Here is a 115343-nt window from a genome sequence, read left to right as displayed (position 1 = left end):
CGATAGAGTCGGTCGTCAGTTCGATCCGGCCATTGTCGGTCTTGGCATCGATGTCGCCCTCCACATCCGAGAAAATGATCCGGCCATTATCGGTCTCGGCGGACACACGGTCCGAACGGATGGCCCTCAGTTCGATCCGGCCATTGTCCGTAAAGGCGGACAATGTCCCGGCTTCAACTTTCTGCATTTCAACCCGGCCGTTGTCCGTTCGGGCGGACAGTGTGCCAAAGGCGCATTCGCGCACCAGGATCCGGCCGTTTGCACTTTCGGCGGTGAACGATCTGGCAAGGATTTTCTCTGCCGACAGGGAGCCGTTAGACGTTTCTGCCCGTACTAAACTGTACAATCGCTTAGGCAAATGGACGACGAGCCGGAATGGCCGGGATACGGCCCGCCGGAACCAGCTCGTGATCGTTTTTTCCCCTTTCAGGGAAATGACGAGCATGTCTTGCCGGATATCTGCATTGAACTTGACCTCGGATTTGTCGCCGATCAGTTCAAAACGGGTGGTTTCGTCCTCCGAGGGGGTGAGCTTGAGTTCCCCGACGGCAATATCCGCCATGACATTGCTGTAAGTCCCTTGCGGTATCTGTACCAGTTCATAACGGGCATCCTGCGGCAATGCCCGGGAATCTTGAGCCCGGGTATATTCCGGATAGGCGGACAAAATGTCTGCCGCAATCTCCGAAGGCGTACCGAGCGAGGAGGAAATGTCGGATTCACTTTTTCCCTCGCGTTTTCCCTCATCGAAATACTCGTTCAAATCCTGCAGGATGTCGTTCCGCTCTTCTTCCGGCAATACAGTGAGGTGTTGCCGGAGCTCATTCAGAAATTCGTTTTTCCCCATCAGTCCATCCCCCCGATTAATTCGTTGATCTTTTGATTGAACTCCCGCCAATCCGTGAGCAGTTCCGTGAGGTATTTCTTTCCTGCATCCGTCATCCGGTAATACTTTCTCGGCGGGCCTTCCGTTGATTCTTGCTGGTACGTGTCAAAATATCCTTCCTTTGTCAGCCTCCTCAGCACCGTATAGACCGACCCCTCCGAAACTGAAATCATCCCGGAAATCACCTGGACGAGTTCATAGCCATAGCGGTCATGCCCGTCCAGGAGGGAGAGCACACAAAGATCGAGGACGCCTTTCTTGAACTGCACATTCATCTGCAGAGCCCTCTCTTTCAGTACTGATCATTGAGCAGTACATTTCATTCTACTATACCCCCACTACTGCTCATTGGCAAGTACTAAAAAGACGGCTGAAACCGATCAGCCGCCGAGTTTGAAAGTTTCGACCGTTTCGTACTTGGGATTTCGGGAAGGATGAATAGTGAACAACTCAAAAGAACTGACCGCAATGTCAGACGGATCAAGCTGTTCAGGGTGGAAGCCCGGGTGCTCATCCGTTTTTCTCTTTTTGGCGATCGTCACGTGCGGAGTGAACCGGTTGTCTTTGCGGGGAGCGCCGATGGATCGGGCGACCGCATCCGTTACATCTTTCTGGAGATCCGCAAGAGGTTTGCTGGGGGAGAACCCCAGATAAACAACCCTCGGACCGGCCGCGGATCCGAAAAAGTCAAAGCGGTCGAGCCGGGCGACAAACGGAGCGTGCCGCTGCGCGGCAGAATGAAGCGAGTCCGATAAAGCCGCCACTTTCTCCCCGTCCAGGGCGCCGATGAAAAATAGCGTCACATGCAGATCTTCGGGATGAGGGATGGACTTATAGTGTTTTCGTAGGTCCTTCGATTCCTGGAAATCTTCCGCGATGGGCCGGACCTGTTCCGGCATCCGGATGCCGATGAAGTAATGGGCTTGCACGGCTGGCACGTCCTTTCGAATTTGTCCTGATTGCCTTATTCTAGCCCGTCCGGTGAAGAAAAACCAAATCTCCCCCAAATTCTGCGGCTTCACTTTTAGGTAAAGCTGAATTATATTCATAAATAAATGATGGAGGATCATGGGCGTGATATGATGGGCATGATTAGAGGAATGCGATGCGCCATCTTCAGGAGGAGAAAGGGGAGGGCACGGATGGAATGGGATCAGGAGGCGTTCGGTTTCCGGCTGCGATCGCTCCGGGAGCAGCTCGGTCTGTCCATGCTGGCGTTCGGCAGGGAAATCGGGACATCCGCCAGCAGGATCAAGCACTGGGAAGAGGGAAAGAGTGCGCCGACGGCCGGCTGGATTGTGAAGATCAGTGACCGGTTCGGTGTGTCCGCAAACCGGCTGCTCATGGGAGAGGAAGATGGGATGGATGCCGGGGAACCGGATCTTCCCACTGCTGATGAGGAGGGAGAGGATGCTCTCGCCGTGCTCATGAAGATGATGGAGTCTCTCCCTGACAGGGAGTATGCAGGGGGCCATGGAGAAGAGCGGTTGATTTTGGAGATCCAATCCCGGCTGCCGGCTCTTTCGATGCGGGACTTGAATGAGATTCTCGTCCTGACGACACTGAAATCCCGATTAGAATAGTGGAAATCCGCCGGTCGGTTGGACAGTCGGCATTTCATCCCTTAAGATGAAACGAGACCGACTGGGGAGAGGAGGAAACAGGATGAAGTTATACCAAGTGAGAAAAGGACAGTTCGTCTTTTACCAAAACGAACTGTACAAAGTGTATTCCATCAATCCGCTGGCCAGGAAATCGGTCCATATGTACCGCGTGAAAGATATGGAACAGGCCATTAGCAAAGCGGAAGAGATCACCTACCATAAGCCGCAGCATATGGACTCGTTCATGTTCTACGGCAAGCGTTATACGCTTCGGGAGGACTTGGAACCGGAAGAGGGAGGATTTGTCCTCGTGACCAAACCGGATCCCGAGCCGATGAGCCACTACGGACTGAACGAATTTGAAAAAGTGGAGCAGCTGGAAGGCAAGACGGTGATGACGTCCCGCCAGAACATCATCAAGCGGAAAGAATTCATGGTCATGTCCGAAGGGATGGACGGAGGGGCACGGGATATTTCCTACCAGGACCCGTCCGCTGTCACCGAAGATCAACTGGAAGCGGACAAGCGGCTTGAACGCAAACTTTCCCGTGAACAGGAGATCCAGCCCAACATCGGAGACATTTATCTCAACCTCCATGACGGCAGCCGATCGATGGTTGTGGCGGTCGTGGAAGACGACGTCTACCTTGGACACGGGCAGAAGTTCCCGATCAAGGAACTGCTCAATTCCGACCACTGGACGCTCGTTTACGTAAATACCGATTTTGTGCTGTAAGCAAACACCCCCCTGCCGGATTACGGCGGGGGGCTTTCGGGTTATACAGGGGAACCGGGTCAACGGGACGACAGGATGCTACGCTTTAGTGTCATCCAGCTGCGGGCGGTAGGGGCTCGGGGTCACAAGTCAGTCCGCTCCGCGGATCAGGATCCGCTCTGCATCCCGCCTTGTGCCTGTCGCCCCTGAGCCACCGCCCTCCGCTTTAGAATCATCCAGCTGCACGGGCCTGACCCTCGGGGTCATAAGCCGTGCTGCTCTGCGAAGCAGGCTTCGCGGCGCATCCCGTCTTATGCCTGTTGGGTCAGAACGGCCCGCTCCGCTTTAGTATCATCCAGCTGCGGGCGGTAGGGGCTCGGGGTCACAAGTCAGTCCGCGCCACGGATCAGGATCCGCTCTGCGTCCCGCCTTGTGCCTGTCGCCCCAGAGCCACCGCCCTCCGCTTTAGTATCATCCAGCTGCGCGGGCCTGACCCTCGGGGTCATAAGCCGTGCTGCTCTGCGAAGCAGGCTTCGCGGCGCATCCCGGCTTATGCCTGTCGGAGGCCCGCACCAAGCGGGTCAGTCAGCTGGTGCCGCAAGGCGTTCTCAGCTGACTTCCATCATTTCGGCCCGCTCCGCTTTTGTTATTCCCATTTTTCGGCTTGGATGTCTTCTGCGGTGAGTTGGAGGTCGAAGGCATTGAGGATGAGGAGTTCATAGTCGCCGGCCTCTGCGCGTTGTTCGGCAAGGCGCTTCATCCATTTTGGTGATCCTTCGTTTTCTTCGTCGTATACGAGAAGGATGCCGTCCGAGTTGCGGAGGAGGAATTTGTCGCGCTCGGCAAACTGCCACGGAGCCTCATATGGCCGGCGGGTGAGGACGGTCGAAAAGTCCGCCCGGGCCATGACCGATTCGAAGGCGCTTTTTTTGCTGTCGTTCCACTTTTCCTCCTGGCCGAGGAACGGCAGGATGACGGCGACCTGCAGCTCCGGATAGTCCTCACGGAGTTCGAAGGCGGTTTCGGCTGCCCACGTTTCCACGCCCGGCTGCCCGCTGACGATCACCCATTCAAGCCCCTCGTCCTCCAGAAGGCCGCGCATCCGGTCTTTGAGGGCCCGCCTGATGACGGCGACACCGGGATGTTTGTCATTGAAGATTCCGAGCTCATGCGGCTTATAGCCGGTCACAACGAGACGCTTCAGCATGTCCATTCATCCTTCCCGCATATGTATCGAACAAATAAAAACAGCCAGCCCGTCGGAACGGTCTGGCTGTTTGCAGTCATCATGATAGCCGCATTGCCGTAGGAGAATTAAAAAGTTTAAAACCGTCACTCCACTAAGTGGGTGTCGCGGGGATGTTCCTGCACGTCTCCGGATAAATCCGGAGCCTATCATTCCGATCCCGTCTTAAACTCCCTATTTCAGATCAAAGGTTAAACTTTATAATCAATACGTGCAACGCAGCCTGTATGAAGAGTATAGGACATCGCGACTGCAGATGCAATGGTAATGCCTGGTTTATTTTTTCGCGGTTTCCGTGCCGGTTCGGCAAAGACAGACATGGTATAATGGAAGCATCAAGAAAGTCGAGGTGGACGGTTTGTTCAAGTCGGTAATGTTTTACACAGACCGGTTGGCTGCAATGCGGCGATTTTACGGCAACATCCTGGAACTTGAAATCACGGAGAGGCTGGAAGACCGGTTCACGGTCCGGATCGGCGAGACAGAAGTCACGTTCGTCGCGACAGACCGTCCGGCATTTTATCATTTTGCGATCAATATCCCGGGGAACCAGTTTACGATGCTCAAGTACTGGGTGAAAGACCGGGTGCCGCTCAACTGGGACGGCGGCGTGGATGAAGTGTATTTCCGCAATTTTGATGCGGATTCGATGTATTTTGAGGATCCGGCCGGCAACATCGTCGAGTTGATCGGCAGGAGGAAGAAGGATCTGTTCGGTGATGTGTCGCAGGCTTCGTTCCTCAATGTCAGCGAGGTGGGCATTGTTCCCCGTGACGTCGCCAAGGCCGGGGGAGATCTGATGAAAGCGGGTATCCCGCTCCGCGGCGGCACAGAGGTCGATCCGCACAATTTGAACTTCCTCGGCCGTGGGGAGACGTTCTTCGTGGTCGTCCCGGAAGGCCGGCGGTGGTATTTCTCGAAAAAAGATGCGGAATCCCATCCTCTGAAAGCGGCATTGGATGACGGCCTGGCCGTCCAGCTGGATGATGACGGCACGTTGACGGTCAGCGAACAGGAAGATTGAAGACGGGTTGGTTGAAAGGTTGAGTGATTGTGGCAAAACTGTTTGGGTTGTTCAAGAAGAAATGCAGCATCTGTCACCGGAAGACCGGTATGCTGCGGCCTTACCGGAATGTTGGAGGCAAGTCCGTACTCGTCTGTCCGGCCTGTTCGGAATATGCGGAGCGGCGGGCATACAAGCGGGCCTGAAGGTGTTTGGGAGGGGTTCGAGACGGAACAGAATCGCCATGCTGAAACGGGACTGACCGGGCTGTTGAAGGCGAGCAGCGGCCGCCGGCACATCGGAAAGGGAGAATACCTTTTCCGGGAAGGTGAACCGGCGGAACAGCTGTATTATGTCGCCGACGGGAAAATCAGGGTCGGCAAAGTGACGCCGGACGGCCGGGAGCTGACATTCCGGCTGTGCGGACCGGGAGACTTCATCGGAGAAGTCATGCCGTACTGCTCACCGTGCCTATACACAGTGGAGGCGAAGGCGACCGAAGATACAAAAGTCGCCGTGATCGCGAAAGAGGCGCTCGAGGAAGCGCTGTATCTGAATTCGGATCTGGCCGTCGCCTACATGCGCTGGATGGGCGTACTGCATCAGCGGACCCAGTCCAAATTCCGGGACCTGATCCTGCACGGCAAAAAGGGCGCACTTTATTCCACGCTGATCAGAATGTCGAACAGCTACGGCATCCGGCGTGAGGACGGGAGCGTCCTGCTCGATATTGAGCTGACGAACCAGGAACTCGCCAATTACTGCGGCATGGCACGGGAAGTCGCCAACCGCATGCTGGCCGCTCTGAAAAAAGAAAAAAAGATCGGAATGGAAAATGGGAAAATCGTCCTGCTCGACATGCCTTATCTGCGCAATGAGATCCACTGCGAAAACTGTCCGGCAGACATATGCAATATCGAGTGAACCGGACCGCCAACAGGCGGTCTGTTTTTTTGTCCATTTTTCAACAGATCCTGAGAAATTCTTGTATATGGTGTGACAAAAGTCACATTCCCGGGGACCGGGTGAAATTAAGATAAAGGCATAGAAAAGAGGACGGAGGGTTGGCGATGAAAAAAAGCAATAACCCGCATGATGCCGATCTGAGGGGAACATTGATCAGCGTGTTTATCGTCGGGGTCGTCATCATCGCAATGTGGGCACTGATCTACGGCATGTACGTCGTGCTCTAAGAAAGGAGAGGAAGACCATGCATCTGCATAAGTTCGAAAAAATCTGGCTGGCATTCGGAATTCTTACACTTACCGTCTTTCTCGGCATTGTCGGATTCACCGCATTTGCACAGGGACAGACACCGGCCGGCGGCCAGGACACGATCGATCCGGAGAAAGTCGACGTCACTGCGCCGTTCGACGATCCGGGGGTCCATCAGATCGATGACAACACATACGAAGTCGTCATCAAGGCGATGACCTACGGTTATGAGCCGTCCGAGATCAAAGTGCCGGCAGGAAAAGAAATCATCTTCACCGTGACAAGCAAGGATGTGGTCCACAGCTTCACCATTCCGAACACCAAAGTGAACATGATGGTCGTGCCTGGGCGGATCAGCCATAAAAGCTACACGTTCGACAAGCCCGGGACGTACCTGACCCTCTGCAATGAATACTGCGGAACCGGCCACCATTTCATGTACACGGAAATCGAGGTGTTTGAGGAATGATCGGAAACTCTGAACGAAAACTGGCTTTATCCAATATTGCGGTGGCCTATGTCGCCTTCCTGATCGGGACATTCTGCGGGCTCATCCAGGTGTTCATGCGCAACGACCGGCTTGAACTGCCGGCGTGGCTTGACTACTACCAGGTCCTGACCGCCCACGGCGTGCTCCTTGCACTCATTTATACGACGTTCTTCATCTATGGTTTTTTGATCACGGGCATGAGCAAGTCTCTCGGCAGTTTCGGGCCGAAAGTCCGTCTCTGGTCCTGGGTCGGATTTTTCATCACATTGATCGGAACCACATGGGCCACAGTTGAAATCATCTCCGGCCGCGCAAGCGTGCTGTATACATTCTACGCGCCGCTGAAGGCGAGCGGCTGGTTCTATGTGGCCCTTGCCCTTCTTATCGTCGGCACTTGGGTCATGAGCTTTGCGCTCATCGGCCACTACGTGCAGTGGCGCCGCAAAAACAAAGGCGTCCTGAGCCCGCTGTTCGCCTACATGACCATGGCGACATTTGCGCTCTGGATCATCAGCTGCCTCGGCGTCGTAGGCGCCGTCCTGTTCCAGTATATCCCGTGGGCGTTCGGGTTCGTGGACACGATCAACGTCGAACTGAGCCGCTCCCTGTTCTGGTACTTCGGCCACCCGCTCGTTTATTTCTGGCTGCTGCCGGCGTATATGGCCTGGTACCTCGTAATCCCGAAACTCGTCGGGACGAAAGTCTTCAGCGATTCCCTCGCGCGGCTGTCGTTCCTGCTGTTCATCCTGTTTTCGATCCCGGTCGGGTTCCACCACCAGCTCGGCGAACCGGGCGTGACCGACTTCTGGAAGTTCCTTCAGGTCACACTCACGTTCATGGTGGTCATCCCGACGCTCATGACGGCGTTTTCGCTGTTCGCCGTGTTTGAAACATCCGGCCGGCAGAAAGGCGCGAAAGGGCTGTTCGGATGGGTGGGCAAGCTCCCGTGGAAAGACATCCGGTTCACTTCGCTGTTCATCGCGATGCTGTTCTTCATCCCAGGCGGAGCCGGCGGGATCATCAATGCCAGCTTCCAGCTGAACGAATTCATCCACAACACGCTCTGGGTGGTCGGGCACTTCCACATCACGGTCGGAGCACCGGTCGCCATGACCTTCATGGGCATCACCTTCTGGCTCATCCCGTACCTGACCGGCCGGACGCTTACGGGGACCACAAAGAAGCTGGCATTCGTCCAGATCGCTTCCTGGTCAATCGGCATGCTGCTCATGTCCACTGCCCAGCACGTCCTCGGCCTGCTCGGAGCCCCGCGGCGGACCCAGTATTCGCACTACAACGACAACCCGACCGTTCTCGGCTGGTTTGACGGATTCTTCTCCAACACGGCGACGATCGCAATCGGCGGCACCATCCTGTTCTTCTCGGCCATGTTGTTGATCGTCATTGTTTTGAGACTCTGGTTCCTGGAACCGCGTTCGGCGGGCCAGGACATGTACGCAGAATTCCCGCTCGCCGAAAGCGACACATCGGCCACGCCGAAATGGCTGGAAAACTGGTGGATCTGGATCGGCATCGCCATTGCGCTGATCATCATCGCCTATGCGATCCCGATCACCCATCTCATTCAAGATGCCCCTCCCGGATCCAAAGGGTTTATCAACTGGTAAGGAGTTGAACGGAATGTTCCTGATGATCTTGGCGTTCATGATCGTGATGATCGTCGTCATGGTGATTGCGATGGAAGTGGGATCGGAAAAGCCGTAAACCGCTCTATCTTCCCAGATCAAGAAGCAAGGCAGCCGGGAGAGCCCGGTGCCTTGCTTTTTTTCATTGGTGCGGAGAATGGAGTAAGGGGCACTGTTGTGAATTATAGAGGGCCGTTCAGAATTAAGGATCGGCGTTGTGAATTATGGAGGGCCGTTATGAATTAAGGAACGGTGTTGTGAATTATGAAGGGGCTTTATGAATTAAGGATCGCCGTTGTGAATTATAGAGGGCTGTTCTGAATTAAGGAACGGTGTTGTGAATTATGGAGGGCCGTTATGAATTAAGGAACGGTGTCGTGAATTATGGAGGGCCGTTATGAATTAAGGATCGCCGTTGTGAATTATAGAGGGCCGTTGTGAATTAAGGATCGCTGTTATGAATTATGAAAGGGCTTTATGAATTAAGGATGGCCGTTGTGAATTATGGAGGGCCATTGTGTATTAAGGACCGTTGTGAATTATAGAGGGCTGTTCTGAATTAAGGAACGGTGTTGTGAATTAAGGCGAGCTGTTATGGATTTAGGACTGGCGTTGTAAATTATGGAGGGCCGCTATGAATTACGGACAGGCGGTTGATTGGCCGGCCCGGATTTGAAATAATCAAAGACAGAAGATTGCATCCAAACAGCTGAGGGGGAATGGAAGCAGCCATGAGATTCGAAATTACGGAAAAAGAGCGGGAAACCACGGTCCGTAACCTGTTCAAGTCGGGACCGGATGGGCCGCTGGATGTGTTTCCTGCAAAAGAGAAGAAAAAGTGGATCGTCGCGTGTCACTTGGCGGCCCGTTTTGAAACAGGACGCGAGTATACGGAGAGCGAAGTGAATGAGACGATCAAGGAGGCCTATCCGGATTTCGCCACAATCCGGCGGTTTATGATCGATTATCGGCTGATGGAAAGAGACGGAAACGGACACCGATACAGACGGGTTGAGTAAGCAGGCGGATCCCCATCCGGAGGGTCCGCCTGCTCCTCCGTTTTCCAGTTTGAATGAGGCGGCATGGAGTGGTAAAATGCTTATCTGCTTAACTGGACAACAGGCAGGGGAGAGGGGGAATTGGCGTGTCAGCGAAGGATCATCCGGATTACGGGGTGGAATCGGAGCGACTGGCCTACACGAAGGAATACATGGAGAAGCTTCTCGGTGAAACAGAGCGGGAAGCCGAAATTTCCAGGGAGAACATCCGCCAGTCAATCGGGGATGTGGAACATCTGGATTCGAGTCAAAGCTACATCAACATCCTGACGAATGCGCGGTTCTTTGAGATGGCGTCGACCCAGAGGGAAGGACTGGAAGCGATCCGGCAAAGCCCGTATTTTGCCCGCATCCATTTCAAAAAAGACGGGGAACCGGCGGAACTGCTCTATATCGGAAAGACCTCGCTGTTCCACAGGGAAACGCAGGAGCCGATCATCGTCGACTGGCGTTCTCCGGTCGCCAACGTCTATTACGACGGCCGCCTCGGAGAGGTCACCTACGATGTGAACGGTGAGGAGAATGCCGGCCATCTATACGCCAAGCGGCAGTACAAGATCGAACAGGGGGAACTCGAGGATATCCGGGATGTCGATCTGACGACGACCGACGAGCTGTTGCAGGAAGCGCTTGCCGGGAAGGCGGATGTCCGTCTGACGGAGATTGTCTCGACGATCCAAAGCGAACAGAATGAGATCATCCGGGCCAACTTAAAGCGGCCGATCGTCGTCCAGGGGGCCGCGGGGAGCGGAAAGACGACGATTGCGCTTCACCGGATCTCGTACTTCCTCTATACGCTCGGGGCTGATTTCCCGGCGGACAAGCTTATGATCCTGGCTCCGAGCCGCCTGTTCATCGGATACATCGCCGACGTTCTCCCCGAACTCGGCGTCGGCCGGATCAAGCAGACGACCTTTGCAGATTATGTTCTCAGTGCGACCGGCCTGAAGCTCAAGCTGGCGGATCCTGATGAGAAGCTGGCGATGCTTGCGGAAAACCGGGAAGGGAGCGACACAGCGATCGGGATTGCCCGTATGAAAGGTTCGCTCGAGTACCGGGACTTGATGGACCGCTATGTGAAGATGATGGAACGGGAGACAGCCGAACTCTTTGAAGATGTATATATCGAGAAGTTCCGGATCATCCGGAAGGAACGTCTGCAGCGGCTGTTCATGAAGGACTTTTCCTATTTGCCCCTGCAGAAACGGCTGGACCGCATCCGGGGGATCCTGAAGACCGAAGTGGACCGGAAGCTGAAGGAGATCCTGAGCACGCTCACCAAGCGCTATGAGCAGGCACTCGACAAAGCACTGTTCGGGATCCGAGATGACGACCGGCGCCGGAAAAAGACGACCAAGCTCATCGACGAACGGGATGCCCGGATTCCGGCAATCCGGGCGGAAGGCAAAAAGACGGTCGCCGCATACATGCGCCGCTTCAAGAAATTCAGCGTGAAAACCCGTTACCGGACATGGCTGACCGATCCGGAACTCATGGAGCAGGTGGCCCGCGACTGGGATGGACAGGAGCGCGGGCGCTTCCTGGCAGCACATGAAAAGGAACGGTGGGAAGTCGAAGACCTGGCCGCCCTCTATTACCTGCATTCAAGACTGAACGGGGTGGAGGAGCAGTGGAAGATGCGGGCGGTGTTCATCGACGAGGCGCAGGATTACAGTGCGTTCCAGTTCGCCGCACTCAAGGAAGGGAACGGCACGGACATGTTCACGATCGTCGGGGACCTCGCGCAGGGCATCCATTCCTACCGCTCCGTTACCGGATGGGAGCCGGTGCTTGAACTGTTCCCGCGAGCGGCTTTCCGCACACTGCAGAAAAGCTACCGCACCACAGTGGAGATCATGGAAACGGCGAATCTGGTGCTTCAGGAAATGGACCCGGACCTGCCGCTTGTCGAGCCGGTCGTACGCCACGGACCGAAGCCTTCCTTTTATGAAGCTGCATCGTTCAACCCCGGACAGATCCTCGACATTGCGGACGGCATACGGAAAAGGGGGCTCCGTTCCGTCGCCCTCATTACAAAGACGGCAAAAGAAGCGAAGGCGATGCACCGGGCACTGCTGCGCGAACAGCCTGACGTCCGGCTTCTTGATGAACAGTCGGAGCCGGAGCAGGACTGCCTGCTTGTCGTGCCCGGACATCTGGCAAAGGGACTGGAATTCGATGCGGTCATCGTCGCGGCATTTGAGTTTCCGTTCAGCGACCGGGAGATCGACCGCAAACTGTTGTATGTTGCCATGACCCGCCCGATGCATGAGCTGCACCTGGTCGGAATTTCACCACATTTTTTGGGACAATGAATCACATCATCGATATCCACGCAGCATGTAATAGGAAGACGGATGTGTAGGAAATCACCGCGACAAGAAGCGAGACACGGAAGATCAAGGAACCATTGAGCCTGGGAACGAGGACGATCAGCAATAAGGGCAATGCCAGCTTGACGAGAAAGAAAGCTGTTGCGGAGAAGCCCAGCAGATGATCCATCAGCGGATTTGCCTCCTCGATCAAACCGTCTTTCACACCAATCCACGTGAAAAATGCATCCGCAAACGACAGCAGCAACAGGAAAACGGCTTGCGGCAAAAGATCGGATTTCATTTCATTTCTCCTTTTCTTTTTGGGATGGGCACAGTATTCACCACATAAGAGAGCGGTATTCGGTTCAGAATAATGAGGAAGGTTGACGAAATGGTGAAAGCAGACTCGTCATCTTTACAATCATTAACGGCAGGTTTAAACTCTCTAAATGTTATATGGCTATAGTCAGGGTGAGATTAAAAATGTGCACCACCCCAAAAGGAGAGAATGAGATGAATGGCGACCCAGCAGGGAATCCGATCCGGCAACACTACAGGGAAGACAGAAACAGACCAGACACTGTACGGGTGATGTCGTTTAACATGGCCCACGGCATGGGCATGGACGGGCATGTGGATCTGACAAGGACGGCCGAAGTGATCCGTGCTTCTGGTGCCGACATCATCGGCCTGCAGGAAGTGGACAGCCACTTTTCCGAACGGAGCGGATTTGAAGACCAGGCGGCACGCCTTGCGGACATGCTCGGCATGCACTTCGGATTCGGAGCGAATCTGGTTGAAGCCCCCGCATATCCGGGAATGCCGCATGGTAAATATGGGAATGCGGTCCTGAGCCGCTACCCGATCAAATACGCAGTGAACCATCCGCTTTCCGATGCGGGCCTGCAGGTTGAAGACCCGGAGCCGAGAGGGATACTGGAAGCATTCATCGATTTAGGCAATACCTACCTGAATTTCTTCACCACCCATATGAGTCTCAGTGACAGCGCACTCCGCGCGGGGATCGGCCGGCTCATGAAACTCACGGACCGGTCTCTGTTCCCGACGGTCGTCACAGGGGATTTCAATGCGGATCCGGATCACTCGGGCATTGTGGCAATGGGTGAGCGGTTCAATGAAGTGTTCCGCAAAGCCGGGGCGGGCTGTCCGCCTACATTTCCTTCCCGTTCCTATGAAGAGAAAAGCGGAATCCGGACCGGGCCTTATTCAAAAATCGATTACATATTCACGGACCTGGCTCAGACGGTCACCGGTGCGGATGTAATCGATACATCCGTATCCGACCATCTGCCGATCGTGGCCGATCTGCTGATGCTTCCGGTGTTCGGGAGCAGCCGATCGGAAAAACCGAATGAATTCAATGAGGCATGAGGAGGCGCCGTCCGGCGGCCTCCTTTTTTGTCGGCGCGGAACAGGGAGGAAAATCCCCGGTCCGTCGAGAAGTATGAAAAGATGAAGAAACAGATTGGCTGGAGGGACAACATGAAAACGATCGGGTTTGTCAGACACGGGATCACCGAATGGAACAAAGAACGTAGATGGCAGGGGGCGACCGACATCCCGCTTGCCGAGGAAGGGGTCAGGGAAGCGCATCTCGCAGCATCCAGACTTGCGGAGGAAGACTGGGAAATCATCTACGCCAGCCCGCTGAAACGCGCGCGGGAAACAGCGGAGATCATCCGTGAGGCCATTCCGGGCATCGACCTCCGCTTTGACGAACGCCTGAAAGAGGTATATGGCGGAAATCTCGAAGGGACGACCGAGGAGGAACGGGTGAAGAAGTGGGGGACCGACTGGCGGATCCGTGCGGAAGAGTACGGCATGGAATCCGACTCGGACATGACGGCACGCGGAATGGCGTTCTTGGAGGAAGTCCGCAAACTTCCGGAGGAACGGATCCTTATCGTCTCACACGGTGGATTCATCTCCCGGATGCTCAAGGCGATGACACCGGAACGGGAATACACGGAGCGGCTGCTCAATACGTCCTTGACCGTCGTCGAGCTGCGGGACGACCGTAACCTGTGCACACTCTATAACTGCACGAAGCATTTGAATGCATGAAAAAACCGACCGGAAAGCATCGCTTCCCGGCCGGTTTTTCACTGTCCGTCATATTTTACTGTCATAAAAAACATGCCGGGGTTCCGGGGTCCCCGCGCCGGTTTCCAGAATTCCGAATGAAAAGCGTGGCTGCCTGCGTTTGTCCGTCGGAGAACCTGGATTGAACAAGATGGTTCCATCATGGTTCTCGTTCATCGGGATGTGGGAATGTCCGAACAGGATCAGGTCCGGCGGGTCTTCCATGAACGCATCCAGCGCCCGCCGGGGCGTCGTCTTGCCCTTGCCGTCCCCGTGCACGATGCCGATCCGCACGCCGCCGAGCGTGATCGTCTTCTTCTGCCCGAACCGTTCCCGCAACTCGGGCGGGTCCGCGTTTCCAGATACTCCGTCGACCGGCGCGAAGCGGGCCAGTTCATCGTATACCTCCGGCGTCTGCCAGTCGCCGGTATGGATGATATGGTCGGCCGTCTCCAGCTCCTCCAGAAGCGGCGGCGGGAGCTTTTTGGCCATCCGGGGCATATGCGTGTCCCCGGTGATGATGATTTTCATGCGACCTTCTCCTCCCGGGGGGACTATTCAACGAGTCCGAGTGCTTGTTCCGCCTCATCAAGACCGAGGACGGGTGCCTGGCACACATTGTGTTCGCAAATGAATACCGACAGCGGGACGCTCTTGTCGTTTTTCCCGTCCAGCAGTCCGGCGAGCGGTCCGTCCCCGTCCGTTTCCGATGATCCGGACCACACGTCAAACGGCAGGAAAGCGGACCGGATCTCCTCAAGCAGTTCCCGCTGCTCGCTTTCATCGCTGCCCGACAGGACGATTTCACGGCCCCCGGCTTCAAACGCCATCCGGGCCATCAGCAGAGTGAGGGTGCCATTCGGATACTGGGCGGCTTCACCGGCAAACTCCCGGATGACCGCTTCGGACCGGGCTGTCCAGCGATCGTCCGCCGTCAGCTTTCCGAGCCGCCACAGCTGCATAGCCGCCACGCCGTTGCCGGACGGAAGGGCACCGTCCATGACATCCTTTTCCCGTACGAGAAGGGCTTCCCCTTCCTTGTCGCTGAAATAGAAACCGCCCGTCTTGTCGGCAAAGCGCTCCTCAAGCAATTCCGCCAGGCGGACCGCACGCCCGATGAAGGACTCCTCGCCGGTGGCCTGATGGAGTTCGATAAGTCCCCAGATCAGATAGGCATAGTCGTCCAGGTAAGCATGGTACTTTGGCTCGCCGTCACGCCAGCGCGCGAACAGCAGATGGCCGTTCCATAGATGCTCTTCCAGGAACGCTTCGGCCCGTCTTGCCGAGTCGATCATTTCTACATCGCCGAATGCCGCGCCGGCCTTTGCAAGCGCCGCGATCATGAGCCCGTTCCAGGAAGTGAGGATTTTATCGTCGAGATGCGGGTACACCCGGGATTCCCGGAATTCCCTCAGCTTGGGGATGGAATCGGACAGGATCGTTTCCAGCTCGTCTTCGGTGATGCCGAATTCCTCCGTGACGTCATCGACATCAAGCCCGACCATGTTCGGGATGCTCTTCCCCTCGAAATTCCCGCCGGGCGTAATGTCATAGACCGCGCAGACCACTTCGGCCTCACGCTCGTCCAATACCCCGTACACCTCTTCCTCCGTCCACAGATAATACGTTCCTTCGGCTCCTTCGCTGTCTGCGTCTATCGCAGAATAAAACCCGCCTTCCGGATGGGTCATTTCCCGCTTGATGAAATCGGCCAAGTCCGCGACAATCCCGGCATAGCGGGGGTCACCCGACATCTGCCACGCTTCGGTGTAGGCCATTATGAGCATCGCCTGATCGTAGAGCATTTTCTCGAAGTGGGGGACGAGCCAATACTCATCGACGGAATAACGGGCGAATCCCGAACCGAATTGATCATAGATCCCGCCGCTCGCCATCGCATCGAGCGTCCGGTCGGCCATGTCGAACGCAAGCGGCTCCCCGTGCCAATCACCGTAGCGCATCAGGAACAGCAGCTGATGCGGGGACGGGAACTTCGGCGCGCCCCCGAACCCGCCGTGCACGCCGTCAAACTGCCGGGCAAGCTGGCCGAAGCCCTGATGCAGAGACGTTGCGGACAGTTCTTCACTGGAAGGCTCGGGCCGCACCTCAAGTGCCTCCTTCATCCGGTCACCGATCTCTTTGACGCGGTCCGGCTCATCCCGGTAGATGTCCCGGACCTGCGGGAGCACGTCCATCATGCCCGGACGGCCGTACTTGCTCTCTTTCGGAAAATAGGTCCCGACGTAAAACGGCTTCTGATCGGGGGTGAGAAAGGCGTTCAGCGGCCATCCGCCCTGGCCGGTCAGCTTCATGCAGGCATCCATGTAAATCGCATCGATGTCCGGCCGCTCCTCCCGGTCCACCTTCACGGGGATGAACCATTCGTTCAGCAGGGCCGCAACCTCGGCGTCCTCAAAAGACTCCTTCTCCATCACGTGGCACCAATGGCAGGTGCTGTACCCGATTGAGACGAAGACCGGCTTGTTCTCGGCCCTTGCCCGGTCGAACGCCTCGGGCGACCACTCCAGCCAGTTGACCGGATTCCGGGCATGCTGGAGGAGGTAGGGGGATTTTGATTTGATGAGCCAGTTAAATTCGTCCGAACACCGTTCTTGCATGACGAACACTTCCTTTCGCTTCTCTTTGTTCAGTTTACCCGAAGAAGCCGGCAGAAACCGGATTGGGGGAGGGAAGAACGAAAATATAAAAAAGACGCCTTTAACGGCGTCTGCTTCACGCATTTGATTGGAACTGGTTGAGATAACAAGGTGGGGAAGACTTGATTCCTAGCTGCTTAGCTTAAGCACCACAGAAGAATATGCGGGTGCACGGTCAGCTTTTGAGAGCAGGAAGAAGGATTTGCGGCGCCAACGACAAATATAGGTAAGACAGATTGGATCGTGTAAAAGAGTGCGGGCGAGGGATGGGAAGAAAAGCGGGAGGATGTGTGGCAGTTGAGAACGAGGAGCAGACGATGGCTGATCGTGATCCCGATTGTGTTGTTTGCCATCCTGGCCGGCGGATATGTCTATATGATCTCATCAGGCTCGGTGAACGTTCAGGAAGCGTCCACCTTGCCGGTGCCGGAGGGCGACGGGGAACCGCCTCTGTATGAGCGTCCGCCTTCCGAGGAGCGGCTCATGCAGGATATCCATCAGATGGCGCATCAGAAAATCCTGGCCAAGCAGAAGTGGGGGGCCCTGCAGATCACGCAGAACCGGATCGATGAAATGCATGCTCAGGCCGTGGCGGGTGATTACGAGCACAAAGATACGTACCTCGGGATTTTGGAAAAGTGGAAGGCCGGCGACTTTTCGGAATCGGTGAAAGCCCACAATGCCGTCTGGAAGCTTCAGGGAGGAACGATCGGGAAGGCGAAGCGGCTCCTGACCACAGAGGAGGAACTGAAATATATCCGGGCCGAATTTGGGAACAAATTTGCGGATGTCTATGAATCGGTCGATAAAAATCCGGGCGGATGAGGCGTCCGGATTTTTTTGTTTTTCCTGTTGACCCTGACGTTGCGTCAGGCTCTATACTGAATTCATCAGGGATTGGAGGTGCATCGTGCACAGAAAAGTAAAGGAAGTGGCAGACCTTGCGGGGATCAGTGTCCGGACGCTCCATCATTATGACCGGATCGGACTTCTGACGCCCCGTACCGTTTCAGATGCAGGATACAGGCTTTATGACGAAGAGGACCTGGACCGGCTGCAGCAGATCCTGTTTTTCCGGGAACTCGGCTTCCCGCTGCGCAAGATCGGGGAGATCCTCGACAGTCCGTCGTATGACCGGCGGGAGGCACTCGGCCTGCAGGAAAAGGCCTTGATCGAAAAGAGAAGCAGGCTGGACCGGATGATTGTCACGATCGGCAAGACCATCAAAAACATGGAAGGAGAATCAGAGATGAGTCAGCAAGAGAAATTTGAAGGTTTTGATTTCAGTAAAAACCCGTATGAGGAAGAAGCCCGGCAAAAATGGGGAGATGAACCCGTCGACCGCGCCAATGAAAAAATGGCGGCGATCGGTCCCGATGGCAGGGAGGATCTCGGCCGGCAAATGGATGGCCTGTTCAAGAAACTTGCTTCCCTCAGAGATCGGAAACCGGATTCCGAGGAGGTGCAACAGGCAATCGGCGAATGGCATGAATTCCTGAACGGGATGGGGCACACGTATTCACCGGAAGCCTTCCGCGGCCTGGGGCAGTTGTATGTACAGGATGACCGGTTCACAAAAAACATGGACCGGTACGGGGAAGGCTTTGCACAGTTCATGGCGGATGCGATGTCCGTCAGGGCGGATCGCCTCTAACCCTATAATGGAAGGCCTGCCAGTGAAGAACTGAAAGGCCCGTTCAAAAAATGCAAGGACACCGGAGACTCCTGCGGGAGAGCGGCCGGCGTCCTTGCTTTTGTTCCTGACAGGGTAATGGACGAACCCTCTTGGTTTCTTTTTTTTCTCCACAGGGAAAGAAGAGAGTCAACAAGGGAGTGAGCAACTATGAGAGAAACCAAGACTACGACAGACAAAGGCACGAAACCCCGAAGGCGGAAGCTGGAGAAATCATTAAAGCCTTCCTGGGTATTCGCCATCGCTCTCGGTTCTTCGGTCGGCTGGGGCGCTTTCATCCTTCCGGGTGACTGGATCCGCGATGCCGGTCCGGCAGGTGCCATGCTCGGACTGTTCTTCGGGGCACTCATCATGATGGTCATCGCCTCCAGCTATGGAGTCATGATCAAAGAACACCCGGTATCAGGCGGGGGATTCACTTATGCGTATCTTGCAGCCGGAAAAACATGGGCGTTCCTGTGCGGCTGGTTCCTGTCACTCGGCTACATTTCAATCGTGGCGCTGAATGCGTCGGCATTCACGCTGCTGCTGAAATACCTGATGCCGGGCTTCATGAAGCAAGGCTATCTGTATTCTGTTGCCGGATGGGACATTTACATGCCGGAAGTCGTCATCGCTTCCGTCCTTCTTATTGCGTTTGCCTTTTTGAATTCCACCGGGACCAGTGTTTCGGGCAGACTCCAGTTCTGGTTCAGCATCCTTCTCGTGACCGGCGTCTTTATCCTCGGGGCTGTGACATTCGGCATCGCGGATGAGCCGATCGCCAATATGGGTCCGATGTTCAGCGGGAAGGCATCGCCGATCATGTCGGTCCTTCTCATCCTCGCCATCGCACCATGGGCGTATGTCGGCTTTGACAATGTTCCGCAGGCTGCGGAAGAGTTCAGCTTTTCCCCGCGGAAGGCGACATTCCTGATCGTGGCTTCCCTGTTCACATCATTCATGATTTATGCCGTCATGATCGGCCTGACCGCCTGGACATTCCCGGGCAATGCAGGCACCGGCGGAGAGCTTTGGGCAACAGGGGCCATCGTGTCTTCGGCACTCGGGAAAACCGGTCTCTTCATTATGGCAGTAGCCATCGTCATGGGGATCTTCACCGGACTGAACGGATTTTATATGTCATCGAGCCGCCTGCTGTTTTCGATGGCACGGGCGCGGGCCCTTCCTGCAATATTCCGGAAAACGGCGAAGGGAAGCGGTGTGCCGGTCTGGGGAATCTGGTTTGTCACGCTCATCACGCTCCCGGCCATGTGGCTCGGCCGCCCGGCTCTTTCGTGGATCGTGGACATGAGTTCCACGGGTGTATCGATCGGCTATTTCTTCGCCTGCTTTGCAGCGTATAAAATCCTTGCCCGGAAAAAGCGGGAAGGCCAGGAGAGTTCAACGCTCAAGCGGGTGCTGGCGGGGATCGGCATGATCTCGAGTGCCGGGTTCCTCGTGCTGCTGCTCGTCCCGGCCTCTCCCGCATCACTCACCCTGCCGTCTTATCTTCTGCTCGGCGCATGGGCGCTGGCGGGAATCGTGTTCTATGCATTCATGAAAAAGTCCTATTTGTCCCTCAGCAAAGAGGAGACCGACTATTATATGCTCGGCAAGGAACCGGAGGTTGAAAAGCCGGTACGCAAGCAGAAGCCCGCTGCGGGCATTCCGGCATTGAAGAAAGAGCCGGTTGAAAAAACGATCTGATCATAAAAAAACGGCACCTCCGGAAAAACCGGAGGCGCCGTTTTATATGTTTGAATCAGGCTATTCCCACGACAAAATTCAAAAGGAACAGAAAGGCGATGACATAAAGCGGCTTGGCCACTTCTTTCGCTTTCCCGTCCGCCAGTTTCAGCAGCGGATAGAGGATGAACCCGACGGCGATTCCGTCCGCAATGCTCTGCGTGAACGGAATCATCGCGATGAGGAAAATCGCGGGAAACGCTTCTGTCAGGTCGCCAAGGTCGATGTTCCGGATGTTCTGCACCATGAGCCCTCCAATGATGAGGAGGATGGGCGCAATGGCATTGTCCGGAATCAGATGGATGAACGGAAGGAACAGCAGCGATGCAAGGAACAGAACGCCCGTGACGATCGCCGTCAGCCCGGTCCGCCCGCCTGCGGCAATCGCCGCGCCGGTTTCGGCAGTGGAAACGGTCGGGCTTGAACCGAACAGCCCGGACAGCATCGCGGAGACGGCATTTGCCTGGAACGCCTTCCGGAACTTTTCCGGGCGGCCCGCCGTATCCAGATGGGCCTGGACAAGACCGATGTTCTCAAAGACGATCACCATCGTCAGAGAGAAAGTGCCGATCAGGAAAGCGGCGGAGCCTAGACCGTCAAACGAGAATGCGCTGAACACATCCCCGTATGAAGAAATCGACGGTGCCGCTTCTGTCTTTCCCGGAAGGATGCCGAGAAGTGCGGCCAGCCCGGTTCCGGCAAGGATGCTCCACAGGAAGTGGCCGCTGACATTGCGAAGGAACAGGATGACCGCCACGAGGAACGTCAGCACGGTGGCGATGACTGTCGGGTCGGCCAGATTGCCGAGCTCGATGATCGAATTGGATCCTCGCTTGATCAGGCCGCCTTTCTCAAGCCCGATGAAGATCAGGAAGAGACCGAGTCCCACGGTGATCGCTTCCTTCAGTGACTGGGGAATCGCCCGTGACAGGACGCCTGCAAGTCTGGTGAAGGCGACGACTACGAACAGCAGCCCGGCTACGAAGACGAGCCCGAGTGCTTCCTGCCAGCTCAGACCCATCGAGCCGACGAGCGTGTACGTGAACATCGCGTTGATCCCCATGCCGGGGACGAGCAGGATCGGCGCATTCGCCCATAGCCCCATGAGGAGGCACCCTGCGAATGACGTGACGACCGTCGCCACGACAGCTCCGTCAAGCGGCATGCCCGACTCCGACAGGATGAAGGAATTGACCGCGATGATGTACAGGATCGTGAAGAACCCGATGAGTCCCGCCATCACTTCCCGGCGCACTGTCGTGCCGTGTCCCTTCAGATCAAAAAAGTGTTTGTTGAACATGATACAGACCTACTATTTAATTATCCCTCTCCCAGCCCGCTTCGCCCCAAATAATGAGGCAAGCCACAAACAGTTATTATACCTTATATCGGCCTGCTAATCAAAAACAGAGCAGCCGGGTCTTTCCATGAGCGCAGAAAAAAGCAAGGACTGCGCTGTTTCCCGAAGGGGCAGCAACCCTTGCTTTTCTATGACGTCCGGCGGGTTTTATCCGTACCGGACATCTTTCAACTTATTTGACTTCAGCCGATTCGATTTCTTCGGTCAGTTTTTCGAGTTCGTCGATCAGGCCGCCGATGTAGGAAATCGTGTCTTTGAGCGGCTGGTCGGTCGTAATGTCGACGCCTGCCATTTTTGCGAGCTCGACTGGTGTTTTCGTGCCGCCCGCACGGAGTACTTTGAGCCAGTCCTGGACAGCCGGTTCTCCTTCTTCGAGGATGCGCTTCGACACCTGCGTGGAGATGGTGAGTCCCGCGCTGTACGTGTACGGATAAAGGCCCATGTAATAGTGCGGCTGGCGCATCCATGTCAGTTCGGCGCCTTCCTCGATCGTCACGCCCTCGCCCCAGAATTCTTCGAGGACGCCGCGCTTCAGGCTGTTGAGGACGCCCGCATTGACACTTTCGCCGGCATCGATGCGCTCGTACACTTTCCGCTGGTAGGCGGCTTCGAGCAGGTGAGTGACAAAGTTGTGGTAGTACGTACGGGCCACGATGGACGCGATCACCCAGCGCTTGAAGCGAGGATCGTCCGTGCTCTGAAGAAGATGGTTCGCCATGAGCATTTCATTCATCGTCGACGGGGCTTCGATGAAGTAGAGCGAAGGGCGCGCATTGAAGATCCCCTGATAGTTATGGGCGTTGTAGAAATGCCCGGCATGGCCGAGTTCATGCGCAAGGACGAATACGTCTTCCATGCTGCCGGTCCACGAGATGAGGATGTACGGGTGGACGCCGTACGGGCTGGAGCAGAATGCACCGGTCGATTTGCCCTTGTTCTGGGCGAAGTCGGTCCAGCGCTCATCGTATGAACGCTTCAGCATCTCCGAGTAATCGTCGCCCATGACGGACAGTGCATCGAAGATGTATTTTTTCGATTCCTCGATCGTGATTTTCGGCTCATAGGACGGGTCGAGCGGGACTTTCAGGTCCGCGAACGTCATCCGGTCCATGCCGTGCACTTTCTGGAGAAGCTTCGCGTATTTGCGCATATGCGGGGCAAGCTCCGACATGATCAAGTCAATCTGCCGGTCATACAGTTCGCGGTCCACTTCCTGGTTGAACAGCAGGGATTCGAACACATCCTTGAATCCGCGCAGATCGGCGTCCGTCTTTTCGATCTGAAGATGCATGTCATATGTCTTGGCCGTTGTGTGCTGATAGTCGGCCAGTTTTTCATAGAACGACTTGAATGCGGCACGCCGTTTTTCCGTGTCCGGATCCGTCTCCCATTCGCCTTCGAACAGGTTATAGCTGTTCGGGAAGGACTCGCCGTCCGCTTTGAAGTCGGGGAATTGGATATCGACAAGCTTCGTGACGTTGTACAGATCATATGGCGCATCAAGCGTCGACTGGTAGGCAGCCAGCGTCTTTTCCACTTCCGGATGGAGCTTGTGCGGCTTGAACCGGAGCACATCCTTCAGGTAAATGCGGAACTCATCGGATTGATCCATCGCGGATTTTAGTTCCTCTTCGGGGAGCTGGGAAAGTTCGCTCTCAAAGAAGCTGAGTTTCGCGCCCGTTTTTGCCATCACGGAACCGAATTTCGCCGCGCGCATCTGCGAATCGCTGTTCGTCTGGTCTTCGCTCTGCATGAGGCTGACCCATGTGCCGGCAGGAATGATTTTCTCATACAGTTTTTCATAGTCTTTCAGCGCTTCAAGGGCAGCGGCTGCATCCGTCACCTTGCCCTCAAACTTTTCGGCGAACGCCGAGGCATCACTCTCAATCTCCTTGATGCGGGCATCGTAATCGGCTTCGGTTTTGAACAGGTCTTCGAGGTTCCATGTTTCTTCCAGTTTTACTTCTGAACGTGGAATTGCGGACATATGATTTCCCCCTTAATGTTACGAATATCGAACTAATTGTATTATAATTTGCAGCTTATTGAAAGCCAATAGACAACTTTCTGAAAGAAGAAGTTTTCAATATGTTAACCCGGGCTCAAACAGGGAATAAGGGAAGGAGAAAATAAGTGAAGGATGAGATGCAATCATGACAAAGGAAATGCCAAAGGAACGGGGAATTGACCATACGTTCAATCTGTTGACCGAAGGATACAATTACATCGGGAAGCGGATGAGCGAAAAAGACACGGACGTGTTCGAAACCCGGCTGCTCGGCAAGAAAATGATCGTCATGACGGGCAGGGATGCGGCCGAACTGTTTTATGATGAAACGAAATTCAAAAGATCAGGCGCACTGCCGATCCGCATCCAGAAGACGTTGTTCGGCGTCGGCGGGGTGCAGACGAAGGACGGCGAGAAGCACAGGATCCGCAAAGCGATGTTCATGTCGCTCATGACGGAAGAGCGGCTCGGGCTGTTCCGGACGATCATGGAGGAAGAGTGGAAGCGCAAAGGCCGTGAGATGGAACGGAAAGGAAAAGCCGTCCTGTACGATGAATCCGAAGAACTCATCTTGCGCGGGATCTGCCGGTGGACGGGCGTGCCGCTCACGGATGTGGAATCATGGGGCCGTGCGTATGATATCGGCGCGATGATCGATGCGGCAGGCGGTGTCGGAAAACGCTACAGAGTCGGGGAAGACGCAAGGGTACGGACGGAAGAATGGGTGGAGGACGTCATACTCGCCATCCGTGAAGGCCGCCTTCAGACGGAAGAAGGCTCGGCCGCCCATGTGATGGCGTTCCATGAAGAGTCCGGCGAACGGCTGGATCTCCACATGGCGGCAATCGAACTGCTCAATGTGATCCGGCCGGCAGTGGCGGTCGCCCGGTTCGTCGCTTTTGCTGCGCTGGCACTGCATGATTTCCCTGAATGGAAAGACAAATTGAACACCCAGAAGGAACTGAATAACTTCGCCAATGAAGTGAGACGATTTTATCCGTTCACTCCGTTCCTCGGCGCCATTGTGAAGAAGGACTTTGAATGGAATGGCTATGCATTCAATGAAGGGGACGCGGTGCTCATGGACTTCCACGGCGTGAACCGCGACCCGCGGCTGTGGGACAAACCCGAAGAGTTCAACCCCGACCGGTTCAACGGATTTGTCGACGACCGGTTCAACTTCATCCCGCAGGGCGGGGGCGACCCGAACCACGGCCACCGGTGCCCGGGAGAGCCGGTCACCGTCACCATCATCGAAGAGAGCGTCCGTTATCTGGCCAACTCGCTTCAGTATGAAGTGCCCGAACAGGACCTGACGATCAACATGGTCCGGATGCCGACCCTTCCGACAAGCCGCTTTGTCATGGACCGCATCCGGGTCGTGGGGAGCGAACAGTGAAATGCGTAAAGATGGAGCCCGTATCTTGGATATGGGCTCCGTTTTGTTGTCGACATCATCAATTGTAGTCGCGATATCGTAAATTGGGGGTCCGTATTGCCAATATGTATTCCATATTGTAAATGGGAACTCCATATTTCAAATCGGGGCTCCATATCGTATATTGGGCGTCCATATCTCAAATTGGGGTTCCATATTGTAAATTGAGCGTCCATATCTCAAATTTGAGTTCCATACTGTAAATCGGGGGTCCATATCTCAAATTGGGGCTCCATATTGTAAATTGGGCGTCCTTATTTCAAATATGAGTTCCATACTGTAAATCAGGCGTCCATAGTTCAAATTGGGACTCCATACTGTTAATTAAGCGTCCATATTTCAAATAAGAGTTCCATACTGTAAATCGGGAGTCCATATCTCAATATCGGGTTCCATATCGAAAATCGGACGTCCATATCTCAAATTCTGACCACATAACTTAATATCCTAAACGAAGGTGAGATTGCGGCCCGGTCATCGGGTCGCATTCTCGTTTTTTGGTATTAGTAACGAGGCCCCGTCTTCTGGCTATGTTTTCATCTGCCGCATGATCATTGGGTGCCTCTCTTAACTTAGAACGCGTCTTTCTTAACATAGAGACTGTCTTTCTTAACTTAGGAGCCGTCATTCTTAACATACAGCCCTTCTTTCTTAACCTGCAGAGAAAACAGTCGTTCAAGGACCCCGGCAGCGGAAATCGACCAATTGGGCAATGAAGGGTTGTCCTTGGATTCCACTATGGACCGGCCAGACTTTATTCCGTGAATGAAAAGAATAAAAAGGAAATACAGCGAAGATGTCGAATGGGAACGATATACGGAAATTGAACAGGAGGGGGAACTATGCAAGTGGAAGTGGGACGTGCCATCCAAGATGAGTATCCGGACGATTTCGCCTGGTGCTACGGCTGCGGACGTCAGAACGCAAAGGGTCATCATTTTCGCACCGGATGGGAAGGGGATCAGACGGTTACCTATTATGATCCGGCTGCGGATGAGCTCGCGCTGCCCGGATTTGTATACGGCGGTGTCATTGCGTCGCTCATCGACTGCACGGGCACAGGGTCTGCAGCGTTGGCCCTTCACAGGAAAAATGGACATGAACCGGGAGACGGCGAGGATCCGCCAAGATTTGTGACGGCTTCGCTGCATGTCGATTTTTTGAAGCCGACGCCGCATGGCAAGCAATTGAAGGCGGTCGGCACCGTGGAGGAAATCCATCCGAAGAAGTTCAAAGTCCTGATTGACGTGGAGGCCGGCGGGGAAGTGTGCGCCAAAGGGGAAGTGGTCGCCGTCGTCATGCCGTCGACATTCCTGGGACAACGCTGAATCACGAAAAATAGAAGCCGCCCGATCAGTTGATCGGGCGGCTTCATGCACACGGAAAATTCGCTTTGATTCACTGCATCTGACGATCCTGCTTCCGCAATCTCATCTTCAGCTGCACGGCCTAAACTGCCGTTTTGCCTTTCCGGCTGAGGTGTCATCGCAATGACCACCGCTCTGCAGTCAGGCGTTCAAGTGCACTTCTACAAAAAACTTACTGCCGACAATGACCTTGATCGGCCGTCCTCCTGGTTTCCATTGGCACCATCTCCTGAGTCCTTGCATCGACTTTCCGGATCACTCCGGTCGTTCATTGCGAGAAAACGACTATCCCAATTCGTTTTCTTGTGTCCTCCTGGTGTCCATCTTCTACCATCCCCTGAGTCCATTGCTTCGTTTGTCCGGAATTTCTCCGGTCATCCTCTGCTCGACGGATCCACTATACCGATCCGTCTTCTTTTGTCCTCCTGGTGTCCATAAACGCATCATCCTTTGATGAATTGGCTCTAGTCGGTTCCTGACGGTCCGATTTGAGCGGACATTGTCCTGACGATCATGCGGGTTGTCAGTGAAGCAAATTTTCCGCCAAGGCTGTGCATATCCCCGCAATCCGCATCCGGCTAAAACAAGCTTCCGGATCGTCCCGCGGTGTTCCGCCTTGTACAGATAGAATACCCGGGGTTTTTTATGGTAAACATTTAAAAACAACTTTTTTGAAATTATTTAAGTGAAGACTGCCGGAAACTCCGAGGAACGATTTGCGTGTATAAAGTTCGGATCTGTGCAATAATAGTCTTGAATTCAAGATTATAATGGGAGGTCTTATCGATGAAGCATATTTTCAAACCGGCAAAAGCGGAAGGCAAACCGGTGCTCCTGCTCCTTCACGGAACGGGCGGGACCGAGCAGGATCTGCTGCCGATCGCTGATTTCATTGACCCGGAAGCGGCCGTGCTGAGCGTAAGGGGAGAAGTGCTGGAAAACGGAATGCCCCGATTTTTCCGGAGGCTGGCTGAAGGGGTTTTCGATGAAGAGGATCTCCTGAAACGGACGGAAGACCTGAACAGGTTTATCGGCGAAGCCGCAGAAAATTACGGATTTGACCGAAACGAGGTCATCGCGGTCGGTTATTCAAACGGTGCCAACATCGCCGCAAACCTGTTGTTCCAATATGAGCAATCATTGAAAGGGGCAATCCTTCATCATCCGATGGTCCCGCTCCGCGGTGTGGAGCTGCCCGGCCAGAACGGGGTGCCTGTATTCATCGGAGCGGGGACGAACGATCCGATCTGCCCGAGAAGCGAGGCGGAGGAATTGACCGCTCTGCTGGAAGGCGCAGGCGCGGACGTCCATCTGCACTGGGAAAATCACGGTCATTCACTGACCCATACAGAAATCCGGGCTGCCGCTGAGTGGTACAGGAAAGCCTTTTGACCGAAGGCTAAAATGCAATCAGTTTTTCGACCGGACTGTCATCGCCGATTATGGATTCCAGTGACCTGAGCGGAATCGGGAAGTAAGGGAAGCCGTATACATAGGCGGTGATTTCATACAGCTGGAAGAAGAGCGTCAGAGAATGGTCGGCGATGTAGAAATCCTGCTCCGGAGAAATTCCTTTGAACGGTTCCAGAAGGTCAAGATTCCACTCCTTGATCAATTCTTCCACCTTGGCTGACAGCAATGCCGTGTAGTCGGTGCCCGGCGCAAATAGATCCTTCAGACGGAACATCCGACCGGTATGGACGTCGAATGTCAGCCCCTTGGCCAGTGTCAATCCGTGTGCGCCGCCGGTGAAGGAATAAACGACGAGCAGCAGGCTGAGGATGCCGCGCTCGTTCGTCTTCATCTCATAATAGCCGCTCATTTCCACCAGGTTATCATTCCCGTATCCCAGTTCCTTCATGAGTTCCGTGAGTGTCGTGATGATCGTCCGGTTGATCCGCGTCTGTGCGGACGGATTGGCCAGACCGGTGACCTGGGGGTAGACGACATCGACTTTCGGCCGGGAAAGCCGGATCGGATGGCTGACGATCGTTACGGGCATTTCGATGGCACTCATCCTTTCAAAATAGTACTGATCGGTCTATTGGATGCCACGTCCCGAACACATGCCACCGAATTGTCAGACCGGCCGGAAGGATGAATCGGGCAAAACCGTTATACTAAAGAGGATGAAAGGAAGACATCCGAGGGGGAATGGGCAATGAAGACGACCGAGACACCGTTGACTGACCTGGAAATTGCACGCAACGCAGCAATGAAACCGATCGGCGAGATCGCCGAAAAAGCAGGAATTCCGGAAGACGCACTCGAACCGTACGGACGGTACAAAGGGAAAATTGACATCAGCCGGCTTCCGCAGAAGGAAGAAGACGGGAAAGTCGTTCTCGTCACGGCGATCAGCCCGACACCGGCCGGTGAAGGGAAATCGACGGTAACCGTCGGCCTCGCCGATGCTTTCTCCCGGCTGGGTGAAAAGACGATGGTGGCACTCCGCGAACCGTCCCTCGGCCCGGTCATGGGCTTGAAGGGCGGAGCAGCCGGCGGCGGTTATTCGCAGGTCCTGCCGATGGAGGAGATCAATCTCCATTTCACCGGGGATCTTCATGCAATCACGACAGCGAACAATGCGCTGTCTGCGCTGATTGACAACCATCTGCACCAGGGCAACCTGCTCGGAATCGACCAGAGGAGGATCACATGGAAGCGCGTGCTGGACATGAACGACCGGGCGCTCCGGCGGGTGACGGTCGGCCTCGGCGGTCCGTCCGGCGGCATTCCGAGGGAAGACGGTTTTGACATCACCGTCGCTTCGGAAATCATGGCGATCTTCTGTTTGGCAAAGTCGCTGGATGACCTGAAGGAGCGGCTGTCGCGGATCGTGATCGGCTACACATTCACCCGGGAGCCGGTCACCGTCAGGGATCTCGGCGCGGAAGGGGCGCTCACGCTGCTGCTCCGCGACGCGTTCAAGCCGAACCTCGTCCAGACAATCGGCGGGACACCCGCCCTGATCCATGGCGGGCCGTTCGCCAACATCGCGCACGGCTGCAACTCGCTGATCGCCACGAAGACTGCAAAGAAGCTCGCGGATATCGTCGTGACCGAAGCGGGCTTCGGCGCCGACCTCGGTGCGGAAAAGTTCATGAACATCAAAGCGCGCCAGGGGGATTTCAGGCCGGATGCGGCCGTCATCGTCGCCACCGTCAGAGCGCTCAAGATGCACGGCGGGGCGGCGAAAGCCGATCTCTCCACCCCCGACAAAGAAGCGGTGGAGCGGGGCCTGCCGAACCTCTCGCGCCACATTGACACGATCCGGGCATTCGGGATCGAGCCGGTCATCGCACTGAACCGGTTCACGGCCGACACACAGGAAGAACTTTCGGTTGTTCTTGACTGGTGCCGCGAAAACGAAGTATCCGCCGCCGTTGCCGATGTATGGGCAGAAGGCGGAAAAGGCGGAGAGGACGTGGCGCGTCTCGTTCTCGGGAAGATCCGGGAAGGCAATGCATTCCATCAGCTGTACGACGAATTTGATACATTCGAGCAGAAAGTCAACTCGATTGTCCGGAAAGTGTACGGAGGCGACGGCGTTCTGTTCACGGACAAGGCCCTCAAGCAGCTGCAGGACATCGAAAAACGCGGCTGGGACATCCTGCCGGTCTGCATGGCCAAGACACAATATTCGCTGACGGACGACCCGGGGATCCTGGGCCGTCCGGAAGGATTCAAGATCACGGTCCGGGAGCTGATTCCGAAGCTCGGTGCCGGTTTCATCGTCTGCCTGACGGGCGACATCATGACGATGCCGGGCCTGCCGAAAAAACCGGCTGCGATGAATATGGACATCGATCGCGACGGACATGCGGTCGGACTGATGTAAATAGATGAAAAACTCCCGGGCCAGGTCATGGCCGGGAGTTTTTTCGGTCTTCGATGAACTGATGGATTGCCGTGGCAGCTTCACATGCGCTGATCCCCGAATTGTCCAGTCTGAGGTATCCTGCAGCCGGCACCGTCCGTTCCACCTCTCCGGGAAGGGATTGCAGACGGTGTTTGTCCAGGCTCCTCAGCAGCTCGTTCCGTGAGAATTCCAGATCACGTTTGGACGGCTTTGCCGCAAGGCGGTCTTCCATCACGTTCCGCTCCAGCCGGGTGCTAAGGTCGGCCTCCAGTTCAATGATGAAGACGTCGCCGCCCGCTGAAGTGAAAATATCGCTCACTTCCTGCAGAAACCGGTGGTCGCCTTCCTGGTTGTATGCCACGACGACGGTGAGGATGATGCCGCTCGTCACATTGACGCCGGGATTTTGGACGAAGGCCCGGAACAGGTTTTTCCTTGTCTCATCGGACAGCCGGAATGCCTCTTTCGAATAGCCGAGGAAGTTGGCGAACAGGTCGAGTGTCGCGTGATTGAAGAGCAGTCTGGCATCCCTCAGCTTTTCCAGTTCCCGTCCGACCGTCATTTTCCCTACGGCCTGCGGGCCGGTGATCAGGATCAGCTCCATAAAGATCCCCCTTATTGTTTGTCTTGATTCATATCCGGACCGGCTATGATCGCCGGGGAGCCATCCGGGAGTCGGTCGAACCGGTTTCCAGGCCTCGTGCCGACCGACTTCCCCAGGACCTCCACGGCCGCTGGTCAATGAGGCCCGTGCAGGCTTTGCTCAACGTAAGGCCGTGTGATCGACTCGTCGCTCGTCTGCATTTCCCCGGGGGTGCCTTCGAACAGGATGCGGCCCCCGGCCGTGCCGCCGCCGGGTCCGAGCTCAATGATCCAGTCGGCCTGTTTGATGACGTCGAGCCGGTGCTCAATGAGAAACAGGCTGTTCCCTTCGTCGACAAGATGGTTGAACAGGTCCATCAGTTTCCGGATGTCGTCCGGATGCAGGCCTTCCGTCGGCTCGTCCATGATGAAGAGGGTGCCTTTCTCGTTCAGGTGGCTGGCGAGCTTCACGCGCTGCAGTTCGCCGCCGGACAGGGTGGTCATCGACTGGTTCAGTTTGAGGTAACCGAGCCCGACCCGCTGCATCGCGGACAGCCGTCCGATGAACGGCTGATCTGAGAAAAACACGGCGGCCTCATCGACCGACATGCCCATCACTTCGGCAATCGTCTTGCCCCCCAGCCGGTACCGCAGGACGTCCGGTGCGTAGCGGCTGCCATCGCACACTTCGCAGACGGTCTCAATCGGGTCCATGAAGTGCATGCCGGTGACGATGACGCCCTTCCCGTTGCATGCCGGGCAGGCGCCTTTGGAATTGAAGCTGAACAGTGCGGCGCTCACACCGTTTTCCCTGGCGAACAGTGAACGGATGTCATCGGACAGATCGAGATAGGTGGCCGGCGTGGAACGGGAAGTCGTGCCGATCGATTTCTGGCCGATCGAGACGACCGGTCCGTTCCATTCGAGCCGGAACTGCTCCATCAGTGAGCTTTTTCCGGAGCCTGCCGCGCCGGCAATGACTGCGAGCACGCCGAGCGGGAGATCGACCGTCACGTCTTGCAGATTATGGCGTGTTGCGTGGGCGAGCCGGAACCAATCGGCGGGCTTTCTCGGCTCCGATTTGACCGGGATGATCCGGCTCAGTGATTTTCCGGTGAGCGTGCCCGAATCAATCAGACCTTCGTAGCTTCCGGTGTACATCACTTCGCCGCCGTCCGTTCCCGCATGCGGGCCCATGTCGATGACATGATCGGCAAGCCGGATCACTTCCGGATGGTGTTCGACGATGAGGATCGTATTGCCGTGATCCCGCAATTTCAGGAGGGACCGTTTCAGGCGCTCGATGTCCGCGTAATGGAGTCCCGCGCTCGGCTCGTCAAACACATACACGATGTCGGCAAGTGCCGAGTTGATGTACTTGGCGATTTTCGTGCGTTGCGCTTCACCGCCCGACAGCGTGTTGATGCCGCGGGCGAGCGTCAAATACCCGAGCCCGATTTCATCAAGCGCCGAAAGACGGAGCGTCAGTTCATTTTTCAGATCCCGTGCGACGGGATCGTCGATTCCCCTGATGAATGCCGTGGCTTCCGCGACCGGCATTTCTGCCAGATCCGCGATGCTTTGCCCGTTGATCTTGCAGCTCCGGACTTTCTCGTTCACCCGGGTGCCATGGCATTCCGGACATGGGTATGTCGAGACCATCTCGTCGAGCAGCTTCTGGTGCCGCTTGCCTTCCTTCTGGGTGATGACGCTCCGGTACATCCTCGGGACGATCCCTTCGAACTTCGCGGATTTCGGCCAGTTTTCAGGCGGATTCTCCAGCTTGATCTGCGGCGAGTACAGGAAGAGATCCAGTTCTTCGGGGGAGTAGTCGCGGATCTTCTTGTCGAGATCGAACAGACCGCTGTATGCATACCGCTTCCAGCGCCAGGCGCCCGTCTTGAAGGCCGGGAAGTTGATGACGCCCTCATCGTTGAGAGATTTATCGAAGTCGACGAGCTTATGGACATCGAGGTCGGTCACTTCGCCGATCCCTTCGCACCGCGGGCACATGCCGGACGGATGATTGAAGGAGAACGCGTCGGAGTAGCCGATGAAAGGCCGGCCCACACGGGAATAAAGAAGCCGGAGAAGGGCATAGATGTCGGTATACGTTCCGACCGTCGACCTGGAATTGGACGCGGGCTTCTTTTGGTCAAGGACGATCGTGACCGGTAGGTTCTCGATCCTGCTTACATGGGGGCGTCCGTATTTCGGCAAGTACTGCTGGACAAAGCTCGGAAACGTCTCGTTCAGCTCGCGTCTTGACTCGGCCGCAATCGTATCGTGGCAGAGCGAAGATTTTCCGGATCCAGACACTCCGGTGAACACGGTGATTTTCTTTTTGGGGAGATCGACCGATACATGTTTCAAGTTGTTTTCAGTCGCGTTGATGATGCGGATGATTCCCTGGTTGTCCGATGGCATGGGACACGCTCCTTCAAACGAAGATTTCTGCCTCTTCATCATAACAATAAAACGCGGTCTCCCGTAACGACCGTGTCCGGCTGGCTTGATCCGGCCGGAAGCGGGTAATGTTCAGTCAGGAAGGTGATGGAAAATGGAATCATTCTGCCCGGAAATCTGGCTTGAGGACCCGGTACCGCCAAGCGAGCGGAATTGTGAGCATTGCGGACTTTATAAACAGGGGACCCGGATGGTGTGGGGAGAGGGGAATCCCGATGCACCGGTCATGATCATCCTGGACAACCCGGGCGCCCGTGAAGACAGGGAAGGAAACCCGATGGTGTGCGGAACCCGGCAGACCCTGCAGCGGGCCATCCATGAAGCGGGCCTCGGCAAAGCGGCATTCTATGTGACCTACATCCTCAAACGACGGCCGATCCGGAAATATGACAAGGAAAAGGCAAGGGACATCTGCATGCACAGACACCTGGAAGGACAGCTGGAGACGATGGAGCCGAAGCTCATCCTGTGCATGGGGAACGTCGCCGTCCAGTCGTTTTACCGGGATCCCGATGTGGATGTGAAGGGATTGCGCGGCAGCTGGCATGAGATCCGGGGCTTCCAGACCGCGGCCGCCTACCATCCTCTGGCCGTCAGGCGCCGGCCGAATCTGTACCGGCTTCTGTTGGAGGACATGCTGATGGTAAAGAACAGGCTGGAAACCCTTTGAGGAAAGGCTGCCGGAAGGAACCCTCCAAGATGAACAAACAGCAAGGACCATGGTCCTTGCTGTTTGCTTTTTATGAATGACACGGCGTATCAGATCAGCAAACCGAACAGCGTGCTGTCTTTGTTCACTTCCTTGAAGGGGAATCCGAGTGCGTGCATCCGCCGGATCAGACCGTCATAGTCTTCTTTATGCTTCACTTCGATGCCGACGAGCCCCGGGCCGTTTTCCTTGTTGTTTTTCTTCGTGTATTCGAATGTCGTGATGTCATCTTCCGGTCCGAGCACATGATCGAGAAACTGCCGGAGTGCACCGGCGCGCTGGGGGAATTCGACGATGAAATAGTAGAGCAGCCCTTCGTGGATGAGGGACTTTTCCTTGATCTCCTGCATCCGGCCGATGTCGTTGTTGCCGCCGCTGATCACGCAGACGACCGTCTTGCCCTTGATTTCCTCCCGGTGGGCATCCAATGCGGCAATCGGCAGGGCGCCCGCGGGTTCAGCGATGATGGCATGCTCGTTGTACAGATCGAGGATGGCGGTGCACACTTTCCCTTCAGGCACCGGCGTGATGCCGTCGACGTATCTTCTGCACAGTTCGTAGGTGAGCCGGCCGGGAGTTTGCACGGCCGCACCGTCGACAAACTTGTCGATCTCCGCCAGCCGGGTGACTTCGCCGTTTTCTAGCGAAGCTTTCATGCTCGCCGCCCCGGCCGGCTCCACGCCGATCATCCGGGTCCCGGGGGAGACATGTTTCATGTAGGTGGCCAGGCCGGCCATGAGACCGCCGCCGCCGATGGAGGCAAATACATAGTCCGCAGGCGTTCCGATGTCATTCAGGATTTCCACCGCAACGGTCCCCTGGCCGGCGATGAGCACGGGATCGTCGAACGGGTGAATGAACAGCCGGCCGCTTTCTTCCGTGAATGCGAGTGCGCTGGCCGAAGACTCGTCAAACGTGTCACCCGTAAGAATGATTTCCACCTGATCCCGGCCGAACATCTTCACCTGGTTGATCTTTTGCTTCGGAGTCGTCTGGGGCATGAAAATCTTCCCGTCAATGCCGAGTTCCGCACATGCGTAGGCGACACCCTGCGCATGATTGCCGGCGCTTGCACAGACGATCCCTCTTTCCCGGGCTTCTGCTTCGACGGATTTGATCTTATAAAATGCTCCGCGCAGCTTGAATGAACGGACATGCTGAAGATCTTCGCGCTTGATATAAAGGTTGCAATCGTATTTCTCGGACAGCCGCTTGTTTAATTGGAGCGGTGTGTGGACGACCACTTCCTTCAGCATCTGATGGGCGATGAGGACGTCCTCCACCAGGACCGGGCGGGTCTCTTCGTTCACGGTTGTCATATGAATCACGACCTTTGTCTGAAAATTTAATGGACTCATTCTAACATGAAAACCACCGGAATACACCGTAATCTTCAAAACATTCTCGACTATTTTATTCGGTCCAAACACTGCACTCAAAAAGAAAGCGCTTGCATGGTTGCGGGCATTCCCGTAGAGTCGAAGTGAGATAGAAATCAGATGGGAGGCAGGAAAATGAAGCTGAGTTCGAAGGACTATGCAGCCGCACAGGATGTTGCCGATGAGTTGGCGGGGTTCCGGGACGAATTTTATATTCAGCCTGAGTCGATCTACCTGGACGGAAATTCACTCGGCCTGCTGTCGAAGCGTGCGGAAGCTTCACTTCTGGACCTGCTCGGTTCCTGGAAGCAGCTCGGGATCGACGGGTGGACGGAAGGGAAAAACCCGTGGTACTACATGGCCGGACGGCTCGGAGAGAAGATGGCGCCGCTTGTGGGGGCAGAACCGGAAGAAGTGATGGTGACCGGATCGACGACCGCAAATCTTCACCAGATGCTGGCCACCTTCTACAGGCCGGAAGGGAGCCGGACGAAGATCCTGGCCGACGAACTGAACTTTCCGAGTGACCTGTATGCGATCAAGAGCCAGATCAAGCTGCGCGGGCTCGATCCGCAGGAACATCTCGTCAGCGTGAAAAGCCGGGACGGGCATACCCTTTCGGAAGATGACATCATCACAGCGATGACCGGGGAAGTGGCGGTTGCCGTCCTGCCGGGCGTGCTGTACCGGAGCGGGCAGATACTGGACATGGAGAGGCTCACGGCGGCCGCGCACGAGCGGGGCATCCTGATCGGCTTTGACCTTTGCCATTCGATCGGTTCCGTTCCGCATGCACTTCATGACTGGAACACCGACTTCGCTTTTTGGTGCACCTATAAACACCTGAACGGAGGGCCCGGTTCAAGCGGCGGCCTGTTCGTCAACCGCCGGCTGTTCGGGACAGAGCCCGGCCTGGCCGGGTGGTTCGGATCCGACAAGGAGAAACAGTTCGACATGGACCATGTGATGACACCGGCGGGAGATGCAGCCGCCTATCAGGTCGGCACGCCGAACATTCTCAGTGCGGCACCGGTCATCGGCTCGCTTGAACTGTTCGAAGAAGCCGGAATCGGCCGGATCCGCGAGAAGTCGCTCCGGCTGACCGATTATCTGATCGGACTTGTCGGGGAACTCCTGACGGGATACGGATTTTCAATCGCCAGTCCGGCCGGCCATGCGCAGCGGGGCGGCCATGTGTACCTTGAGCATGATGAAGCCGCAAGGATCTGCCGGGCGCTGAAGGAAGAAGGGGTCATCCCGGATTTCCGGGCACCGAAAGGGATCCGCCTCGCGCCGGTTGCGCTTTATAATTCCTTTGAAGAGGTCCGCCGGGCGATGCTGATCTTGAGGGACATCATGAAAGAAGAGCGGTATACGAAATTCGAGAACAGGCGGGGGATCATCGCCTGAAGGAGGGAGCTGCAGAATGCCGAAGAAAATATCGGAACTGAAGGAATCGCTCCGCAGCGAACAATCGATCCATACGGATTTCCGGGAAACGATGACGTACGGGGAATATTTGTCGCTCGACCGGATCCTTTCTTCGCAGAACCGGCTGTCGGGGCATCACGACGAGATGCTCTTCATCGTCATCCACCAGGTGAGCGAGCTGTGGATGAAGCTGCTGCTGCATGAACTGACTGCGGCGATTGACGAGATCAATGCCGGCGAGCTTCAGTCGGCGTTCAAGAAGCTCGCCCGCGTGTCGAAAATCCAATCACAGATCATCGGGGCATGGGATGTGCTGGCGACGATGACGCCGGCCGAATATCTGGAGTTCCGGGGTTCGCTCGGGCGGGCTTCGGGCTTCCAGTCCCATCAGTACCGGCTCATCGAGTTCGCCCTCGGCTATAAATCGGACTATATCCTGAAAATCTATGAGAAGGATCCCGACATCCATCGTGAACTCGAGCAGGCGTACAAGGCACCCGGCATTTATGACGCGGCGATCGGCGCCCTTTCCCGCGGCGGTTTTGCGATCAATCCGGATCTGCTCGACCGTGATTTCACGATCATCTATGACGGAGATCCGACCGTTGCGGCGGCCTGGGAAGAAGTGTACCGGGATACCGAACGGCATTGGGAGCTGTACCAGCTTGCAGAAAAGCTTGTCGATGTAGAGGACTGGCTCCAGCAATGGCGGTTCCGGCATATGAAAACGGTCGAGCGGATCATCGGATTCCGGCAGGGCACCGGCGGATCGTCCGGAGTCGCCTATTTGCGCAACGTCCTCGATCACCGGTTCTTCCCGGAGCTCTGGAATCTCCGGACCACGCTTTGAGGAGGGAATGGAATGAAAGAAGGAAACTGGACAGACATCACACAGCCGCTCAAAAACGGGATGGCGAACTGGCCGGGGGACACCCCGTTCCGTTTTGAACTGTCTTCGGCGAAAGCAGAAAACGGCGCCGCGAACATCGGGCAGATGACGACGAGCCTCCATATGGGGACCCATGCAGACGCCCCGTACCACTTTGACGACGACGGAAAACGGCTTGAGCAATTGTCGCCGGACCTGTATATCGGCAATGCCCGGGTGGTCGATGTGACCCGGGTTTCCGAGGTCGGCCGCAAAGAGCTGGAGTCATTCGACCTGGACGGTGTGCGGCGGCTTCTCCTGAAGACATCGGCAACGAATGATCCGATGACGTTCCCGGAGAATTACACGGAACTCCTGCCCGACATCGGCCCGCTGCTGAAGGAAAAAGGCATTTTCCTGCTCGGAATCGACATCCCGTCCGTGGACCGGGTCGACAGCAAGGAATTGGCGACCCATCATTCGCTCGATGAGTCGGGCGTCCACATCATCGAAAACCTCATGCTGGAAAACGTGGAGCCGGGCGACTACGAGTTCATCGCCCTCCCGCTCGCCCTCCACGGAGCGGACGGCAGCCCGGTACGCGCGGTGATCCGGCCGCTTGGGTAAAAAGAGATTATGAGAAGGCGGGATGTCCGCCTTCTTTTATTTTGGGGTGAAGGGGAGTATTGGAGGGGTTAGGGGCGAGTGGCCGAAGTTTGGGCTTGAGTGGTCCCAGTTTGGCCCCGAGTGGACGAAGTTTGGGTTCGAGTGGCCGAAGTTTACCATGAGTGGCCCCAGTTTGGCCCGAAGTGGCCGACGTTCCTCATGATCGGTGGAAACCGGGCTGTGCCCCGGACATCGGGGACAGACGCCTACATTGATCAGAAAAATACGCGAAGAAGCCAGATTTTCAGTTTTGATTGACAAAAAAGGACAGTTTGTAATAAAGTACAAAAGCGACATGGCGAAGGAGGGGCGGAGTTGCGCCAAAATCGGAAAACAATCAAAAGCGCCTGAGCTGGGAAAATCTTAATCCCAGCAGACGAGGTGGAGGTTCATCGACAATTCGGCGGATGCCTCCCGACCGCAATGCCCGGTTGTCACGCTTTCCAGCAAAACACTTGAGTGATCAGGTGAAACAGAGGGGAAAGCCGGCATATTCATCCGCATACAGAAGCGTACAGAACGCTTAAGCGGACCCAATCAAACTGAATCGGCAGTGCAGCGCCCCCGGCCGAAAAAATCCGGCATCGGGACGCTTCTTTCGCATTGCCCTAAAATGGAGGAATTGAATATGTGCGGGATTGTAGGATATATCGGTGAACTGGATGCGAAGGAAATCTTGCTGAAAGGCCTGGAAAAGCTGGAGTACCGCGGCTATGACTCTGCGGGGATCGCCCTTGCCAACGAAAGCGGCGTGACGGTTTTCAAGGAAAAAGGACGGATTGCCGATCTGCGCGCCGTCATTGACCCGTCGGCCGAAGCGAACACCGGCATCGGACACACCCGCTGGGCGACCCACGGCGTGCCGGATGTCCGGAATGCTCATCCGCACCAGGATGCAAGCGGCCGATTCACGCTCGTCCACAACGGCGTGATCGAGAACTACGGGCAGCTGCGCTCGGAGTATCTGGCCGGCATCGAACTGAAGTCGGAAACGGACACGGAGATCATCGTCCAGCTCATCTCCTTGTTCGCTACAGAAGGACTGACGACGGAAGAAGCATTTGCAAAGACGCTCGGTCTTCTTCACGGTTCGTATGCGATCTCCATGCTCGACGGGCAGGCACCAGAAATGATCTTCGTGGCAAAAAACAAGTCTCCGCTTCTCGTCGGTCTCGGAGAAGGATTCAACGTCGTGTCGTCGGATGCGATGGCGATGCTTCAGGTGACGGATCAATTTGTCGAGCTTCATGACGGTGAAATCGTCCTTCTGACGAAAGACGGGATCCGGATCCGGACAATCGGCGGCGAGCCGGTCAGCCGGGCACCGTTCACGGCGGAGCTCGATGCCTCGGATATTGAGAAGGGGACGTATCCGCACTACATGCTCAAGGAAATTGACGAGCAGCCGGCGGTTCTGCGTAAAATCATCCAGGCCTATCAGGGGCCGGACGGAAACCTGCAGCTGGAAGATGAAACAATCGGTGCGCTTACCCGTGCGGACCGGATCTACATCATCGCCGCGGGCACGAGCAGCCATGCCGGTCTCGTCGGCAAGGAATACTTTGAAAAACTTGCCGGGATTCCGACCGAAGTCCACATTTCAAGTGAGTTCGGCTACAATATGCCGCTTCTCTCCGAGCGGCCGCTGTTCATCTTCATCTCGCAATCCGGAGAAACGGCGGACAGCCGGCAAGTGCTCGTGAAGGTCAAGGAAATGGGCCATCCGTCGCTCACTGTCACAAATGTGGCCGGCTCCACGCTTTCCCGGGAGTCGGATTATACCGTGCTGCTGCATGCCGGCCCGGAAATCGCCGTGGCCTCGACGAAAGCCTATACGGCACAGATCGCCGTTCTGGCCATCCTCGCCTCATGCGCGGCAGAGGTGAAAGGGCATCCGGCACAATTTGATCTGGTGCATGAACTTGGCATCGCGGCAACTGCCGTCGAAACGATGATCGACCGGAAAGAGGAGATGGAGACCATCTCGTTCGATTTCCTCGAGATGACCCGGAATGCGTTCTTCATCGGACGCGGAATGGATTATCACGTCAGCCTGGAAGGCGCACTGAAGCTGAAGGAGATTTCCTATATCCAGGCAGAAGGCTTCGCCGGCGGTGAACTCAAACACGGCACGATCGCCCTGATCGAAGAAGGAACACCGGTGTTTGCGCTCGCCACCCAGGCCGCCGTCTCGGCGAACATCCGGGGCAATGTGAAAGAAGTGACCGCCCGGGGGGCAAAGGCATGCATCCTGTCCATGGAAGGAACCGAGGAAGCAGGCGACCGGATCGTCATCCCGGCCGTCCACCCGATGCTCACCCCGCTCGTCTCGGTCATCCCGCTCCAGCTCATCAGCTACTACGCCTCCCTCCACCGCGGCTGTGACGTCGACCAGCCGAGAAACCTGGCGAAATCGGTGACGGTGGAATAAGAAGTAGAATAACAGCGTTATCCAGTATTCAACCGGGGCGGGTCCTGCAGGACTTCGCCCCTTTTCTTTTTGTTCAATATCCGCTAATCCCTTGTCCAATAAGGATAGAAGTGGAAAAGGAGTAACAAATATAGAGCAAAGGTTCATGATATTCTCAGTGTAACACCAAAAGGATTTCTTGACGGTTCTATCAGTATTCAAAACTATTCATTATTCCTCTATAATATATAATATGAAACGATTACAGGAGAGTTCTAAAATGAAAAAGAAAATGAGCTATTTAGTTTTACTTTTAATCATCATCTTTATGGCTGGTTGCACCAATGCAGAAGATGCAACCGTTACAGATGCAGAAAGCGATTCACAAGAAGTCTCTAAAGTTGAAAGAAACAAAAATGGGGAAGAAGAAACGAACACTACGGTTGCTGAAAAACCTGCAGTAGAGGAAACAACACCCCAACCAAATAATGAACTGTTCGCAGAATCCGAACTTATTGAAGTTGACGGTGGTGATTTATCTGGTTATCGCCAAGCCAACGTCGTCGTTGACATTGGGTATGGGGACCGTGAATATTGGGCATTTACGAATGAGTTTGGGCAACTGGTCTGTGTGATTGCTGACGAAATCATTCTACAAGATGACAAAAACGAACCTGTAACATCGTCTGGCCGATACTATTCTGATGAAGCAAAAGTTCCCGGTGTAGAGAGAGCAGATTTAGATGAAGGACATATCATTGCGGATTCTCTTGGAGGAGTATCCAATGCTTACAATATTACTCCACAAGAAAGCACGCTAAACCGACATGGTGATCAAGCATACATGGAAGATGCCATTCGTAAAGCTGGCGGGGCCACTAATTTCGAAGCAATTATTACATATCCAAACACGGAAACGCAGATTCCTTCCAGCTACAAGTACTCCTATACTTTAAAAGGGAATAAGATTGTTGATGAGTTTGACAACACCAACCCTGACAAAGTGAACGAATCACTTGGTTTAACAGGAAGTAAATCTTCCGGATCAAACGGTTCAAACTCAAACATAGATTCAGGCAAAAGCGGTGATCTTTCTGGCATTGATACAAATGGCAATGGGCAGGTCACGATTAAAGAAGCAAAAGATGCGGGTTACAAAATGCCAATTACTCGGGATCATTGGTTGTACCAGTACATGGATGACCGTGATGGTGACGGTATGGTAGGTGAGTAAACCCCTAATCCGTCCAATGGATTGAACATTGAAAGATAATTGTGCAACCGTCTATTTTTATTATTGAACTTGGAATTCAGGATGGATAAGATGAAGGGAGTCTAAATGACAGAAAAGGACATGAGGAATGGGAATTTTGACAGGATTTATTGATCAATGGGTGTCATTGTTAAACTTTGATTCAAACCCAATACATAACACCGCTCTGGCTTTACTGTACATCCGATTGCTGTATTTGCCGGTCCGGGCGATTTATTTGATCGGGAAAAGGCAGGACGATGAAAGGTTTCCCGGTGTAAGCCGGATTTTAAAAAGACTCATGGTGGTGCTGATCTTCAACTTTTTGGTCGGTTCCGCCATGCTCGAGTTTCTCCAGCCGGATTCACTGGCGTATTGGCTGCCGACAGGCTGGCGGTTTGATTATATTCTGCTGGCTGTGGTCGGCAGCCTGGTGTGCATTTCCCTGTTCATTTATATTCCCCGGCAAATTCGTCAGATCCGGCTCGAAAAACAGTCTGCGGAAACGATGTTTTTGAAGTTGGGCAGGCTCTTGCTGATGGAGTTTTTCCTGTTTTCCTCCCTGATCTGGGGACTGAATCACCTGATAGTACCGAACCGGATTGAACTGGATTCACCGGTTGTTCTTTTTGATCTTGATGAGAAGCCGGTCTCCGTCATGAAAATCAGAAAGACCACACCGAACGGAGTCGAACATGGGATTTCCACGAACATTTCCAGCTTCTTGATCAGCGCCAATGACCTTCATTCCGGCGAAAGGCTTTGGAGCCGGATTTCGACATGGCAAGAATATCTGATCGGTGGGACGACGGAAGGGCTTTTGCTGTTGAATAATAAAAAGAAAACCCTTTATTTCATCAATCCGGAAACCGGCAAAAAGGAAATGAATGAAAAAGAGTTTCTGGAAAAGTTCCCTGTTTTAGCAGATAACTTAAGCTATCTGTATACGGATTATGCCGTAGCGAATCCGGATGAACTCTATCTCTATGGTCTTGACGGGCGGTATTACAGGATTAACTTCACCACAAAAGAGATCACAGAGGATCCGGCGTATGCGGATCAGATCCGGCCTTTTTCCGAAGTCTGGGATGACGAGGCAGCCAACAAACAAGCCGAAGTCGGGAAGATTGAAGAACTGTATCCCGAGCTGATGGATGTGGGGCTGATCGAAACTGGGCAGGCAGACCAACAGCTCGTGGTCTATCAGAAAAAGCGCAATGATCGTCGGCAGACCTTGGCTCTGCTCGATCTGACAAAACGGCACGTGATCTGGGAGCAGCTGCTGGATGCCCCTCCGGAAAACGCGGACACCTCTTTGGTCATCGATCAAGATGAGCAGTTTGCCTATGCCTGGACCGGGCGATATCAATACAAAATCAATAAGCAAACGGGGGAAGTCGTTTACCAGTACGACCATAAGCGCGGTAGACTGGCGGCCGGCCAGACTTCCCGCCGCTCCATTTAAAGCGTTTGTTCCTGACGTGAAAAGACGGTGCCATTTGCACCGTCTTTTTATATTACTGAACGCCCTTCAACCGAAGCGCCCCAGCATTATTTGAGTGCAGCCAGACCCATGGCCTCTGCAAGCAGAGCCGTGCCTGTCAACCGGTTGCCGGCGCCGTACACATTCGGGATGACCGTGACTTCGTCAGCCTGATACTGTCCGGCGAGTCGCCTGATCTCGTCGGCGACATGGAGGGGAGTCCCGATAATCATCCGTTTGCGGTTCTGTGCGACTTTCTCCTTTTCGATTGTGCTGAATCCGCGTTTTTTCGCAGTTTCGACCGACGGGTAATAGGGGGGCGGGTTGGAGGATTCCACCATCAGCAGCCACAGGTCGAATGCGGTGGCCAGCTCTTCCGCCTCCTCAGCCGTTTCGGCGACGACCGCAAACACGGCGACCGTGACCTTCGGACGCTGAAGGAACGGGGAAGGGCGGAATTGTTCACGGTAAAGACGGACCGCTTCCAGACCTTCACCTGACGGCTTGCCGAAATGGGCGAACGCGAAGGCCGTTCCGTATTCGGCGGCAATTGCGGCACTCCCCATTCCGGTGCCGAGGAGCCAAAGCTCAGGGGCTGTATCAATGACCGGTGTTGCCGTCAGGCCGCTGAACCGGTGGTCAGGAGAAGGGGATTCGGACAGATAATGCTGCAGGTCTCCGATCTGCTGTTCATAGGGCAGCCGTTTCCCCTTTGTTTCGTTCAGTGCCCGGTTGACCTGATGAAAGCTCGGGGACCGGCCGATTCCGAGGTCGATCCGGTTCGGATGGATCGCTTCGAGCAATCGGAAGTTTTCCGCAACCTTGTATGGGCTATAGTGCGGCAGCATGACACCGCCGGATCCGATCCGGATCCTTTCGGTGGATGAGGCCAGATGCATCATGAGCATTTCCGGACTGCTGCCCGCGACGGACATGACCTGATGGTGCTCCGAAACCCAAAAACGGCGGTAGCCGAGCTGTTCCGCCTGTTTGGCCAGTTGTACCGTCTGGAGCAGCGCGTCGCGGGCGGTGGCCCCTTCATCAATCGGTGAGTAATCAAGCAGATTCAAAGTGACCAGCGGACTCGCTCCTTTCCCAATGGTCTGTTTACTTTATCATAGCGGATTCTTACACGCCCGGTCTGGTTCTCCCTTTCAACCGTAAAAACAGTCGTATCAAATACGCTTCTTAGAAAGTTTCCCTGCCATTCCTGATGGCCGGTCTTTTACAACCCTGCCCGGCGTCTGGCAGTCGTTTGATTTGGTAGAATCTATGGATGAATCCCCCGGGAAAAAGGGTAGATTGGAACTAGTGTGGGGAAGGGAGAATGACATGATTCGTTTCGAACAAATTACAAAACAGTATCCGGACGGCACGGTCGCCGTGGACCATCTCGATCTGGAAGTCCAAAAAGGGGAGTTTCTCGTTCTGGCCGGTCCGAGCGGCTGCGGAAAGACGACTACGCTAAAGATGATCAACCGTCTCATTCCTACTTCTTCCGGCAGCCTGTACATCGACGGGAAACCGGCAGTTGATTACCCGCTTGATCAGCTGAGGTGGAATATCGGTTATGTGCTTCAGCAGATCGCCCTGTTTCCACATATGACCATCGAGGAGAACATCACTGTCGTGCCGGAGATGAAGGGGTGGCCGAAGGAGAAACTGAAGGCGCGTGCAGCGGAACTGCTCCGCATGGTCGGCCTCGACCCGGACATCTATGCTGCGAGGAAACCGTCCGAGTTGTCCGGCGGGCAGCAGCAGCGGGTCGGAGTGGTCCGGGCGCTTGCCGCCGATCCGGATATCCTGCTCATGGATGAGCCGTTCAGCGCGCTGGACCCCGTCAGCCGGGAGAAACTGCAGGATGACCTGCTCCGCCTGAAGGAAGAACTGGGAAAGACAACGGTCTTCGTCACGCATGACATGGATGAGGCACTGAAGCTGGCTGACCGTATCTGTCTGATGAGGGAAGGGAAAGTCGTGCAGCTCAGCACGCCCGAGGACCTTCTTTTAAATCCGGCGGATGATTTCGTGCGGTCGTTCATCGGAAAAAGAAAAGAGGAGCCGGCGGTTGATCTGCGGGCGGCAATGGAGAAACCGGACGCAGAAAACGAACCGGCGGTGGTCCTGCCGGCGTTCGTGGAAGTGAGGATCTTGCTGAATGCACTTGCCGAGCACGACTCGGTCGGCGTTGAATCTGCGGGCAAAATCGTCGGGCGGGTGAGCAGGGGAGCCGCCTTCCGCCTCCTTGCCCGGATGGCAGGAAAGGGGGGGACGGATGATGGCGGGACTCATGGATGAATTCAGCCGGCGGCAAGGTGAATTATGGACTGCTGTTCTTCAGCACATGGAAATCTCATTTGTCTCCCTGATCATTGCCGTGCTGATCGCGGTGCCGCTCGGTATCTGGCTGACGCGGCATGTGCGGGCGGCGGACAGTGTCATCGGCGTGACGTCCGTCATCCAGACGATCCCGTCACTGGCACTCCTCGGATTGCTTATCCCGATTGTCGGCATCGGGCGGGTGCCCGCCATCATTGCCCTGACGGCCTATGCGCTGCTGCCGATCCTGCGCAATACATACACAGGGATCCGGGAAGTGGACCCAGCCCTGGTGGAAGCGGCAAACGCGATGGGGATGAACGGAAGGAGGCGGCTGCGAAAGGTGGAATTGCCGCTTGCGATGCCGGTCATCATGGCCGGCATCCGGACGGCGACGGTGCTCATCATCGGGACCGCAACGCTGGCCGCCCTGATCGGCGCCGGCGGCCTAGGTGACCTGATCCTCCTCGGCATCGACCGCAATAACGCGAACCTGATCGTCCTCGGGGCCATCCCCGCTGCCATCCTGGCGCTCATTTTTGATTTCCTGCTGAAGAAGCTGGAAAGGATGCCGTTCAGGAAGAGTCTGATTGCCGCCGGAACGCTTGCCTTGGCCGCGGCCGTCATCTTCATCGTGCCGCTCATCGGAAAAGGGGACGACAAGCTTGTTCTTGCAGGAAAGCTCGGAACAGAACCTGAAATCCTGATCAATATGTACAAGCTGCTGATCGAGGAAGAGACGGACCTGTCCGTGGAGCTGAAGCCGGGCTTCGGAAAAACGTCGTTCGTATTCAATGCCCTTCGATCCGGTGACATCGACATATATCCGGAATTCACCGGAACCGTGATTTCGGAGTTCCTGAAGGAAACGGCCGGAAGCACCGACAGCCGGGAAGTGTACGAACAGGCGCGCGACGGGCTAGCCGGGCAGTTCGGCATGGCCCTGCTTGACCCGATGCAATACAACAACACGTACACCCTGGCAGTCCCGGACAATTTTGCACAGGAACATGGATTGGAGACGATTTCTGACCTCAAAACGGTCGAGAGCCGGGTGAAGGCCGGATTCACACTGGAATTCTCGGACCGCAAGGACGGCTATCCGGGCATCCGGTCAACTTACGGCATCACCTTCCCGGATGTGGTCACGATGGAACCAAAACTCCGCTACGGGGCAGTCCAGAACGGTGAGATCAACGTGGTCGATGCCTACTCGACCGACAGTGAAATCGAGCGATATCAGTTGCGGGTTCTTGAAGACGACCGACAATTGTTCCCGCCTTATCAGGGAGCGCCGCTCATGACAGAAAAGACGGCCCGGAAGTTTCCGGAAGTCGTGGAAGCACTGAACCGACTGGCCGGCAAGATTACGGACGATGAAATGAGGAAGATGAACTACGATGTGGCCGTCGGCGGGCAGACGCCGGCAGAAGTGGCGGAACAGTACCTGAAATCCCAGGGGCTTCTCGGAAAATGACAGATCTGCAGCCCTTCTTGTATGGCACAGTGTACGGCAGGGGGATACTGAGCCTGCATAGCCTGCACCCCCTGGAGGGATTGGATGGTCATCAACGATGAAGGCCGTGAAATGCCTACTCCTGCTCAGCCGCTTTGGCGATACTTGGACTTCACCAAATTCGTCGATCTGCTGATCAGCGGATCACTGTTTTTCAGCCGGATCGATAAATTCGAGGATCCGTTTGAAGGGACGCCCGTATCCGGATTCCTTGAAACGGCAGAACTCATCGGTGACATCGAATTGGCCGATCATTACCGGGAGCAGCGGGACGTCCTTCGCGGCCTCCGGCAATACAGCTTTGTGAACAGCTGGCATATGAATGATTACGAATCCGCTGCCATGTGGAAACTTTATTTGCAGAGCAATGAAGGACTGGCCATCCGGACCACATTCCGCCGTCTCCATGATTCGTTCCTCGACGACCGGCCCGTGACCTCGGGAATCGTCAAATATGTGGATTTTGAAGACTGCAGGAACCGTCCGTCCACGCTGATCGATTATCTGTTTCTGAAAAGGAAGTCATTCGAATTTGAGAATGAGCTGCGCCTGTTTTTGCTTTATGATCAATTGCCCGGTCCGGAAGAGCTGAAGACGGTCGTTCGGGGGCCGCTGGAATACGGGACGGCCGTGCGGGTCGACTTGTCGGTGCTGATCCAGTCGATCTACATCTCGCCGGCAGCGCCGGAATGGTTTGAACAGCTTGTAAAGGGGCTCGTTGCCAAGATCACCGACCTTGAATTCCCGATTGAAAAATCCAGTCTGGGCAAGCTTCCGAAATAGGCAGCCATGATCACCGATCGAATTAAATAAAAAAATTATCATAATGAAAAGACCTCCAGGATCCGTTTCAGCGGGCAGGAGGTCTTTGTTGAATGCATATTCAGATGGTCCGTCGATCCCGGTCGGTGCCGAGAAGTCCGTAAAATTTCAGGCAGTAAAGTGCGGATAGGCCGACCAGCACGTAAACAATTCTGGACAGAATTGCATCTTGCCCGCCGAACAATGTCGCGACCAGATCGAAATCCAACAGCCCGACCAACAGCCAGTTCAGTCCGCCGACAATCAGAAGGGTAAGTGCAATGGCGTCGAGTGCTCTCATAGCGGCTCCTCCTTTCCGCGTTAATAGTCCTACTTTCCCCGATAAGCTGGAAATTAAACCTGTTTAAAGGGAAAATGAAGAGAGTGGGTCGTACAGGGACGTAAGCCGGACCATAATCTTTAAAAAATGACCGGTCATCCGGTAAAAGTGGCCTGTTTCCCGGGAACATGAGCGGGATCGGTTCATAAAAGATATGCTGGAATCAAAGGGGGTGCGGCGGTGAAAGTCAAAATAAAGCTGGATCCGGACCTGGACCGGGAGCAGGCCGAGATCAGCATCCGGGAAATGACACCGGCCATCAGACGGGCAATCCAAATTCTTCAGGACGGAGAGAAAGCGGATAAGCTTCAGGTGATGCAGGGAGAGCGTGCATTCCTGCTCGGTCTTGATGAGATTGTGTATGTCCTTGCAGGAGGGGACCGGTGCAAAGTGTTTACAGAAGAAGACGAATACGATTATAAAGACACGCTCAAATCATTTGAGTACCTTTCGGATGACAGGACGTTCATCAGAATTTCCAAATCATGCGTCTTGAATCTGGATTGGATCCATTATTACGAAGCGTCATTCAGCGGAAGCCTGACCGTGGTGTTCAAAAATGGCCATAAAGAGTATGTTTCAAGGAAGTATACACGCGCTCTGAAGGACAGGGTGCTGAATCGAAAATGAAAGGGGGGAATCACGTTGAGGGTTTTCTGGTATGCGTGCAGCGGAGCCGGGATCAGCTCTGCATCGCTCCTGATCTACCTGGCCGCACTGGCGGCAAAAGGCACTGACACGGTCATTCTGTCCGAATTGAACACCCAGATGCTCGGTTATCTGCTATTGGGCGGGTTTATGGGCGGGGCATCCATTGTTTATGACGGGGATCGGCTTTCACTGATGGCCCAGACGGCACTGCATGTTTCGGTGACGGCGGCCGCATTTTGCGTCACCGGCCTGTTGCTTGGCTGGTTTGGACCGGGGAAGCTGTTCGGACCGATCGCCGTTTTTCTGCTGATTTATGGTGCAATCTGGACAAGTATTTATTTGAGGAACAGGATGCTCGCCCGGCAATTGAACAGGTACGGGAAATAAAAAAGCCGCAGCAGCGGCTTTTTTTAATGGATGAACTCATAGTTCCCAAACATGTCGGCCACTTTCTCTTCGCCGCGTTCTTCCCATTGGGACTTTTTCTGGATGTTGGCGTCTTTTTCGAGCGGTGCCTGGAACTGGTCAAAACCGGTCGTGGTCAAAAGCGCGTTCTGGTCATGGTCGAGCCCGACGTTGACGACGTGCTTGATAAGGAACGGCTGGCCGAACGCGAGCATCGTATTCGGATGGTCCAGGCTTCCAGACAGTACGTCAAACGGCAGCCGGAGATAGATGGTTTCACCGCTCATGCGATTCAGGATGCCGTCGAACATGCCCTCGTTGTACTCCCAGTTTCCGCAGAGCGAAAACCCGTGCGATCGGAGCAGCGGCTCGATCTCTCCATAAAGAGCCCGCTTGCCTTGCAAATCTGTTTCCAGCTTCAACATGATGTCGTCCTCCCAGGTAGGTCAATTTTTTCGCTTAACCTTTTCATTCCCAAAAACGGACCGGACTATCCCGAATCTAGAAATATTTTGATCTATGAAAAACGGGGCAGCGTCTGCTGCACCCGATTTTCAGCATTCAATCTGATTTTCAATCTGGCCTTCCTTGTCATGGACGATGACTATTGCTCCGTGTTCACCGGCACGCTTCTTTCCTTCTTCGACGAGCTGATCACGGTCGCCGCCCGTTTCGACCGGCTCTTCCTCGCCCTCGAGCTTCAGTGCCCAGTCTCCGTCATGGGGTACGATGTGATAGTTCGCTTTTTCGGTTCCTTCCCTGTCTCCAAAATACTTTTCAGGACCATTATCATTTCTTCCAGGCATGAGTCATCCCTCCAGAACGATTGATAGTGTTCCAGTTCCCCTTATCGGAACGGATGAAACCGCTGTCGAATCGGCAGAGAATCCCGGGAGCCTTGACTTTCTTTCTGCCAAAGAAGGAGAAGCGGATCCAAACGTAGAAATGCCACGTCAGCATCAATGACGCACCGGTATATGTGAAGTAAACAGAGGGAAGGGAGAATGGATTCGTTGGCAAAGGCGACGTATTTCTTTACGGGGTTTCCCGGATTCCTGGCAACCCGCATCATCGACAAGCTGATTGAAAATGGATCCGATTCCGATTTTGAATTGCTCGTCCATCCGTCGGCAATGGAGCAGGCGAAAATCCGGACGAAGCGACTCGCCGGCAACGGGCGCAAGATTGGACGGATACGCATACACGAAGGGGATATTACGAAGGCGGATCTGGGGCTCGCTTCGGCCGTTTCCGGCGAGCTGAATGAAACCGTGACCCATGTGTTCCATCTGGCTGCCGTCTATGACCTGGCCGTCCCGGAAGCACTGGCCCAGGCCGTCAACGTGACCGGCACCCGGAACGTCAACGCCTGGGTCCTGCACTGCAGGAAGATCGAACGCTATGTCTATTTCAGCACGGCATACGTTTCCGGGACCCGGAAAGGGACGATCCTGGAGACCGAGCTTGCATGCGGGCAAGGATTCAAGAACCATTATGAACGGACCAAATATGATGCGGAAGTGCTCGTCCATTATGTCCGTGACCGGGTGCCGACGACCATCATCCGGCCCGGCATCGTCCTCGGGGATTCCAGGACGGGAGAGACCGAGAAGTTTGACGGCCCTTATTTCATCATGCGTTTTCTGGACAAGTTTTCGGGAATGCCGATCCCTTATATCGGCAAAAGCCGGGCCGCGATCAACCTGGTGCCGGTCGATTACATCATCGACGCCACCCATCATCTGTCCCGCAGTTCTGCGGGCATCGATAAAGTCTACCATCTGACGGACCCGTCGCCGTACATGGCGAGGGACGCATTCCGGCTGATCGCGGAGGAATTGGCAGGAAAAAAACCGGTTTTCACGGTTCCGAGATCTTCCGTTTATATGATGCTGAGCATGCCGTCATTCAGACGATGGGTCCAGGTCGAGCGGGAAACGCTGGACTATTTCCATCTGGAGGCGGAGTTCGACTGCAGCGGGGCGGCCGCGGATCTCTCCCAGGCCGGAATCCGCTGCCCGGATTTCGCCGACTATATCCCCAAGGCAGTGGAGTTCTATAAGGAGAACCGGCATGATCCAAGAAAACTGATCGAAGTAAAGTAACGTTGTTTCTGCATTTGATTCGCCCCCCTACCAATCCGGACCGGAATCGTCTATCATTTGAGTATTGCGAATTCATATACCGGACTGCCCCGGATTACCGGCGGCTTGCGCGTACAGTCCGAAAAGGGGGACGCTTCCAAATGCCGATCAACATACCGACACATCTGCCCGCGGCAGAAAAGCTGCGGGAAGAAAAGATATTTGTGATGGATACCGACAGGGCCGACACCCAGGATATCCGTCCGCTCAACATCCTGATCCTCAATCTCATGCCGGAAAAGGAGCGGACCGAACTGCAGCTGCTCAGACTTCTCGGCAATACACCGCTTCAGGTGGATGTCACGTTCATGACGATGGCGACGCATGAATCCAAAAATACGAGCAAGTCCCATCTGGACGAGTTCTATGTGACGTTCGAGGAGATCCGCGGCCGCCGGTTCGACGGAATGATCATCACCGGCGCTCCGATTGAGCACCTGCCATTCGAAGAAGTGAACTACTGGGAGGAACTCACCCGGATCATGGACTGGTCCGATCGCAATGTCACCTCTACGATGACCATCTGCTGGGGGGCGCAGGCCGCACTTTACCATTTCTATGGCATCGGGAAGCAGCCTCTACACGAGAAATGCTTCGGTGTTTTCCGCCATACGGTCTCCGACCCGACGGTCAAGCTTGCAAGGGGCTTCAGCGACCTGTTCGTCGCCCCCCATTCAAGGTATACGGAAGTGAGCGCCGACGAGATCCGGAACCATCCGGATCTGGACCTGCTGTCTGAATCAGAAGAAGCGGGGGCCTTTATCGTCCTGTCAAAGGACGAGAAGCGGATCATGATCACCGGCCATCTGGAATATGACGCGGGGACGCTGGCAGAGGAGTATAGGCGGGACCGGGCTAAAGGGCTTGATACCGCCATTCCAAAGCATTATTTCCCACAGGATGATCCGGAGAACGATCCGCTCAACACATGGCGGTCCCATACATTCCTGCTCTTTTCCAACTGGCTGAACTATTATGTGTACCAGGAAACGCCGTACGTATGGGCTTGACGCTTGATCCAACGACCGCCCATCCGGCGGTTTTTTCTTTTCTATCCTTTCTGAAACCCGGTGCTCCCTTTATCCGTAAGAAAGATCGAGGAGTGTTTACAATGAAAACGTATGACCGTCCAAAAATCGAGGTTCCGAAAACAACCATTGAGCGTTTGCTCAATTGGATTGGAGGGCTGACTTTCGCTGCAGGGCTTCTGTATCTCATGGTGTCGTGGGGCAGTCTGCCCGACCAGGTGCCCGGCCATTACGACGGGGCCGGGGAGGTGGACAGATGGGGCTCGAAGTGGGAACTTCTGGTCCTGCCTTCCATTACGGCGGTACTCACGGTTTTCCTGTCGTTCATTGAGAAGCATCCGGAGTGGCATAATTATATGGTCAGCCTCAATGAACGGAATATCGAGTTCCAATACCGGAATTCCAGGCAGCTGCTGAACACCATCAAAAACCTGCTGCTCATCACATTCACTTTTCTGAACTGGAAAACGATCCAGGTGGCGCTTGGTGAAGCCGACTCTCTCGGCATGCTGTTCCTTCCGGCCTTCATGGCCGTCACATTCATCCCGATCATCGTCTTCGCCATCCGATCATTCAGACATCAGTGAGGAAAAGGAGGGCACCGGAAAGCTCACGGACAAGGAAGAGCCGGTTTGGCAGGAGGGCAAAGGAAAGAGGAGGTCTGCCGGATATGGCAGGGCCTCCTCTTTCCTTTTTCTGATGTCTGTCTTCACTTTCCGGCCGTATGAAGGGAAGGGAAACGGCTGCTCCTTGCCCGGTCTGTTTCATATCCGGTCAGGATTTCTTCAATGTATTGGATCACGTCGCCTTCGGTTTTCATATCGAGGCTGTTTCTGAAGCCATCGACGGCCCGGTTCCACCTGTGCATGCGGAGAGGGTGGGAGAGGACATCCAAGATCTGTTCTTCCAGCGTGCTGCCCGCTTCCAGTCCGAATGCCAGCCCCTTGCGCGTCAAATAGTCCAGATTGTGCCGCTCCTGGCCGGGCAGTGATGAATGGATGAACATGGGGAGTTTTTTCCGGAGTCCTTCGCTGAGTGTCACGCCGCCGGGTTTTGTGATCAGCACATCGGCTTGGTCATAGAGCGCATTCATTTCATCGCGGGACGAAATGAACCCGACCGGCTCGACATTCGGAAGGCCGCAGGATTTGAGCGTCCGGTAAAGCTTGCGGTTTTTCCCGCAGAGGACTGTATAGCGTATATGTTCGGCCCTCGAGAACTTTTCCAGAAACCCGCCGGTGCAGCCGAGCCCCGTGTTGCCGCCGGCGACCAGTGCATGGATCTGTGTTCTGCCCGTGATGGCCGGACGGTTCCGGACTTCCCGGAATGCACGGTGGACCGGAATGCCGGAGACCTTCAGGCGCTCCGGATCCAGTCCGTCGAGGGACAGTTTACGCTTCGCCTCCGCTGTCGGAAGGAAATGTGCATCAATCCCCGTTCTCCCCCAGACACAGTTGACAAACAGATCGGTATAGACGTTGATGACCGGGATACTACAAAGGCCATTGATCTTCATCTTGCTCAGGATGAGGGAGGGGAGGGAATGGGTGCAGAAGATGAGGTCCGGTTTTTCGCGCTCCAGGATGTCCTTCATTTTGTTGATGAGAAACGGCTGATACCATTTGAATGCGGTCTCATCCGAGTCAGGCCCGTGGCAGAACCATCTTTCATAGACCCGGTCATACACATCCGGTAATGAACGGATCCAATTCATGTACCCGAACGAGATCAGCCGCTCGACCAGCGGGCTCGTTTCGGTCAGAAGGTCCAGCTTTTTTGTGATTACATTCCCCATCCTCCGTTGTACCAGGTCCATCAACGCCTCTGCTGCCTGATGATGGCCGGATTGGGTCCGGAGATGAGAGAAGAAAATGACTTTTCTCATTGGGCCAACTCCTCTTTTGGCAAGCATCTTAATAACCTATACCCAAATAATTCCGGTACACACTTTATCAAAAAAACAATTCACAGGAAGGCCGCGGGGTCAACCGCGATTCTTCCGCTTGGTTCTCGCCGCCAGCAAATAGACGAGATACACCGCCAGGAATAGGATTCCTGCATACGACGCATAAGCCGGATCGATGTCGAACAGTTTGCCGAGCACGTATCCGGCCACCAGGAACGGCCCCGTCCAAAGAACGGTACCCATCAATGAAAGGCCTGCAAAAAGCGGCAGCGGAACTTTCGTCATACCGGCAAAGTACGGGCTCAGCTGCCGGAAACCGGGCAGGTAAAAACCGAACAGGATGACCGGTCCGCGGCGTTCCGAGAATCTGGATTCAAGTTTTTCCAGCCGGCTTTTCGTCAGTCCGACCCACCCGCCGACTTTGCGGAGGAGCGGGGTGCCGATCCACCTGCCTCCGAAATAAGCGACCAGCATCCCGGCAAACACGCCTGAAATCGTACAGGCAACCGAACCGGCGGCACCCAGCTGGTTTTCGGCGATGAGCATCCCGGTGAGGAACACCATCGATTCCTCGGGGGCGGGGATCCCGACAATGCCGAACAGGGCAAGGAGGAAGATGATCAAATAGCCGTACTGCTGAACGTAGCCGATTGCCTGGTCAATGCCCATCCGGATCACGTCCGCTCACCGTGACAAACGGGGTTCCTTTTCGCAGGGCGCTGTCCAGGTACTTTTCCAATTCCCCGATCATGAACGCCGGAGCCGCCTCGTCCGCTCCCGGATTGCTGCCGTCGTCATGGAGCACGACGATCGATCCGTCGGCAGGTATGGCCTCGAGCCGCTTGGACAGGTCAAAGCAGTTTTGGATCTTCCAGTCGCCGAGAATATGTGACCAGATGACCGTTTCGTAGTCTTTGGCGACTGCCAGGGTGAACGGGCTCAGCCTTCCCCATGGGGGACGGTACAGCAAAGGCTTGACGCCCGCCGACATCCGGATCACCCGGTCTGTCGCTTCAAGCTCCTCACGCAGGCGATGAGGGGTCAGCCGCCAAGTGGATACGTGTTTGTAGTGGTGGATTCCGACTTCATGTCCGTCCTCGTGCATCCGCCTGACGAGCCATGGATAGGCTTCCGCTTTTTCGCCGACGACAAAGAACGTCGCCCGGACACCGGACTCTTCCAGCAGGTCGAGCAGCCTGGCTGTATAGAGCGGATGGGGCCCGTCATCAAACGTCAGGGCAATTCCCCGGCGGCCGAGTTTTTTTGTAATGCCGGCCCCGGTCATGCGGATGCCCGCGGTGGCCAGCAGATTCCCTGCCGCGGCAGCCGACGCGGCGGCCGCAAGCCCGGCTGCGATATGCTTTGCGTTCATGGGCAATCACTCTTTTCGTAGGTTCGTATTTTTGATATACCCGAATAGAACGGGAAGATGCGGGCGGTTGCCCGCATGGAGTGGCCGCATTTAAGCAGGTGATCGATCAAGATCTGGAATTGATTCAGATTTTCGAACTTTTATTTATACGAGAATAGTATTTCCAAATAACAACAACTTGTGCTATGATACATCCTGTTTTAAATTCACCCATAAAGAAGGAATGTATAAATGGCAGCGAAGGCAGCCGCCGGAACCGGGAACAGGCTGAATCTCTTCCAGCTCACCTGGCCGATATTTTTAGAGTTGTTTTTGTTTACGTTGATGGGCCTGGTCGATACATTCATGCTGAGCTCACTGTCGGATGAAGCAGTGTCGGGGGTCGGGGCTGCGAACCAGTACATTCAGATCGCCATCCTGGTCCTGGAAGTCGTCGGCAACGGGGCGGCCATCGTCGTCTCCCAATACCTCGGCTCCAGACGATATGTGGAAGTTTCCCGGATTTCCGCCATCGCCGTCTCCCTGAATCTCCTGGTCGGACTTGTGCTCAGCGGCGTGTTCATCGCATTCACGGGCCGGATCATGTCGGCGATGAACCTGAGCGGGGAAGTGCTTGCTCATGCAGAGGCCTATCTGGTGATCGTCGGCGGAGCGATCTTCCTCCAGGCGGTCATCAATTCGCTTTCCGCAATCATCCGGGTGCACGGATTCACAAAGCAGACGATGTTCGTCTCCCTCGGGATGAACATCCTGCACATCGCCGGAAACTATGCGCTGATCTTCGGGAAGTTCGGGCTGCCCGAACTCGGCGTGAAAGGCGCCGCGATCTCTTCCGCCGCCAGCCGGCTTGTCGCACTGTTCGTGTTCCTCTGGGTGCTTTACAGAGTGCTCGATTACCGGATTGAATTCCGGTATTACTTTGACTGGACAAAGGAATACGTCGGGAAAATCCTGCACATCGGACTGCCGTCGGCGTTTGAGCAGATCTTGTATCAGGGATGTCAGCTCGTATTCCTTTACTATGTGACATACCTCGGCACCGAGGCGCTGGCCGCCCGCCAGTATGCGGTCAATATTTCGATGTTCAGTTATCTGTTTGCGCTGGCGATCGGTCTCGGGACGTCGATTATTACGGGCAGGCTCGTCGGCAGCGGGGAAAAGGACATCGCCTACCATTCCTTGTGGAAGAGCCTGAAATGGGCGTTCGCCTTCACGCTTGTGATGGTCGCCGCAGTCACCTTATGCCGATATCAGCTGCTTGGGCTGTTCACCGACAATGAGGAAGTAATCCGGCTGGGGGCGTCCGTGCTGCTTCTGTCGGTGCTGCTTGAAACCGGGCGGACATTCAATATTGTCATCATCAATTCGCTGCGCGCGTCGGGGGATGCCAAATTCCCGGTGCTCATGGCGTCCATCTCGATGGTGCTCATGAGTGTGCCGCTCGGCTACTATCTCGTGTTTGTCCTGGATCTCGGCATCGTGGGGGTCTGGCTGGCGATTGCAGCCGACGAGTGGACGAGGGGCATTGCGATGGCACTCCGTTGGAAAAGCCGTGCATGGGAAAAGCATGCACTCGTCCAGCCGCAGGAAGAGCCTCAGGAGAGCGCGCCGACTGTCCCCGATACGATTTAAAGGAAACCAAAAGCGGACAGCATCCCAGATGGGAGCTGCCCGCTATTTTGTCGGGTTTCAGGAAAACAACCGGTCGATTTCGTTGATTTCTTCCTCGGTCAGCCGGACGTCCAGCGTTTTGAGGTTGTCTGCGACCTGCGACGGTTTTTTGGCGCCCGGGATGATGGCGTCGATCGCATTGCGTGTGAGATACCAGGCCAGAACGACATGCGCAACCTCAGCACCTTTCGCTTCGGCGATCGGCCGGAGCCGCTCCACTTTTTTCAGGTTTTCCCGGAATGCCGCACCCTGGAAGTCCGGCTTGTCTTTTCGGAGGTCGTCGAACGTCGTGTCCGGTGTGTATTTGCCTGCCAGCAATCCCGCCGCAAGCGGGAAATACGGGACAAACGAGATGCCGTGCTCGGTCGCATACAGGAAAAAGTCCTGCTCTGCGGACCGGTTCAGCAGATTGTACTCTCCCTGGAACACGTCGACATAGCCGTCCTTGTTCGCTTCCTTCAGCTGGTCCGGCGAGAAGTTGGAGACGCCGATCGCCCGGATCTTCCCTTCATCCTTCAATTCCTTCAGCGCGCCGACCGCTTCATCCTTCGGCGTGTGTTCGTCCGGATAATGAATGTAATACAGGTCGATGTAATCGGTCTGGAGGCGTTTCAGGCTCGCTTCCACCTGGCTCCGGAGGAAGGAGGGGGAGTTGTCGTAGGCGCGCCTTCCGACTTCCGGCTTGTGCGCCCCCTTTGTGGCGATGACGACCTCCTGTCTCCTGCCGGACGCTTTCACGACCTCGCCGACCAGCTCCTCAGACCGTTCCGGTCCATAGATGAATGCCGTGTCCAGGAAATTCATCCCCTGGTCGATCGCCGTCAGGACGAGATCCTTCCCGGTTTGTTCGTCCAGATTCGGATAGAGATTGTGTCCTCCGACCGCGTTCGTCCCGAGGCCGACCGGATTCACGAACAGCCCTGAATTTCCGAGCTCCACTTGCTTGGACATCGTTCCACCATCCCCTTTCAGAATAGTTGACCTACAGTCCGATTGTAGGGAATAAAGCACGGAGGTACAAAGTTTCTGATTCGGACGCCTTTGACCGGAAGGGGAGAACGGTGTATAATGACTGATAGTCAGTCAGGAGGGGGAGCTATGGATAAGCGGGAACGGATCATCCGCGCAGCGATCGAGGTGTTCCGTGAAAAAGGGATCGAGCGCTCAAAAGTGTCGGATATCGTCTCGAAAGCGGAAATTGCACAGGGGACGTTTTATCTGTATTTCCCGTCCAAGCTTTCCGTCATGCCGGCAATCGCAGCCAAGATGGTCGGCCAGCTTGAAGAGAAAGTCCTTCAGGCGGTGATCCCGGACGACAGCTGGGACGAGCAGCTCCGGCAGTTCACGGCGGCGGTGTTTGAAGTGACCGGCGAATACAGGGATGTGTCCGCGCTCGTGTATGCCGGCCTGTCCTCGACGGAGCATGTGAAAGAATGGGAACAGATTTATACACCGCTGTATGGAACAGTCTCCGAAATGATCGGCCGCTGGCAGGCCGGGGGGCATGTGAGACAGGCTGATTCGCTCAGGCTGGCCCGGCTGGTTGTCGGGTTGACGGAGTCCGCCGCGGAGCAGGTTTACCTGTATGATTCATATGACTCCGGCCAGGAGAAAGCACAAAAAGAAGAACTGGTGGAATTTCTCAAACACGCCCTGCAGATGTAGGGCTGAATTTTTGAATGTGAATGACTGATAGTCATTCACCATCATCAAAGGAGTTTTACGGATGAACAAGTCATGGATTTATGTAGCGCTGACATGCGCATTTGAACTATTCTGGGTGTATGGATTCAGCACGGCGACCCATTGGTGGCAATGGGCCGTCATTATCGCCGTCATCCTCGTTGATTTTCATTTTCTTGCCAAAGCCTGCGAGAACCTGCCGACCGGAACGGTGTATGCGGTATTCGCGGCTGTCGGGTCGGTGGGCACCGTGACCATGGACGTCTTTCTGTTCGGAGGCACGATGAACATGGCGAAGCTGTTCTTCATCGTCTTGCTCATCGCCGGCGTGATCGGCCTGAAGCTCGCTGACGGCAACGAAGAGAAGGGGGCGGAATCATAATGGGCTGGATCTTTGTCATGGCTGCATCCGTGTTCGAAGTGACCGGCGCGGTCGGCCTGCATCTGTACAGCCAGCAAAAGAACGTCGTGAACACGCTTCTTTATCTCGGCGGATTCGGTTTGTCGTTCCTGCTGTTGTACCAGGCATTTGATTATCTGCAGCTGAGCATTGCCTACGCCGTCTGGGTCGGTCTCGGGACGGCAGGAGCGGTCATCCTGAACATGATCTTGTTTGGAGAATCGCACAACCGGCAGAGGGTGCTCAGTCTGCTTGTCATCCTCATCGGCGTCATCGGGCTCAAGCTCGTTTCATGAATGCTGATCAAAATGTAGAAGCCTGCCCTTTCAGGAAGGGGCAGGCTTCTTTTCGATAAACCGCTTTGTGCGTGTTCCGGTCTGTTTGTACCAGCTCCTGAACAAGAGAATGATGAGAACCAGGTCGATCAGGTCGCCGCCGTAATACATGAGCATCGCCCCCTGCCTTGCCTGATCAGCCGGGACTCCGACCGGCGGGTACGCATAGATGTATTTGCTCAAAATGCCGTGGGCAGCCAGCGCAGGGATGAATACGGCCGTTCTGAAGAGGGGGCTGTGGCGCACTGGGGCCGGATCGATGTAGATCATGGACACTGTAAACAAGTAACCCGCCAAAAATACATGGGCATGAACGATCAGATAGACGATCGGATGGCTGTGCATGGCATGGAACAGCGGAGTGGCGTACAAAACCCACAGTCCGCCGATGTTCAGGACGGATGCGGTGACGGGATGTCGGTAAAAAGAGAAGATTGGTTTCTTCAGCCAGCCGGCTGCTTTTCTTGCTCGGGAAGTATCCAATGTACGGAGCAGCAAGGTGACTGGAGCGCCGAGGGCCAGGAGGAGCGGGGCGGCCATCCCCAGCAGCAGATGGCCGGCCATATGGAGACGGAAGTCGTGGTGGGCCGCTTCCATGAAGGGAACCGACAGTGTCAGTACGGCCAAGAACGTCCCGGCACACCAGCTGAACGCCCGCCAGGTCGGCCAGTGCCGGAGCCGCACTTTCCGGCGCGACCGAAATACGCCGGTAAAGTAAAGAATAATCGACAGGACTCCCAACAGGAGGCTCCCGCATCCGATTGTCAGATTCAGGATGCCGGAAAAACCGTCATGCATGGACCGGTGCCTCCTTTCGGAAACCGTCTCTCCTCGCCGAACGGATCAACACAAGTCCGATGACGATCATGATTACGGCGAGACCGTTCCAGACGAGATCATAGGGGATGATGTCCACTTCGTACCGGATCTGATGAATCCGCATCAGCTTGTGCTGGATCGTTCCGTCGTAGAGCTGGAACGCGCCTCCTCCAAGAAGTTTGCCTCCCCAGAACATCTTGTGCCGGAACGCCTGCCGCCTCCTCAAATCGGCAACCAGGTACAGGCCGCCTACGGTCGCAAACCAGCTGAATGCATGGAACAGGCCATCTGAAACGAGACCGGCGGCGGTGGAAGACCGGTCATAGAATTTGTGCCAATGGAGGATCTGGTGGAAAACGGCCTCATCGACAAAAGCGACAAACCCGAGGCCGAACAGGATTCCGGCCCACATATTCCGTGAAAGGCGGTGGTGTCTCGGATCTTCCGACGGTTGAATGGATTCGGTTGTCATGGCGCCTCCTTTCCGTGCTTGCGGCACGGCTTGTTTTCCGGTTCATTATTCCCCCGGTGCAACCCGTGCTAAACCGGACGGTGCAAGCGAAAAGAAGGCTGCCGTCCGCGGCAGCCTTCACGTTTCTTACATATGGATGGCACTGATGGTCACTTGCATTGGCCGCTGCCCCGGATGACCGTCTTCACCGAGGTGAGTGCGGGAAGGCCCATCGGCCCGCGGGCGTGCAGTTTCTGGGTGCTGATGCCGAGTTCTGCGCCGAACCCGAACTCAAAGCCGTCGGTGAACCGGGTGGATGCGTTGTGATAGACCGCCGCTGCATCCACGCCGGCCAGGAACTTTTCGGCTTCGGCAGGCGAACCTGTCACAATGGATTCGGAATGCCGGGTGCCGTACCGGTTGATATGCCCGATCGCTTCCTCGGTGGACGAAACAGTCTTGACCGCCGCTTCCAGGCCGAGGAACTCGGACGACCAGTCATCGCCGGATGCAGGGATGATTTCTCCGGACAGTAAACAGACCTGCTCATCTCCGCGGATGACCACTTCCTTGTCCAGCAGAGTCCGGACAAGCTCGGGCATATGGGGCCAGTGTTTATGGATCAGGATGGTTTCCGCTGCATTGCAGACGGAAGGTCGTTGGGTCTTGGCATTGACGGCAATCCGCAAGGCCATTTCCTTTTCCGCTGTCACATCGATGTAGACATGGCAATTGCCGGCACCCGTTTCGATGACCGGTACGGTCGCCTGTTCCGTGACTGTCCGGATCAGCGCCGCGCTGCCGCGGGGAACGAGGACATCCAGCACGTCTTTCATTTTGAACAGTTCGGCCGCCGTTTTGCGGCTGGTGTCCCCGATCAGCTGAACGGCCCCTTCAGGAAGACCCGCTGCGGAAATGGCATCCCGGATGACGGCGGTGAGCGCGGTGTTCGAATGGATGGCGGAGGAGCTGCCCCTCAACATGACGGCGTTGCCGGTCTTGAGACAAAGGGCGGCTGCATCGACCGTCACATTCGGCCTTGCTTCATAAATGATTCCGACAACCCCGAGGGGAACCCGGACGGACGTGAGTTCTAGTCCGTTCGGCCGGGTCCAGCTGTCCACAACTTCCCCGACCGGATCGGGGAGGACGGCCAGCTCCCGCAGTGCGGATGCCATCTCCCGTACCCGGCCGTCGTCCAGCATCAGCCGGTCAATCAGCGGATCTGCCATGCCTGCGTTTCGGCCATGCTCGAGATCCAGCCCATTCGCCTCCAATATTTCGGCCGTCCTTTTCTCGAGATTTTCGGCGATTGCCAGCAGGGCGGCGTTTTTGCTGACCGGATCCAGCAACGCCATCACGGCGGCTGCCTGTTTGGCGGCCTTTCCTTTGTTCCTCAGTTCTTCAGTTCCCGTCTCCGTTTGCGAATCAATCATCATCGGACGGCCTCCTCTTTTTGCAGATGGATCCACCGGTTGCAGTGAATCACTTCGGGCGTAGTCCCGCCGGATATTTTCATGGCCTCATCGCCGGTCCTTCCGATGATTTCTTCTATGACGTCCGACGGATAGTTCACCTGGCCTCTGCCGACCAGATTGCCCTGCGGGTCGACCACATTGGCGACGTCGCCCGTCCGGAACGTTCCGCTGACCCCCGTGATGCCGACAGGGAGCAGGCTCGTTCCTTTGGCGGAAAGGGCCCTTGCCGCCCCGTCATCGACCGTCAACGTACCGGACGGGACCGAACAGAAGGCCATCCACCGCTTGGAGTCCTTGCCGGACAGGCGGGAGGTGCTGCCGATATACGTGCCGTCCCCCCGTCCTTCGACAATATCAAGCAGCTTTTCAGGGCCGTTTCCCGTGCCGATGAACACCTGGACACCGAGCGAACCTGCAATCCGCGCGGCAAGCACCTTCGATTTCATGCCTCCAGTTCCGACGGAAGACCCGGGCCCGGACGCAGCTTTCAAAAGGCCATCATGGACTTCGGCAATGTACGTATATTTTCTCGCTTCCGGTTCGTTGTGCGGGTTGCCGTCATAGATCCCGTTTACATCCGTCAGGATGATCAGGTGGTCGGCATGTATCAGGCCGGCCACGAGTGCAGACAGCATGTCGTTGTCGCCGAATGTGATGCCCTCCACCGAAATGGAATCATTTTCATTGATGATCGGCACGGCCCGCCGTTTGAGAAGCTCCTCCAGCATGCGGCCGGTGTTGTGGAACCGGTCTTTGTTCACGAGGTCCTGGCGGGTAAGGAGCAATTGGGCGGTGATGATCCCGTGCTTTTTAAATTCCTCTGTGTACGCTTCCATCAAAAGACCCTGGCCGACTGCAGCGGCTGCCTGTTTGGAGACGACCGAGGCGGGTTTCGAATGATAGCCGAGATTCCGGAACCCTGCAGCGACGGCACCGGAAGAGACGAGAACCACTTCTTGGCCCGCCTGTGCAAGTGCGGCAATGGCTGCGGTATGTTCCGAAACGAGCTCTGCCGATAAGCCGTCCGCCCGGTCCGTGAGTGAACTGCTCCCGATTTTGACGACGATGCGCCTTTTTTTCATCCGCGCCCCTCCTGAAATCGAATATTAAGAATGATTATGCAACAGTGGGTATGATTAATCAACCTGAAAATAAATTAAATTGGCGCAAAATATCCTTTCGTCCATTTTGTATTGAAACCATGGAGGAATTTTTGGTGTAGATATATAACAAAGAACGTAAAGGAGAGGATGTATCTTGCTGTGGGTGATCATCATTGTGGCAATCGGCGCCACCATACCAATCTCGGCCATCATTACGGACCATCAGCGCAAGATGGCCAAGCTCAGGCACCAAGGGATCCGGGAGGAGCTGGAACTGGAGCAGCTGAAACAACAGAACTTCATTGCAGAAACAGAAAAGATGAAGCTGGAGCTTGAAAAGATGAAGCTGGAATATACGGCGGACCCCATCCTGCCGTTGCCGGAAAGAGAAAAGGCGAACTAATCCGGATTGACGGCAGGATCCGTTGTAAACGTGCAGCCGGCGCTTGGCGGAAGGTCCTGAAGACCTTCTGACCGGCGCTTTTTCTTATTGGGAAGAAGGTCACTTTTCAAAGGCCGGGGAGGCGGGGGGTTTCAACGAAGGGAATAATATGATAAGATAATATGGTTGATTAGCAAAACTAACTATATGATATCGGGAGGTGCACGATGGAACTGCTTCCGCATCAGCTCTTTTTCCGGAGGTTCACAGATTTATACCGCCCCCTGATCGCCAAAGTCGGGGGCGTATTGGCGGAGGGAGGTTTGACGGTTCCCCATTGGTCGGTTCTCAGGATCATTGCCGAGGAAGGTGAAATGACACCTGCAGAACTGGCTTTCCGGCAAAACGTTGAAAAGCCGACCGTCTCCCGCAATCTGCAGCAGCTGCATGAACGGGGCCTGATTGATTTCAAGGCCGGCCGGGACCGCAGGGAGAAAATCCTCTTCCTTACTGAGGAAGGCCGGGCGGTTTATGAACAGGCACTTGATGCCGTCTCTGCAGTCGAAGAGGAAGTGCTCCGCGGAATTCCGAGGGAAGACCAGATGAGAATGGCGGAGTTCTTTTCCCTGATCCGAAAAAATCTGATCGACTGATCGGATTGTTTTATCCTAATGTCTAGAAAGAGGGTTCACATGAATCAAGAACAAACGAAACAAGAACATAAGCTATGGACGAAGGACTTTGTCTTCGTCTCTGCAATCAATTTTTTCCTGATGCTCATCATGTATTTGCTGATGGTGACAATCGGGCCTTTTGCTTCTGAACAATTCAACGCCGGCGCCAGCACGGCGGGTCTTGTTTCCGGTATCTATATTATCGGTGCGCTCGTTGCACGCTTTATCGCGGGAGCAATCGTTGAGAAGGTCGGAAGCAAGAAGATCCTCCTGATCGGCCTGATCCTTTATCTCATCACGGGCGCTCTGTATTTTGCGGCAGTGAATCTTCCGCTCATGCTGCTCGTCCGCTTCTTCCACGGGATGGGCATGGGGATCGGGTCTACCGCGACCGGGACCATCGTTGCGAAGATCCTGCCGCCTGACCGCAGGGGGGAAGGGATCGGCTACTACAGCATGAGTGCCGTGCTGGCTGCGGCCATCGGACCCTTCCTTGGAATTTTGCTGACGAAATATATGAGTTTCAACATGATCTTTGTTTTCTGTCTCGTGCTTGCGGCAATCGGATTGTTTATGGGCCTGTCCCTCAAAAATCCGGCTTCTTCCGTCAATGCGCCAGTCCACACGGAAAAACAAAAGTTCGGCATTTGGAGCTTCATGGAGAAAAGTGCCCTGCCGATCGCGCTCGTCACGCTCATTGTCGCCCTCGGCTACGCAGGCGTGCTCAGCTTCATCATGTTCTATGCGCAAGAAATCGGTCTCGTGACCGCATCGAGCTTCTTCTTCCTCGTCTATGCGATCGCAGTCCTGATCTCCCGTCCGTTCACCGGACGCCTGCTTGACCTGAAAGGCGCGAACGTTGTCGTCATTCCGGCATTGATCCTTTTCTCGGGCGGCCTTTTCCTGCTCAGCACGTCTTCGGTGAACTGGATGCTTCTCGTGTCGGGTATACTCATCGGGCTCGGGTTCGGGAATTTCCAGTCCAGTGCGCAGGCCATCGCCATCAAAGTGGCCGACCCGCACCGGCTCGGCCTGGCCACGTCGACTTATTTCATCGCATTGGATGCAGGGGTCGGTTTCGGTCCGTACGTTCTTGGGCTTCTTGTTCCGACGCTCGGGTATGCCGGAATGTACAAGATGCTCGCAGCGGTGATCATCGTTTCGCTGGTTCTCTACATTCTCGTCCATGGCATAAAAGAGTGGAAAGCGGCAGGGGAAAAAACCGCCTGACGTGCCCGGGTATAGACCAAAGGTCTTATGCCGTTCGAATCAGTTTTCGGTAATTCGACAAATCGTTCGTCAATCAGCAATGAAAATTGGTATGCTTAAGGGCAAGGTGATCCGCTGACGGACAGAACCGATCCTACGGTCCACCACGGTCCGGGAAATTGGAGGGACAGCGAATGGAACAGCAAGAATTTGTAACAGTCATCAATTGCATGGATGGGCGTGTGCAAGAGCCGGTCATCCAGTGGATGAAAGACCGCTATAACGCAAAATACGTCGACTCGGTCACCGAAGCCGGGCCGAATAAAGTGCTTCTGAGCAACAACCAGAACAAAATCGACTCGATCCTCGAGCGGGTCCGTGTTTCCACCGACAAGCACGGTTCGACGGTGCTGGCGATTGCCGGCCATTACGACTGTGCAGGCCATGCGGTGGATGGAGAGTTAAAAAAAGCGAGGATCCGGGAATCGATTGAACTGATCTCCACATGGGGGCTGGATGTTGAAATCATCGGACTCTATGTCAACGATCAGTGGCAGGTGGAAGTGGTGGATGGCCGTGCCCGTCCGCTTCAGGCTAAAGCACAATAAATATGCGAGTTCCGGACACGCGGTTTCCGCGTGTCCTTTGTTTTCATGAATATCATTGGAAAGGGGCGGAGGATGTATGTTGCTTTGCGATGAAATCCTAAAACTTGAAAGTCGGCTGCTGGAAGACGAAATCCGGAAAGATCCAAGCCTGTTCGGACCGATCTTGGATGACCGCTTTTTTGAGTTCGGCAAATCCGGCCGGTCTTTTACAAAAGCTGACTGTATGGAGGCAGGCTCTCTCGGGGAAATTAAGGTGGAGATCGAACAGTTCAGGGTGACTGAACTGGCGGCGGATGTCGTCCTGGCCACGTACCGGACAGTGGACAGGTCATCCGGTGATTACGCAAACCGGAGCTCCATCTGGAAAAGGACCGGCGGCCGGTGGAGGATGATGTTCCACCAGGGGACAGTCGGAGCGCAGTTGTCGGACGAAAACGGGCAATAAATGGATCCTCAGACTCGTGCCGCAAAGGCCGGGGTCAAAAAAAGGAAAATGCATATATACCGTATTTAGCGGGTAGGAGTTATAATAAGTAATGCAGGCCCGTGAGGACCGACAGACTGCATGTAGTTAAGGAGGAACCACTTTGGATACGCACTTTCTAGGAGATAACCTTCTGCAGATCCTGATTGTTGTGGCACTGGTCGCATTTATCGCCATCATTGCGCTCGGCATGTTTAAAAACTGGAGACATTAATTCTTGATCTGACCCAAAAGACGGAAGCCCATGCGGCTTCCGTCTTTTCATTTCACGATGAGCACCGGGCACCGGGCACGCTTCAACACTTTGTGGCTGACGCTTCCGATGACGAACTCCTGCAGCGGATTCCGGCCCCGGCTGCCGACGACGACGAGGTCGAAGGCATTGGCGTTTGCATAATTGACAATCGTCGGGCCCGGCTCTCCCCGCAAAATGGTCCATTCATACAGAATGCCCTCTGACTCAAGCAGGCTCTCAACGGGCAGCAGCCGCTGCCGGTGCTGCTGGTCGAGTTGCTCAATCCGGTCGATATGGGACATGGCGTTCACCATTTTGGGATAATCGATGACATAGACGAGTTCGACAGCGCCTTCCGAGATTCGGGCCAATTCAAAAGCGTCTCTGACCGCACGCAAGGAATTTTCCGATCCATCCACTGCCAACAAAATGCGTTTATACATATCGGCGCCTCCTATCGTGTTTCCGGAAAAGTTCTGACTGTCCGGATCATTCTCCGCGTCATGTTCTGGGACAGGTCCCTCTCTACACGGTTTCGATTGGCGGCGGGTGAATCCCTCTTTTTGGCGGGAAGGATTCCCGGTGCAGGATTTGTGAAAATTGATTATCAGTGATTGGAGCGGAGGGGACCAGACATCTGAGGGAAAAGAGGGTACAGAGGGCCGAGGAGACTCGCGGACCGCCCGCGGATAGCAAGCCACCGCAGCGGAAAGAAGCTGTACATTCCAGCTACATAAAAGAGCCGACACCCTTGAAACAGCAGTGTTGGCTCTTGTTGTACTTTTTCAGCAGCTTCTTGAAGCAGTGCAGAGAAGGATCAGTCGATCGTCTGTTCACGGAGCAGTTGCATCCGCTCGTTGAACAGTGACGGATAAGAGAGGAATCCGAGCAGGATGCTAGAGACCGCGGCAGTCGTCAGCAGAAGGAACAGGATGAGCAACTGGAATTGCACGGCCTGCACGGGATCCGCACCTGCGATGATCTGCCCGCTCATCATGCCGGGCAGCTGGACGAGGCCCATCGTTTTCTGGCTCTCGATTGTCGGGATCATGCTGGCCTTGATGGCATCGGTCAATTGGGCGTGGATCGCCTGCTTCGGTGTCCCTCCCAGGGAGAGGATCAGCTCCACCCGGTCACGGTGCGCCTCCATTTCGGCGGTGAACCGGTTGAGGAACAGGATCGACAGGACCATCGAATTGCCGACGATCATTCCGCTGATCGGAATGATGTACTGGGCTTCCGGAGGAACAATGGAAAATCCGAGAAGGATTCCCTGTGTCAGGACTTCGACGGCAATGATGGTGACGGTGATCTTCCACGTGATGCCGGGGATCGACTTTCCTTTTTTGCGTGCATTCTGGACGGCCGCGAAGATCATGAGCGCCACCATGAGCAGGATATAGATCCAGCTGTCGGATTCGAAGACGAATTTCAGGATATAGCCGACCGCGAACAACTGGATAATTGAACGGACCGTGGCAATCAGCGTGTCTTTCTCAAGGCCGAGCCGGAGTGTTTTTGAAAGCAGAAGCGGAATGATGACGAATATCAGCGTGAGCGCGAGGGAGAGCGGCGTCATTCGGATCCCCCCTTTACAAATTGTGCGACACGGGGATCGGCCGGATGTACGAGCAGGCTGCTTTCCCCGGTTTCGATGAGTTCCCCGTCCATGAGGACCCATGCATAGTCGCCGATTGAAATCGCCTGCTCCAGATTGTGGGTGATCCAGAGGATGGTCGTCCCGTACTTCCGGTTAATGCGGACGATCAGTTCCTCAATTTCCCTGCGGGACGTCCGGTCGAGTGCAGAAGTGATTTCATCCAGCAAGAGTATTTCAGATTGATTGACGAGTGTGCGGGCGATGGACACCTTCTGTCGCTGTCCGCCCGACAACTCGGTCGCTTTTGCATTCAGATACTCTTTTCCGAGCCCGACATCCTCGAGCCAGCCCTCGGCATCCTTCCTGGAAAGCTCTTTCTTCTGCAGACGGGCGGGCAACGCCAGGTTGTCCCAGACCGTCCCTTTAATGACCGGCGCATCCTGCAGGGCGATCCCGACATGTCGTCTCAGCGTTGTCGGTTCAATCTCACGGATCGGCCGGCCGTCGACAGTGATCTCCCCGGAAGTAGGGGAGAGAAGTCCGTTGCACATTTTAAGGACCGTCGTCTTGCCGGCGCCGGAAGGCCCGACAAGTGTCGTGATCTTGCCCGCCGGATAAGAGCCGGTGATATTTTTGAGTATCTGCTTCCCGCCTGATTCATAGGAGACGGATCTGAAGTGGATGGCAGGCGTATAGGGGTCCAATGTCATTCGCTCCATTCTTAGATTATAATAATTCTAATTTAGCATAATCCCTTCCGGTTTGCAAAACGGATGAACCGGGGGAAATTCTTGCTTCCCGGGAGCCGGTGGCGGCTGGCGGGCATCATCGAAATCGGCCGGATCAGATGGAGGGCGAATGGCCGCAAAAATAACAACAGGGTGATCCGGCACCGTAAACGGTGTATCCGGATCACCCTGTTTAATAGGCTTCTTTCATGATTGGGCTTCAAGGTCCGAAGCAGCGGCTTCGATTTCATCGGTGTGCCGGCTGAGTCGCTGGATCGTCTGCCGGACTTTCCGGTAGGCATCTTCCATATCGGCCGCATCGATGAAGATCTGCCGGTCGTCGTCTTCACTCAGGCCGGCGGAATGTTCGTAGCGGGGATCATAGTAATACTCCAGCAGCAGCCGGACGGCAGGTGCAAATTCCCGGTTCTCCAGATGTTCACGGATTTCACGGGCGATCGGTGTATGGATCCGTTTTTCGATCCGCTCAAACGCCTCGAGAAAACGGCCGGGATCCTGGTCTGGGTCGTAATCATCCAGAATGTTCTCCACTCTTACTTCGGCCGGAAGCCGGAGGAACAGATGAGTCCCGTTTCTCTTTTTCCGGTCGAAGAAGTCCGGAAGCACGGCTTTGCCGATCCGGCGGCTTTCGCCCTCGATGACGACGTATGGTGCATCGGCATGCCGTTTCATCTGACCGACGAGGAGCGCATCGAATTTCTTCTGATTGCTCGGCTGAAGGCCGATCCCGCCGAATATCGAGCCGCGGTGGCCGGCCAGGCCTTCAAGGTCGATGACCGGGAATCCGGCGCCGGACAGGCGCTGGAGAATGGCGGTCTTGCCGCAGCCCGTGTAGCCGTTCAGCACGATAAGCGGCGGGTTGAACGTTTCCTTTTCGAGTTCCGAGACGATCCATTGCCGGTAGGTCCGGATGCCGCCCGTCAGGCGGCTTGAGCGGAGGCCCATCAGGTCCGTGACGGTTGCAGCCGTCTTGCTCCGCATGCCTCCGCGCCAGCAGTACACGGTGAACGGTGTCCCGATCTTCCGGAACTCGTCGATGAAGGCGGGGAGTTTGGCGGAGAAGATCTCAAGCCCGCGTTTTTTCGCAGCATCCTGCCCCTGCTGCTTGTAGATCGTACCGACAATTGCCCGCTCCTCGTCATCGAAGATCGGGATGTTGATCGCACCGGGCATCGAGCCTTCACCGTATTCCTTCGGTGAACGGACGTCGACCAATGCATGATTGCCTGCTTCTCTCAACTGAAACAATTCATCGAGTGTCAATTCTCGTTTCATCGGACGGTTTCATCTCTTTCTGTTTTGCATTCAATCATTTGACCACGATCCGGCCGGCATGATCATCGGTCACTTCTCCGATGATCCGGGCATCCACACCATTATCCCGGAGTGACCGGAGGAGCGATTCGGCATCATCGCCGGCGACGGAAGCGAGCAGCCCGCCCGAAGTGACGGCGTCACATAGGATCCACTGGCCGAGCTCGTCCATCGAGCCGGGATAGTCCACGCGGTCAGCCACGTGGGCATGGTTGTTCTTAGTGCCTCCCGGAACGGCGCCCTGTTCGGCAAGCTCGCGGGTACGGGGGAGGACTGGCACCTGATCCGAATAGATGATGAGGCCGGCACCGCTTCCCTCTGCCATTTCCGTGGCGTGGCCCAGGAGGCCGAAGCCGGTGACGTCCGTCGTCGAATGAACCTCAAAGCTGTCCATCGTTTCGGCTGCGGTCTTGTTCAGTGTCGTCATCACGCGGGTGACTTCCCTGATATCTTCTTCGGACAGGAGGTCCCGCTTGAGGGAAGTCGTATAGATCCCGACTCCGATCGGCTTCGTCAGGATCAGCTTGTCTCCCGGGCGGGCACCGGCATTGGTCCGGATTTTCGAAGGATGGATGGTCCCTGTGACCGCAAGACCAAATTTCGGCTCCTGGTCATCGATGGAATGCCCGCCGACAAGTGTAACGCCGGCTTCGGCCATTTTATCCGCGGCACCGCGGAGAATGTCGGCAAGGATTTTCTTGTCGAGATTGGCGATCGGGAAGGCGACGATATTGAGTGCGGTGATCGGTTTCCCGCCCATCGCATAAATGTCACTGATGGCATTTGTGGCGGCAATCTGGCCGAAGTCGTAAGGATCGTCCACGATCGGCGTGAAGAAATCGGTCGTCTGCACAAGTGCGAGATCATCCGTCAGCTGGTAGACCCCGGCATCATCGCTCGTATCGAGACCGACGAGGAGGTTCGCATCGGGTACCGCAGCGGGCAGTTCCCGAAGGACCCCGGCGAGATCTGCAGGCCCGATTTTGCAGCCGCAGCCTCCTTTTTTTGTCAATGTGGTCAGTCGAATTTTTTCCATTTGGATCCCGGCCTTTCTAGATGACTTTTCCTCCCATCATATCACAGAGCCGTTCTTTCATCTTTCTGGACGTCTTGTCTTTTATTTTGTTGAAAGAAAATGGTATAATAAATCGTTGAGTAAGCCCAAACCGTGAAAGCGAGTGAACCGAAAATGGGTCGTAAATGGAACAATATCAAGGACAAGAAAGCAGCGAAAGACCAGAGCACAAGCCGGGTCAATGCCAAGTTCGGCCGGGAGATCTATATGGCCGCACGGGGCGGCGAGCCGGATCCGGAAGCGAACCAGGCGTTGAAGATGGTGCTGGAGCGGGCGAAGACGTACAGCGTGCCGAAGCACATCATTGACCGGGCGATCGACAAGGCGAAGGGCGGATCGGACGAGACGTTCGACGAGATGCGCTATGAAGGATTCGGCCCTTCCGGATCGATGGTCATCGTCGATGCCCTGACGAACAACGTCAACCGGACCGTCTCCGAAGTGCGGGCGGCGTTCGGCAAGAACGGCGGCAACATGGGCGTGAGCGGCTCGGTTTCCTACATGTTCGATTCAACGGCAGTCTTCGGGATCGAAGGGAAGTCGGAGGAAGAAGTGCTCGAGCTCCTCATGGATGAAGATGTGGAAGTCCGCGACGTCTTTGAAGAAGACGGGACGGTCATCGTTTATGCGGAACCTGACGCTTTCCATGCGGTCCAGGAGGCCTTCGGCAAAAACGGGATCTCCGAATTCCAGGTCGCGGAACTGACGATGCTTCCACAGAACGAAGTTTCCCTTTCGGAAGACGAACAGGCACAATTTGAAAAAATGATCGATGCCATTGACGATCTCGAGGACGTGCAGCAGGTCTACCACAACGTCGATCTCGGATAAGGATACGAACCGGGCCCGCAGCAAGACGGCGGGCCCGGTCTTTTTGGAAGGAGTGGGGCAAGATGCGCTTTGTGTCATGGAATGTGAATGGGCTCCGTGCCTGTGTGAAAAAGGGATTCCTGGACTACTTCGCCGAAGTGGATGCGGATATTTTCTGCGTACAGGAGACCAAGCTCCAGGAAGGCCAGATTGACCTGGAGCTGGACGGCTACCATCAGTACTGGAACTACGCCTTGAAGAAAGGCTATTCGGGCACTGCGGTCTTCACGAAGAGGAAGCCGCTTTCCGTCAGATATGGTCTGGGGGAAGAGGATTCGCAGGATGAAGGCCGTGTCCTGACGCTGCAGTTCCCGGGCTTTTTCCTGGTGAATGTGTATACGCCGAACTCCCAGCGGGACCTGGCCAGGCTGCCGTTCCGGCTGGGATGGGAAGAAAAATTCTCCGATCACCTGACCGCACTCGACCGGATAAAGCCGGTCATCGTATGCGGGGACATGAACGTCGCCCACCGGGAGATCGACCTGAAGAATGCCAGGTCGAATGTAGGCAATTCCGGCTTCACTGATGAGGAACGCCAGAAGATGACCGACCTTCTGGGCTCCGGATTCATTGATTCGTTCCGTCACTTCTACCCCGACCGGACCGATGTCTATTCCTGGTGGTCCTACATGAATAAAGTCAGGGAACGCAACATCGGGTGGCGGATCGATTACTTCCTCGTCTCCGAGCGTCTTGCCCCAGTGCTGACCGGTGCGGATATTCACTGTGATGTGATGGGCAGCGACCATTGTCCGGTCCTCCTTGAGGCGGATCTGTAATCCGTGGCAAGCCGGCTGCTTGACCAGTCCAAAAAGAGTCATTCCCACATATTCCGGGGATGACTCTTTTTATTATCCCGGAATCTTTGTCTGTGCGAAACTGCCCATTGATGTTTAAGTGTTCAAAAACAGGACTAAAGAACCAGCCCAATAACTACCGTTCTTTGATAACATTGAATTAATAGAAATTTCAATAAGTCAACAAGAGAAACATATACATAACAGGGATGGAGAAGAACCGGACATGCCGGCAGGGGGGAGGACAGGGAGGAAAGGCGCAAAGCCAAAATGACTAGGGGGTTGTTGAGATGAATGCAATCTTGGTTGCCGTGATCGGTATGGTCGTTTTTGCACTTGGTTACCGTTATTATTCCAAGTTCGTAGCCGAACGGATTTTCAGGCTGGATCCGAATTATGTGACGCCCTCCCATAAATACAAGGACGGGGTCGACTTTGTGCCGACCAATAAATTCGTCCTCTGGGGACACCATTTCACTTCTGTCGCGGGTGCGGCGCCCATACTCGGACCTGCCATTGCCGTCTACTGGGGATGGCTTCCTGCCTTTCTCTGGGTCATTCTCGGCACGGTTTTCGCTGCGGGGGTGCACGACTTCGGGACGCTTGCCCTTTCTGTCCGGAACAAAGGCCAGTCGGTCGGAACGATTGCAGACCGGCTTATCGGCCAGCGCGCGAAAATTTTGTTCCTGTTTATCATCCTGATTCTCGTCCTGATGGTCAATGCGGTCTTTGCCTGGGTCATATCCAATCTGTTCATCAAGTATCCGGCGAGCGTGCTGCCGATCTTCATCCAGATCCCGCTTGCCGTCTGGATTGGCTACGCGGTGTATAAGCGTCAGAAAAAGATGCTTGTCCCGTCCCTTATCGCGCTGGCCGTCATGTACGGCGCCGCCATCCTTGCGAGCCAATTCAGCTGGCTTCAGGTCGACCTCGTCGGCATGATGGGCGGCGAGGAAGGAGCAGGCCTGTTCGGACTCGGCTCCGTGTCGACGGCCTTCCTCATCTGGATCGTCGTTCTCATGGTGTATGTGTATATTGCATCCACCCTGCCGGTCTGGAAACTTCTCCAGCCGCGCGATTTTATCAACTCCCATCAGCTTGTTGTCGGTCTCGGGATATTGTATCTCGGCCTAATCTTCACGAACCCGACGATCACGGCACCGGCCACAAATGCGACGACCGACGTTTCCTGGTTCCCGCTGCTGTTCATCACGGTCGCCTGCGGGGCCATCTCCGGATTCCACGGACTCGTCTCTTCCGGGACGTCAGCCAAGCAGCTCGACAAGGAGACGGACGCCCGTTTCGTCGGCTATCTCGGAGCGGTCGGTGAAGGTGTCCTCGCGCTGATCTCGATCCTCGCCGTCGTCACGCTTTTCCCGAGCGCTGCCGCATTCAAGACGGCGTACAGCTCGTTCGGCGCAGCGAATGCCGGAGGGCTCGGCAACTTTGTCGAAGGGGCATCGCTTCTGGCCGGCGGAATCGGCCTTCCGGCGGGCATTGCCACCACCATCGTCTCGATCATCATCATCAGCTTTGCCGCCACCACGCTTGATTCGTCGGTCCGGCTGATGCGCTACATCATTGCCGAACTCGGCATGGAATACAAAATGCCGGTCCTGGCCAAGGCGCATGTCGCCACTTCGGTCGCAGTCCTGTCGAGCGCCGCACTTGTCCTCATCCCGAAAGGGCCGAACGGATTCGGCTCCGGGGGGTACCTCCTCTGGCCGCTGTTCGGAACTGCGAACCAGCTTCTTGCGGGCATCAGCCTCATGCTCATCGCCGTCTGGCTGAAACGGCTCGGACGGAACTATATGGTCGCCATCGTGCCGATGATCTTCCTGCTGTTCATGACGCTGATCGCGATGTTCCAGCAAGTCTTCTTCCAGTGGTCCTGGTGGGGCACCGAATCCAATATGCTCCTCTTCGTGTTCGGAGCGATCATCTTCGTATTCGCGGTGTGGATCATCCTGACGGCATTCAGCGTGCTGACGAAGGGCATCCAGCCCAAACTGCCTGTCAAAGATTAATGGAAGGGGGCCATTCTTCGGAAGGGCCCCCGATTTATTGCACAGGAAATAATCGGATGAAAGAATGGAGGATGCCCGGTGGACATCTTAGAGAAGCTCAAAACGATGATCCGGTATTATGAGGAAGTGATCAGTCTTCCGCACCGACGTGAAATCGCCGCTGAACTGAGGGATGAAGACGATCTGTTCCTCCTGCTTCTGTATTCGGAAATGGTCGGGATTCCGAATCCTGCCTACTACTACACATTGGAGCTTTATCCATACATGCTGGAGAAGTTCCATGATTGGCATCTCAGGATGGGAATGGAAAAATCACCGCTTGCCGGTTTCCGGTGCTGCTGAAGAGAGGAGCGGATGACATGGACGCCATGGCAAAAGAAATCATATTCGTCGGGGGCAAAGGCGGTGTTGGGAAGTCGACATCCGCCGCGGCGATCGCATTCCGGAATGCGGCGGAAGGACATCGGACGCTGCTCGTTTCAACGGATCCGGCACACAACGTCGGAGATCTGCTCGGAAGGCCCCTTGGCGGCCGGGTCACAGGTGTCGCCGAAAATCTGTGGGCGCTGGAAATCGATCCTGAGCAGGAAACGGAAAAATATATCCGGACGGTCAAGGACAATCTGAAGGGCGTGGTGCATTCAGGAATGGTCGCCGAGGTGAACCGGCAGCTGGATACAGCAAAGGCTTCACCGGGTGCGGATGAGGCGGCATTGTTCGACCGGCTTGTAACGGTCCTTCTTGAGGAGCGGGAGACGTTCGACCGGATCGTATTCGACACAGCCCCGACCGGCCATACGATCCGCCTGCTCAGCCTGCCGGAACTGATGGGGGTCTGGATCACCGGACTGTTGGAGAAGCGAAAAAAGACAAATGAAAACTATTCAGCCCTGCTGAACGACGGGGAGCCGGTGGAAGATCCGATCTATGACGTTTTGAGGGAAAGGCAGAACCGGTTTGCCCGGGTAAGAGAGATTCTGCTGGACGAGCAGAAGACCGGGTTCATCTTTGTATTGAATCCGGAACGGCTCCCGATCGTCGAGACGGAGAAGGCGGTGGGTCTCCTGGCCAAGTACGGTCTCGGGGTCAAAACGCTCATCGTGAATAAAGTATTGCCGAAGGAAGCGGACGGCGAGTTTCTGAGAGAACGGCGAGTCCATGAAGAGATCTATCTGAAGCAGATTGACGGGCTTTTCAAGAACCAGGAAGTGATCCGCGTACCTCTGTTCCCGAGGGACATCGCTTCGATGGAAGACCTGGAAGCCTACAGTCACTATTTAAAGGAAGGTGGACGCAGTGGAAGCTTACGTGTTTGATTACGGAGAATGGAAATTGAAGAAGCTGCCGGATCCCGAGGCGGGACCCGGAGAGGCGGTCGTTTCACTGAAGACCGCCGGGCTGAACCGGCGGGATCTCTACATACCCGCCCGGCGCGGGAATGATCGGGAAGCCGTCGTCATCGGATCCGACGGGGCCGGGGTGGTGGAGTCCGTGGGGGAGGGGGTATCAGCTGTCAGGCCCGGGGACGAAGTCATCATCAACCCGGCGCTGCGCTGGTTTACGAAAACCGGTGCCCCGCCGGAAGGGTTTGACATCCTTGGCATGCCCGACAACGGCACGATGGCCGGTAAAATCGTCATTTCGGCCGAACAGCTGGAGCCGAAACCGGCCCACTTGTCCTGGGTGGAGGCAGGCGTTTTCGCCTTGGCGGGATTGACCGGATACCGCGCGCTGGTCACCAGGGGACGGCTGGCGCCGGGGGAAACAGTCTTCATACCCGGTGCCGGCAGCGGCGTCGCCACCTTCCTCATCCAGTTTGCCAAGGCGCTCGGCGCCCGTGTGATCGTCAGTTCGAGGAGTGCAAAAAAGCGGGAGCTGGCGCTCGGGATCGGGGCGGACCGCGCCATCGGCACAGAGGAAGACTGGCAGGAAGCACTTGCCGATGAAACGGTGGACCTCGTCATCGACAGCATCGGCGAAGCGACGTTCAACCGTTCGTTCTCGGTTTTGAAGAAAGGCGGCCGGTTTGTGACGTTCGGCGCGACAACCGACGATCATGTGGATTTCAATCTGCGCGAGTTCTTTTACGGCCAATTTGATCTGCTCGGATCGACAATGGGCAGCCGGGAAGAACTCCGGGAACTGTTGAAGCTGGCGGAGGAGGAAAAGATCCGGCCGGTCATCGACTCGGAATACAGCCTGGCTCAAGTCGGCGAAGCGATGGAACAGCTTAAAGAGAGCACTCAATTCGGCAAAATCGCCATCCGCATTGATGATTGAATGAATGAATGAGCCGTTCTACAGGGAGGATCACTGCTGCCTTTGCCGAAACCCGGCAGGCGGCAGTTTTTGTTCGGAGGGATACGGCGGCCTTTTCCCAGTTTGCACGAGGGAAAGGACGTAAGAGACCGATTCGGCACGCCAAGAGTCCGATTCGCCAACAGAATTGACCGAATCCGTCCGAATCTCCAAAAGGGGTTGCGTTGATGAACGGTTCAGGCTACAATGTAGAACGTAATGACCATATTTGTTTTTCGGTCACTCAGTTCGAAAGGGGTGAAACGATGGACAGAAGGAAAGAGATCATCCTGGCAGCCACTCGGTCCTTTTCCATGTTCGGTTACAAAGCGACAACAATGGATCAAGTGGCGAAAATCGCGAAAGTCGGCAAGGGCACGATTTATACGTTCTTTTCGAACAAGGAAGAGCTGTTCCAGGAAATTGTCCGGTCGACCATCCGGGAGATGCGGTCAGAAGCGGAAGCCGTGATCGACCCGGAAGAGCCGTTCCGGCTAAAGGCTCACCAGGCGCTCATGAAGATGCTGGAGTTCCGTGAACAACATGCACTGCTCGGCAAACTGATCGAAGAGGAGAAAGAAATCCGCACACAGGCGGTTCAGGAAATGCTCCTCGAAGTGGAAGATGAGATTGTCGGATTTATCGCCGGGAAGCTCAAGATGGCGATCGAGCGCGGCGAAGTCCGGCCCTGTGATCCAAAACTTGTTGCTTACATGCTCTTTAAATCCTATCTTGCTTTCGTCATCGAGTGGCCGGAAACCCGGGGAGAACCACTGAAAGAGGAAACCATCGCCAATCTGTTCAATGAAACGCTGTTCCGCGGATTGCTCGCCTGAAAGGGTTCGGTCCGCGTTGCTTCATCCTTTGAGTGACCAAAAAGTCGGACCGGTCAGTAAAGGGGCCACCGACCACAAATAAAGATCGGAAGCTTTTATTTTTCACTTTAATGACCAGTTGACCGATTCGGTCAATCATCCAAACGGAGGTAGAAACATGTTAAAAGGAGAACTGAAAAACATCCTGCATAACCGGAAGATGCTCATTGCGATCATCGCGGTCCTGCTCGTTCCGGTGCTCTATGCAGGAATGCTGCTGTGGGCATTTTGGGATCCGTACGACCGGCTTCCGGATTTGCCGGTCGCCGTCGTGAATGCGGACAAAGGGGCGGATTTTGAAGGCCGCCAGCTCGATATCGGCAATGAGGTCACGGACAAGCTCATGGAGAGCAAGGAATTTAATTTCATTGAAATGACTCCGGAAGAAGGCGAGAAGGCGCTTGACGGGCATGACGTATACATGCTGATTGAATTCCCGTCCAATTTCTCCGAGCATGCAACCACACTTCTGGACGAGCAACCCGAAAAACTGTCCATCGAATACCGGCCAAACGAGGGATTGAACTTCCTGTCCGGCCAGATCGGTGAAACGGCGATGGAGAAAATCCGTTCCGAAGTGAATGAGCAGATTGTCGCTGTATACTCCGAGCAGCTGTTTGACGCCATCGCGGAAATGGGCGATGGCTTCGGGGAAGCTTCAGACGGTGCGGGCCAGCTCGAGGACGGCGCGAAGGAGCTCCACAACGGTGCATCCGATCTGAAGGGCTATCTGGAACAGTTAGCTGGCGGTTCCCTTGAACTGGTGGACGGCACGGATCGCCTTGTGGCGGGCACTTCCGAGGCGGCACAGGGTGCCGGCAAGCTTGACGAGGGGCTCTCTGCCTTGTCCGCCGGATCCGGCCGGCTTCGTTCGGGTGCTGACGAAGCCGCAAACGGGGCGGCGGCCCTTAAGAGCGGGGTACAGGAATACACCGCTGGAGTATCCCGGCTGAAGGAAGGGATCGCCGCAGCGAACAGCAAGGACGGCGACCTGATCGCTGCGCTCGGCCAGCTGAAATCCGGCGCATCCCGTGTGGACGGTTCGGTCGGTGAACTTGAAACCGGCGCGGGCCAGGTCCACCAGGGGATTGAAGCATTGGCCGGCCAGCTGGAACCGATCCTCAAGCAGCTTTCTCCCGAACAGCAGGCACAGCTGAACGGGACACTTGAACAGCTCAAGCAGGGCAGCGGTGCGGTATCGGCCGGCCTGTCTTCACTCGGTGAGGGTACCGGCAGCCTTGCCGCCGGCATCGGAGAAGCGGAATCCGGTGCCGGACAACTGGCGGAAGCCAGGAAGCAGATCCAAGCAGGCGCCGCAGAACTTGACGGATCATCCGCCAAGCTTGTCGAAGGCGCCGGCAGCCTGGCTGCAGGAAATGCGCAGCTTGCAAGCGGGGCGGCCGAGCTGGATGCCGGCATCCAGTCTGCAAACGAAGGAAGCCGTTCGCTCGCTTCCGGACTCGGGTCTCTCCTTGAAGGATCCGGCCAGCTGAAAGCAGGAACGAGCGAACTCGCGCAGAAATCCGGCGAACTGGCATCCGGTTCCGGGAAACTCGTTTCCGGGACGGAAGAACTTGCCGACGGTTCCGGAACGCTCCGCGAGAAACTCGCCGATGCGCACGATACAGCCGGAGGAGTGAAAGCGAATGACGACACGATCGACATGGCCTCGGCACCGGTTCAAGTGGAGAAAGACAGCATCGACCATGTACCGAACTACGGAACCGGGTTTACTCCTTACTTCCTCTCGCTTGGCCTGTTCGTCGGTGCCCTGCTCATCACGATCGTCTTCCCGCTGGTTGAACCGGCGGTCCGGCCGGTGAACGGCTGGCGCTGGGCGGGCAGCAAGATCGCCATCCTCGCGGTCGTCGGGCTCATCCAGGCACTCGCGGCGGTTGCGGTCGTCATCATGGCACTTGGTCTGGACGCCGTCGAACCGGGCTGGCTGATCGCCTCGGCGATCATTACGAGCTACACGTTCCTGGCAATCGTCCAGTTCCTTGTCTCGTCAATGGGGGATCCCGGGCGGTTCATCGCCATCATCCTGCTCGTCCTCCAGCTGACGACGAGCGCAGGGACCTTCCCGCTGGAATTGATTCCGGAACCGCTTCAGTGGCTCAACGCCGGATTGCCGATGACGTATTCGGTACAGGCATTCAAGGCTGCGATTTCCTCGGGCAATGCGGACCTCGCCCTGTTCAGCAACGGAATTCTCCTTGCCTTCATGGCAGGGGCGCTAATTCTGACGGTCACATACTTCACGGTCTTGTTCAAGCGCCGCTATTCCAAGCTGGCTGAGGCTTGATCGATCCCACATGAAAAAGCCGCCGGCAATTTAATGCCGGCGGCTTTTTGTTTGGGAAGGTTTTTGGAATGGACAGTTGATTTGCGATATGGATCTCGGATTTGCAATATGGCCGTCCGATTTGCAATATGGCCATCCGATTTACAATATGGCCCTCGGATTTGCAATATGGCCGTCCGATTTACAATATGGACCTAGGATTTGCAATATGGACATCCGATTTACAATTTGGCCCTCGGATTTGCAATATGGCCATCCGATTTACAATATGGACCTCGGATTTGCAATATGGCCCTCCGATTTACAATATGGAACCTGGATTTACAATATGGCCACCCGATTTACAATATGGCCCTCGAATTTGCAATATGGCCGCCGGATTTACGATATGGAGTATCCGGTCAGTCCGCGTCCCTGTCCGTCCCGCGCAGCCAGCCGTTTTCCCGAAACCGGGCAATCGCCTCGATCCGGTTGCCGACGCCGAGTTTGTCCAGGATCACGGAAATGTAGTTCCGGACCGTTCCGGCGGTGATGAACAATTCTTTTGCGATTTCTTTAGTCTCTTTTCCCTCTGCGATCAGTTCAAGCACCTGGGTCTCCCGCTCGGTCAGCGGGTTTGGCGGGCTGAATGCCAGGTCGACCAGTTCGGGGGAATAGATCCGCCTTCCGGACATGATCGAGCGGATGGCATCCGCCAGTTCATCGCTCGGGCTGTCCTTCAGAAGATATCCGTCCACGCCGGCTTTTCGGGCCCGTTCGAAATAGCCGGCCCTCGCGAATGTCGTCAGGATGATGATCTTAACGGGCAGGTCCTTCAGCTGCTCGGCGGCATCCAGACCGCTCATGACCGGCATCTCGATGTCCATTATGCAAATATCCGGTTGCAGCCGGCGCACGAGGCGGACCGCTTCCGCACCGTCGGCGGCCAGGCCGTCCACCTGGAGGTCATCCTCCAGATCGAGAAGCGAGCCGAGTGCACCGAGCAGCATCTTCTGATCTTCCGCAATGACGATCCGGATCATGCCGTCACCTCATTTGTATTTTGTATGATGTTCGGGATGTGCACGGTCAGGGACGTTCCGGTCCCGCGGGGGCCCGGGCCGATCGAGAGCCGTCCGTTGACGAATTCCATCCGTTCCTCCATCCCGAGCAGTCCGTTTCCTTTTGTCAGCGCGCTGCGGATGCCGATGCCGTTATCCGACACGGAAAGCGTGGTCTCGCTTTCGTCCTTTGCCAGCACGACCGAGCAATCGGACGCCTTGCTGTGTTTGACGACATTGGTGACGGCTTCCATGAGGCACATTCCGAGTACATCTTCGATATAGGGGGAAACATCGATTTCTTCGGAGCTGCCGGTTATGGACAGGCTGATTCCCGCCGCCTCGAGGATCCGTTCAGCCTTCATCAGTTCAGCCGGCAGGCTCGTGCCTCTCATGCCGCTCACGAGATCACGGACTTCCTTCAGGGCCGTCCTGGCGGTCCGCCGGACATCGAGCATTTCACCCCGTGCCCGGTCCGGATCCTTTACAGCGAGTTTGGATGCCAGGTCGCTTTTCAGGCCGATGAGCGAGAGCTTCTGCCCGAGGGTGTCATGGAGATCCCTCGCAATCCGCTGTCTCTCCTCGTGGACGACCAAGTCGGCGATCATGCGGTTGGCATCCTCGAGTTTTTCCTCGAGCACTTCCCGTTGATGCCGGTTATAGGCATTGAACGGGATGAGCAGGACGCCGACCTCCGTCATGATGAGAAACGGGTACTGGGAAACAAAGATCTCCGTCTCGGTGAAAATGACGAGGACGAGTGCAGCGGCTGAAATTCCGGTGGTGAATGCGTAATAGATGAAAAAGGGCGTCCGCTTGCGGATATTCCCGATCTGCAGGGCGATGAACAGGAAAAAGTAGATAAATCCGAATGCCACCGTCATGGTGAAACTGATCACGATTTCGATGCCCAGCCATACATAGGACCCGGTTCCCTCACGATTGTTCGAAGCCCGGTACGAAACGAAAAACAGGGCAAACAAGGCGAGTCCCGAGGCGATTTCCAGCAGGGACATGGAACGGAAGATGAAGAAGAAAGGCATAATGCAGAACAGAATCCATGCATAAATATTAAACCACTTGTTCGTCGGGTAGATCTGATACCATTTCCTCAATAGAATTCCCATCCTTGCAATTCCGTTTTCAGCCATTATAACAGACAGGCTGCTTCCAGAGAAAAACCGGCGGGCCCCCTTGTCGGGAGCCGCCGGCTGGTCAATGTTCATGGCTTCCGATTCCTGCTTTCCGCTTTGCGGCAGGAAGCGGTTTCGGGATGGTCGGACCGTATGCGTCACGCCATTCCGTGAATGTGACGAATTGCTTGTTCGCTTCATCAAAAAGCTTGAATTTCAGAGACTCAAGGCTCGTTTTCAGAGTGATCGTCGTCGCCTTCTGAAGCGGCGGGACGGATACATGGGCTTCTTCAAGTTTATAGTTCGGGACGCGGGGCGCAAGATGATGGACATGGTGGTAGCCGATATTGCCGCTGAGCCACTGGAGCAGGCGGGGGAGCTCGTAATAAGAGCTTCCTTCAACTGCGGCTTTCACATAGTTCCATTCGGACTCTTCCTCGAAGTAGGAGTCTTCGAACTGATGCTGGACGTAGAACAGCCAGATTCCGAGGAGGGCGGCGGTATACATCACCGTTCCCTGGATCACAAGAAACGGTTTCCAGCCGATGGCCAGGATCATGCCGGCATACAGGAGGGCGACTGTGATGTTGATCAGCCATGTGTTCCACCGTTCCTTCGATTTGGCATCTTTTCGGTTGAACCGTCCTGAAACGAGCAGCAGATAAAGCGGGCCCAGCCCGAACATGACGAGCGGGTTCCGGTAGAGCCGGTAACCGAGCCGCTGCATCGGTGTGGCTTCATTGTATTCATCGACGGTCATGATCCAGATATCGCCGGTTCCCCGCTTGTCCAGGTTGCCGCTCGTCGCATGGTGGATAATATGTTCCCTTCTCCATTTCTCATAGGGGAACAAAGTCAGGATGCCGGTGATCGTCCCAAGAATGTCATTTGCCTTTTTCTTTTTGAAAAACGATCCGTGGGTGCAGTCATGGAAGATGATAAAAATCCTGACAAGGAAGCCTGCGGCGATGACGGCCACGCCGGCAGCCAGCCAGGGCGAGACAAAATAAGCCGCGTAGGCGATGCCCCACAGAAGGAAAAACGGGGGAATCGTGTTCAATATTTGGATGGTGCTTTGACGTCGGTCTGACTTTTCATAGGTTTTCACATTTTTTCGGAGCTGAACGGTTTTTTCTCGATCCAATTCGGTTCCTCCTTTATGTTTGTTGCACGTTTCTTCGGTCATTCTCATCATAGGGAAATCGAAATCGTCAGAACAGGCACAGATGTCAAAAAGGAGGCATGATAAATGTCATGGTTGCGGGGGGATGACCGCCAAAAGTAGAATGAAACCATGAAGGAAAGGGAAAAGGGGGAGCAAGATGATCGGACTTACAGAAATCCAGACCGCCGCCCGTGAAATCGGCGGGATGGTCCACCGCACACCGGTTCTGACTTCGGAACGTCTCGACAAACTTGCAGGGGGAGACGTCTTCCTGAAGGCGGAGCATCTTCAAAAGACCGGCTCGTTCAAGATCCGGGGTGCCACGTTCAAGGTTCTGAACGCGTCAAGGGAAGGCGCGGAGCATGCGGTTGCCGCATCCTCCGGCAACCATGGACAGGCCGTCGCCAGGGCGGCCGCCCTTCAGGGGATGAGGTCGACCGTCGTCGTGCCGGAAGACGCTTCGCCGGCGAAGGTCTCGGCGATCGAAGCCTACGGGGGCCGGATTGTCCGCTGTGGCCATACATCCGCCGAGCGGATTCCTGAAGCGCGCCGGATTGCCCGGGAGGAGGGCGGAGTCTATATCCCGCCCTATGATGATCCGATGATCATGGCGGGGCAGGGGACGGTCGGACTGGAGATCCTTGAACAGGTGCCGGGCTGCACGGCCATTTACGTACCGGTCGGCGGCGGGGGGCTCATTTCGGGGATCCTGTCAGCCGTGAAGCAGACACGGCCCGATGTGAAGGTATTCGGCGTCGAGCCGGAAAGCGCGGATGACACCCGCCGTTCCCTGGCCTCCGGGGAGCGCACCGCAATCGGACCGACCCTGACGATTGCGGACGGCCTGCGCACGACGATTCCAGGCGAATTGACATTCCCGATCCTGATGGAAGCGCTGGATGGCCTGATCACCGTTCCGGATAGCGCCATCAGGGAGGCGATGGTCCTGATGTTCCAGGGGATGAAGCAGGTGGTCGAACCTTCCGGGGCGACCGCGCTTGCCGGCCTCCTTGCATCCGGCGGAACAGGGGATACGGGAAAACGAGTGGCCGTTCTGTCGGGAGGGAATATTGCGCCCGCCGACTACGCGGGCCTGATCAGCTGACGGCGGTGGACTGCCGTCATGAATCGTTCATAAATGCGAAAGGAAACGCCGGATGCAGCAACGGTGCCGGTTAAACAGCCGGCCGTCTTATGGTAAGGTTTGATCACAAGGATTGATAGGAGTGTTGCTGAGATGACCAGACCACTGTCCGACGGGGAATTCATCTCCCTGATCGGTCCTCAGGCCGACCTGATTGTCCCGATCGCCAACGGAGAGCCGGTCCGGCTTTTGGACCTCCTCGAAGAGCATGCCGATGAGCTGGACGGCGTCCGGGTCCACCAGATGCATGCACTTCGGGAGCGGGCCTACATCAACGGGGAGTTCCCCGGCAAGCTGTCCCATGTTTCCTATTTCCTCAGTTCCGCCACCCGGAAGGCATACTGGCGCGGAACGATTGAACTTGTGCCGAACAACTTTTCCGATGTTCCGTATTTGTTGTCGAGGACGACGAAGCGCTCCCTCGTATTGGCGAAGGCCTCTCCGGTGGATGAGCACGGCTATTTTTCCCTCGGAACGAATGCAGATTATGTGGCCGAGTTCATCGGACACGTGCCGTTCGTGCTGGAAGTGAACGATCACATGCCGAGGACATTCGGCCGGAATCAGATTCATATCAGCCAGGTCGCCGGCTTTATCGAGCATCACGCTCCGCTTGCAGAAGCGGTGGCCCCGCCCATCGGAGAAAAGGACCGCAGCATTGCCGAGTATGTTGTCGGCCGGATCGAGGACGGGGACACGCTCCAGGTCGGCATCGGCGCCATCCCGAACGCCGTCATGGGGATGCTGAAAAACTACCGGCATCTCGGGATTCACACGGAAATGCTGACGAGCAGCATCGCGGATCTGTTTGAATCGGGGGCAATCGACGGATCCCGGAAAAAGACCAATCCCGGAAAAATTGTCGGCACGTTCGCGCTCGGCACCCAAAGACTCTACGACTTTTTGGACGACAACCCCGGGGTTGAATTTCTGCCGGTCCATATCGTCAACAATCCGCATGAGATCGCAAAGGAAGATCATATGGTATCCATTAATGCATCCACCGAAATCGACCTTTACGGACAGGCGGCATCTGAGACGGTGGGGGGCAAGTATTATTCCCTCAGCGGGGGGCAGGCGGATTTTGCGAACGGCATCCGTTTTTCCAAATACGGGAAAGGGTTCATCTGCCTGCACTCAACGGCAAAAGACGATACGATCTCCAGAATCCGTGTCGGTCTGACACCGGGTTCCGTCGTCACGACATCCAAGAATTCGGTCGGAAGCGTCGTGACCGAATATGGGATCGCCGACCTATATGGACAGCCGTTTTCTGAACGGGCAAGGCGCCTCATCGAAATCGCACACCCGAAATACCGCGAGGAACTTGAATTCGAAGCAAGAAAAGCCGGATTCTTCATCTGAATCGGATCAGAAGGGGAGATAGAACTTGAAGAACTATGAAAACGGGGAACTGCCTCCAAAAACCTGCTCGATCGAACGGCTCGTGACCAATCCGGATGATGTCCGGAAAGTCATCGACAGGACAAAGACGGCCACAAGGCGGAACGGCCGCTATGCGGATCCCGGCGAGGTGATGGTCTTGGACGGGAGCCGGTTTGAGGTCACGAGCGTCTACAGCCAGACACTCGGTGAAATGACCGAAGAAGACGCAAAGTCCGAAGGGTATCCGAGTCTCAAAACGTATCAGGAAGCCATCCTTTCTTTCCATCCGGGGATGCGATGGGCGTCCAAGATGAAAGTCTGGGTACACGAATTCCGCCCGGTTGCAGAATGACGGGAGATGAACAGTTACTATCCGTCCATTCTGTTTTTTCACGTGCTCAGCGCCGCCCTGTCGATCGGACCGTTTTTTGTCCTCGTCCCGCTCATCAAGAAAATGAAAGATGCAGATGAACGCCTGCTGAGAGAGCATCTGTCGGTGTTCAGGTCGGCCGTCCGCCTCGTGAAGCATGCCGGTCACGTGCTTGTCGCGACCGGCCTCCTGCTCATGCTCCAAGGCGGCTATCCCTGGTCGACTTCCTGGGTTGTCATGACCATTGCCGTCATGTTCGGTTCCATCTTCTTTCTGGCCAGGGCATTCAAGCCGGTACTCGGACAACTGTCGGCAGGCACAGGGGACCGGCTGGCCCTGATCGGTGTGCTCAACAGGAAACTGTGGACCTATATCCTCCTGCTTCTCATCATGCTCTGGTTCATGGTCGCAAAGCCGAATCTCTGGTGATAGCCGAAAAGGACAACATCCTTCCTATATCAAAAAACCAGGCCCCTGTTGAGGGACCTGGTTTTTTCATCGGCAAGATTCGAACTTCCGGCCGACATCATTGAAGGTTGTTGCGATGCCGATCAGCCGGATACAGCGAAATTGCCTTTGAACCCGCCGAAATCAGCGTTGTAATGGAGCGCGTCGAACTGCTCTTTCAGTTTTTCAAGCGCCGGCTGGGCACCGTTTTCCTCCAGATCCTTGCTCATGTCACCGGTAAGCTGGAGAACACGGGAGCGGGCACTGGAAAGGGTCGTATTGTACTTGTCCTCCGGTTTTTCGATATAGCTGTTCAGATAGTCGCGGAAAATCTCCATGTTTTCAGCGATGTCGCCGGAAAACGCCGCAATCTCTTTTTCCTGGTCGTTTTTGCCGTCGAGCTTGAACTCCGCAGTGAACTCGTCAAAGTTTTTCAGCGCCGTCTTGACGGCTTCCTCGTCTTTCAGTTTGCCGTTTTCAATGACGTTTTCCACGTTTTCGCTCAGGACTTCCATCGTTTCGGCCGTCTCGCTCATGAAGATGCTTGTATCGAGGAGGAAGTCCTTCGAATAGGATTCAGGCGCGTCCACTTCAGCCGCTTTCTTGTATGTATCGGACTGCTTGTAGACGTCGTCTATCTCTTCCGCGCTTTTCGAACCGCATGCACCGAGCATCAGGGCCGATGCCGCCGTCACGATCAACCATTTCTTAAACATTCACCATTCCCCCTGTGTTTCGTTTTCCGAACAGTTTGGACGTCCGAAAATTATAATAGAGCAAACAGAGGGAAAATAAAAGAAAAATTCATTCGGTTTACGAAGTTCTAATGTTCGATGAATAGCCAACATTCTGCACGCGGTCCGGTCTTCAGAAGAACAGGTCCAGCAGCCAGTAGATCAGAGCAGAAAGGATGGCGACACTCGGCATCGTGATGATCCAGGTGAGCACGATTTTCCGCGCGACTCCCCATTTTACGCCCTTCACGCGCTGTGCAGAGCCGACGCCCATGATGGACGAGGAGATGACGTGCGTGGTCGATACCGGCAAATGGATCAGGGTGGCACCGAAAATGACGCTCGCTGATGCCAGGTCCGCTGCCGCACCGTTGACAGGCCGGAGTTTCATGATCTTTCCGCCGACGGTCTTGATGATTTTATAGCCGCCGATGGAAGTCCCGAGACCCATCGCGGTCGCTGCGGCGACACGCACCCACATCTGGATGTCATCCGAAGACTGCCATCCGGCGGCGATGAGGGCCATTGTCATGATCCCCATCGTCTTTTGTGCATCGTTCGTTCCGTGTGTGAACGACTGGATGGCCGCGGTGCCGATCTGGAGGATGCGGATCCTCCTGTTTGTTTTGGAGAGCGTCGCTTTCCGGAAAATGAACTTGAAAAGGGTCATGACGAGAAAACCCATCGCGATGGCAATGATCGGCGACAGGATCAGCGCCTGGACAATCTTGATGAACCCGCTGTAGTTCAGGATCCCGAAGCCTGCCGCCGTTATGGCGGCACCGGCAATGGAGCCGATGATGGCATGGGAGGAACTGGACGGGATTCCGAAATACCAGGTCGCCAGATTCCAGATGATTGCAGAGATGAGCGCCGCCAGGATGACCAGGGCACCGTTCTCGAGTGCGAACGGATCCACAATGTCTTTTGTGATCGCCTTGGCCACGCCTGTGAAGGTGATGGCGCCGAGGAAATTCATGACAGCGGCCATCAGTACGGCCACCCTTGGAGGCAAAGCCCTTGTCGAGACGGATGTGGCAATTGCATTTGCGGTATCATGGAAACCGTTGATGAAATCGAACGCAAGCGCAAAGACCACGATTAATACGGTGAGAACTACCAGCATGTCCATAGTGGAAAACTCCAATCGTTAAGCGTTGCGCATGATGATGGTTTCAATCGTGTTGGCCACGTTCTGGCATTCATCCGCAATGTCTTCAAGCTGTTCGTAAATATCCTTGAACTGGATGATCCGGATCGGATCTTTTTCGTGGAGGAAGAGTTGTTTGATTGATTCCCTTAGGACTTCGTCACATTTGCTCTCGTAGTCCTTGACTCGGATTGCATGTTCTCGCATTCCGGGCAGTTTTTTATCCTGCAGTTTATCCATCGCCTTCACGATCTCATCCGTGCTGAGGGTAATATAATGGATGAACGTGTTCATGGCATCGTCGGACTCAGTGAGTGCAAACATGTCAAAATGAGCGATGCATTCCTCGATCCCGTCAAGCACATTGTCCATGCTGTTCGCCAGCGCAAGGATATCTTCCCGCTCGATCGGCGTCATAAAGGACTTATTCAGCATGACAATCAGCTCGTGGATCAGATCATCTCCGTCCGTTTCATATTTTTTCATTGTCGTACTGATCTCTTCAAGATCAGCCTTTGACCGGATGCGGACATCTTTTGCATAATGCATGGCCTCTTGCACATTCACGGAAATTTTGGCGAGAGACTCGAAAAACGGGTCTGTATTCTTTCGGCTGAACATTTAATCCCTCCTGATTGCATCAATCCATCACACTTAAAGGATTTTAACACTTATACCCGTTCAGGAGGAGGTTTAGTGATTGGGAAAAGCAAACAAATTTTAAAAAGCAAACGGCAGAGCCCCGGAGGACTTTGCCGTTTGCTTTGTTATGCGGTAAACTGCAGCCGGTTGCACGTTGACTTGAACGGAATCAGAGTGACCGGTCGTCGATCGAATCGAGCCATTCCCTGATCGGAACAGTGACGGATTCAATGCATCCGTCATCGAACGGGGAAGCCAGGCCGGCGCCGTCCAGCAGCTCCAGAAACGGCTTTGAGCCGCCGAGCCGGCAAAGACGAAGATAGTCGTCCCATGCTGCCTGGTGATCTTCACGGGATTTTTTCCAGAACTGCAGGGCGCAGATCTGGGCGAGGCAGTAGTCGATGTAATAGAACGGAACTTCATAAATATGCGACTGGCGCTGCCAAATTCCGCCCGCCTCCAGAAACGGAATGCCGCCATAGTCGCGGTGCGGCAAATATTTCTGTTCCAGTTCTTTCCAGACGCCATTGCGTTCTTCAGGCGACAGCTGCGGATTTTCATAAATCCGCTGCTGGAATTCGTCCACCGCCACGCCGTAGGGAAGGAACAGCAGGGCAGAGCTCAGATGGGTGAATTTGTATTTCTCCGTTGCCTCTTTGAAGAAGAGCTCCATCCAGGGCCATGTGATGAATTCCATGCTCATCGAATGGATTTCGGCTGCTTCCGTCGTCGGCCAGATATATTCCGGCACGCCGATGTCCCTGCTGGAATACACCTGAAACGCATGGCCGGCTTCGTGTGTCAGTACGTCGATATCGTGCGAAGTGCCGTTGAAGTTGGAAAAGATGAACGGGGAGCGGTAATTGTCGATGAATGTACAGTAGCCGCCGCCTTCTTTCCCTTTTTTCGCTTCCAGATCCATCAATTCATGCTCCAGCATAAAATGGAAGAATTCCGATGTCTCCGGGGAAAGTTCTTCATACATCTTTTTGCCGTTTTCGATGATCCATTCCGGAGGGCCCGCCGGATCTGCATTCCCGTCGGTGAAATTCAGCCCCTCATCGTAAAAGTACAGCTTATCGACACCGATTCGCTCCGCCTGCCGTTTGTACAGTTCCGTAGCGATCGGAACCACATGCTCCTTCACTTGGTCACGGAAGTTCTGAACCATCTTTCGGTCATATCCGATCCGGTTCATCCGGAGGAACCCGACTTCCACAAAGTCATCATAGCCAAGTGCCTCGGCAATGTTATGCCGTGTCTTGACAAGCCGGTCGTAAATGTCGTTGAACCGATCCTGGTGTGCAGCATAAAAACCGAAAGCTGCCTCCACGGCGCTCTTTCGGATTTTCCGGTCGGTTGACTGCGTATACGGCACGAGCTGTGCAAGTGTCAGCGTTTTTCCGTCAAACTCGATTTGGGCAGAGGCGACAAGCTTCGAGTACTCCGATGACAATTTGTTTTCTTCCTGGAGAAGGGGAATCACCGAGGATGAGAACGAACGGATTTTCTGGTCGGCAATTGCGAACAACTGGGTTCCCCATCGTTCCTCCAGTTCGGAGCGAAAACGGCTGGATACGAGAGCCTTGTAAAACTCGGTGTTCAAGTCTTCGAACTCCGGGCCGATCTCATCGAAGTAATCCCGTTCTTTCTGGTAGTATTCGTCGTTCGTATCGACAGAGGCACGGATATAAACGAGATTTTCCTGTGTGGAATAATCTTCTGCCAACCGGTTCAGTTCCACGATGACCTCATTTTGTCCGTCGGAGGTGTCAGATGTGCGGAACGTCTCCAGGAGACCGTGCCACTGATGCTTGAGGGCCTGCATGTCGGGGCGGGTATACTTGTAATCTTTGAATGTGACCATTTGTATCCTCCTTTTGCCGACTTTGCGCCCAGGCAGCGGCCGGCTGCAGGGGACACAATGTCTTTTCAAAATCGTCGTTCATTTCCCATTCTTCATGATTCACCTGGCTTTTTCAATGGCCCGTTAAAATTTCCATAAAAAAAAGCCTCATTCGAGGCAACGAAAGAGGCGGAAGGGCATGTCAGCCATAAATTTCAAGGGCGTCCATCAGTGTGGACTGTGTTTTGGTATCTTTGAAATCGATTCCTAGCTGGACCGCGGTCTGGGCGATTTCCGGCCGGATTCCGGACAGAACCGTTTCTACGCCGATCAGCCGGAGCGCATCGATGAGCTGGAATATTTGATGGGCCACCATCGTATCCACGATCGGAACCGCCGAAAGATCGATGAACAATTGATCGAGCTTTTGCCTGGAGGCCTGGTCAAGCGTCGTTTCTAGGATCACCTTGGCCCGGTAAGTATCGATGTCACCGACGATCGGCAAGATTCCGATTCCGCGCTTGACCGGGATGACCGGGCTGCTGAGTTCCGTGATCATCTTCTGCTGGGATGCAAGGATCTTCTCATGTGCTTCCTCGTAGTGCCGGGCAAAATTCTCGGAGATGTATCCAAAGGCGTCATTGACGAGATTGCTCCAATAAAAAGCTTCTTCGATTGTAAAACCTTCTCTTGCGGACATGATGAAGTCCTTTACAAAATTCCAATAGGTGCTTCGGATCCTTCTGAACTGTGCAATGGTCTCTTCTATGGATATGCCGTTCCTGACCCAATCAGCCGCAACCGATTCTGCCCACTCATTAATATGTATGTTGAATGATTGTTCGTTTTCGATGAATAGGGAAGATACAGCCTCGATGAGCGCATTATGCTGCAGCCGCATTTTTTCCTTGTCCTCGATATTGAATGTGTAAGCCGTCCCGTCGCCAGCACTGGAATCGATCCACCGACGTGCAAGTTCATCCTTGTTTGCCATCATATGGTCATAGATTTCCTGCTGATGTTTCCCCAAGATATGACAACCTTTCAATTAGAAATTATTCAGCCGGCAAGCGCCGCCTCACCATTGTATCCCAGTACCCGTTTGGGATGCACGGGAAACGTCCGCCAGGCGAAAGATAGGGCATTGTATTTTCTATCCTTGACGGTTGCGGTTATAATATTCACTGAAAAGAATTCTCGATTGGATATAAGCATGAGGAGTTGACTTAATTGATAAATGAACAGGATATTTTTGATATTACGATAGTGGGAGGCGGACCGACCGGTCTCTTCGCTTCTTTCTATGCCGGCATGCGCGAGATGAAAGTGAAGATTCTCGACAGTCTTCCTCAACTTGGCGGACAGTTGTCGGAATTGTATCCGGATAAATTCATCTATGACGTCGGAGGATTCCCAAAAATCCTGGCCAAAGACCTCGTTGACAATCTGGTGGAACAGGCGCAATACGGCAAACCCGAGGTCTGCCTCGGAGAAACCGTCCTGGCAGCCAACCGGGACGGCGAGCTCTTCGTCATCGAAACGGACCAGGGTGTCCATTACTCCCGCACGGTCCTCATCACAGCCGGCGTCGGCGCCTTCCAGCCGCGCAAGCTGAATGTGGAAGGTGCCGAGACGTTCGAGGGCAAGAGCCTGCACTACGGCGTCAAGGACCTCTCCAGCTTCTCGGACACGGAAGTGCTCGTATGCGGCGGCGGGGACTCTGCGGTCGACTGGGCACTCATGCTTGAGGGGACTGCGAAGAAAGTGACGCTCGTCCATCGGCGCGAGCGGTTCACCGCACATGAGACGAGCGTGACGAAATTGCATGATTCGTCTGTGGAAGTGAAGACGTCCCATAACGTGAAAATCCTGCAGGGTGAAGAGGGGAAACTGAATGAAGTGGTGCTCGTCGGCAAAGACGGAAGCGAAACGGAGCTTCACGCGGACCATGTGATTGTCAACTACGGGAACGTGTCATCCCTCGGGCCGCTGAAAGAATGGGGTCTGGAGATGGACAAAAACTCCATCCTCGTCAACACGAAGATGGAAACCAACATCGAGGGAATCTACGCGGCGGGTGACGTCACGTCCTACGACGGAAAAGTCAAGCTGATCGCCGTCGGACTGGGTGAAGCGCCGATTGCCGTCAACAATGCGAAAGCTTATCTTGACCCGAAATCCCGCGTGCAGCCGCTCCACAGTACGTCTGTGTTCAAATGATTCCTCACAGCGACCGGGTGGCGTCCATCCGATATGTGAAGGTCAAGCGGCGCATCCACTGGCTCGAGCAGAAGGCGGAGCGGCATGAGTACGAACTGACGCTCACGCCGGCAGCCATCATTTCCCATGAACGCAGTTTTCGGATGAATAGCGTGACGGACATCAGTTGCAGGCCGGCGACCGCGACAAGCTGGTTTCTATATCTGCATACCATTGAAGGGTTGTTTGCGTTCGAGACGGAAGACGCCCCCCACACGTTCATCAGCCGTTATCAAGGGATGAAAAACCGATAAACACTGCAGCCCGCCTCTTACATGGCGGGCTGTCCGCCGTGTTTCGGACTATCCAAGCGGCCATTAATTTGTTATATTGGTGAGTGGCATTTTTTAATCCAAAGGAGAAAGGGAATGGTGTCGGATTATGGGAAAATTCACACACAGAGTCCTGCTGTATTATAAATACGTGCCGATTGAGGATCCGGAGACCTTTGCGGCGGAGCATCTTGCATTTTGCAGAGAGCTCGGCCTCAAAGGACGGATCCTCGTCGGGGAAGAAGGCATCAACGGTACATGCTCGGGCACGATCGAGCAGACGCAAAAATATATGGACGCCATGCATGCAGACAAACGGTTCAGCGACCTCGTGTTTAAAGTGGACGAGACGGAGGGCCATGCGTTCAGGAAAATGCATGTCCGTGCACGCAAGGAAATCGTCAACCTGAGCCTTGAAGAGGACATTGATCCGAACGAGCTGACAGGCGAATACCTGGAGCCGGCTGAGTTCCTGGAAGCGATGCAGGACGAGAATACCGTCGTCCTCGACGCGCGGAACGATTATGAATACGATCTCGGACACTTCCGCGGTGCCATCCGGCCGGAAGTCGAGACGTTCCGTGACTTGCCGGATTGGGTGCAGGAAAACCGGGAAATGTTCGAAGGAAAGCGGATCCTGGCTTATTGCACAGGAGGGATCCGCTGCGAGAAATTCACGGGATGGCTCAAGCGCGAAGGGTTTGAAGACGTCGGTCACCTTCACGGAGGCATTGTCACCTACGGAAAAGACCCGGTTGCAAAAGGGCAGCTGTGGGACGGACAATGCTACGTGTTCGACGAACGGATCGCCGTGCCGGTCAATCAGGTCGAGCATGTGGTCGTCGGACGCGACCACTTCGACGGGACGCCATGCGAGCGGTACGTCAACTGTGCCAACCCTGAATGCAACAAGAAGATTCTCAGCTCGGAAGAGAATGAACTCATCCACCGCCGCAGCTGCTCCGACGAATGCCGCGAGCATCCGCGGAACCGCTATTTCCTCGAGACCGGCATGACCGAAGAGGAATGGCGCCAAAAAGTCGATGAACTGACCGCCTCCAAAAACTGACCGGGTTTTCGGCAGGCCGGTGATCGGCTGATATCACCCGAAAGCAGGGACTCCGGATACTACCGCGGAAAGCGCGGCCGGCGTTCTTGCTTTTTTAATGTGCGGCACACAGGCATCCGGCCGGCTCCAGTCATGCTCCCTCTGCCCGGAATACATTTATCATTCTGGCATCATGCGATTGGAGACATGATATACTGTCTAAGGAGTTTTTAACTGGAAGTCTGGAAGGATTGATTTCGACATGCAATGGAAAAATATTTACCGGGGACTCATGATGGGCATCAGTGATCTGATTCCGGGTGTGAGCGGAGGAACCGTCGCGCTCATTCTCGGCATCTACGACAATCTGCTGAAGGCGATCAACGGGTTCTTCAGCAGGGACTGGAAAAAACAGCTCGGCTTCCTCGTGCCGCTCGGAATCGGGATCGGCGGGGCACTTCTCCTGTTCAGCCGCCTGATTGAATACTTGCTTGCCAATCACGTCGTGCCGACCCAGTTCTTCTTCATCGGCCTCGTGCTCGGGGTGCTCCCGTTTCTCGCCAGGGAATCGGGGATGAAGCGCAATTTCCGTCCGATCCACTACGTGATCCTCGTCATCATCGGCATTGCCCTCGCGGCGACGGCATTCCTCAATCCGTCCGACAGCGAGCCGATCCGGGAACTGACCGGGTCGAAGGCGGTGTTCCTGTTCTTCTCCGGCTGGCTCGGCAGCATGGCCATGTTGCTTCCAGGCGTCAGCGGATCATTCGTCCTGCTGCTGCTCGGCGCGTATTCCACAGCCATTGCCGCGCTGTCCAACTTGAATCTGCCGATCATCGCCGTCATCGGAGCGGGGGTTATTGTCGGATTCATCGTCAGCAGCAGGATCATCCATTACCTGCTGAATACTTTCCCGTCCTTGATGTACGCAGTCATCATCGGACTGATCGCCGGCTCTGTATTCGTGATTTTCCCTGGCCTGCATTCCGGTCCCGGATCATTGGCTGTCAGTGCAGTCACGTTCCTCGCCGGATTGCTGTTTACGGTCTGGCTCGGAAAAGTGGATGCCAATCGGTGAACAGAGAATAGCCGGTCCTCCTGATTACAGGGGGACCGGCTTTTCGTTTTCCGGGATACGCATGATGGAGGTGTGGTAAAGTGACAAAAAGGAGGGATTCCGATGTGCGGAAGATTCACTTTGTATGTACCGTATGCAGAACTGATCGAGCGTTTTTCCGCAACTGCTGCAATCGTCGAATCCGATTACGAAGCAAGCTACAACATCGCGCCATCCCAGCAGGTCGTGGCTGTCATCAATGACGGTAACCGGAACCGGCTTGGCAAATTAAAGTGGGGACTGATCCCGAGGTGGGCGGATGACCCGAAAATCGGAAGCCGGCTCATTAATGCAAGAGCCGAGACGGTCGCAGACAAGCCCAGCTTCAGGGAAGCTTTCAAAAGGCGCCGGTGCCTGATCCCGGCAGATTCCTTTTACGAATGGAAGAAGGCGGACGGGCAAAAAAAACCGATGCGGATCCGCCTGAAGGGGGAGGAAGTATTTGGCATTGCGGGCCTGTGGGAAACCTGGGTTTCTCCGGACGGCGAGAAAGTGCATTCCTGCACGGCCATCACGACGAAGCCGAACGGGCTGATGGCGGAGATCCATGATCGGATGCCCGTCATTCTCCCGAAGGAAAAGGAAGCGCTGTGGCTGGATCCGGGAAACCGGGACACCGAAGCGCTCCGGGAACTGCTCGTACCGTTTGATGCAGCGAGAATGGAAGCGTACGAAGTATCTCCCGGAGTCAACTCTCCGAAGAACAACGGCCCGGAATTGATTGTTCCTTATTGCTGAAGGCGGCGCTCCGCGTTCATCTGAATAAAAATTCCTGTTTTAACCGCTTCATGAATTCCAAGCATGGCAACCCTGAAAAGCCGGAAGAGTTTTACTTTCCGGCTTGTTTGTATATTCCATTTCTGCAATCGTTCTTGTATACTAATTTTAATCTGAATATTCGTCCGTTACTTTCGTTGGAACTATGTACCAAAGGTCCTAGTTCTTTCGATGATTTCGCCATGGAAGAGGTCGATAAAAGAATGAAAAAGTTGAAGGATGATCTCCGGTACCTATTGGCGGCGGAAGGCACGGGATTACAATACTTTCTCATTGATGCGAGACGGAAAGGCTACTGGTTCATCATGCCGGACGGGGAGATATACCATGACTCGAACACGGTGCTCTCCAACAAGTCCATAGAGGAAATGGTTCACCGGGACGATGTTCCCCTGATTTATTCAAGGATGCAGGAAGCGACCGAAGGAGAGCGCTTTGTCCCGTTCACGTTCCGGGTTGCCGACAGAGGATATGATCCTTACTATGTTAGGGAATTGAAAGCCATAGAGGAGGATCTGTTCCTGATTGGCTTGTTTCCGGTCGTTCCGAGGCCAGCCGGTCTGGCACTGGATGATAAGCCGACGGCATGGAACAGTCCCTTTTTTGAACTGATCGACGAGGCGGCAATCATGATGTCGGTTGACGGGGTGATCTTGGATGTCAATGAGTCATTCGTAAAGGAATTCGGCTGGAGTGCCTGTGAACTGCTCGGCAGGCCCATTCCGATCATCCCGAAGGAACTTGAGCATGAATTCAAGGTCGGGAGCATGCGGCTGATATCGGGAGAACGGAATTACCGGCTGGATACGGTGCGGTTGAGGAAAGACGGCTCGCGTGTGCCGGTGCATGTTCAGGCGTTTCCGGTCTACGGCGAGAAAAACCGGGTCAGGGCATTTTTTGTGCTGTTCATATCCCGTGAGGCAATGCTGGCCAGCCGGTCGCTGATCCGCCTTCAGGAGCGGATCATCCATGACCGCGACCAACTGATCGTCGACATTATGGATAACGTGGACATCGGATTGGCGCAGTATGACTGCGTCCAGGAGAAATATATCTATCTGAATCCCGCGATGGAAAGACTATTCGGTCTTCCTCTCAATGAATTGTACGCGGACCCGATGTCCATCAGGAGAAATCTTCTGGATGAGGACAAGGAGGCGGCCGGGGACTTTTTGGAGGGAATCAGCAATGAAACGCGGGAGATCGAATTCAGGATACACGGAACGGAGGAACAGGTCCGCTGGCTCCGCACAAAATTCATCCGGGTCGAAGATGATGAAGGAGAGGCCGTCCGGCTGGTCACCTTCACTCAGGACATCACCGATCTCAAACATAGTCTGGAGCTTACTCAAAAGTGGGAGAAGCTCGGTGTGGTCGGCCGCCTGGCCGCAGGGATCGCGCATGAAGTCCGGAATCCGCTCACGTCGGTGAAGGGATTTGTCCAGCTCCTCGGGGAAGGGGAGGCCAACCCGTTCGCCGGGATCATCCTCGACGAGCTGAGCCGGATCGAGCTGATCATGGATGAATTCCTCATGCTCGCCAAGCCGCACCAGGAAACGGAAATGAGAGATTACGACCTGAATGAAGTGCTTCACGAAGTCACCCAGCTGCTGAAGGCCGAAGCGCACATGCACGGGAGCAGGATCCGGTTCAGGAAAACAAAGAATCCGGTCTGGGTCAATTGTGAGGCGAAACAGATCAAGCAGGTGATCATCAACTTCGTCAAAAATGCAATCGAAGCCATGCCGGACGGAGGCACCGTGCGTGTAAAACTGATCTCCGGGAATCCGACGGTAAAAGTACAGGTTTCCGATGAAGGGGTCGGCATTCCGGCGGATCGGCTGCACCGATTGGGGGAGCCGTTTTATTCGAACAAAGAAAAAGGGACGGGCCTCGGCCTGATGACAAGCTATAAAATCATTGAAAACCATGGAGGAACCATCCGATTCAGCAGTGTCGAAGGCGAAGGGACCATGGCGGAAATTGAACTTCCGTGTAGTATTCTAGCAAATAATTAATAGTGTAATAGTTTTGTCTCCTGATCTTCATCGTTTTGTCATATTCCTGAAACATTGGCGTGGTAGAGTGGGTGTCGTTGAAGAAAGGAGACATCCAAACTATGAAAAAAAGTTTGATTGCACTGACTGCGGCACTTACTCTCGGGGCAGGAGTTGGAACTGCCTCCGCAGCAGAACACACGGTAGCCAAAGGGGACACGCTCTGGTCGATCTCGCAGGCGAATTCGGTCACGGTCGGACAATTGAAACAGTGGAACTCCCTTTCCTCTGATCTCATTTATCCCGGCGAAGTTCTCGTGACTAGCCAAAACCAGGCACCGGCTGTTTCGCAAAAGCCTGCAAAACAGCCCGTACAAGCGTCCAAACCGGCTGCATCGGCCGCAACATATACAGTAAAAAGCGGTGATACGCTTTACAGAATTGCAACGAACCACAGCATGAGCGTCAATACTCTCATGTCCCTGAACGGGCTCGGCAGCACCCTGATCTATCCGGGCGACCGGCTGAAGGTTTCCGGAACGCCAGCGAAATCCGGAACACCGGCGAAATCAGGAAGCTCCGCAACCCAGACGAGCGCACCTGCTCCGTCGGCATCACGTGAACTGTCTGTCCGTGCCACGGCTTACACCGCATACTGTGCGGGCTGTTCCGGCGTGACGGCAACCGGCATTAATCTCCGGGCAAACCCGAATGCCAAAGTCATTGCCGTTGATCCAAGCGTCATCCCGCTCGGCACGAAAGTCTGGGTTGAGGGATACGGGGAAGCGATTGCCGGAGATAAAGGCAGCGCGATCAAAGGCAACCGCATCGATGTATTCATCCCGAATAAGGAACGTGCACTCCAGTGGGGTTCCAAGACAGTGAAAGTGAAGATCCTCAACTGATCACGGTTATTCCAATAGAGCCGCCCGGACAGGCAGAGATGCCTGTCCGGGCGGCTTTTATGTGTTTTTGTCCGAAACGTTGGGCTTGCTGCCGTGAATATGGCCGGCGCCGTGAAATGAAACCTTTCCTGCAAAGTTCCGTAAACCAGATAGGGAGTAAGGGAACGGAGGGTCCAAATGCTGTTCGTGATGATTTCAATTCTGGTTTTTTCGGCTCCATTCATATGGACTTTAGTGACCGCGATTGATTACAAAAAAGGAAAGCGGGATCAGATAGCCTGGAAGCTTCCAGGCATCTTGCTCATTCTGCTGACACTCGGCAGTCTATTGATCCAAATTTATTTATTCAACAAATACGGGTTTCCGATTTTCCAGACCACACTGGAGACGATCATCAGTCTGGCGATCCCCCTTATTGTCGCTGGCGTCGTCCTGCTCGCGAATTTGCTGACCACGTTCACAGTGGGCAGGCAGATGGAGAAGTCGGTACATGATCCCAAAACGGTGAACTACATTGCATTGGGCTTTGCGGCGGCTCTATTGGCCAACTCGTTGGTCGCAGCGCCCACCGGCAAAAAAATAGCCTTTGCCGCATCGATCGATCAAGCGATGGCGAATACTGAGAATGCCGATGCAGAGGAGTTTTCCGTGGTGCTGGTCAGTTCGGAAAGAGGATGCCTGCGCTATAATGCAAGTTGCCGGAGCGCCCCGTACAGCAACCAGTTTTTCGTCAAGAACCATTCAGGCGAAACAAAGGAAGTACAGGTGAAGATCCGTGCCCTGAGCGGCAGCAACAAAGAAATGAAAGTGATCGATTCCAGGATCATGACGCTGAAACCGAATGAACTCCGCCTGCTTGAAACCGAAGAAACCTCAAGTGATTCCAGCGTCTGGAACCAATATTCGTTCGAAACGGACCATCGGACCGTGTCTCATCAGCACATGGTGCGTTTCCGGGATCCGTCATAATGAGATCCGGATGAAAATAGACACGGGCGCCCCCATCGCATAATGATTGGATCATGCGGTGGGGGCGCCCGTTTTTATACGCGGTTTTCCGAAGTCCGGCCGGTCTTGCGTACACTGGACAGTCCTGTGACAATGTACAGTGCAACGGCGAGCATAAGGGCGCCCGTCAGCGTGAACGCGCCCTTGAACCCGATGCCGAGCCACCCGATCAGCCCCGAACCCGCGACGACCCCGATGGAGAAAAACGCATAAAAGTATCCGTAGGCTTTGCCCCGGTACTCGGCTTCCGTGGAATCGATGAGCAGGGAGTTGATGGACGGGAACAGGAAAGCAAAACCGGAACCGTACAGCATCATGCTCACATAGAGGGGGAGCATGCCGGACGAAACGGAAAGGAACAGCATGCTGATCCCCATCACCGTGATTCCGAAGGCCAGGGTGGACATCGGCCGTAGCCGGTCGAACAGCCGGTTCGTCGGAAGGACAAAGATGAGGATCGCCACGAGACCGAATATGCTGAGCAGCATGCCGCTCGTTTTCGTGTCATATCCGAGCGCTTCCACTTTCAGCGGGAGGACCAGTGCCAGTACGCCCTGTGAGAACATGAGGAAAAATGCGCCTGCAAACGCGCGCATGACACCTTTATTCCCGAAAAGTTTCCGGACCGGATACCGGGTGTCCGCAGTCTTTCCGGGGGTCTTCCGGTGTGACGGTCCGGTGCGCAGCAGGAAAAATGCCGTGACGGCGAGGATCATCATGATGCAGCCGTTCAGGGTCATGATGATAGGGGCGCCGTGTGTCGAAGCAAGAATCCCGCCCGTAGCCGGACCGGCTATGGCTGCCAGTCCGACGAACGCTCCGGAAAGCGCGACTTTCCGTCCGCGTTTCGATCCCTCGGCACGGTTTGCGATGAACGTGAATGCCGCCGGAACGATCAGCCCTTCCATGAAGCCGTGGAGCACCCGGACTGTGAGAAGCGCCTCGGGGTCTGTGGCAAACGCGTAGAGGAACAGGGCAACGGACGAAAGAGCGAGACCGCTGATGAGTACAATGAATGGGCCTTTCCGGTCGGTGACAAACCCCGATATGACATTGCCGACCGTGTTGGCGAAAGAATAAATCCCGACGACGAGCCCGGTTACGAATGGGGTCGCCCCGAGTGCCAGGGCGTGCGGGCTCATGACCGGCAATTGGCTGAACAGATCAAAGAACGAGAAGAAAACGATCAGATAAACGAAAACCTGCATGATGTCGCTCCATTTCATTCATTACTTGGCCGGACTACCTTAAATGTATCATCATCAAGATTGCCAGTCACGGAGCAGGTGTACACGGACCCGTCTCCGTGCGCATGTGGATGAGGACGCTGTTTCCCGGAACCGCTGAATTCAGCTGGGGCGAAGATTCACATTTCATCCTTTTTTACACGGGCCGGACGTCCGCTGTGTACCCGGAATCTTGTTATAATGTTCAAAAACATGAGGGAAATCGGGGAGGGAGAGAGTTGGAGAAAACCCGGCATCAAACCCAATCGGTCTGGCTTCTGCTTTTGCTTCTGGTGCTAGCATCCAACACGATATTGTACAGGACGGGAATCGGCAGCCGTGTTCTTGAGGGTGCGGCAACGCACGGTGTCGTCGCAGGTTCGCTTGTGGACTTCGCGATCGTGGCCCCGCTGCTGTATCTTGCCTGGAGGAAGAAGTTCACATGGAAATCCTTTTTGGCAGGGGCGGCAATCGGTCTGATTGCTGCCCGGTTCATCATTCCTGCAGAATCCCTCGGGAGATTCGAAACGCTCACCTGGGCGGGCTTCGCAGCAGAAGGCGCCCTGCTCCTCCTGGAGGTCTGCCTGCTGGCCTCACTGTTTGTCTACCTGCCGTCGATCATCCGGTCGGCGCGGTCGGACCGCGCACCGTGGCTGTTCTCATTTCCCGCAGCCGTCGACAGGCACGTTCGGAAGCACCCGCTCATCCAGGCCATCTGTTCTGAGATGCTCATGGTTTACTATGCATTTGCGTCCTGGAAAAAGCATCCTCCTTCCGGGGAGCGGAGTTTCACTCTTCATCGAAAAACCAGTTACATCGCATTTCAGGTCATGCTCATCCATGCCATCGTCATTGAAACCCTCGGCATCCACTGGTGGCTGCATGACCGGTCGCTCGTCCTCTCGGTGATCCTGCTCCTCCTCAATATTTATTCAGTGGTGTATTTCATCGCGGAGATCCGGGCGGTCGTCCTCACGCCCGTCCAGTTTGACGGCGATTCGCTTTATCTCTCGCTCGGCCTGTCGAAGCGGATGAGCATCCGGTACGGTGACATTGCCGCAATCGAGCTGATCAGCCGGGACAGCCCGCCGAAGACTCAGGACGGCACGATCGAGTTCATTGCGCGTGATTTCGAGACGCTTCCGCCGCATGCCGTCCTCAGGCTCGCCCGCCCGTGCGAGGCCGTGCTGTTCATGGGGATCCGGAAGAAGTATGACCAAGTCCGCATCCGGCTCGATGAACCCGACCGCTTTGTCAGGAAGCTTGAACGGGAGACGGGCCTGCGTGCGGCAGAACCGTGTCCGCCGCGATAACGAAATGTTTTGAAAAGAGAAGGCCGTTCCTCTATAATGAGACCGTTCACAATCGATTAGGAGGTCGAAAGAATGGCGCAGCTTGATGATCAGCTTCAGATGCTGAAAGACCTGACGGATGCGAAAGGCACCCCGGGCAATGAACGCGAACCGCGCGAAGTGATGAAACGCTTTATCGAACCGTTTGCGGACTCGATCGGATATGACGGGATCGGCTCACTCATCGCCGAGAAGAAGGGCGGAGAAGGCCCCCGCGTGATGGTGGCGGGCCACCTCGATGAGGTCGGCTTCATGATTTCCAAAATCGACGATAAAGGCTTTCTCAGCTTCCAGACGGTCGGCGGCTGGTGGTCCCAGGTCATGCTGGCCCAGCGTGTCACGATCGTCACGCGCGAAGGCAGGGAGCTGACCGGCGTGATCGGTTCGAAGCCTCCGCATATCCTCTCGGCGGAAGCGCGCAAAAAGCCGGTCGACATCAAGGACATGTTCATCGACATCGGTGCATCTTCCAAAGAAGAGGCCCTCGAATGGGGCATCCGGCCCGGGGATATGGCGGTGCCGTACTTTGAATTCACCGTCATGAACAATCCGGATTACCTGCTGGCCAAGGCATGGGACAACCGGATCGGCTGTGCCATCGCCATCGACGTGCTCCGCGGACTGCAGAAGGAATCCCACCCGAATACCGTGTTCGGCGTCGGGGCGGTGCAGGAAGAGATCGGACTGCGCGGCTCCGGCACGGCAGCCAGGAAAGTGAAGCCGCATATCGGGTTTGCGGTGGATGTCGGCATTGCCGGCGATACGCCGGGTGTCTCCTCCAAAGAAGCGGAAGGGAAGCTCGGAAGCGGCCCGCAGATTGTTTTATACGATGCCTCGATGGTGTCCCATAAAGGCCTCCGAGATCTCGTCGTCGACACCGCCGAAGAGCACGGGATCCCATACCAGTTCGAACTGATTCCCGGCGGCGGCACCGATGCCGGCTCGATCCACCTTGCGAACGAAGGGGTGCCGTCCCTCGCCATCTGCATCCCGAGCCGCTACATCCACAGCCATGCCGCAATGCTCCATAAGAAAGACTATGAACACGCCGTCAAGCTTCTGATTGAAGTGATCAAAAAACTTGATGACGAAACAGTTGAACGGATCACCTTCAGCTGAGATGCAAACTGCCCCGCGGGTCTATGCCGACCTGCGGGGCAGTTTCGATTTGTTCGGAGAATTGATTCAAAAGACGCATAAATATCCGCTTGCCTTAATATACATACAAATGTATAATCATTCAATAAGATGAATGAGGAAGGGGCGGTCTCATGTTCATGACAGGAATGCAGGAAATGACGCTGGTGGAGAGCCTGAAGGGAGAGGACCTCCTGACGCTCGGAGAACTGAAGACAGAGGAAGTGGAAGGGCTTGTCGAACTGGGATATGTCCTGAAGAAGCTGGCGAAGGAAGGACGCTATCCGAAGCTGCTGGCCGGGAAAATTCTTGGGATGATCTTTGAGAAGCATTCGACTCGCACAAGGATTTCATTCGAATCCGGGATGATCCAGCTCGGAGGCCATGCGATGTTCATGAATTCGCGTGATCTTCAGATCGGCCGCGGAGAGTCGGTCAGCGATACTGCCCACGTCCTTTCCGGTTACCTGGATGCCATCATGATCCGTGCGAACAAGCATACGATGGTCCGGGAGCTGGCGGACGTGGCGGCCATTCCCGTCATCAATGGACTGACGGACATTTACCATCCTTGCCAGGCACTCGCCGACCTGCTGACGGTCCGTGAGGTGAAGGGCGGCCTGAAGGGCCGGAAGATCGCTTACGTCGGCGACGGGAACAATGTCGCGCATTCCCTGATCCTGGCGGCCGCGCACAGCGGCATGGAAATTTCCGTGGCGACGCCGGAAGGCTATGAGCCGTCTCCGGATGTGATGGAGCACGCGACTGCGATCGCCGGTTCGACCGGCGGCCATGTCTCCTGGACTTCCGAGCCGGCCGAGGCGGTGAGACAGGCGGATGCCGTTTACACGGACGTCTGGACGAGCATGGGGCAGGAGGAGGAAACGGCGCAGCGCCTGGAGGCGTTCAAGGGCTTCATGGTGGATGATGACATGGTGGCCCATGCGAAGCCGGATTACATGTTCCTCCATTGCCTGCCCGCGCACCGAGGGGAAGAAGTGGCCGCGTCGGTCATCGACGGTCCGAATTCCCATGTGTTCCGCCAGGCGGAAAACCGCCTGCACGCCCAGAAGGCCGTGCTGGCGTCGGTATTGTGAGACCTCTACAGAAAGGGCCGTCCGGTTTTCCCCGGACGGCCCTTCCCATTTCACTGGACCTTGTTGCCGAACACGGCTTCAAGTCCTGATGTGATTTTGTTTTTTTCCGCCTGATCGGCTTGCTGCCAGTACTTCTCGAAAAATACGCCGAGCCCCGGAAGCAGATGCTCTTCGCCGCGGGTAATGGCATCATCGATCACACCCTGTATGTCCTGGGCTGAATTGCCGGTCATGTTGGCGGAAATGGCGTCACGGATCTGGAAATTCATCTTCATCACCCTCCTGCGCGCATTTTGTCCGTTTCGCTCGCCGGCTATACGTCCCGTTTGATAAACTGGATTCATTAAGGACCAAGAAGGTGGCAGACGCATTGAAACGGATTGAATCAACGCAGAATTCGCTCGTGAAACATTGGAAAAAGCTCGTGAACACGAGAAAGGAACGGGACAAGACCGAAGAGTTCCTCGTGGAAGGCGAGCATCTTGCGGAAGAGGCGCTGAAGAGCGGGGGAAGCGTGCTCGCCTTGATTTTTCGGGAAGGAACGGACCTGCCGGTGCATTGGGATACAGCGGGCGTGGAACTGATCGAAATTACGCCGGATGTCGAAAAAGAGATCACGGACACGGAGCATCCGCAAGGCGTCTATGCGCAGTGCAAGACCCCTTCCTACGACGAGTCGGAGAAGCAGGCATGGAAGTCGGTGCTGCTCATCGACGCGGTGCAGGACCCCGGCAATGTCGGCACGATGATCCGGACGGCGGACGCGGCGGGCATCGATGCCGTCTTTCTCGGGAAAGGGTGCGCAGATCCGTTTGCACCGAAGACCGTCCGTTCTGCGCAGGGGTCCCATTTCCATATTCCGGTCATCCGGGGCGAACTCGGTGGAGAGATCGACCGGCTGAAGGAAGCGGGGATCCCGGTATACGGAACCGCGCTTGAAGGTGCGGTTCCGTACGATGAGCCGGGACGGAGCGATGAATTTGCATTGGTCGTCGGAAATGAAGGAAGCGGGGTGGATCCCGGCCTGCTCGCCAAGGCGGACCGCCGACTCATGATTCCGATCCGAGGACAGGCCGAGTCGCTGAACGTCGCGGTCGCGGCCGGCATTCTCCTGTACGCCCTCAAAGAATAAAACGGCTTGCCCGGCCGCGCAGCTTCGGCTATACTGGGAATGAATAATCGAAAAACATTGAGCGGGAAGAGTAGACGTCCCCATCTGCCGACAGGGAGCCTGCGCCATTGACTGGAAGCGCGGGCGGCCGGATGCCGTCGAAGTTCACCCCGCTAGTTGCCGCCGGGACCAGCAGCTGCTGTAAAGGCGGGCCGGCGAACAGGCCGTTATCCTGTCCGAGTGGCCGCAAGTGTCTGCGGCAATCAGGGTGGTACCGCGAATTCAGCCTCGTCCCTTTTATAGGGGCGGGGTTTTTATTTTTTTCTCGAAGGGAGCAATTTGAATGGAGCAGCAACTGAATCAACTGAAGGAGGAGGCGCTCGGCGCCATCCGTTCGGCGGACAGCGTCAGGTCGCTGAACGACATCCGGGTCAAGTACCTGGGCAAGAAAGGCCCGATCACCGACCTGCTCAAAGGCATGGGCAAACTGCCTGCGGAAGAACGTCCGAAAATGGGCGCGCTCGTCAATGAAGTCCGCGGCAAGGTGACGGAGGTGCTCGAGGCACGCATGGCCGTACTTGAAGAAGAAGCGGTATCGCGCAAGCTGGAAGCGGAAGCGATCGATGTGACACTGCCCGGGACGCCTGCCGGAACCGGAAACCATCATCCGCTCACACGCATCGTGGAGGAGATCGAGGACTTCTTCATTTCCATGGGCTATGAAGTCGCGGAAGGCCCGGAAGTCGAGAAGGACTACTATAACTTTGAGGCACTGAACCTGCCCAAGGGGCACCCGGCCCGGGACATGCAAGATTCGTTCTACATCACCGAAGATGTCCTGCTCCGCACCCATACTTCGCCGGTCCAGGCAAGAACGATGGAAGCGAAGGAAGGCCAGCCGTTCCGGATCATCTGCCCGGGGAAAGTGTACCGACGGGACAACGACGATGCCACGCACTCCCACCAGTTCACGCAGATCGAGGGGCTCGTCGTCGGGGAAAACATCCGGATGAGCGACCTGAAGGGGACGCTGGACCGCTTTGCGAAGAAAATGTTCGGGGAGGAGCGGGAGATCCGGCTCCGCCCGAGCTACTTCCCGTTCACCGAGCCGTCCGTCGAGATGGACATCTCCTGTTTCAAATGCGGCGGAGAAGGCTGCAACGTCTGCAAAGGCACAGGCTGGATCGAGATCCTCGGAGCGGGAATGGTCCATCCGAACGTTCTCCGGATGGGCGGCTATGATCCGGACGTCATGTCCGGCTTTGCATTCGGCATGGGTCCAGAGCGGATCGCCATGCTGAAATACGGCATCGACGACATTCGTCATTTCTACACGGACGACGTCCGTTTCATTGCCCAGTTCCACAGGGCGGAAGGCTGAGGAGGGAATTTTGAGATGAAGGTATCATTGAACTGGCTGAACGATTACGTGGACATCGGAGAAGTGTCTCCGGCCGAACTCGCAGAGAAGATCACCCGGTCCGGAATTGAAGTCGACGCCGTGGACGACCGGTCGGAAGGCCTGAAGAACATCGTCGTCGGCTATGTGCTGGAATGCAGCAAGCATCCGCAGGCGGATAAGCTGAATGTCTGCCGGGTGGATGTCGGCGAAGAAGCGCCCGTACAGATCATCTGCGGGGCACCGAACGTCGCTGCGGGACAGCATGTCGTCGTCGCCCGTCCGGGAGCACGGCTTCCGGGCGGCATCAAGATCAAGAAGGCAAAACTCCGTGGAGAAGAGTCGCACGGGATGATCTGCTCGCTGCAGGAGCTCGGATTCGACGGGAAAGTCGTGCCGAAGGCGTACGCGGACGGCATTTATGTACTGCCGGAATCGGCGGAACCCGGATCTGACGCCCTGGCGATCCTCGGGCTCGACGATACGGTGCTCGAACTCGATCTGACGCCGAACCGCGCGGACGCCCTCAGCATGCTCGGCGTCGCCTATGAAGCCGGCGCAATCCTGTCGCAGGAAGTGAAGCTTCCGGACACTTCCCACGGCGAAACCGGGGATCCGGCATCCGGAATGCTGAACCTCCGGATCGATGCACCGGAAGCCAACCCGCTCTACGGGGCCAAGGTGGTCCGCAACGTCAAGGTGGGCGAGTCGCCGGACTGGCTGAAAGCGAGGCTGATGGCGGCGGGTGTCCGTCCGCTCAACAACATCGTCGACGTCACGAACTATGTCCTCATCGAATACGGCCAGCCCCTCCATGCGTTTGACTATGACCGGCTCGGAACCGGTGAAATCGTCGTCCGCCATGCCGGGGAAGGAGAGACGATCGTCACCCTCGACGGTGCGGAACGCAAGCTCCAGCCGCACCATCTGCTCATCACGAACGGCCGCGAGCCGGTCGCAATTGCGGGCGTCATGGGCGGTGCCAACTCGGAAGTGCATGACGGCACGACGTCCGTCGTCATCGAGGCGGCCTGGTTTGACCCTGCGTCCGTCCGCAGAACGTCCAGGGAACTCGGACTCCGCAGCGATGCCAGCACCCGGTTTGAAAAAGGCGTTGATCCGAACCGCGTGCTGGCGGCAGGCGAGCGCGCAGCGGCCCTCATGGAAGAATTGGCCGGCGGGGAAGTCATGGCCGGCACGGTCCTGTTCGACGAACTGGACAAAGAGCCCGTCCGCGTGACGGTCTCCCCGGACTTCATCAATGAGCGTCTCGGCATGAAGATCCCGTTTGAAGACATGGAGAAGATTCTCGGCCGCCTCCAGTTCCCTTATGAAGCCGTGAACGGCCTGTTCGTCATCGATGCTCCGACACGAAGAGGGGACATCGCCATTCCGGAAGACATCGTTGAGGAAATCGCCCGGCTGTACGGCTACGATGAAATTCCGAAGACACTTCCGGTCGCCGAGTCGATTCCCGGCGGGCTGAATCCGTATCAGGCGAAGCGCCGCGTGGTCCGCCGCTTCCTGGAAGGGGCCGGGCTTTATCAGGCCATCACGTACTCGCTCACATCCGAAAAGGAAGCCCAGAAGTTCGCGCTGGACACAGCTCCCGTGACGAAGCTGCTCATGCCGATGAGCGAAGAGCGGAGCACGCTCCGCCAAAGCCTCCTGCCTCATCTGCTCGAGGCGGCCACCTACAACACGGCACGGCAGGCCGGCTCCGTCGCACTCTATGAAACCGGGTCTGTCTTCCTTGCCGAAGGCGCAGACGGCCTGCCGGTTGAAGTGGAGCATGCCGCGGCTGTCATCACCGGCGACTGGTCGGGAAGCGAATGGCAGGGAAGCAAGCGTCCGGTCGACTTCTATGCGGTCAAAGGCATCGTGGAAGGCATGTTGGACCTGCTGGGCCTGACCGGCAGGCTGTCATTCCGAAAAGGGGAAATGGCCGGGTTGCATCCGGGCCGGACGGCTGATGTGCTCTTGGACGGAGAACGTGTCGGCATCATTGGACAGCTCCATCCGTCCGAACAGAAGGCGCGTGACCTGAAAGACACGGTCGTCATGGAACTCAACCTGGAAGAAGTGCTCCGCAAAGAGAATGAGCCGCTTCTTTACCGGCCGGTACCGAAATTCCCTTCGGTCAGCCGGGACGTGGCACTCGTCGTGACCAAGCCGACGGAGTCCGGAACGCTGGAATCCGCCATCCGCTCGAGCGCCGGAAACCTGCTGAAGGAAGTCCGCGTGTTCGATGTCTATGAAGGGGACAAGATGGAGGAAGGCATGAAGTCGATCGCCTTCTCCCTCACCTACCAGGACCCGGAACATACGCTGACCGATGAAGAAGTGACCGAAGTCCACCACCGCGTCATCGAAGCACTCGAAGCCGAAGGCGCGAAAGTGCGCAGCTGATCGGATCAAAATGAAACGCCCTGCCGATTTTCCCGGCAGGGCGTTTTTTCTGCTAAGACCGATTCGCCTGTCTAAGAGATTGATTCGTCCGTCTTGGAGACCGATTGCGCTTGCCAAGAGTCCGATTCGTCCTATACCGGGCTTTCGGAAGAGCATCCCGGGAACTGTTTCCCGTCAATCCGTCAGCGGGTCCGTCTCTTTGCTGCAAGCGCCGCAGCTTTTCCGGTATTGGCGAAATGCCGTTTCGTGATCGAGGCGAGGAATTCGTCTCCTTTTCGGAGCAGGATCTTCGCCGCCGCCTCGTCCACCGGCTTGCCGGCACCTTTTGGCAGCGTGGTACCGGCCAGTCCGCTCAGGCGGTCCATTTCCTCCAGGAAGGCGACGCGGGCGAGAATCGATGCGCAGGCGACCGAGGCGTGCAGGTTCTCCGCCTTTGTCGAGAACAGTACATTCTCCCGGATGATCTCCGGTTCGCCGGCAATGTGCCGATAGTAGATTCCGCGCTCGGCGAACTGGTCGATCAGGATGTAGTCCGGCTTTTCGCCGTCCAACTTCCTCAGGACATGCCGGAGCGCCTGGTTGTGCAGAAGCGCCTTGATCTTCCCCTGTGACCAGCCGCTTGCCTGCACGGTATTGTACTTTTCGTTCGGCAGCACGAGGACGCTGTTCGGGAAGGCCGCCTTGATCTCCGGCCCGATGCGCCGCATGAGCGGGTCGTTGAGCATCTTTGAATCTTTGACGCCGAGCTCCTCTGCGAGCGCGACTTTATCAGCCGGCACGTAGCAAGCAGCCACCGTCACAGGGCCGAAGAAATCCCCCGTGCCCGTCTCGTCCGATCCGAGCACGGACATCCGGGCCAGCCCGTCAGGCAGGCGATCACCCTTCGCCGCCGGCTTTTTGGCTGCAGCGGACAACTCCGCGCCTGCGGATGATGCCCATTTTGCCGCTTCCGCTTCACCGGCTGCTCCCTGGAACATCACCTTTCCGGACTTGTAGGCCGTGATCGCCGCTCCGCCCGTCTTTGCGGCGAACACGACGCCCGGCGCCCGGCGTTCGACCCTTGAATCCGCATAGTGGTCCATCAGCCGCTGCATCTGCACAGTGTCCATCTTAATGACCGTATTCGACATCTTCTCATCCTTCCATCCCGTGCAGATCCGGCCGGTCCGCAAAAAGGACATCGGGCCGTTTTCCGTCCTACACATTGAATCTGCTTTCATGGTATTATGGTGTATAGGATTTTTCAAGGAGGTGGCGGGAGTGACTGAACCGGAAAAAATCCGTGTGGCCGTTGAAATCTATGGCCAGACGTACCAGATGGTCGGAACGGAGAGCGGCAGCCATATGCGCCTCGTCGCTACGCTCGTGGATGACATGATGCGCGAAATCTCCTCGAAAAATCGGTCGCTCGATACAACGAAAATTGCCGTGTTGACGGCAGTGAACACTGTGAACGATGCTATCAAGCTCAAAGATCGGATCAAAGAGCTTGAAAATGAACTGAAATTGCTGAAGGGTTGACGCGCATGCTTGATTTAATCATTGTTTTTGTTCTGCTCGGAGGACTGATCGCCGGCTTCAAGCGCGGCCTGATCGTCCAGTTCATACATATGGTCAGTTTCATCGTCGCGCTCATCGTGGCCTGGGTCTACTACAAGCCGCTTGCCGAGAAATTTGTCCTCTGGATCCCCTATCCGGCGGTGGAAGCCGGCAATTCCCTGAAGATCGCATTTGGAAGCATCGACTTTGACCAGACATTCTACAGGCTGCTTGCGTTCGTCTTCATTTTCATGGCCGTCAAGCTCGTCCTGCAGCTGCTGTCGTCGATGCTCGATTTCCTGAAATACTTGCCGGTCCTCGGGTCGGTAAACGCGTTTGCAGGGGCTGCACTCGGATTTGTGGAATTTTACCTGATCCTCTTTTTCCTGCTCTATGTTTTTGCCATGCTGCCCATCCCGTTTGTGCAGGACAGAATCGATTCCTCGATCTTGTCGGGGGCAATCCTGGAACACACGCCGCTCATTTCCGAAGCGGTGAAGAACTGGTGGTACATCTATCTGAAATGAGCTTCCCTCCCGCGAGGGGAGCTTTTTAGCCGAAAGAGGAGGTTTTCGCATGAACAAGAAAATCATCATCCGTACGCTTGAGGAAATTGCGCTCCATATGGAACTGCTCGGTGAGAATCCGTTCAAGGTCGGGGCGTTCCGGAAGGCGGCGGGCGTGCTGGAGCAGGATCCGAGAAGTCTTGCCGAGATGGATGATATCCTGTCGCTTAAGGGAATCGGGAAAGGGACGGGCGCCGTCATCACAGACCTGATGGAAAAAGGGGAGTCCGACCTTCTGGCCGAGCTCCGGGAAGAAGTTCCGGACGGCCTCATCCCGCTGCTCAAGATTCCCGGGCTCGGCGGGAAGAAGATCGCCAAGCTCCATCAGGAACTGGGGATCGATTCCGCCGGATCGCTGAAGGCGGCCTGTGAGGACGGCCGGGTGAGCCAGCTTCCGGGCTTCGGCAAAAAGACCGAAGAGAAGATTTTGGCCGAACTGGAGACGTTCGGCCGGCGTCCGGACAAGCTGCCGCACTGGGAGCTCGAGTCGGTTGTCCGACTCGTCGAGACTGCGCTGCTCGCGATACCCGAAGCAGAACGCTTCCTCGTGACCGGCAGCTATCGCAGAATGGCGGAGATGAGCAGTGACCTCGACTTCATCGTCGTGACGGAAAGTCCGGAACGGGTGACGGAAGGGCTCATGAACTCGCTGCCGGTGCTTGAGACGATCGGTTCGGGCGATGCGAAGCTGTCGGTGACGATCGACGCGGAAAACCCCGTCGATGCGGATTTCCGGTTTGTCGCCGAAGAGCAGTTCGCAAGCGCCATCCATCATTTCACCGGCGCGAAGGAACACAATGTCAGACTACGCCAGCTGGCAAAGGAGCGCGGGGAGAAGATCAGCGAGTACGGTGTGGAGCAGGAGGACGGCACGGTGTTGACGTTCAACTCGGAGGAAGAGTTTTTTGCCCACTTCGATTTGCCGTTCTTCCCGCCGGCCGTCAGGAAAGACGGTCGGGAGTTCGGTCGGACAGAGGAGCTCAAGGGGCTCATCCGGCCGGAAGACATCCGCTCGGATCTGCATATGCATACGGTCTGGTCCGACGGAGCGGAGTCCGTCCGTGAGATGGCGGAGGCCTGCAGGGAACGCGGCTATAGCCATATCGTCATTACGGACCACTCCCGCTATCTCCGGGTCGCGAACGGACTGACGCCTGAACGGCTCCGTGAGCAGATCCGTGAAGTCCGCGAGGTCGATGCGGAAATGGACGGCATCACCGTCCTTTGCGGGACCGAGATGGACATCCTCCCGGATGCGACGCTGGATTTCGATGACGGGCTGCTGTCGGAGCTGGATTTCGTCATCGCTTCGATCCACTCGAATTTCAACCAGCCTCGCGAGAAGATCATGGAGCGGCTTCACGCCGCAATCTCCAATCCCCATGTGGACATGATCGCGCATCCGACCGGCCGCATCATCGGCCGCCGGGAAGGCTATTCGCCGGATCTGGAGCAACTGATCGAATGGGCTGCACAATACGGGAAGATCCTCGAACTGAACGC

Annotated in this window: 112 protein-coding genes, 1 other RNA gene and 1 other annotated feature (2 of these 114 only partly in view); of the genes, 71 read left to right on the top strand and 42 right to left on the bottom strand. The window is 55.5% G+C overall.

Annotated features, from left to right (window positions below):
* The 3 genes from B0B07_RS08650 to thpR all read right to left on the bottom strand — a co-directional run.
* Window positions 1–847, bottom strand: the 5' portion of a protein-coding gene (locus tag B0B07_RS08650; protein ID WP_076758121.1) for an HAAS signaling domain-containing protein. Its footprint begins 206 nt before the window's first position; 847 of the gene's 1053 nt are visible here — the first part of the coding sequence; its start codon is at window positions 845–847; its stop codon lies off the left edge, out of view.
* On the bottom strand, window positions 847–1161 hold the full coding sequence (locus B0B07_RS08645; RefSeq protein ID WP_076758120.1) for a PadR family transcriptional regulator: 315 nt from the start codon (window positions 1159–1161) through the stop codon (window positions 847–849). Before B0B07_RS08645 ends, B0B07_RS08650 begins: the two co-directional genes overlap by 1 nt.
* Before the next feature lie 105 nt (window positions 1162–1266).
* Window positions 1267–1815 (bottom strand): RNA 2',3'-cyclic phosphodiesterase, encoded by a 549-nt coding sequence (gene thpR / locus B0B07_RS08640; RefSeq protein ID WP_076758118.1) that lies wholly within the window; start codon window positions 1813–1815, stop codon window positions 1267–1269.
* Window positions 1816–2028: 213 nt separating this feature from the next.
* Between thpR and B0B07_RS08635 the strand changes: the two genes are divergently transcribed.
* Together B0B07_RS08635 and B0B07_RS08630 are read left to right on the top strand one after the other, a co-directional pair.
* On the top strand, window positions 2029–2469 hold the full coding sequence (locus tag B0B07_RS08635) for a helix-turn-helix domain-containing protein (protein ID WP_076758116.1): 441 nt from the start codon (window positions 2029–2031) through the stop codon (window positions 2467–2469).
* 82 nt (window positions 2470–2551) lie between these two features.
* A complete protein-coding gene (locus B0B07_RS08630) occupies window positions 2552–3226 on the top strand; it encodes a hypothetical protein (protein ID WP_076758115.1) in 675 nt (224 codons plus the stop codon).
* 625 nt (window positions 3227–3851) lie between these two features.
* Here the strand turns inward: B0B07_RS08630 and B0B07_RS08625 are convergent.
* Complete coding sequence (locus B0B07_RS08625; protein ID WP_076758113.1) at window positions 3852–4412, bottom strand: SLOG family protein; 561 nt, start codon at window positions 4410–4412, stop codon at window positions 3852–3854.
* Between the two features lie 81 nt (window positions 4413–4493).
* Window positions 4494–4679: non-coding RNA, 6S RNA (gene ssrS, locus B0B07_RS08620), on the bottom strand.
* A 130-nt stretch (window positions 4680–4809) separates the two neighbouring features.
* Between ssrS and B0B07_RS08615 the strand changes: the two genes are divergently transcribed.
* From B0B07_RS08615 to helD, 7 genes are all read left to right on the top strand, one after another.
* Window positions 4810–5475, top strand: coding sequence for a hypothetical protein (locus B0B07_RS08615; RefSeq protein WP_144264327.1), 666 nt, complete (start codon window positions 4810–4812; stop codon window positions 5473–5475).
* 249 nt (window positions 5476–5724) lie between these two features.
* On the top strand, window positions 5725–6378 hold the full coding sequence (locus tag B0B07_RS08610) for a Crp/Fnr family transcriptional regulator (RefSeq protein ID WP_234982312.1): 654 nt from the start codon (window positions 5725–5727) through the stop codon (window positions 6376–6378).
* Between the two features lie 146 nt (window positions 6379–6524).
* Window positions 6525–6647 carry a cytochrome C oxidase subunit II gene (locus B0B07_RS15325; RefSeq protein WP_200805796.1) on the top strand — a complete coding sequence of 41 codons (123 nt, stop codon included), beginning with the start codon at window positions 6525–6527 and terminating at the stop codon, window positions 6645–6647.
* Between the two features lie 17 nt (window positions 6648–6664).
* A complete protein-coding gene (locus B0B07_RS08605) occupies window positions 6665–7138 on the top strand; it encodes a cytochrome c oxidase subunit II (RefSeq protein ID WP_076758107.1) in 474 nt (157 codons plus the stop codon).
* Window positions 7135–8787, top strand: a complete 1653-nt coding sequence (locus tag B0B07_RS08600) for a cbb3-type cytochrome c oxidase subunit I (RefSeq protein WP_076758106.1) — start codon at window positions 7135–7137, stop codon at window positions 8785–8787. Before B0B07_RS08605 ends, B0B07_RS08600 begins: the two co-directional genes overlap by 4 nt.
* 749 nt (window positions 8788–9536) lie before the next feature.
* Complete coding sequence (locus B0B07_RS08595) at window positions 9537–9824, top strand: DUF2087 domain-containing protein (protein WP_076758445.1); 288 nt, start codon at window positions 9537–9539, stop codon at window positions 9822–9824.
* Between the two features lie 191 nt (window positions 9825–10015).
* The gene (helD, locus tag B0B07_RS08590; RefSeq protein WP_076758443.1) at window positions 10016–12178 is read left to right on the top strand and encodes an RNA polymerase recycling motor HelD; all 2163 of its coding nucleotides are present in this window, start codon (window positions 10016–10018) and stop codon (window positions 12176–12178) included.
* Between the two features lies 1 nt (window position 12179).
* Here helD and B0B07_RS08585 read toward each other — a convergent pair whose 3' ends face one another.
* A complete protein-coding gene (locus tag B0B07_RS08585; RefSeq protein WP_076758104.1) occupies window positions 12180–12479 on the bottom strand; it encodes a DUF5658 family protein in 300 nt (99 codons plus the stop codon).
* A gap of 212 nt (window positions 12480–12691) precedes the next feature.
* Between B0B07_RS08585 and B0B07_RS08580 the strand changes: the two genes are divergently transcribed.
* Both B0B07_RS08580 and B0B07_RS08575 read left to right on the top strand, forming a co-directional pair.
* On the top strand, window positions 12692–13570 hold the full coding sequence (locus B0B07_RS08580) for an endonuclease/exonuclease/phosphatase family protein (RefSeq protein WP_084186625.1): 879 nt from the start codon (window positions 12692–12694) through the stop codon (window positions 13568–13570).
* Window positions 13571–13651: 81 nt separating this feature from the next.
* Complete coding sequence (locus B0B07_RS08575) at window positions 13652–14263, top strand: histidine phosphatase family protein (protein WP_234982311.1); 612 nt, start codon at window positions 13652–13654, stop codon at window positions 14261–14263.
* A 48-nt stretch (window positions 14264–14311) separates the two neighbouring features.
* Here the strand turns inward: B0B07_RS08575 and B0B07_RS08570 are convergent, their stop codons facing one another.
* Window positions 14312–14812 (bottom strand): metallophosphoesterase family protein, encoded by a 501-nt coding sequence (locus B0B07_RS08570; protein WP_076758100.1) that lies wholly within the window; start codon window positions 14810–14812, stop codon window positions 14312–14314.
* Between the two features lie 23 nt (window positions 14813–14835).
* Window positions 14836–16899, bottom strand: coding sequence for a thioredoxin domain-containing protein (locus B0B07_RS08565; protein WP_076758098.1), 2064 nt, complete (start codon window positions 16897–16899; stop codon window positions 14836–14838).
* 336 nt (window positions 16900–17235) lie between these two features.
* Here B0B07_RS08565 and B0B07_RS08560 point away from each other — a divergent pair, with 336 nt between their 5' ends.
* The 3 genes from B0B07_RS08560 (at window position 17236) to B0B07_RS08550 (ending at window position 20320) form a co-directional block, all read left to right on the top strand.
* Entirely contained in the window at window positions 17236–17763 is a 528-nt protein-coding gene (locus tag B0B07_RS08560; RefSeq protein ID WP_076758096.1) for a DUF6241 domain-containing protein, read from the top strand.
* Between the two features lie 85 nt (window positions 17764–17848).
* On the top strand, window positions 17849–18592 hold the full coding sequence (locus tag B0B07_RS08555; RefSeq protein ID WP_076758095.1) for a MerR family transcriptional regulator: 744 nt from the start codon (window positions 17849–17851) through the stop codon (window positions 18590–18592).
* Between the two features lie 189 nt (window positions 18593–18781).
* The gene (locus B0B07_RS08550) at window positions 18782–20320 is read left to right on the top strand and encodes an APC family permease (RefSeq protein WP_084186624.1); all 1539 of its coding nucleotides are present in this window, start codon (window positions 18782–18784) and stop codon (window positions 20318–20320) included.
* 55 nt (window positions 20321–20375) lie between these two features.
* Here B0B07_RS08550 and B0B07_RS08545 read toward each other — a convergent pair whose 3' ends face one another.
* Entirely contained in the window at window positions 20376–21659 is a 1284-nt protein-coding gene (locus B0B07_RS08545; protein WP_076758093.1) for an NCS2 family permease, read from the bottom strand.
* Window positions 21660–21891: 232 nt separating this feature from the next.
* Window positions 21892–23706 (bottom strand): oligoendopeptidase F, encoded by a 1815-nt coding sequence (gene pepF / locus B0B07_RS08540; protein WP_076758091.1) that lies wholly within the window; start codon window positions 23704–23706, stop codon window positions 21892–21894.
* A gap of 166 nt (window positions 23707–23872) precedes the next feature.
* Between pepF and B0B07_RS08535 the strand changes: the two genes are divergently transcribed.
* The 3 genes from B0B07_RS08535 to B0B07_RS08525 all read left to right on the top strand — a co-directional run bounded on the left by B0B07_RS08535 (window position 23873) and on the right by B0B07_RS08525 (window position 27924).
* The gene (locus B0B07_RS08535) at window positions 23873–25126 is read left to right on the top strand and encodes a cytochrome P450 (protein WP_076758090.1); all 1254 of its coding nucleotides are present in this window, start codon (window positions 23873–23875) and stop codon (window positions 25124–25126) included.
* Window positions 25127–26007: 881 nt separating this feature from the next.
* Complete coding sequence (locus B0B07_RS08530; RefSeq protein WP_076758088.1) at window positions 26008–26493, top strand: PaaI family thioesterase; 486 nt, start codon at window positions 26008–26010, stop codon at window positions 26491–26493.
* An 825-nt stretch (window positions 26494–27318) separates the two neighbouring features.
* The gene (locus tag B0B07_RS08525; protein ID WP_076758086.1) at window positions 27319–27924 is read left to right on the top strand and encodes an alpha/beta hydrolase; all 606 of its coding nucleotides are present in this window, start codon (window positions 27319–27321) and stop codon (window positions 27922–27924) included.
* A gap of 7 nt (window positions 27925–27931) precedes the next feature.
* Here the strand turns inward: B0B07_RS08525 and B0B07_RS08520 are convergent, their stop codons facing one another.
* Window positions 27932–28534: a DUF3298 and DUF4163 domain-containing protein gene (locus B0B07_RS08520; protein WP_234982309.1), complete on the bottom strand. Its 603-nt coding sequence runs from the start codon at window positions 28532–28534 to the stop codon at window positions 27932–27934.
* A gap of 159 nt (window positions 28535–28693) precedes the next feature.
* Here B0B07_RS08520 and B0B07_RS08515 point away from each other — a divergent pair, with 159 nt between their 5' ends.
* Complete coding sequence (locus B0B07_RS08515; protein ID WP_076758082.1) at window positions 28694–30373, top strand: formate--tetrahydrofolate ligase; 1680 nt, start codon at window positions 28694–28696, stop codon at window positions 30371–30373.
* A 25-nt stretch (window positions 30374–30398) separates the two neighbouring features.
* Here B0B07_RS08515 and B0B07_RS08510 read toward each other — a convergent pair whose 3' ends face one another.
* On the bottom strand, window positions 30399–30998 hold the full coding sequence (locus B0B07_RS08510; protein ID WP_076758080.1) for an AAA family ATPase: 600 nt from the start codon (window positions 30996–30998) through the stop codon (window positions 30399–30401).
* Between the two features lie 134 nt (window positions 30999–31132).
* On the bottom strand, window positions 31133–33403 hold the full coding sequence (locus B0B07_RS08505) for an ATP-binding cassette domain-containing protein (RefSeq protein WP_076758078.1): 2271 nt from the start codon (window positions 33401–33403) through the stop codon (window positions 31133–31135).
* A 133-nt stretch (window positions 33404–33536) separates the two neighbouring features.
* On the opposite strand from B0B07_RS08505, the gene B0B07_RS08500 reads away from it, so the two are divergent.
* A complete protein-coding gene (locus B0B07_RS08500; RefSeq protein ID WP_076758076.1) occupies window positions 33537–34112 on the top strand; it encodes a uracil-DNA glycosylase in 576 nt (191 codons plus the stop codon).
* Between the two features lie 89 nt (window positions 34113–34201).
* On the opposite strand, the gene ilvA is transcribed toward B0B07_RS08500, so the two are convergent.
* A complete protein-coding gene (gene ilvA, locus B0B07_RS08495) occupies window positions 34202–35470 on the bottom strand; it encodes a threonine ammonia-lyase IlvA (RefSeq protein ID WP_076758074.1) in 1269 nt (422 codons plus the stop codon).
* 195 nt (window positions 35471–35665) lie between these two features.
* Between ilvA and kynU the strand changes: the two genes are divergently transcribed.
* The 6 genes from kynU (at window position 35666) to B0B07_RS08460 (ending at window position 43622) form a co-directional block, all read left to right on the top strand.
* Window positions 35666–36940 (top strand): kynureninase, encoded by a 1275-nt coding sequence (gene kynU / locus B0B07_RS08490; RefSeq protein ID WP_076758072.1) that lies wholly within the window; start codon window positions 35666–35668, stop codon window positions 36938–36940.
* A gap of 16 nt (window positions 36941–36956) precedes the next feature.
* A complete protein-coding gene (gene kynA / locus B0B07_RS08485; RefSeq protein WP_076758070.1) occupies window positions 36957–37811 on the top strand; it encodes a tryptophan 2,3-dioxygenase in 855 nt (284 codons plus the stop codon).
* Between the two features lie 12 nt (window positions 37812–37823).
* The gene (gene kynB / locus B0B07_RS08480) at window positions 37824–38456 is read left to right on the top strand and encodes an arylformamidase (protein ID WP_076758068.1); all 633 of its coding nucleotides are present in this window, start codon (window positions 37824–37826) and stop codon (window positions 38454–38456) included.
* Window positions 38457–39123: 667 nt separating this feature from the next.
* A complete protein-coding gene (glmS, locus tag B0B07_RS08470) occupies window positions 39124–40926 on the top strand; it encodes a glutamine--fructose-6-phosphate transaminase (isomerizing) (RefSeq protein WP_076758065.1) in 1803 nt (600 codons plus the stop codon).
* 259 nt (window positions 40927–41185) lie between these two features.
* Window positions 41186–42139 (top strand): DNA/RNA non-specific endonuclease, encoded by a 954-nt coding sequence (locus tag B0B07_RS08465; RefSeq protein WP_076758064.1) that lies wholly within the window; start codon window positions 41186–41188, stop codon window positions 42137–42139.
* Window positions 42140–42458: 319 nt separating this feature from the next.
* Complete coding sequence (locus tag B0B07_RS08460; protein ID WP_076758063.1) at window positions 42459–43622, top strand: PA2928 family protein; 1164 nt, start codon at window positions 42459–42461, stop codon at window positions 43620–43622.
* An 86-nt stretch (window positions 43623–43708) separates the two neighbouring features.
* Here B0B07_RS08460 and B0B07_RS08455 read toward each other — a convergent pair whose 3' ends face one another.
* On the bottom strand, window positions 43709–44719 hold the full coding sequence (locus B0B07_RS08455) for an LLM class flavin-dependent oxidoreductase (RefSeq protein WP_076758062.1): 1011 nt from the start codon (window positions 44717–44719) through the stop codon (window positions 43709–43711).
* A gap of 253 nt (window positions 44720–44972) precedes the next feature.
* On the opposite strand from B0B07_RS08455, the gene B0B07_RS08450 reads away from it, so the two are divergent.
* From B0B07_RS08450 to B0B07_RS08440, 3 genes are all read left to right on the top strand, one after another.
* Window positions 44973–45938, top strand: a complete 966-nt coding sequence (locus tag B0B07_RS08450) for an ABC transporter ATP-binding protein (protein WP_076758061.1) — start codon at window positions 44973–44975, stop codon at window positions 45936–45938.
* A complete protein-coding gene (locus B0B07_RS08445; RefSeq protein WP_076758060.1) occupies window positions 45919–47436 on the top strand; it encodes an ABC transporter permease/substrate-binding protein in 1518 nt (505 codons plus the stop codon). The genes B0B07_RS08450 and B0B07_RS08445 overlap by 20 nt, the downstream gene beginning before the upstream one ends.
* Window positions 47437–47520: 84 nt before the next feature.
* Entirely contained in the window at window positions 47521–48258 is a 738-nt protein-coding gene (locus tag B0B07_RS08440) for a DUF2971 domain-containing protein (RefSeq protein WP_076758058.1), read from the top strand.
* A gap of 100 nt (window positions 48259–48358) precedes the next feature.
* Here B0B07_RS08440 and B0B07_RS08435 read toward each other — a convergent pair whose 3' ends face one another.
* On the bottom strand, window positions 48359–48577 hold the full coding sequence (locus B0B07_RS08435) for a DUF378 domain-containing protein (RefSeq protein ID WP_076758056.1): 219 nt from the start codon (window positions 48575–48577) through the stop codon (window positions 48359–48361).
* 219 nt (window positions 48578–48796) lie between these two features.
* Between B0B07_RS08435 and B0B07_RS08430 the strand changes: the two genes are divergently transcribed.
* Complete coding sequence (locus tag B0B07_RS08430; RefSeq protein ID WP_076758055.1) at window positions 48797–49246, top strand: LytTR family DNA-binding domain-containing protein; 450 nt, start codon at window positions 48797–48799, stop codon at window positions 49244–49246.
* A gap of 15 nt (window positions 49247–49261) precedes the next feature.
* On the top strand, window positions 49262–49654 hold the full coding sequence (locus B0B07_RS08425) for a DUF3021 domain-containing protein (protein WP_076758053.1): 393 nt from the start codon (window positions 49262–49264) through the stop codon (window positions 49652–49654).
* A gap of 23 nt (window positions 49655–49677) precedes the next feature.
* On the opposite strand, the gene B0B07_RS08420 is transcribed toward B0B07_RS08425, so the two are convergent.
* Window positions 49678–50097 carry a YugN family protein gene (locus B0B07_RS08420; protein WP_076758051.1) on the bottom strand — a complete coding sequence of 140 codons (420 nt, stop codon included), beginning with the start codon at window positions 50095–50097 and terminating at the stop codon, window positions 49678–49680.
* A gap of 129 nt (window positions 50098–50226) precedes the next feature.
* Entirely contained in the window at window positions 50227–50478 is a 252-nt protein-coding gene (locus B0B07_RS08415) for a DUF2188 domain-containing protein (protein WP_076758049.1), read from the bottom strand.
* A 198-nt stretch (window positions 50479–50676) separates the two neighbouring features.
* Between B0B07_RS08415 and B0B07_RS08410 the strand changes: the two genes are divergently transcribed.
* The 3 genes from B0B07_RS08410 (at window position 50677) to B0B07_RS08400 (ending at window position 53431) form a co-directional block, all read left to right on the top strand.
* Window positions 50677–51777 (top strand): SDR family oxidoreductase, encoded by a 1101-nt coding sequence (locus tag B0B07_RS08410; RefSeq protein ID WP_076758048.1) that lies wholly within the window; start codon window positions 50677–50679, stop codon window positions 51775–51777.
* A gap of 140 nt (window positions 51778–51917) precedes the next feature.
* Entirely contained in the window at window positions 51918–52826 is a 909-nt protein-coding gene (gene metA, locus B0B07_RS08405; RefSeq protein WP_076758047.1) for a homoserine O-acetyltransferase MetA, read from the top strand.
* Window positions 52827–52927: 101 nt separating this feature from the next.
* On the top strand, window positions 52928–53431 hold the full coding sequence (locus tag B0B07_RS08400; RefSeq protein WP_076758046.1) for a DUF1648 domain-containing protein: 504 nt from the start codon (window positions 52928–52930) through the stop codon (window positions 53429–53431).
* 122 nt (window positions 53432–53553) lie between these two features.
* Here the strand turns inward: B0B07_RS08400 and B0B07_RS08395 are convergent, their stop codons facing one another.
* The 3 genes from B0B07_RS08395 to B0B07_RS08385 form a co-directional block, all read right to left on the bottom strand.
* A complete protein-coding gene (locus tag B0B07_RS08395) occupies window positions 53554–54729 on the bottom strand; it encodes an MGDG synthase family glycosyltransferase (protein WP_076758045.1) in 1176 nt (391 codons plus the stop codon).
* 99 nt (window positions 54730–54828) lie between these two features.
* Complete coding sequence (locus tag B0B07_RS08390; protein WP_076758438.1) at window positions 54829–55419, bottom strand: DedA family protein; 591 nt, start codon at window positions 55417–55419, stop codon at window positions 54829–54831.
* Entirely contained in the window at window positions 55409–56122 is a 714-nt protein-coding gene (locus tag B0B07_RS08385; RefSeq protein WP_084186620.1) for a polysaccharide deacetylase family protein, read from the bottom strand. Before B0B07_RS08385 ends, B0B07_RS08390 begins: the two co-directional genes overlap by 11 nt.
* Before the next feature lie 231 nt (window positions 56123–56353).
* On the opposite strand from B0B07_RS08385, the gene B0B07_RS08380 reads away from it, so the two are divergent.
* A complete protein-coding gene (locus B0B07_RS08380; RefSeq protein ID WP_076758044.1) occupies window positions 56354–57754 on the top strand; it encodes an MATE family efflux transporter in 1401 nt (466 codons plus the stop codon).
* A 57-nt stretch (window positions 57755–57811) separates the two neighbouring features.
* Here B0B07_RS08380 and B0B07_RS08375 read toward each other — a convergent pair whose 3' ends face one another.
* Window positions 57812–58744: an aldo/keto reductase gene (locus B0B07_RS08375; protein WP_076758041.1), complete on the bottom strand. Its 933-nt coding sequence runs from the start codon at window positions 58742–58744 to the stop codon at window positions 57812–57814.
* A gap of 147 nt (window positions 58745–58891) precedes the next feature.
* On the opposite strand from B0B07_RS08375, the gene B0B07_RS08370 reads away from it, so the two are divergent.
* From B0B07_RS08370 to B0B07_RS08360, 3 genes are all read left to right on the top strand, one after another.
* The gene (locus B0B07_RS08370) at window positions 58892–59458 is read left to right on the top strand and encodes a TetR/AcrR family transcriptional regulator (RefSeq protein ID WP_076758039.1); all 567 of its coding nucleotides are present in this window, start codon (window positions 58892–58894) and stop codon (window positions 59456–59458) included.
* A 61-nt stretch (window positions 59459–59519) separates the two neighbouring features.
* A complete protein-coding gene (locus B0B07_RS08365; RefSeq protein WP_076758037.1) occupies window positions 59520–59858 on the top strand; it encodes a DMT family transporter in 339 nt (112 codons plus the stop codon).
* Entirely contained in the window at window positions 59858–60172 is a 315-nt protein-coding gene (locus B0B07_RS08360) for a DMT family transporter (RefSeq protein WP_076758033.1), read from the top strand. The genes B0B07_RS08365 and B0B07_RS08360 overlap by 1 nt, the downstream gene beginning before the upstream one ends.
* 30 nt (window positions 60173–60202) lie before the next feature.
* Here the strand turns inward: B0B07_RS08360 and B0B07_RS08355 are convergent, their stop codons facing one another.
* From B0B07_RS08355 to proB, 4 genes are all read right to left on the bottom strand, one after another.
* The gene (locus B0B07_RS08355; RefSeq protein ID WP_076758031.1) at window positions 60203–61009 is read right to left on the bottom strand and encodes a cytochrome c oxidase assembly protein; all 807 of its coding nucleotides are present in this window, start codon (window positions 61007–61009) and stop codon (window positions 60203–60205) included.
* Window positions 61002–61502 (bottom strand): DUF2243 domain-containing protein, encoded by a 501-nt coding sequence (locus tag B0B07_RS08350; protein WP_076758029.1) that lies wholly within the window; start codon window positions 61500–61502, stop codon window positions 61002–61004. The genes B0B07_RS08355 and B0B07_RS08350 overlap by 8 nt, the downstream gene beginning before the upstream one ends.
* Window positions 61503–61651: 149 nt before the next feature.
* Complete coding sequence (locus tag B0B07_RS08345; protein ID WP_076758436.1) at window positions 61652–62917, bottom strand: glutamate-5-semialdehyde dehydrogenase; 1266 nt, start codon at window positions 62915–62917, stop codon at window positions 61652–61654.
* On the bottom strand, window positions 62917–64041 hold the full coding sequence (gene proB / locus B0B07_RS08340; RefSeq protein WP_076758028.1) for a glutamate 5-kinase: 1125 nt from the start codon (window positions 64039–64041) through the stop codon (window positions 62917–62919). Before proB ends, B0B07_RS08345 begins: the two co-directional genes overlap by 1 nt.
* Before the next feature lie 184 nt (window positions 64042–64225).
* Here proB and B0B07_RS08335 point away from each other — a divergent pair, with 184 nt between their 5' ends.
* From B0B07_RS08335 to B0B07_RS08315, 5 genes are all read left to right on the top strand, one after another.
* Window positions 64226–64465 (top strand): hypothetical protein, encoded by a 240-nt coding sequence (locus tag B0B07_RS08335; RefSeq protein WP_327078185.1) that lies wholly within the window; start codon window positions 64226–64228, stop codon window positions 64463–64465.
* Window positions 64466–64671: 206 nt separating this feature from the next.
* Window positions 64672–65097, top strand: a complete 426-nt coding sequence (locus B0B07_RS08330) for a MarR family winged helix-turn-helix transcriptional regulator (protein WP_076758026.1) — start codon at window positions 64672–64674, stop codon at window positions 65095–65097.
* Between the two features lie 39 nt (window positions 65098–65136).
* Window positions 65137–66348 carry an MFS transporter gene (locus B0B07_RS08325; RefSeq protein ID WP_076758025.1) on the top strand — a complete coding sequence of 404 codons (1212 nt, stop codon included), beginning with the start codon at window positions 65137–65139 and terminating at the stop codon, window positions 66346–66348.
* A 173-nt stretch (window positions 66349–66521) separates the two neighbouring features.
* Window positions 66522–66935 carry a carbonic anhydrase gene (locus B0B07_RS08320; protein ID WP_076758023.1) on the top strand — a complete coding sequence of 138 codons (414 nt, stop codon included), beginning with the start codon at window positions 66522–66524 and terminating at the stop codon, window positions 66933–66935.
* A gap of 79 nt (window positions 66936–67014) precedes the next feature.
* Window positions 67015–67380 carry a nuclear transport factor 2 family protein gene (locus B0B07_RS08315; RefSeq protein WP_159438435.1) on the top strand — a complete coding sequence of 122 codons (366 nt, stop codon included), beginning with the start codon at window positions 67015–67017 and terminating at the stop codon, window positions 67378–67380.
* Window positions 67381–67680: 300 nt separating this feature from the next.
* On the opposite strand, the gene B0B07_RS08310 is transcribed toward B0B07_RS08315, so the two are convergent.
* The 5 genes from B0B07_RS08310 to selD all read right to left on the bottom strand — a co-directional run bounded on the left by B0B07_RS08310 (window position 67681) and on the right by selD (window position 72353).
* Window positions 67681–68097, bottom strand: a complete 417-nt coding sequence (locus tag B0B07_RS08310) for a universal stress protein (protein WP_076758020.1) — start codon at window positions 68095–68097, stop codon at window positions 67681–67683.
* A 374-nt stretch (window positions 68098–68471) separates the two neighbouring features.
* A complete protein-coding gene (locus B0B07_RS08305) occupies window positions 68472–69233 on the bottom strand; it encodes an ABC transporter permease (protein WP_076758019.1) in 762 nt (253 codons plus the stop codon).
* The gene (locus tag B0B07_RS08300; protein WP_076758435.1) at window positions 69230–69964 is read right to left on the bottom strand and encodes an ABC transporter ATP-binding protein; all 735 of its coding nucleotides are present in this window, start codon (window positions 69962–69964) and stop codon (window positions 69230–69232) included. The genes B0B07_RS08305 and B0B07_RS08300 overlap by 4 nt, the downstream gene beginning before the upstream one ends.
* A 225-nt stretch (window positions 69965–70189) precedes the next feature.
* Entirely contained in the window at window positions 70190–71278 is a 1089-nt protein-coding gene (gene mnmH / locus B0B07_RS08295) for a tRNA 2-selenouridine(34) synthase MnmH (protein WP_076758017.1), read from the bottom strand.
* Window positions 71279–71312: 34 nt separating this feature from the next.
* Window positions 71313–72353, bottom strand: coding sequence for a selenide, water dikinase SelD (gene selD / locus B0B07_RS08290; protein WP_076758015.1), 1041 nt, complete (start codon window positions 72351–72353; stop codon window positions 71313–71315).
* 153 nt (window positions 72354–72506) lie between these two features.
* On the opposite strand from selD, the gene B0B07_RS08285 reads away from it, so the two are divergent.
* From B0B07_RS08285 to B0B07_RS08250, 8 genes are all read left to right on the top strand, one after another.
* Window positions 72507–73223: a YebC/PmpR family DNA-binding transcriptional regulator gene (locus B0B07_RS08285; protein WP_076758012.1), complete on the top strand. Its 717-nt coding sequence runs from the start codon at window positions 72507–72509 to the stop codon at window positions 73221–73223.
* 62 nt (window positions 73224–73285) lie between these two features.
* A complete protein-coding gene (locus B0B07_RS08280) occupies window positions 73286–74041 on the top strand; it encodes an exodeoxyribonuclease III (protein WP_076758011.1) in 756 nt (251 codons plus the stop codon).
* 308 nt (window positions 74042–74349) lie between these two features.
* Complete coding sequence (locus B0B07_RS08275) at window positions 74350–76086, top strand: carbon starvation CstA family protein (protein WP_076758010.1); 1737 nt, start codon at window positions 74350–74352, stop codon at window positions 76084–76086.
* Window positions 76087–76191: 105 nt separating this feature from the next.
* Entirely contained in the window at window positions 76192–76428 is a 237-nt protein-coding gene (locus tag B0B07_RS08270) for a cory-CC-star protein (RefSeq protein WP_407643868.1), read from the top strand.
* Window positions 76429–76445: 17 nt separating this feature from the next.
* Entirely contained in the window at window positions 76446–77402 is a 957-nt protein-coding gene (locus tag B0B07_RS08265; protein WP_076758009.1) for an ArsA family ATPase, read from the top strand.
* Window positions 77383–78366: a zinc-binding dehydrogenase gene (locus B0B07_RS08260; protein WP_076758008.1), complete on the top strand. Its 984-nt coding sequence runs from the start codon at window positions 77383–77385 to the stop codon at window positions 78364–78366. The genes B0B07_RS08265 and B0B07_RS08260 overlap by 20 nt, the downstream gene beginning before the upstream one ends.
* Window positions 78367–78650: 284 nt before the next feature.
* Complete coding sequence (locus B0B07_RS08255; RefSeq protein ID WP_076758006.1) at window positions 78651–79220, top strand: TetR/AcrR family transcriptional regulator; 570 nt, start codon at window positions 78651–78653, stop codon at window positions 79218–79220.
* Window positions 79221–79377: 157 nt separating this feature from the next.
* Window positions 79378–81564, top strand: coding sequence for a YhgE/Pip domain-containing protein (locus B0B07_RS08250; protein WP_076758004.1), 2187 nt, complete (start codon window positions 79378–79380; stop codon window positions 81562–81564).
* Window positions 81565–81965: 401 nt separating this feature from the next.
* Here B0B07_RS08250 and B0B07_RS08245 read toward each other — a convergent pair whose 3' ends face one another.
* From B0B07_RS08245 to B0B07_RS08235, 3 genes are all read right to left on the bottom strand, one after another.
* Window positions 81966–82586: a response regulator transcription factor gene (locus B0B07_RS08245; protein WP_076758001.1), complete on the bottom strand. Its 621-nt coding sequence runs from the start codon at window positions 82584–82586 to the stop codon at window positions 81966–81968.
* Window positions 82583–83719, bottom strand: coding sequence for a sensor histidine kinase (locus tag B0B07_RS08240; RefSeq protein WP_076758431.1), 1137 nt, complete (start codon window positions 83717–83719; stop codon window positions 82583–82585). The genes B0B07_RS08245 and B0B07_RS08240 overlap by 4 nt, the downstream gene beginning before the upstream one ends.
* Before the next feature lie 100 nt (window positions 83720–83819).
* Window positions 83820–84881 carry a Delta(5) desaturase DesA gene (locus B0B07_RS08235; protein WP_076757996.1) on the bottom strand — a complete coding sequence of 354 codons (1062 nt, stop codon included), beginning with the start codon at window positions 84879–84881 and terminating at the stop codon, window positions 83820–83822.
* 178 nt (window positions 84882–85059) lie between these two features.
* Between B0B07_RS08235 and B0B07_RS08230 the strand changes: the two genes are divergently transcribed.
* The 4 genes from B0B07_RS08230 (at window position 85060) to B0B07_RS08215 (ending at window position 88231) form a co-directional block, all read left to right on the top strand.
* On the top strand, window positions 85060–86007 hold the full coding sequence (locus B0B07_RS08230; RefSeq protein WP_076757994.1) for a threonine/serine dehydratase family protein: 948 nt from the start codon (window positions 85060–85062) through the stop codon (window positions 86005–86007).
* A 132-nt stretch (window positions 86008–86139) separates the two neighbouring features.
* The gene (locus B0B07_RS08225) at window positions 86140–87411 is read left to right on the top strand and encodes an acetyl-CoA hydrolase/transferase family protein (RefSeq protein WP_076757992.1); all 1272 of its coding nucleotides are present in this window, start codon (window positions 86140–86142) and stop codon (window positions 87409–87411) included.
* Window positions 87412–87436: 25 nt separating this feature from the next.
* A complete protein-coding gene (locus tag B0B07_RS08220; protein ID WP_076757988.1) occupies window positions 87437–87784 on the top strand; it encodes an ASCH domain-containing protein in 348 nt (115 codons plus the stop codon).
* Window positions 87785–87790: 6 nt separating this feature from the next.
* Window positions 87791–88231: a hypothetical protein gene (locus tag B0B07_RS08215; protein WP_076757985.1), complete on the top strand. Its 441-nt coding sequence runs from the start codon at window positions 87791–87793 to the stop codon at window positions 88229–88231.
* A 122-nt stretch (window positions 88232–88353) separates the two neighbouring features.
* On the opposite strand, the gene B0B07_RS08210 is transcribed toward B0B07_RS08215, so the two are convergent.
* From B0B07_RS08210 to B0B07_RS15555, 5 genes are all read right to left on the bottom strand, one after another.
* The gene (locus B0B07_RS08210) at window positions 88354–88965 is read right to left on the bottom strand and encodes a hypothetical protein (RefSeq protein ID WP_076757984.1); all 612 of its coding nucleotides are present in this window, start codon (window positions 88963–88965) and stop codon (window positions 88354–88356) included.
* A gap of 151 nt (window positions 88966–89116) precedes the next feature.
* Window positions 89117–90115, bottom strand: a complete 999-nt coding sequence (locus B0B07_RS08205) for an inorganic phosphate transporter (protein WP_076757981.1) — start codon at window positions 90113–90115, stop codon at window positions 89117–89119.
* A gap of 18 nt (window positions 90116–90133) precedes the next feature.
* Window positions 90134–90754, bottom strand: coding sequence for a DUF47 domain-containing protein (locus tag B0B07_RS08200; RefSeq protein ID WP_076757980.1), 621 nt, complete (start codon window positions 90752–90754; stop codon window positions 90134–90136).
* 190 nt (window positions 90755–90944) lie between these two features.
* Window positions 90945–92642: a M3 family oligoendopeptidase gene (locus B0B07_RS08195; protein WP_076757979.1), complete on the bottom strand. Its 1698-nt coding sequence runs from the start codon at window positions 92640–92642 to the stop codon at window positions 90945–90947.
* A gap of 181 nt (window positions 92643–92823) precedes the next feature.
* Complete coding sequence (locus tag B0B07_RS15555) at window positions 92824–93651, bottom strand: STAS domain-containing protein (protein WP_084186618.1); 828 nt, start codon at window positions 93649–93651, stop codon at window positions 92824–92826.
* Window positions 93652–93854: 203 nt separating this feature from the next.
* Between B0B07_RS15555 and B0B07_RS08185 the strand changes: the two genes are divergently transcribed.
* The 8 genes from B0B07_RS08185 (at window position 93855) to B0B07_RS08150 (ending at window position 101965) form a co-directional block, all read left to right on the top strand.
* Complete coding sequence (locus B0B07_RS08185; RefSeq protein WP_076758428.1) at window positions 93855–94841, top strand: NAD(P)/FAD-dependent oxidoreductase; 987 nt, start codon at window positions 93855–93857, stop codon at window positions 94839–94841.
* Window positions 94838–95134 (top strand): hypothetical protein, encoded by a 297-nt coding sequence (locus tag B0B07_RS08180; protein ID WP_076757978.1) that lies wholly within the window; start codon window positions 94838–94840, stop codon window positions 95132–95134. The genes B0B07_RS08185 and B0B07_RS08180 overlap by 4 nt, the downstream gene beginning before the upstream one ends.
* Before the next feature lie 127 nt (window positions 95135–95261).
* A complete protein-coding gene (gene trhO / locus B0B07_RS08175; protein WP_076757976.1) occupies window positions 95262–96221 on the top strand; it encodes an oxygen-dependent tRNA uridine(34) hydroxylase TrhO in 960 nt (319 codons plus the stop codon).
* A 241-nt stretch (window positions 96222–96462) separates the two neighbouring features.
* Window positions 96463–97278: a DUF368 domain-containing protein gene (locus B0B07_RS08170; protein ID WP_076757975.1), complete on the top strand. Its 816-nt coding sequence runs from the start codon at window positions 96463–96465 to the stop codon at window positions 97276–97278.
* A 102-nt stretch (window positions 97279–97380) separates the two neighbouring features.
* Entirely contained in the window at window positions 97381–98055 is a 675-nt protein-coding gene (locus B0B07_RS08165) for an SOS response-associated peptidase (RefSeq protein ID WP_076757974.1), read from the top strand.
* A 242-nt stretch (window positions 98056–98297) separates the two neighbouring features.
* Window positions 98298–100112, top strand: coding sequence for a PAS domain-containing sensor histidine kinase (locus tag B0B07_RS08160; protein WP_076757973.1), 1815 nt, complete (start codon window positions 98298–98300; stop codon window positions 100110–100112).
* A 101-nt stretch (window positions 100113–100213) separates the two neighbouring features.
* Window positions 100214–100996, top strand: coding sequence for a LysM peptidoglycan-binding and 3D domain-containing protein (locus tag B0B07_RS08155; RefSeq protein ID WP_076757972.1), 783 nt, complete (start codon window positions 100214–100216; stop codon window positions 100994–100996).
* Between the two features lie 177 nt (window positions 100997–101173).
* The gene (locus tag B0B07_RS08150; protein WP_076757971.1) at window positions 101174–101965 is read left to right on the top strand and encodes a hypothetical protein; all 792 of its coding nucleotides are present in this window, start codon (window positions 101174–101176) and stop codon (window positions 101963–101965) included.
* 74 nt (window positions 101966–102039) lie between these two features.
* On the opposite strand, the gene B0B07_RS08145 is transcribed toward B0B07_RS08150, so the two are convergent.
* On the bottom strand, window positions 102040–103212 hold the full coding sequence (locus tag B0B07_RS08145; protein ID WP_076757969.1) for an MFS transporter: 1173 nt from the start codon (window positions 103210–103212) through the stop codon (window positions 102040–102042).
* 257 nt (window positions 103213–103469) lie between these two features.
* Here B0B07_RS08145 and B0B07_RS08140 point away from each other — a divergent pair, with 257 nt between their 5' ends.
* From B0B07_RS08140 to argF, 3 genes are all read left to right on the top strand, one after another.
* The gene (locus B0B07_RS08140) at window positions 103470–104543 is read left to right on the top strand and encodes a beta-carotene 15,15'-monooxygenase (RefSeq protein ID WP_076757967.1); all 1074 of its coding nucleotides are present in this window, start codon (window positions 103470–103472) and stop codon (window positions 104541–104543) included.
* A 72-nt stretch (window positions 104544–104615) separates the two neighbouring features.
* On the top strand, window positions 104616–105701 hold the full coding sequence (locus B0B07_RS08135; RefSeq protein ID WP_076757964.1) for a M42 family metallopeptidase: 1086 nt from the start codon (window positions 104616–104618) through the stop codon (window positions 105699–105701).
* A 152-nt stretch (window positions 105702–105853) separates the two neighbouring features.
* The gene (gene argF, locus B0B07_RS08130) at window positions 105854–106816 is read left to right on the top strand and encodes an ornithine carbamoyltransferase (protein WP_407643866.1); all 963 of its coding nucleotides are present in this window, start codon (window positions 105854–105856) and stop codon (window positions 106814–106816) included.
* Between the two features lie 50 nt (window positions 106817–106866).
* Here the strand turns inward: argF and sspI are convergent, their stop codons facing one another.
* Window positions 106867–107085, bottom strand: coding sequence for a small acid-soluble spore protein SspI (gene sspI, locus B0B07_RS08125; RefSeq protein ID WP_076757962.1), 219 nt, complete (start codon window positions 107083–107085; stop codon window positions 106867–106869).
* Window positions 107086–107186: 101 nt separating this feature from the next.
* Here sspI and B0B07_RS08120 point away from each other — a divergent pair, with 101 nt between their 5' ends.
* The 3 genes from B0B07_RS08120 (at window position 107187) to pheT (ending at window position 111735) form a co-directional block, all read left to right on the top strand.
* On the top strand, window positions 107187–107948 hold the full coding sequence (locus B0B07_RS08120; protein WP_076757960.1) for a TrmH family RNA methyltransferase: 762 nt from the start codon (window positions 107187–107189) through the stop codon (window positions 107946–107948).
* A gap of 48 nt (window positions 107949–107996) precedes the next feature.
* Window positions 107997–108226: a binding site (T-box leader), on the top strand.
* Window positions 108227–108270: 44 nt separating this feature from the next.
* A complete protein-coding gene (gene pheS / locus B0B07_RS08115) occupies window positions 108271–109308 on the top strand; it encodes a phenylalanine--tRNA ligase subunit alpha (protein ID WP_076757958.1) in 1038 nt (345 codons plus the stop codon).
* Window positions 109309–109323: 15 nt separating this feature from the next.
* Entirely contained in the window at window positions 109324–111735 is a 2412-nt protein-coding gene (pheT, locus tag B0B07_RS08110) for a phenylalanine--tRNA ligase subunit beta (RefSeq protein WP_076757956.1), read from the top strand.
* A 182-nt stretch (window positions 111736–111917) separates the two neighbouring features.
* Here the strand turns inward: pheT and rnhC are convergent, their stop codons facing one another.
* Complete coding sequence (gene rnhC, locus B0B07_RS08105; protein ID WP_076758424.1) at window positions 111918–112865, bottom strand: ribonuclease HIII; 948 nt, start codon at window positions 112863–112865, stop codon at window positions 111918–111920.
* A gap of 130 nt (window positions 112866–112995) precedes the next feature.
* On the opposite strand from rnhC, the gene zapA reads away from it, so the two are divergent.
* The 3 genes in view from zapA to polX are tightly spaced (at most 49 nt apart) and all read left to right on the top strand, a layout consistent with a single transcriptional unit that may run on beyond the window.
* Window positions 112996–113256: a cell division protein ZapA gene (zapA, locus tag B0B07_RS08100; RefSeq protein WP_076757945.1), complete on the top strand. Its 261-nt coding sequence runs from the start codon at window positions 112996–112998 to the stop codon at window positions 113254–113256.
* 5 nt (window positions 113257–113261) lie between these two features.
* Entirely contained in the window at window positions 113262–113801 is a 540-nt protein-coding gene (locus tag B0B07_RS08095; RefSeq protein WP_076757943.1) for a CvpA family protein, read from the top strand.
* Window positions 113802–113850: 49 nt separating this feature from the next.
* Window positions 113851–115343 carry the 5' portion of a DNA polymerase/3'-5' exonuclease PolX gene (gene polX / locus B0B07_RS08090; protein ID WP_076757942.1) on the top strand. It continues 211 nt past the right edge of the window, so 1493 of the gene's 1704 nt are visible here — the first part of the coding sequence; the start codon lies at window positions 113851–113853; its stop codon lies off the right edge, out of view.

Origin of the sequence: Edaphobacillus lindanitolerans (assembly GCF_900156305.1) — a bacterium.
In the GTDB taxonomy this organism is placed as follows: Bacteria; Bacillota; Bacilli; order Bacillales_A; family Planococcaceae; genus Bhargavaea; species Bhargavaea lindanitolerans.
The sequence above is the reverse complement of the archived record's forward strand: the minus strand, read 5'-3'. Positions and strand labels throughout refer to the sequence as shown.

Bases quoted from the DNA above. Each gene is read 5' to 3' on its own strand.
- B0B07_RS08645 (WP_076758120.1), bottom strand. From the start codon at position 1,161: ATGAATGTGCAGTTCAAGAAAGGCGTCCTCGATCTTTGTGTGCTCTCC.
- B0B07_RS08635 (WP_076758116.1), top strand. From the start codon at position 2,029: ATGGAATGGGATCAGGAGGCGTTCGGTTTCCGGCTGCGATCGCTCCGG.
- B0B07_RS08630 (WP_076758115.1), top strand. From the start codon at position 2,552: ATGAAGTTATACCAAGTGAGAAAAGGACAGTTCGTCTTTTACCAAAAC.
- B0B07_RS08625 (WP_076758113.1), bottom strand. From the start codon at position 4,412: ATGCTGAAGCGTCTCGTTGTGACCGGCTATAAGCCGCATGAGCTCGGA.
- B0B07_RS15325 (WP_200805796.1), top strand. From the start codon at position 6,525: ATGAAAAAAAGCAATAACCCGCATGATGCCGATCTGAGGGGAACATTG.
- B0B07_RS08605 (WP_076758107.1), top strand. From the start codon at position 6,665: ATGCATCTGCATAAGTTCGAAAAAATCTGGCTGGCATTCGGAATTCTT.
- B0B07_RS08600 (WP_076758106.1), top strand. From the start codon at position 7,135: ATGATCGGAAACTCTGAACGAAAACTGGCTTTATCCAATATTGCGGTG.
- B0B07_RS08595 (WP_076758445.1), top strand. From the start codon at position 9,537: ATGAGATTCGAAATTACGGAAAAAGAGCGGGAAACCACGGTCCGTAAC.
- helD (WP_076758443.1), top strand. From the start codon at position 10,016: ATGGAGAAGCTTCTCGGTGAAACAGAGCGGGAAGCCGAAATTTCCAGG.
- B0B07_RS08585 (WP_076758104.1), bottom strand. From the start codon at position 12,479: ATGAAATCCGATCTTTTGCCGCAAGCCGTTTTCCTGTTGCTGCTGTCG.
- B0B07_RS08580 (WP_084186625.1), top strand. From the start codon at position 12,692: ATGAATGGCGACCCAGCAGGGAATCCGATCCGGCAACACTACAGGGAA.
- B0B07_RS08575 (WP_234982311.1), top strand. From the start codon at position 13,652: ATGAAGAAACAGATTGGCTGGAGGGACAACATGAAAACGATCGGGTTT.
- B0B07_RS08570 (WP_076758100.1), bottom strand. From the start codon at position 14,812: ATGAAAATCATCATCACCGGGGACACGCATATGCCCCGGATGGCCAAA.
- B0B07_RS08565 (WP_076758098.1), bottom strand. From the start codon at position 16,899: ATGCAAGAACGGTGTTCGGACGAATTTAACTGGCTCATCAAATCAAAA.
- B0B07_RS08550 (WP_084186624.1), top strand. From the start codon at position 18,782: ATGAGAGAAACCAAGACTACGACAGACAAAGGCACGAAACCCCGAAGG.
- B0B07_RS08545 (WP_076758093.1), bottom strand. From the start codon at position 21,659: ATGTTCAACAAACACTTTTTTGATCTGAAGGGACACGGCACGACAGTG.
- pepF (WP_076758091.1), bottom strand. From the start codon at position 23,706: ATGTCCGCAATTCCACGTTCAGAAGTAAAACTGGAAGAAACATGGAAC.
- B0B07_RS08535 (WP_076758090.1), top strand. From the start codon at position 23,873: ATGACAAAGGAAATGCCAAAGGAACGGGGAATTGACCATACGTTCAAT.
- B0B07_RS08530 (WP_076758088.1), top strand. From the start codon at position 26,008: ATGCAAGTGGAAGTGGGACGTGCCATCCAAGATGAGTATCCGGACGAT.
- B0B07_RS08525 (WP_076758086.1), top strand. From the start codon at position 27,319: ATGAAGCATATTTTCAAACCGGCAAAAGCGGAAGGCAAACCGGTGCTC.
- B0B07_RS08520 (WP_234982309.1), bottom strand. From the start codon at position 28,534: ATGCCCGTAACGATCGTCAGCCATCCGATCCGGCTTTCCCGGCCGAAA.
- B0B07_RS08515 (WP_076758082.1), top strand. From the start codon at position 28,694: ATGAAGACGACCGAGACACCGTTGACTGACCTGGAAATTGCACGCAAC.
- B0B07_RS08510 (WP_076758080.1), bottom strand. From the start codon at position 30,998: ATGGAGCTGATCCTGATCACCGGCCCGCAGGCCGTAGGGAAAATGACG.
- B0B07_RS08505 (WP_076758078.1), bottom strand. From the start codon at position 33,403: ATGCCATCGGACAACCAGGGAATCATCCGCATCATCAACGCGACTGAA.
- B0B07_RS08500 (WP_076758076.1), top strand. From the start codon at position 33,537: ATGGAATCATTCTGCCCGGAAATCTGGCTTGAGGACCCGGTACCGCCA.
- ilvA (WP_076758074.1), bottom strand. From the start codon at position 35,470: ATGACAACCGTGAACGAAGAGACCCGCCCGGTCCTGGTGGAGGACGTC.
- kynU (WP_076758072.1), top strand. From the start codon at position 35,666: ATGAAGCTGAGTTCGAAGGACTATGCAGCCGCACAGGATGTTGCCGAT.
- kynA (WP_076758070.1), top strand. From the start codon at position 36,957: ATGCCGAAGAAAATATCGGAACTGAAGGAATCGCTCCGCAGCGAACAA.
- kynB (WP_076758068.1), top strand. From the start codon at position 37,824: ATGAAAGAAGGAAACTGGACAGACATCACACAGCCGCTCAAAAACGGG.
- glmS (WP_076758065.1), top strand. From the start codon at position 39,124: ATGTGCGGGATTGTAGGATATATCGGTGAACTGGATGCGAAGGAAATC.
- B0B07_RS08465 (WP_076758064.1), top strand. From the start codon at position 41,186: ATGAAAAAGAAAATGAGCTATTTAGTTTTACTTTTAATCATCATCTTT.
- B0B07_RS08460 (WP_076758063.1), top strand. From the start codon at position 42,459: ATGGTGGTGCTGATCTTCAACTTTTTGGTCGGTTCCGCCATGCTCGAG.
- B0B07_RS08450 (WP_076758061.1), top strand. From the start codon at position 44,973: ATGATTCGTTTCGAACAAATTACAAAACAGTATCCGGACGGCACGGTC.
- B0B07_RS08445 (WP_076758060.1), top strand. From the start codon at position 45,919: ATGGCGGGACTCATGGATGAATTCAGCCGGCGGCAAGGTGAATTATGG.
- B0B07_RS08440 (WP_076758058.1), top strand. From the start codon at position 47,521: ATGGTCATCAACGATGAAGGCCGTGAAATGCCTACTCCTGCTCAGCCG.
- B0B07_RS08435 (WP_076758056.1), bottom strand. From the start codon at position 48,577: ATGAGAGCACTCGACGCCATTGCACTTACCCTTCTGATTGTCGGCGGA.
- B0B07_RS08420 (WP_076758051.1), bottom strand. From the start codon at position 50,097: ATGTTGAAGCTGGAAACAGATTTGCAAGGCAAGCGGGCTCTTTATGGA.
- B0B07_RS08415 (WP_076758049.1), bottom strand. From the start codon at position 50,478: ATGCCTGGAAGAAATGATAATGGTCCTGAAAAGTATTTTGGAGACAGG.
- B0B07_RS08410 (WP_076758048.1), top strand. From the start codon at position 50,677: ATGGATTCGTTGGCAAAGGCGACGTATTTCTTTACGGGGTTTCCCGGA.
- metA (WP_076758047.1), top strand. From the start codon at position 51,918: ATGCCGATCAACATACCGACACATCTGCCCGCGGCAGAAAAGCTGCGG.
- B0B07_RS08400 (WP_076758046.1), top strand. From the start codon at position 52,928: ATGAAAACGTATGACCGTCCAAAAATCGAGGTTCCGAAAACAACCATT.
- B0B07_RS08395 (WP_076758045.1), bottom strand. From the start codon at position 54,729: ATGAGAAAAGTCATTTTCTTCTCTCATCTCCGGACCCAATCCGGCCAT.
- B0B07_RS08390 (WP_076758438.1), bottom strand. From the start codon at position 55,419: ATGGGCATTGACCAGGCAATCGGCTACGTTCAGCAGTACGGCTATTTG.
- B0B07_RS08385 (WP_084186620.1), bottom strand. From the start codon at position 56,122: ATGAACGCAAAGCATATCGCAGCCGGGCTTGCGGCCGCCGCGTCGGCT.
- B0B07_RS08380 (WP_076758044.1), top strand. From the start codon at position 56,354: ATGGCAGCGAAGGCAGCCGCCGGAACCGGGAACAGGCTGAATCTCTTC.
- B0B07_RS08375 (WP_076758041.1), bottom strand. From the start codon at position 58,744: ATGTCCAAGCAAGTGGAGCTCGGAAATTCAGGGCTGTTCGTGAATCCG.
- B0B07_RS08370 (WP_076758039.1), top strand. From the start codon at position 58,892: ATGGATAAGCGGGAACGGATCATCCGCGCAGCGATCGAGGTGTTCCGT.
- B0B07_RS08365 (WP_076758037.1), top strand. From the start codon at position 59,520: ATGAACAAGTCATGGATTTATGTAGCGCTGACATGCGCATTTGAACTA.
- B0B07_RS08360 (WP_076758033.1), top strand. From the start codon at position 59,858: ATGGGCTGGATCTTTGTCATGGCTGCATCCGTGTTCGAAGTGACCGGC.
- B0B07_RS08355 (WP_076758031.1), bottom strand. From the start codon at position 61,009: ATGCATGACGGTTTTTCCGGCATCCTGAATCTGACAATCGGATGCGGG.
- B0B07_RS08350 (WP_076758029.1), bottom strand. From the start codon at position 61,502: ATGACAACCGAATCCATTCAACCGTCGGAAGATCCGAGACACCACCGC.
- B0B07_RS08345 (WP_076758436.1), bottom strand. From the start codon at position 62,917: ATGATTGATTCGCAAACGGAGACGGGAACTGAAGAACTGAGGAACAAA.
- proB (WP_076758028.1), bottom strand. From the start codon at position 64,041: ATGAAAAAAAGGCGCATCGTCGTCAAAATCGGGAGCAGTTCACTCACG.
- B0B07_RS08330 (WP_076758026.1), top strand. From the start codon at position 64,672: ATGGAACTGCTTCCGCATCAGCTCTTTTTCCGGAGGTTCACAGATTTA.
- B0B07_RS08325 (WP_076758025.1), top strand. From the start codon at position 65,137: ATGAATCAAGAACAAACGAAACAAGAACATAAGCTATGGACGAAGGAC.
- B0B07_RS08320 (WP_076758023.1), top strand. From the start codon at position 66,522: ATGGAACAGCAAGAATTTGTAACAGTCATCAATTGCATGGATGGGCGT.
- B0B07_RS08310 (WP_076758020.1), bottom strand. From the start codon at position 68,097: ATGTATAAACGCATTTTGTTGGCAGTGGATGGATCGGAAAATTCCTTG.
- B0B07_RS08305 (WP_076758019.1), bottom strand. From the start codon at position 69,233: ATGACGCCGCTCTCCCTCGCGCTCACGCTGATATTCGTCATCATTCCG.
- B0B07_RS08300 (WP_076758435.1), bottom strand. From the start codon at position 69,964: ATGACATTGGACCCCTATACGCCTGCCATCCACTTCAGATCCGTCTCC.
- mnmH (WP_076758017.1), bottom strand. From the start codon at position 71,278: ATGAAACGAGAATTGACACTCGATGAATTGTTTCAGTTGAGAGAAGCA.
- selD (WP_076758015.1), bottom strand. From the start codon at position 72,353: ATGGAAAAAATTCGACTGACCACATTGACAAAAAAAGGAGGCTGCGGC.
- B0B07_RS08285 (WP_076758012.1), top strand. From the start codon at position 72,507: ATGGGTCGTAAATGGAACAATATCAAGGACAAGAAAGCAGCGAAAGAC.
- B0B07_RS08280 (WP_076758011.1), top strand. From the start codon at position 73,286: ATGCGCTTTGTGTCATGGAATGTGAATGGGCTCCGTGCCTGTGTGAAA.
- B0B07_RS08275 (WP_076758010.1), top strand. From the start codon at position 74,350: ATGAATGCAATCTTGGTTGCCGTGATCGGTATGGTCGTTTTTGCACTT.
- B0B07_RS08270 (WP_407643868.1), top strand. From the start codon at position 76,192: ATGATCCGGTATTATGAGGAAGTGATCAGTCTTCCGCACCGACGTGAA.
- B0B07_RS08265 (WP_076758009.1), top strand. From the start codon at position 76,446: ATGGACGCCATGGCAAAAGAAATCATATTCGTCGGGGGCAAAGGCGGT.
- B0B07_RS08255 (WP_076758006.1), top strand. From the start codon at position 78,651: ATGGACAGAAGGAAAGAGATCATCCTGGCAGCCACTCGGTCCTTTTCC.
- B0B07_RS08250 (WP_076758004.1), top strand. From the start codon at position 79,378: ATGTTAAAAGGAGAACTGAAAAACATCCTGCATAACCGGAAGATGCTC.
- B0B07_RS08245 (WP_076758001.1), bottom strand. From the start codon at position 82,586: ATGATCCGGATCGTCATTGCGGAAGATCAGAAGATGCTGCTCGGTGCA.
- B0B07_RS08230 (WP_076757994.1), top strand. From the start codon at position 85,060: ATGATCGGACTTACAGAAATCCAGACCGCCGCCCGTGAAATCGGCGGG.
- B0B07_RS08225 (WP_076757992.1), top strand. From the start codon at position 86,140: ATGACCAGACCACTGTCCGACGGGGAATTCATCTCCCTGATCGGTCCT.
- B0B07_RS08215 (WP_076757985.1), top strand. From the start codon at position 87,791: ATGAACAGTTACTATCCGTCCATTCTGTTTTTTCACGTGCTCAGCGCC.
- B0B07_RS08210 (WP_076757984.1), bottom strand. From the start codon at position 88,965: ATGTTTAAGAAATGGTTGATCGTGACGGCGGCATCGGCCCTGATGCTC.
- B0B07_RS08205 (WP_076757981.1), bottom strand. From the start codon at position 90,115: ATGGACATGCTGGTAGTTCTCACCGTATTAATCGTGGTCTTTGCGCTT.
- B0B07_RS08200 (WP_076757980.1), bottom strand. From the start codon at position 90,754: ATGTTCAGCCGAAAGAATACAGACCCGTTTTTCGAGTCTCTCGCCAAA.
- B0B07_RS08195 (WP_076757979.1), bottom strand. From the start codon at position 92,642: ATGGTCACATTCAAAGATTACAAGTATACCCGCCCCGACATGCAGGCC.
- B0B07_RS08180 (WP_076757978.1), top strand. From the start codon at position 94,838: ATGATTCCTCACAGCGACCGGGTGGCGTCCATCCGATATGTGAAGGTC.
- trhO (WP_076757976.1), top strand. From the start codon at position 95,262: ATGGGAAAATTCACACACAGAGTCCTGCTGTATTATAAATACGTGCCG.
- B0B07_RS08170 (WP_076757975.1), top strand. From the start codon at position 96,463: ATGCAATGGAAAAATATTTACCGGGGACTCATGATGGGCATCAGTGAT.
- B0B07_RS08165 (WP_076757974.1), top strand. From the start codon at position 97,381: ATGTGCGGAAGATTCACTTTGTATGTACCGTATGCAGAACTGATCGAG.
- B0B07_RS08160 (WP_076757973.1), top strand. From the start codon at position 98,298: ATGAAAAAGTTGAAGGATGATCTCCGGTACCTATTGGCGGCGGAAGGC.
- B0B07_RS08155 (WP_076757972.1), top strand. From the start codon at position 100,214: ATGAAAAAAAGTTTGATTGCACTGACTGCGGCACTTACTCTCGGGGCA.
- B0B07_RS08150 (WP_076757971.1), top strand. From the start codon at position 101,174: ATGCTGTTCGTGATGATTTCAATTCTGGTTTTTTCGGCTCCATTCATA.
- B0B07_RS08145 (WP_076757969.1), bottom strand. From the start codon at position 103,212: ATGCAGGTTTTCGTTTATCTGATCGTTTTCTTCTCGTTCTTTGATCTG.
- B0B07_RS08135 (WP_076757964.1), top strand. From the start codon at position 104,616: ATGGCGCAGCTTGATGATCAGCTTCAGATGCTGAAAGACCTGACGGAT.
- argF (WP_407643866.1), top strand. From the start codon at position 105,854: ATGTTCATGACAGGAATGCAGGAAATGACGCTGGTGGAGAGCCTGAAG.
- sspI (WP_076757962.1), bottom strand. From the start codon at position 107,085: ATGAATTTCCAGATCCGTGACGCCATTTCCGCCAACATGACCGGCAAT.
- pheS (WP_076757958.1), top strand. From the start codon at position 108,271: ATGGAGCAGCAACTGAATCAACTGAAGGAGGAGGCGCTCGGCGCCATC.
- pheT (WP_076757956.1), top strand. From the start codon at position 109,324: ATGAAGGTATCATTGAACTGGCTGAACGATTACGTGGACATCGGAGAA.
- rnhC (WP_076758424.1), bottom strand. From the start codon at position 112,865: ATGTCGAATACGGTCATTAAGATGGACACTGTGCAGATGCAGCGGCTG.
- B0B07_RS08095 (WP_076757943.1), top strand. From the start codon at position 113,262: ATGCTTGATTTAATCATTGTTTTTGTTCTGCTCGGAGGACTGATCGCC.